Source organism: Candidatus Uabimicrobium helgolandensis, from assembly GCF_041508025.1.
Lineage (GTDB): Bacteria > Planctomycetota > Uabimicrobiia > Uabimicrobiales > Uabimicrobiaceae > Uabimicrobium > Uabimicrobium helgolandensis.
The window spans coordinates 4,666,217-4,781,559 of the sequence record NZ_CP165719.1; the positions used below are offsets into that span (position 1 = coordinate 4,666,217).

General features: G+C 34.9%; 83 protein-coding genes and 1 tRNA gene (1 of these 84 cut by a window edge). 54 read left to right on the plus strand and 30 right to left on the minus strand.

Translation table 11 applies throughout. The annotated features are described in order from the left end of the window. Both UABHE_RS17030 and UABHE_RS17035 read left to right on the plus strand, forming a co-directional pair. Positions 1–40, plus strand: partial view of a TetR/AcrR family transcriptional regulator gene (locus UABHE_RS17030; RefSeq protein WP_372364430.1) — the final stretch only. It extends 518 nt beyond the left edge of the window; only the last 40 of its 558 coding nucleotides appear in the window; its start codon lies off the left edge, out of view; the stop codon is at positions 38–40. Positions 41–83: 43 nt separating this feature from the next. Then, complete coding sequence (locus UABHE_RS17035; RefSeq protein WP_372364432.1) at positions 84–926, plus strand: fatty acid desaturase; 843 nt, start codon at positions 84–86, stop codon at positions 924–926. 208 nt (positions 927–1,134) lie between these two features. Here the strand turns inward: UABHE_RS17035 and UABHE_RS17040 are convergent, their stop codons facing one another. Together UABHE_RS17040 and UABHE_RS17045 are read right to left on the minus strand one after the other, a co-directional pair. Continuing rightward, entirely contained in the window at positions 1,135–2,697 is a 1,563-nt protein-coding gene (locus UABHE_RS17040) for a phytoene desaturase family protein (RefSeq protein WP_372364433.1), read from the minus strand. Then, positions 2,694–8,930, minus strand: coding sequence for an SDR family NAD(P)-dependent oxidoreductase (locus tag UABHE_RS17045; RefSeq protein ID WP_372364434.1), 6,237 nt, complete (start codon positions 8,928–8,930; stop codon positions 2,694–2,696). Before UABHE_RS17045 ends, UABHE_RS17040 begins: the two co-directional genes overlap by 4 nt. A gap of 134 nt (positions 8,931–9,064) precedes the next feature. On the opposite strand from UABHE_RS17045, the gene UABHE_RS17050 reads away from it, so the two are divergent. Both UABHE_RS17050 and UABHE_RS17055 read left to right on the plus strand, forming a co-directional pair. Next, on the plus strand, positions 9,065–9,778 hold the full coding sequence (locus UABHE_RS17050) for a TetR/AcrR family transcriptional regulator (RefSeq protein WP_372364435.1): 714 nt from the start codon (positions 9,065–9,067) through the stop codon (positions 9,776–9,778). A 148-nt stretch (positions 9,779–9,926) separates the two neighbouring features. Next, positions 9,927–11,078: a hypothetical protein gene (locus UABHE_RS17055; RefSeq protein ID WP_372364436.1), complete on the plus strand. Its 1,152-nt coding sequence runs from the start codon at positions 9,927–9,929 to the stop codon at positions 11,076–11,078. Between the two features lie 277 nt (positions 11,079–11,355). On the opposite strand, the gene UABHE_RS17060 is transcribed toward UABHE_RS17055, so the two are convergent. Together UABHE_RS17060 and UABHE_RS17065 are read right to left on the minus strand one after the other, a co-directional pair. Continuing rightward, positions 11,356–11,967 carry a hypothetical protein gene (locus tag UABHE_RS17060; RefSeq protein ID WP_372364437.1) on the minus strand — a complete coding sequence of 204 codons (612 nt, stop codon included), beginning with the start codon at positions 11,965–11,967 and terminating at the stop codon, positions 11,356–11,358. Positions 11,968–12,012: 45 nt separating this feature from the next. Next, a complete protein-coding gene (locus UABHE_RS17065) occupies positions 12,013–13,416 on the minus strand; it encodes a sigma 54-interacting transcriptional regulator (protein WP_372364438.1) in 1,404 nt (467 codons plus the stop codon). A 58-nt stretch (positions 13,417–13,474) separates the two neighbouring features. On the opposite strand from UABHE_RS17065, the gene UABHE_RS17070 reads away from it, so the two are divergent. The 14 genes from UABHE_RS17070 (at position 13,475) to UABHE_RS17135 (ending at position 37,653) form a co-directional block, all read left to right on the plus strand. After that, positions 13,475–16,777: a WD40 repeat domain-containing serine/threonine-protein kinase gene (locus UABHE_RS17070; RefSeq protein ID WP_372364439.1), complete on the plus strand. Its 3,303-nt coding sequence runs from the start codon at positions 13,475–13,477 to the stop codon at positions 16,775–16,777. A 10-nt stretch (positions 16,778–16,787) separates the two neighbouring features. Beyond that, complete coding sequence (locus UABHE_RS17075) at positions 16,788–20,093, plus strand: serine/threonine-protein kinase (RefSeq protein WP_372364440.1); 3,306 nt, start codon at positions 16,788–16,790, stop codon at positions 20,091–20,093. Between the two features lie 1,016 nt (positions 20,094–21,109). Beyond that, the gene (locus tag UABHE_RS17080) at positions 21,110–21,892 is read left to right on the plus strand and encodes a TauD/TfdA dioxygenase family protein (RefSeq protein WP_372364441.1); all 783 of its coding nucleotides are present in this window, start codon (positions 21,110–21,112) and stop codon (positions 21,890–21,892) included. A gap of 10 nt (positions 21,893–21,902) precedes the next feature. After that, positions 21,903–23,153 carry a cytochrome P450 gene (locus tag UABHE_RS17085; protein ID WP_372364442.1) on the plus strand — a complete coding sequence of 417 codons (1,251 nt, stop codon included), beginning with the start codon at positions 21,903–21,905 and terminating at the stop codon, positions 23,151–23,153. 106 nt (positions 23,154–23,259) lie between these two features. After that, positions 23,260–24,246 carry an L-tyrosine/L-tryptophan isonitrile synthase family protein gene (locus tag UABHE_RS17090; RefSeq protein WP_372364443.1) on the plus strand — a complete coding sequence of 329 codons (987 nt, stop codon included), beginning with the start codon at positions 23,260–23,262 and terminating at the stop codon, positions 24,244–24,246. Between the two features lie 43 nt (positions 24,247–24,289). Then, positions 24,290–25,024: an alpha/beta hydrolase gene (locus UABHE_RS17095; RefSeq protein WP_372364444.1), complete on the plus strand. Its 735-nt coding sequence runs from the start codon at positions 24,290–24,292 to the stop codon at positions 25,022–25,024. Positions 25,025–25,058: 34 nt separating this feature from the next. After that, positions 25,059–26,228 carry a nucleotide disphospho-sugar-binding domain-containing protein gene (locus UABHE_RS17100; protein ID WP_372364445.1) on the plus strand — a complete coding sequence of 390 codons (1,170 nt, stop codon included), beginning with the start codon at positions 25,059–25,061 and terminating at the stop codon, positions 26,226–26,228. Between the two features lie 22 nt (positions 26,229–26,250). Next, positions 26,251–26,850 carry a DUF924 family protein gene (locus UABHE_RS17105; protein WP_372364446.1) on the plus strand — a complete coding sequence of 200 codons (600 nt, stop codon included), beginning with the start codon at positions 26,251–26,253 and terminating at the stop codon, positions 26,848–26,850. Between the two features lie 132 nt (positions 26,851–26,982). Then, positions 26,983–29,406, plus strand: a complete 2,424-nt coding sequence (locus tag UABHE_RS17110; protein ID WP_372364447.1) for an aminotransferase class I/II-fold pyridoxal phosphate-dependent enzyme — start codon at positions 26,983–26,985, stop codon at positions 29,404–29,406. 1 nt (position 29,407) lies between these two features. Continuing rightward, a complete protein-coding gene (locus UABHE_RS17115) occupies positions 29,408–31,459 on the plus strand; it encodes an AMP-binding protein (RefSeq protein ID WP_372364448.1) in 2,052 nt (683 codons plus the stop codon). Beyond that, positions 31,456–32,730 (plus strand): efflux RND transporter periplasmic adaptor subunit, encoded by a 1,275-nt coding sequence (locus UABHE_RS17120; RefSeq protein WP_372364449.1) that lies wholly within the window; start codon positions 31,456–31,458, stop codon positions 32,728–32,730. The genes UABHE_RS17115 and UABHE_RS17120 overlap by 4 nt, the downstream gene beginning before the upstream one ends. A 9-nt stretch (positions 32,731–32,739) precedes the next feature. Next, on the plus strand, positions 32,740–35,784 hold the full coding sequence (locus UABHE_RS17125; RefSeq protein ID WP_372364450.1) for an efflux RND transporter permease subunit: 3,045 nt from the start codon (positions 32,740–32,742) through the stop codon (positions 35,782–35,784). A gap of 36 nt (positions 35,785–35,820) precedes the next feature. Then, positions 35,821–36,717, plus strand: coding sequence for a sterol desaturase family protein (locus UABHE_RS17130; protein ID WP_372364452.1), 897 nt, complete (start codon positions 35,821–35,823; stop codon positions 36,715–36,717). Between the two features lie 252 nt (positions 36,718–36,969). Then, complete coding sequence (locus UABHE_RS17135) at positions 36,970–37,653, plus strand: hypothetical protein (protein WP_372364453.1); 684 nt, start codon at positions 36,970–36,972, stop codon at positions 37,651–37,653. 479 nt (positions 37,654–38,132) lie between these two features. Here UABHE_RS17135 and UABHE_RS17140 read toward each other — a convergent pair whose 3' ends face one another. Further along, positions 38,133–39,110: a tetratricopeptide repeat protein gene (locus UABHE_RS17140; protein WP_372364454.1), complete on the minus strand. Its 978-nt coding sequence runs from the start codon at positions 39,108–39,110 to the stop codon at positions 38,133–38,135. A 213-nt stretch (positions 39,111–39,323) separates the two neighbouring features. Between UABHE_RS17140 and UABHE_RS17145 the strand changes: the two genes are divergently transcribed. The 8 genes from UABHE_RS17145 (at position 39,324) to UABHE_RS17180 (ending at position 46,828) form a co-directional block, all read left to right on the plus strand. After that, positions 39,324–39,923 carry a hypothetical protein gene (locus UABHE_RS17145; RefSeq protein ID WP_372364455.1) on the plus strand — a complete coding sequence of 200 codons (600 nt, stop codon included), beginning with the start codon at positions 39,324–39,326 and terminating at the stop codon, positions 39,921–39,923. A gap of 312 nt (positions 39,924–40,235) precedes the next feature. Beyond that, a complete protein-coding gene (locus tag UABHE_RS17150) occupies positions 40,236–40,532 on the plus strand; it encodes a four helix bundle protein (protein WP_372364456.1) in 297 nt (98 codons plus the stop codon). 694 nt (positions 40,533–41,226) lie between these two features. Continuing rightward, positions 41,227–43,494 (plus strand): serine/threonine protein kinase, encoded by a 2,268-nt coding sequence (locus tag UABHE_RS17155; protein ID WP_372364458.1) that lies wholly within the window; start codon positions 41,227–41,229, stop codon positions 43,492–43,494. Between the two features lie 232 nt (positions 43,495–43,726). Beyond that, entirely contained in the window at positions 43,727–43,861 is a 135-nt protein-coding gene (locus tag UABHE_RS17160) for a hypothetical protein (RefSeq protein ID WP_372364459.1), read from the plus strand. Positions 43,862–43,873: 12 nt separating this feature from the next. Continuing rightward, complete coding sequence (locus tag UABHE_RS17165) at positions 43,874–44,068, plus strand: four helix bundle protein (protein ID WP_372371630.1); 195 nt, start codon at positions 43,874–43,876, stop codon at positions 44,066–44,068. Between the two features lie 207 nt (positions 44,069–44,275). Beyond that, on the plus strand, positions 44,276–44,755 hold the full coding sequence (locus tag UABHE_RS17170; RefSeq protein ID WP_372371631.1) for a transposase: 480 nt from the start codon (positions 44,276–44,278) through the stop codon (positions 44,753–44,755). A 40-nt stretch (positions 44,756–44,795) separates the two neighbouring features. Further along, the gene (locus UABHE_RS17175) at positions 44,796–45,491 is read left to right on the plus strand and encodes an FkbM family methyltransferase (protein WP_372364460.1); all 696 of its coding nucleotides are present in this window, start codon (positions 44,796–44,798) and stop codon (positions 45,489–45,491) included. Positions 45,492–45,706: 215 nt separating this feature from the next. Then, entirely contained in the window at positions 45,707–46,828 is a 1,122-nt protein-coding gene (locus tag UABHE_RS17180) for an HD domain-containing protein (protein ID WP_372364461.1), read from the plus strand. A gap of 87 nt (positions 46,829–46,915) precedes the next feature. Here the strand turns inward: UABHE_RS17180 and UABHE_RS17185 are convergent, their stop codons facing one another. Beyond that, entirely contained in the window at positions 46,916–47,854 is a 939-nt protein-coding gene (locus tag UABHE_RS17185; protein ID WP_372364462.1) for a hypothetical protein, read from the minus strand. Positions 47,855–48,164: 310 nt separating this feature from the next. On the opposite strand from UABHE_RS17185, the gene UABHE_RS17190 reads away from it, so the two are divergent. From UABHE_RS17190 to UABHE_RS17215, 6 genes are all read left to right on the plus strand, one after another. Beyond that, entirely contained in the window at positions 48,165–49,079 is a 915-nt protein-coding gene (locus tag UABHE_RS17190; RefSeq protein ID WP_372364463.1) for a class I SAM-dependent methyltransferase, read from the plus strand. Beyond that, entirely contained in the window at positions 49,076–49,585 is a 510-nt protein-coding gene (locus UABHE_RS17195) for a hypothetical protein (protein WP_372364464.1), read from the plus strand. The genes UABHE_RS17190 and UABHE_RS17195 overlap by 4 nt, the downstream gene beginning before the upstream one ends. Before the next feature lie 12 nt (positions 49,586–49,597). Next, positions 49,598–50,569, plus strand: a complete 972-nt coding sequence (locus UABHE_RS17200; RefSeq protein WP_372364465.1) for an oxidoreductase family protein — start codon at positions 49,598–49,600, stop codon at positions 50,567–50,569. Then, positions 50,566–51,321 carry a 3'(2'),5'-bisphosphate nucleotidase CysQ gene (locus UABHE_RS17205; RefSeq protein ID WP_372364466.1) on the plus strand — a complete coding sequence of 252 codons (756 nt, stop codon included), beginning with the start codon at positions 50,566–50,568 and terminating at the stop codon, positions 51,319–51,321. The genes UABHE_RS17200 and UABHE_RS17205 overlap by 4 nt, the downstream gene beginning before the upstream one ends. 15 nt (positions 51,322–51,336) lie before the next feature. Further along, a complete protein-coding gene (locus tag UABHE_RS17210; RefSeq protein WP_372364467.1) occupies positions 51,337–52,305 on the plus strand; it encodes a hypothetical protein in 969 nt (322 codons plus the stop codon). 323 nt (positions 52,306–52,628) lie between these two features. After that, entirely contained in the window at positions 52,629–52,820 is a 192-nt protein-coding gene (locus UABHE_RS17215; protein ID WP_372364468.1) for a hypothetical protein, read from the plus strand. A gap of 208 nt (positions 52,821–53,028) precedes the next feature. Here the strand turns inward: UABHE_RS17215 and UABHE_RS17220 are convergent, their stop codons facing one another. Beyond that, positions 53,029–57,657: a protein kinase gene (locus tag UABHE_RS17220; RefSeq protein ID WP_372364469.1), complete on the minus strand. Its 4,629-nt coding sequence runs from the start codon at positions 57,655–57,657 to the stop codon at positions 53,029–53,031. A gap of 8 nt (positions 57,658–57,665) precedes the next feature. Beyond that, entirely contained in the window at positions 57,666–58,352 is a 687-nt protein-coding gene (locus tag UABHE_RS17225) for an SOS response-associated peptidase (RefSeq protein ID WP_372364470.1), read from the minus strand. Positions 58,353–58,585: 233 nt separating this feature from the next. Here UABHE_RS17225 and UABHE_RS17230 point away from each other — a divergent pair, with 233 nt between their 5' ends. Continuing rightward, positions 58,586–59,050: a YHS domain-containing (seleno)protein gene (locus tag UABHE_RS17230; RefSeq protein WP_372364471.1), complete on the plus strand. Its 465-nt coding sequence runs from the start codon at positions 58,586–58,588 to the stop codon at positions 59,048–59,050. A 103-nt stretch (positions 59,051–59,153) separates the two neighbouring features. Here UABHE_RS17230 and UABHE_RS17235 read toward each other — a convergent pair whose 3' ends face one another. The 5 genes from UABHE_RS17235 to UABHE_RS17255 all read right to left on the minus strand — a co-directional run bounded on the left by UABHE_RS17235 (position 59,154) and on the right by UABHE_RS17255 (position 65,471). Next, positions 59,154–59,642, minus strand: a complete 489-nt coding sequence (locus tag UABHE_RS17235) for a hypothetical protein (RefSeq protein ID WP_372364472.1) — start codon at positions 59,640–59,642, stop codon at positions 59,154–59,156. A gap of 126 nt (positions 59,643–59,768) precedes the next feature. After that, positions 59,769–60,980, minus strand: a complete 1,212-nt coding sequence (locus UABHE_RS17240; RefSeq protein ID WP_372364473.1) for a leucine-rich repeat domain-containing protein — start codon at positions 60,978–60,980, stop codon at positions 59,769–59,771. A 291-nt stretch (positions 60,981–61,271) separates the two neighbouring features. Continuing rightward, the gene (locus tag UABHE_RS17245; protein WP_372364474.1) at positions 61,272–61,925 is read right to left on the minus strand and encodes a hypothetical protein; all 654 of its coding nucleotides are present in this window, start codon (positions 61,923–61,925) and stop codon (positions 61,272–61,274) included. A gap of 71 nt (positions 61,926–61,996) precedes the next feature. Continuing rightward, positions 61,997–63,730, minus strand: coding sequence for an ABC transporter ATP-binding protein (locus tag UABHE_RS17250; RefSeq protein ID WP_372364475.1), 1,734 nt, complete (start codon positions 63,728–63,730; stop codon positions 61,997–61,999). Continuing rightward, a complete protein-coding gene (locus tag UABHE_RS17255; protein ID WP_372364476.1) occupies positions 63,711–65,471 on the minus strand; it encodes an ABC transporter ATP-binding protein in 1,761 nt (586 codons plus the stop codon). The genes UABHE_RS17250 and UABHE_RS17255 overlap by 20 nt, the downstream gene beginning before the upstream one ends. 336 nt (positions 65,472–65,807) lie before the next feature. Between UABHE_RS17255 and UABHE_RS17260 the strand changes: the two genes are divergently transcribed. Both UABHE_RS17260 and UABHE_RS17265 read left to right on the plus strand, forming a co-directional pair. Further along, complete coding sequence (locus UABHE_RS17260; RefSeq protein WP_372364477.1) at positions 65,808–68,396, plus strand: protein kinase; 2,589 nt, start codon at positions 65,808–65,810, stop codon at positions 68,394–68,396. A 2-nt stretch (positions 68,397–68,398) separates the two neighbouring features. Next, positions 68,399–69,904, plus strand: a complete 1,506-nt coding sequence (locus UABHE_RS17265) for a hypothetical protein (RefSeq protein ID WP_372364478.1) — start codon at positions 68,399–68,401, stop codon at positions 69,902–69,904. Between the two features lie 614 nt (positions 69,905–70,518). On the opposite strand, the gene UABHE_RS17270 is transcribed toward UABHE_RS17265, so the two are convergent. Together UABHE_RS17270 and UABHE_RS17275 are read right to left on the minus strand one after the other, a co-directional pair. Further along, a complete protein-coding gene (locus UABHE_RS17270) occupies positions 70,519–70,785 on the minus strand; it encodes a zf-HC2 domain-containing protein (protein WP_372364480.1) in 267 nt (88 codons plus the stop codon). 3 nt (positions 70,786–70,788) lie between these two features. Continuing rightward, positions 70,789–71,355 carry a sigma-70 family RNA polymerase sigma factor gene (locus UABHE_RS17275; RefSeq protein ID WP_372364481.1) on the minus strand — a complete coding sequence of 189 codons (567 nt, stop codon included), beginning with the start codon at positions 71,353–71,355 and terminating at the stop codon, positions 70,789–70,791. A gap of 283 nt (positions 71,356–71,638) precedes the next feature. Here UABHE_RS17275 and UABHE_RS17280 point away from each other — a divergent pair, with 283 nt between their 5' ends. The 5 genes from UABHE_RS17280 (at position 71,639) to UABHE_RS17300 (ending at position 77,983) form a co-directional block, all read left to right on the plus strand. Further along, positions 71,639–73,078 carry a DNA recombination protein RmuC gene (locus UABHE_RS17280; protein WP_372364482.1) on the plus strand — a complete coding sequence of 480 codons (1,440 nt, stop codon included), beginning with the start codon at positions 71,639–71,641 and terminating at the stop codon, positions 73,076–73,078. Between the two features lie 69 nt (positions 73,079–73,147). After that, positions 73,148–74,563, plus strand: a complete 1,416-nt coding sequence (locus UABHE_RS17285; RefSeq protein WP_372364483.1) for a hypothetical protein — start codon at positions 73,148–73,150, stop codon at positions 74,561–74,563. Between the two features lie 2 nt (positions 74,564–74,565). Then, positions 74,566–74,889 carry a hypothetical protein gene (locus UABHE_RS17290; RefSeq protein WP_372364484.1) on the plus strand — a complete coding sequence of 108 codons (324 nt, stop codon included), beginning with the start codon at positions 74,566–74,568 and terminating at the stop codon, positions 74,887–74,889. A 331-nt stretch (positions 74,890–75,220) separates the two neighbouring features. After that, entirely contained in the window at positions 75,221–76,540 is a 1,320-nt protein-coding gene (locus UABHE_RS17295) for a hypothetical protein (protein ID WP_372364485.1), read from the plus strand. 60 nt (positions 76,541–76,600) lie between these two features. Then, positions 76,601–77,983 (plus strand): BRCT domain-containing protein, encoded by a 1,383-nt coding sequence (locus UABHE_RS17300; RefSeq protein WP_372364486.1) that lies wholly within the window; start codon positions 76,601–76,603, stop codon positions 77,981–77,983. Positions 77,984–78,257: 274 nt separating this feature from the next. On the opposite strand, the gene UABHE_RS17305 is transcribed toward UABHE_RS17300, so the two are convergent. Both UABHE_RS17305 and UABHE_RS17310 read right to left on the minus strand, forming a co-directional pair. Further along, complete coding sequence (locus UABHE_RS17305) at positions 78,258–78,635, minus strand: MazG nucleotide pyrophosphohydrolase domain-containing protein (RefSeq protein WP_372364487.1); 378 nt, start codon at positions 78,633–78,635, stop codon at positions 78,258–78,260. Positions 78,636–78,661: 26 nt separating this feature from the next. Continuing rightward, positions 78,662–78,735: transfer RNA gene (locus UABHE_RS17310), tRNA-Arg, on the minus strand. 755 nt (positions 78,736–79,490) lie between these two features. On the opposite strand from UABHE_RS17310, the gene UABHE_RS17315 reads away from it, so the two are divergent. Genes UABHE_RS17315 through UABHE_RS17325 form a run of 3 tightly spaced genes read left to right on the plus strand, consistent with a single transcriptional unit; the run spans position 79,491 to position 81,902 of the window. Next, entirely contained in the window at positions 79,491–80,744 is a 1,254-nt protein-coding gene (locus tag UABHE_RS17315) for a hypothetical protein (protein WP_372364488.1), read from the plus strand. Beyond that, positions 80,744–81,490 (plus strand): RNA methyltransferase, encoded by a 747-nt coding sequence (locus tag UABHE_RS17320; RefSeq protein WP_372364489.1) that lies wholly within the window; start codon positions 80,744–80,746, stop codon positions 81,488–81,490. The genes UABHE_RS17315 and UABHE_RS17320 overlap by 1 nt, the downstream gene beginning before the upstream one ends. Next, positions 81,480–81,902: a YkgJ family cysteine cluster protein gene (locus UABHE_RS17325; RefSeq protein ID WP_372364490.1), complete on the plus strand. Its 423-nt coding sequence runs from the start codon at positions 81,480–81,482 to the stop codon at positions 81,900–81,902. Before UABHE_RS17320 ends, UABHE_RS17325 begins: the two co-directional genes overlap by 11 nt. Before the next feature lie 41 nt (positions 81,903–81,943). Here the strand turns inward: UABHE_RS17325 and UABHE_RS17330 are convergent, their stop codons facing one another. The 7 genes from UABHE_RS17330 to UABHE_RS17360 all read right to left on the minus strand — a co-directional run bounded on the left by UABHE_RS17330 (position 81,944) and on the right by UABHE_RS17360 (position 90,982). Beyond that, positions 81,944–82,720 (minus strand): inositol monophosphatase family protein, encoded by a 777-nt coding sequence (locus UABHE_RS17330; RefSeq protein WP_372364491.1) that lies wholly within the window; start codon positions 82,718–82,720, stop codon positions 81,944–81,946. A gap of 54 nt (positions 82,721–82,774) precedes the next feature. Next, complete coding sequence (locus UABHE_RS17335; RefSeq protein WP_372364492.1) at positions 82,775–85,858, minus strand: S41 family peptidase; 3,084 nt, start codon at positions 85,856–85,858, stop codon at positions 82,775–82,777. An 84-nt stretch (positions 85,859–85,942) separates the two neighbouring features. After that, positions 85,943–86,818: a hypothetical protein gene (locus tag UABHE_RS17340; protein ID WP_372364493.1), complete on the minus strand. Its 876-nt coding sequence runs from the start codon at positions 86,816–86,818 to the stop codon at positions 85,943–85,945. A 15-nt stretch (positions 86,819–86,833) separates the two neighbouring features. Next, a complete protein-coding gene (locus UABHE_RS17345; RefSeq protein WP_372364494.1) occupies positions 86,834–87,517 on the minus strand; it encodes a hypothetical protein in 684 nt (227 codons plus the stop codon). A gap of 80 nt (positions 87,518–87,597) precedes the next feature. Then, positions 87,598–89,376 (minus strand): protein kinase, encoded by a 1,779-nt coding sequence (locus tag UABHE_RS17350; protein ID WP_372364495.1) that lies wholly within the window; start codon positions 89,374–89,376, stop codon positions 87,598–87,600. A 109-nt stretch (positions 89,377–89,485) separates the two neighbouring features. Further along, the gene (locus tag UABHE_RS17355; RefSeq protein ID WP_372364496.1) at positions 89,486–90,232 is read right to left on the minus strand and encodes a ParB/RepB/Spo0J family partition protein; all 747 of its coding nucleotides are present in this window, start codon (positions 90,230–90,232) and stop codon (positions 89,486–89,488) included. Continuing rightward, the gene (locus tag UABHE_RS17360) at positions 90,233–90,982 is read right to left on the minus strand and encodes a ParA family protein (RefSeq protein ID WP_372364497.1); all 750 of its coding nucleotides are present in this window, start codon (positions 90,980–90,982) and stop codon (positions 90,233–90,235) included. Between the two features lie 441 nt (positions 90,983–91,423). Between UABHE_RS17360 and UABHE_RS17365 the strand changes: the two genes are divergently transcribed. From UABHE_RS17365 to UABHE_RS17380, 4 genes are read left to right on the plus strand one after another with little or no spacing between them, the layout of a single operon-like run. Next, the gene (locus UABHE_RS17365) at positions 91,424–92,503 is read left to right on the plus strand and encodes a hypothetical protein (RefSeq protein ID WP_372364498.1); all 1,080 of its coding nucleotides are present in this window, start codon (positions 91,424–91,426) and stop codon (positions 92,501–92,503) included. Positions 92,504–92,507: 4 nt separating this feature from the next. Then, positions 92,508–97,508, plus strand: a complete 5,001-nt coding sequence (locus UABHE_RS17370; protein ID WP_372364499.1) for a KGGVGR-motif variant AAA ATPase — start codon at positions 92,508–92,510, stop codon at positions 97,506–97,508. Between the two features lie 60 nt (positions 97,509–97,568). Continuing rightward, positions 97,569–98,771, plus strand: coding sequence for a serine protease (locus UABHE_RS17375; RefSeq protein WP_372364500.1), 1,203 nt, complete (start codon positions 97,569–97,571; stop codon positions 98,769–98,771). A gap of 38 nt (positions 98,772–98,809) precedes the next feature. Then, a complete protein-coding gene (locus UABHE_RS17380; protein ID WP_372364501.1) occupies positions 98,810–100,168 on the plus strand; it encodes a serine protease in 1,359 nt (452 codons plus the stop codon). 172 nt (positions 100,169–100,340) lie between these two features. Here UABHE_RS17380 and UABHE_RS17385 read toward each other — a convergent pair whose 3' ends face one another. Further along, positions 100,341–101,111: a hypothetical protein gene (locus UABHE_RS17385; RefSeq protein ID WP_372364502.1), complete on the minus strand. Its 771-nt coding sequence runs from the start codon at positions 101,109–101,111 to the stop codon at positions 100,341–100,343. Between the two features lie 126 nt (positions 101,112–101,237). Next, positions 101,238–101,879, minus strand: a complete 642-nt coding sequence (locus tag UABHE_RS17390) for a hypothetical protein (RefSeq protein ID WP_372364503.1) — start codon at positions 101,877–101,879, stop codon at positions 101,238–101,240. A 294-nt stretch (positions 101,880–102,173) separates the two neighbouring features. On the opposite strand from UABHE_RS17390, the gene UABHE_RS17395 reads away from it, so the two are divergent. Both UABHE_RS17395 and UABHE_RS17400 read left to right on the plus strand, forming a co-directional pair. Continuing rightward, entirely contained in the window at positions 102,174–102,749 is a 576-nt protein-coding gene (locus UABHE_RS17395) for a hypothetical protein (protein ID WP_372364504.1), read from the plus strand. A gap of 10 nt (positions 102,750–102,759) precedes the next feature. Next, positions 102,760–104,370: a phospholipase D-like domain-containing protein gene (locus UABHE_RS17400; RefSeq protein WP_372364505.1), complete on the plus strand. Its 1,611-nt coding sequence runs from the start codon at positions 102,760–102,762 to the stop codon at positions 104,368–104,370. 13 nt (positions 104,371–104,383) lie between these two features. Here the strand turns inward: UABHE_RS17400 and UABHE_RS17405 are convergent, their stop codons facing one another. From UABHE_RS17405 to UABHE_RS17415, 3 genes are read right to left on the minus strand one after another with little or no spacing between them, the layout of a single operon-like run. After that, positions 104,384–105,496: an effector-associated domain EAD1-containing protein gene (locus UABHE_RS17405; RefSeq protein WP_372364506.1), complete on the minus strand. Its 1,113-nt coding sequence runs from the start codon at positions 105,494–105,496 to the stop codon at positions 104,384–104,386. A 57-nt stretch (positions 105,497–105,553) separates the two neighbouring features. Continuing rightward, the gene (locus tag UABHE_RS17410; RefSeq protein WP_372364507.1) at positions 105,554–106,945 is read right to left on the minus strand and encodes a serine protease; all 1,392 of its coding nucleotides are present in this window, start codon (positions 106,943–106,945) and stop codon (positions 105,554–105,556) included. Positions 106,946–106,954: 9 nt separating this feature from the next. Further along, entirely contained in the window at positions 106,955–107,554 is a 600-nt protein-coding gene (locus tag UABHE_RS17415) for a hypothetical protein (protein ID WP_372364509.1), read from the minus strand. A 149-nt stretch (positions 107,555–107,703) separates the two neighbouring features. Between UABHE_RS17415 and UABHE_RS17420 the strand changes: the two genes are divergently transcribed. Next, positions 107,704–109,353, plus strand: a complete 1,650-nt coding sequence (locus UABHE_RS17420; protein ID WP_372364511.1) for an amidohydrolase family protein — start codon at positions 107,704–107,706, stop codon at positions 109,351–109,353. 62 nt (positions 109,354–109,415) lie between these two features. On the opposite strand, the gene UABHE_RS17425 is transcribed toward UABHE_RS17420, so the two are convergent. Next, the gene (locus UABHE_RS17425; protein ID WP_372364512.1) at positions 109,416–111,056 is read right to left on the minus strand and encodes an FHA domain-containing protein; all 1,641 of its coding nucleotides are present in this window, start codon (positions 111,054–111,056) and stop codon (positions 109,416–109,418) included. A 232-nt stretch (positions 111,057–111,288) separates the two neighbouring features. Here UABHE_RS17425 and rfbC point away from each other — a divergent pair, with 232 nt between their 5' ends. The 4 genes from rfbC to UABHE_RS17445 all read left to right on the plus strand — a co-directional run bounded on the left by rfbC (position 111,289) and on the right by UABHE_RS17445 (position 114,996). Further along, positions 111,289–111,822 (plus strand): dTDP-4-dehydrorhamnose 3,5-epimerase, encoded by a 534-nt coding sequence (rfbC, locus tag UABHE_RS17430; RefSeq protein ID WP_372364513.1) that lies wholly within the window; start codon positions 111,289–111,291, stop codon positions 111,820–111,822. 29 nt (positions 111,823–111,851) lie between these two features. Continuing rightward, entirely contained in the window at positions 111,852–113,234 is a 1,383-nt protein-coding gene (locus UABHE_RS17435) for an RtcB family protein (protein WP_372364514.1), read from the plus strand. A 112-nt stretch (positions 113,235–113,346) separates the two neighbouring features. Further along, complete coding sequence (locus UABHE_RS17440; RefSeq protein WP_372364515.1) at positions 113,347–113,931, plus strand: pyridoxamine 5'-phosphate oxidase family protein; 585 nt, start codon at positions 113,347–113,349, stop codon at positions 113,929–113,931. Between the two features lie 207 nt (positions 113,932–114,138). Continuing rightward, complete coding sequence (locus UABHE_RS17445; RefSeq protein WP_372364516.1) at positions 114,139–114,996, plus strand: endonuclease/exonuclease/phosphatase family protein; 858 nt, start codon at positions 114,139–114,141, stop codon at positions 114,994–114,996. Positions 114,997–115,343 lie beyond the last annotated feature (347 nt).

A 115,343-nucleotide genomic window follows, 5' to 3' on the forward strand; every position in this document is an offset into this window, starting at 1 on the left:
CGTAGGGCTACCACCTTATTTTCACAATGTTGATAAGTGATCTACCCAAAACCATTTACCAATCTCTAATAAAGGAGATTCAAATGCCTAAAAACAATATAGTACAGTGGCGAAAATATACAAATCGTTTTGCTTGGCCGACCGTATGTTTGGCGATTTTCATATTTTGTGGTTTTTGTCTATCATTTTTCTTGGTTGTTAAATATCCATATTTAGAGATATGGTTGGGAATATGGAATGTGATTTTCTTTTATCTAGCTTTCTCCGTAGCTCACGAGGCCGCTCACGGTAACATACATGGGGGAAATAAAAAATGGAAATGGGTAAATACGTTTTTAGGGTGGGGATTTACGGCACTATTTTTTGTTCCATTTTCAGTATTTCGTCGTGTTCATTTACGTCACCATGGAGTAACAAACGATCCTCATAGAGATCCTGATTATTGGGTTGCTGGAGACAAATGGTGGAAAGTGTTATTTCGCTGTTCTACAATATTTTTCCACTATTTAAGCAATCTTGGCGGAGCTATTTTACGTGAGCCTCCAAAAGCTGTTTGTTCTTTTTCTGCAAATATTATTGCGGTATTCCTTCTTGGAATTATTATTACAATTCCTTATATTTTAGGATTTGGCGATATTTTTGTTACACTGTGGTTATTTCCTGTTGTTTGCGCAACTGCACTACTAGCCTTTGTTTTCGATTGGCTTCCTCATCATCCCCACCAAGTGCAACAACGTTTTATGGACACAAGAATTATATTGTTTCCGGGCCTTAATTTAGTTCTACTTGGACAAAATTATCACCTTATTCACCATCTATATCCAAAAATACCGTTTTATAACTATAAAACTTGTTTCGATGAGATAGAGGAAGGTCTACGAGAAAAAGGTGCTCCTATTTCTAAAATTATTGCGGTGCCCAATTAAAGTGACCTAGTAGTAACTAGGCGTGTTATCATTTAGAACAACAGATATTAAAATATCATTGTTTTATATTATGATACTGCGAATAGTATCGGGCTCGGAAGCGGGCTCGAAAAACATTTTGAATAATTATAGGGCCTAGTAATAATCAAAGTGTCACTTCAATTGAAGAACGCAAGAATAATTTGTTTGTGTTTGATAACTACTCTGTTTAACGGAACATATGTTTTAACAGAAACATCGTACCAGAAACGGGACAACAAGCCACACCACTGAGAACTCCGCCCATCATTGCTCCGATGACTCCAGGAGAAGCCATGTCGCTACCACTGAGAAACAGTCCATTAATAGGTGTACGCGGACGTACCCATTTTGAATGATAGCGTTCAGGAGTGGGGGCAAGACCGTAAATACTACCATGAGATGTTCCCATAAAGTGATTTGTCGTTAGAGGTGTGGAAAGTTCACTGTAACTGATCGACGTTTTAAGGTTTGGAAAAACTGTGAAAAATTGTTGAAGAATTTGTTCAGTGAGTTTGCTTTTGAAAAGCTCATACTCCTCGCCACGCTTTTTCCACTTAGTATTTTGCCATTTATCAAATAGGTCCCATGGGGCAAAAGTGATGATTTCTGCGGTGTGTTTACTTGTATGCTTGTCTTTTAGAGAAGGAAAAGAACAGTATAAAATACCAGGCGTTTGGTTTTTCGTTATATCCCAGATAGCGTGTTTGGCACCGTAATCGCTTAAAATCCATGCATTTGCAGCGGTTGCTCCTGCGTTGCGAATATCACTGTTAAATCCCAAGTGCAGACACAAGTGGGCTGGAGTGCTTGGTAATTGCTGCAATTCTTGTAACCACGGTTGTGACGGTTGTGGTAAAATTTTTTCAAGGCAATGAACTGGGATTGCAGAGACAACGCGCGGTGCATTAATTTTTTCTCCATTGTTTAAGGTAACTCCTGTTACACGATTCTTGTGGGTATTTATTTGGGTGACCTCAGCGTTAATACGTGTCCAGCCTTCTTGCTCGTATATTTTTTTTAAAAACGCATTCACAAATTGTTTTCCTCCACCACAAGGATAATAACCACCTTGATGAAAATGTCGATCGACTATGGCCTGCACACCAAAAGAGGAAGTTGATGGAGGAGCTCCATAGTACACCCAGCGTGTGGTTAAAATATCGTATAGTTGTTTATTTTTAAACATCGGTTTCATCACCATTTCAGTGGTTTTACCAAACCATTTCCAAACGTTTCTACCAACAATGCGATCAAGAAAACTTAGTTGATGAGGAAATAAACAACGCGAAGTATAATAAAACTCTAAACGGCGCAGAGCTTTCTCTACAGTTTTGAAGTATTGTTTGATTGCTTTTTCGTCTTCTGGAAACAATGTTGTGAGTGTTTCCATTTGAGCCTGTACACTGTCTTTGATTTCAACTGTTTTGTCGGGATAATAGTAAATCTCGCAAACATTTCCCATTGATTTCCATTGAAGATTATCACCGCAAAGTGTTTGCAAAATGCGCCCTTCAAGATGATTAAGCGTTACTTGCCCCATTGTATGTACGCCGACATCCCAAGTATAACCTTTACGTGAAAATGTATGAGTAAATCCTCCTGGTTGATAATGGCGTTCCAAGATAAGAACCTTTTTACCAAAACTTCCCAAAAGCGAAGCTGTTGCCATTCCTCCAATGCCTGAACCAATAACAATGTAATCCCAAGATTTGTTATCAGAGCTTTTTTTTCCCCAGTAAGTTTTTTTCATGTGAGTTTCTCTATGATAGTTTGTGGTAAATGTGTGCGTTGCCAATTATCGTTGTTTTTGGAAAACCAGTAAGCTGTGTGTGATGCTGTAGCTAATTTTTGCTCTTCGTCAGCTGTTATCTTGTAAAAATTAAATTGTAAATCTATAGAGTTTTGCTTGCAGTTTTGCAAATGCATTCTCACCAAAATAGTATCTCCAGGCATTGCTTCTCGCAAATGTTGAGTGTGTGTGGCAGTACAGCGTAACTCTCCTTCTCCGTAGGGCACGATATCTTGTAGCCACAAATCACGAACTTCTCCCATCCAATCTGCGTAGTTACTCCAGTAGATGTTTCCTACAAAATTAGCATGACGTGGAGTAGTACGGTAAGTATTTTCCGAAAGAATAGGACCTAGTTGTGGACCCTGTGCAGTAATACAAATATCAGGTCCTTGTGCCCAATCAACTTTCCAACTCAAATTTTTGCGCTGTTCGTTGCGTGGTAGAGTACTTTGAATCCATTTTAACATATCTTTGGGATACGCAGTTGGTTTAACAATTCCGTGAGAAATTACTTGCGCCCAAGTTGTGGTTTGCGCAATTTCTGCTAGTGGGTAACGGAAATCATCGCGGCAAGCGTAAAAACGATACATCATCTCTAAGCTAGCATTTTCTGTTCCATATAAACGTTCGTTCCAACATTCTACTTCAATAAAATCATCGCGTAGTGGACTATCGATTATGTTGATGTTGGTTTCTTTTGTGATCCATGCATAGTTGTTATCGCTAATGTATCGCGTGGCTTTTTCGTAAATACTTCCCTTGCGAATTCCTACCTCTCTTGTTTCTCCTATCCAGTGAGCGTAAGTTGCGAAATGAACGCTACCACTAGGATTGCCTAGTGCAGCAAAACGCATTGGAAAGCGATATAAAAAATTGACTTCACCACGCGTTCCTCGTTCGTGGTCTTCTACTGTAAATATCTTGCCATGTGCTTTTGCTACTGGCTTTTTATTGTTGGTAGTACCTTGTAGATAAGTAATTAAGTTTTCTGGACAAGGTAGAGAAGTATTTTCACGGAGAACGCGAATTCTGTATCCTTGTAGAGTTTCGATAATATTTCCGTTTATGTCGGTGACCACAACATTGCCTTCAACATCTTTATCTTTTTCGTCACACAAAATGGTTTGCGCATAGATATTTTCGATACAGTTTTGTATTTTTATATTAATGGAATCAATCGCAATAGGTAAACCTACACGCGGTGAAATCATTAGTTGTCCCATCTGTAAAAGTGCATCTCGTTGATAGGGATCTCCAAGTACAAAAGAATTGCGTTTATGGTACCACTCTTCTTTTTGGGAAACTCCTGGGCTAATTTTGGCATCGCAATGTTGTCGAGAAAGTGCATTTACTTGGGCAATACGTTGAAAAAGTGGTCCTTGAAATAAAAGTGTTTCATAAAGTTTTTGTGTTTCTTTAATGTGTGTTTTTGTATTTACTTTAGCCGTGGCTATTTTTATTGTTTCTGTGATGGTAACAGTTGCTGAAAAATGTATTAGCTCGTAATTAGTATCAGCAGAGTGTAGGGAACATTCAAAGTTATTTTCGCTTATGCGTTGTACTTGAATACGCATATTTAAACTAGTATTAACAACAATGGGGTAAGTGAGTTTTATATCGTTGAAACATATATTTTCGATGCGACTTTCATATAAAAATTGTACGCCTTGTGCCATGGCCTCTAACCCAAACACTGTAGGGAATAACATTTTACCGTCAAAAACATGGTCATTTAGATATGGATCTTGTTTTGGACTAAGAGCACACTCTGTGACTAGCTTTATTTGTGGTTCAAATTCGATAATGTTGTCTATAAAGCGACCGTGAAATATTGGTTCCTTGGAGAAGTGTCGTTGCTGTGAAAAATGTTTTCCCATGGAACTACAAATTACTACTTCTTCAGGTTTATCTGCGGCTAAACTCCAGTCAATGAATTGCTGAACACCTTTAGTAACGGGAATGGCTTTAATTCCTTGTTGTTCTAAATAAGAAATGCTGCCTAGCTTTGCCCCCATGCCAATTTCATCCCAAATGGAGAAAGCTAGACAACAGGTTTTGCACTGTCTATTATTTTGTCGCCATATTGCTAAAGTGCGGCGTGCAGATTCGTTGGCGAATGCATACCAAGCATTTCCCGCCATTCCTGTTACACCTATGACAGAGGTAAGTACGATTACTTGTGAAAGATCACTACTGTTTTTTAGAAGATTTTGTAATCCATAGAGTTTAGGAGCTATCTCTGCTTGCGCATCTTTAATAGAAACGGAAGCTGCACGTCTAGGAATATTAATACCTGCGCCATGGATAATCCAGTCGATTTTACCAATAGTACGGTTGACCTCTGACATCATTTTTTTTACATCATTTTCGTTACAAATATCGCATTGTAAGTAGTGGAAATCAATGTCTTGTTCTGCAAAAGATTTTAACTCTGAAGTTATGTTTTCTATAGGAGAACGTCCTAGGAGGACTAATTTAGCACTACATTTTTGCGTGAGGACGCGAACACATTCTGCGGTAATTCCTTTTGCGCCTCCGCTAACAAGTACTACATTTTTTGGTAAAGATATTTGCTCGTTTTTATCGGGAAATGTAAGTTCAAAAAAAGATTCATGACGTTGTTGTTCATCGTTATAATAGAGGTTGCAAAATGAATACTTATTTTCGTTGTTGTATTCTTTGGCAATAATTGTTGCGATATTTTTTGGCGAAATGTTAGGAGAAACGTTAATAAAATTTACATGTAGGGAAGTATTCTCCTGTTGTAAACTTGCGACAAAAGATTGAATACCTGTGCTACGTTCTATATCTTGTGTTGTGTAATCTATTACAGTTAAGTGTTGTAGTTGTTTGCTTGCTAGTGTTTTTAGCCAGTCCATAACACAAGAGTCTTCGTCTATTGGTAATATTAGAATGACATTTGTAGAGTCGCTAGCTATTTTGAAAGAGCTTTTTAAGGTAGAGGCCAAAGAACTACTAAGGTGCCCCATAATTGAGAAACTAGTTTGCAGGGTCGTGTTTTCGTTTAGAATAGTGCTTTTTTTCCACTTGTTTACAAAAGAATGAACCCAATTATTTTCTCTATCAATATTTATTGTAGTATCTGCAGATGCTTGTTGAGCTAAGGTTTCGAGAGTAGCATTAGTGAAAGCTGTGGGTTCAAAGTCATTTTGTAATTTGTGTTGGCGGCTGAAAACCGAGATAATTTCAGCTGCTTTTATCGAGTCTAAGTTAAGATCGTCTAGTAAACGGTGTTGTGGTTTGATAGTTTCAAATGGAAATCCTGTTACTGATGCGATATGTTGACGTAAATCTAGTAAAGGGTCGTGTGCTAGAGTTTGATCTATCTTTTTTTTCTGCTTGTGTTTAGAAGGAATTGGCTTGTAAAGACTATTCGCATCTTGTTCGCATGGATTGATCAAAAAATTACGACTTTGTGGTTTAATATAAGGATGAATTATTCTGTCTTTAAACAAAGGTGAACTATTTATAACGACTCCACGTGAAAATAGCACTGCAATAATCTTGCATAAGTCGCTGTTAGTACCTGAGGTACTTTCAACTGGTAAATATAGTTTTGATTGGTCGACATGATGTGCAATATTGCTTAAAACGCGTCCGCCACCAACCTCAATTACTATATCACAACTTGATGCCATTTTTTGTAGTGTATTTACAAAGTCAACACTTGAAGTTATTTGCTGTTGCAAATACTCTCTAATATTAATACTTCGGTATTGTTTGCCGTCAATTCCGCTTATAAAATCTATATTAAGTGGGCTGGTTTGCGAAGGAAGTGAACACATATCACTAAAAAGAGCAACGCTTGGTAACATTAACTTACTGTGAAAAGCGCGCGATACAGGAAGCATCATACTGCTTACTGTGGATGTGTTACTAATGTCAGATAACGCTTGTTTATTACCAGCAACAATGGTTTGTTGGTGGTGGTTTTTGTTAGCAATTACAGCATAATTTGTTTGCCGTGGATCGTGGGATTGACAACCAGCTTTTAGAATTAATTCAGCGGCATGCTCGCTATTTGTTCTAAGGCTTAGCATTCCATCATTGCTAGAACTTAAATTCATTGCAATTCCGCGCTGTGTTGCAAGTTCTAATAAATGTGACTCGCTAAAAGCGCCTGCAACTTGCAAAGCAGTCAGTTCGCCTAAACTATGCCCACAAACAACTTGCGGAGTAATTCCCAAATTTTTAAGTACTTGTAAATGAAGTAAAGAACTTAAACAAATCGCTGGTTGCGCAAACTTTGTTTGTTTAAGTATAGAACTAAGGCTATCGCGGTGGTCGAGAGTAGCAATTTCATTAGGATAAAGTACTTTAGTAAATGTTTGGAATTCTTTTTCTCCCAAAGCGTTTTTTACACTATTCAAAATGTGGTCATAGTTTGAGGTTCGCATCAAAAACTTTCGAGCCATACCGATATTTTGACTTCCTTGTCCGGCAAACATAAATCCGATACGCGTTTCTGCGTTGTTAGAACCAATAAAAACATCTTGTGGTAAATCACCTTTGTTATCCAAAAATAGCATTGTGTTATGCAAATTTTCAGTTAAATCTTTGGGATTTTTAGCAACAATAGCTAGTCGTTCCTTGCCTTTTTTCATATTTTCAAATAGATGGCAAGACAAGTCGGCTAACTCGCAATCGGCAATTTGTTGTGCTTCCTTGTGTAAATCTTGGCACTGTGTATATAAACTTTTTAGAGAAGCTCCTTGAAGAACTATCACTTCCGCATCTTGCGCATGGGCGTTATACGAAGATAATGGTTTCGATGTTTGAAACTCACTGGAAACATTTTGCGGTGATTCGATGGCAACATGTGCGTTGATACCACCAAAACCCATAGCTGAAACTCCTGCTTTGATTTTGGAATCAATAGGTTGAGCATTTTCGATAGGATAAAGATTTTTAGCATACTCGTGAAAGATCGAGTGAGGATTATGGCAGCCTGCTGTCGGAGGCAAAATTCTTTGGTTAACAGCAATAGTCGCTTTAATAAATGCGCCTATTCCTGCAGCAGCTTTGGTATGTCCTATGATCGACTTTAACGATGTGACACCACAGTTTCTTTGATCGAGATCGCTTATATTGCCAAGAGCTTTGTTCATACTGCTGAGTTCTATACGATCTCCGAGAGTTGTGCCAGTACCATGTCCTTCGATAAAATCTACTTTTTCATAATGCGCGCGTTTCCAGGCTGTAGTTAAAGCGCGCGTTTGGCCATTTACTTTCGGAGCGGTAATAGCTCCTTCACCGTCAGAAGAAACTCCCCAACCTTTTACCAACGCATAAATATGATCGTTGTCGCGAACGGCATCATCCAAACGTTTAAGTACAACGATTCCTGCTCCTTCTCCAGGCATCATTCCTGAAGCGTTTTGATCATAAATAGATAAGGGGCCTTTGGCGAGAGCACCTGCTTTAGAAAAGCCGACCATTTCAAAAGGGTCAAGACTAATATCTACTCCGCCAGCTATTGCCATATCCACTTCGCCGCAAGTGAGTTTTTCGATAGCAGTAATCACTGCAAGTAGTGACGAAGCACAAGCACCATCAACGGTATAACCACCGCCACCAAATCCAAAAGAATTACAAATGCGCCCTGCGATAGTGTTGGATAAACTTCCGGCAAGTGTATCTTCACTTGTTAGAGGAAAAAAACTTTTGTATTTGTGTTGAATGTTTTCAAGGAGTTCTGTTACTTGCTCTTTGTCGATATTTTGTTTATCGAGCTCCTCAAAGATAACACGTTCAACAAATGGCCAACGCAAACGCAAAGATCGTGCTCTAGTAAATTCACCTGTGAGTGTATTACCGATATACACGGCCGTTTTTTCACACAATTGTTTACTTAGAGAAATATTTTGCAGTGCTTGTGCAGATAGATCTAAAGCGAGCCAATGGGTTGGGTCTGTGCTTTCATACGTTTGTTGAGGTATACGCCATTTGACTAAATCAAAATTCCAGTTGTCAATAAATGCAGCTTTGTCCAAAGAGGTACAATCATCTACCTGAGGATTTTCGTCGTAGTAAGAAGCAAGTGGCATTCTTTTTTCGGGGAATCTGCGAAAATGTTGGCGTTTAGATAAAATGTTTTCCCAAAGTTGTTGAAGGTTAGCAGCGCCAGGATAACGGCAACTCAAGCCTACTACTGCAATAGATGTTTGCATAAAAAACCTTTCGTGGTCACAAGACCACTTGTGTAAATGGATGTGGTATAAAATAATATAAATTGTTTTAGCCGCTTCCCTAAGTAGAAAAAACAAGTATAATAATCTTTTTGGGTAACTCAGGTGAGCTTCATATGGAAAATAGGACGAAGATGAAAAGAAGATATTCCAAACAACAACGACGAACAATGATCTTAGAAGCGGCACTAATTTGCTTTGCTCAAAAAGGTTACAATGGCGCAACAACCAAAGATATTGCCGCACAAGCCAATGTTTCCGAAGCGCTATTATATAAACATTTTTCTAATAAAATGGCAATATACAAAGCCCTCAACGATTTTTGTACAGAAGAAGGTGGTGTTGTTGGAAGCATAATAATCAACCAAGAGAATTCAATTTTTGCTTTTATATCTTCGGTTTATTTTTTGATGTATGTTGTTGTTTTTGCTACTCCACCAAAACGTAAATATAAAAATTTTTCCCACCGACTATTCGCATACAGTATATTAGAAGATGGCCAGTTAATAGAGCGTTTCCATGAAACAAGTATACTGCCTTGCATTGCTGCTATTAATCAATATTACAATTACTTAAAGTCGCAGGACAACATTGTTGTGACTTGCGCTTCGACACAAAATCTTATTTGGTGCGTTTACTCTGTTGCAGCAATGATGACTATCTTTGATTTATCAGATAAACATTTGGCATACGAGGGAAATTTAAAAGAAGCTTTTCACGATGCTGTGATTTTCTCTTTGCGCGGTTTAGGACTTAAAGAAAAAATTATAAATGAGCACTATCAATCTCAAAAATTAGAACAATATATTGAGCAGCTTTTCGAAAACTAAGTAAGTGAATACTTACTTACTTGAAATTTTAACAATTTTAATGTGTAATGTCAATAGATAAAGACGCTAAAATTATCTGAATTGACAACTTGATTGATATTTTAATGAGTAAAACTTATTTAACGTACTTATCTAAAGGAGGTCAGGGATGCGTTTCTTTTTATTACTTCTTATAGCATTATCTTTTGTCCACGCGCAGCACCGTGTATATTTGCGCCAATCAAACACTATTCCTCTTTATTCACAACAAACAGACTATTGGTGTGGAGCTGCAACAACACAAATGTTACTACGCGGCTACCCAAATGGCAAAGAGCATGCATTTGACCAAACTCATGTTTGGGACACTATTCAAAAATATAAAGTAGAGACAGGTTGGGCGTCTGATCCTGAAGGAATGAAAGGAGCTCTGAATAATTTAGCCGATTCTCATGTTGGAGGTTTTTGGCAAATCTTTTGGTGGAAAAAAGGTTATAATCCTGGACCTAATTTGATGTACTGGATTGCGCGTGGCATGACAGAATTAAAATTTCCAGCGCATGCGACTGTTTATGGGCATGGTCATGCCTTAGTTGTTACAGGATTAACAACAAGCAAGAATCCTGTTAATGTTCCCTCTGGTCCAATAAATTTAATCAATATTGAAGTACACAACCCGTGGCCACCAAATAAAGGTGAAAAAGTTTACATGACCGGTTCACATTGGTACAGTCGCTACTTTTATCCACCAAATAGCCCATCTAATAGCAAATGGTCAGAGTGTATGCTTGCCACAGTTCACATTGCGAAAAACTCTAATGCTTTCAAAGAAGAACTTCCAATAACACAAGGACCAGTATTAGTTGCTCCTAAATTGCAAAAACAAGGAGAAGTTATATCCACGGCAGTTGCTAAGTTAAAGATGCACGAGGTACTAAAAGGAAAAATACGAGAGAGTGACCAACAAATATTGGGTGGCTTGACTATGTTGCAGCCTATACTTGTAAACAAGAACCATCAAGGTTACTACTTGATTCCTTTTGGTAATGTACGGACAAACGAAAGTTCAGCGGCAATTATTTTGAACGCATACACTGGTGATTTTGAAGCAATGAGTGTTTTTGGAAAGCCTTTTTTTTATCTTAACGAGAGAGAATATCGCGTTAAAAACATAAATATAGAGGCGGTGTTTTCTCCATCAAAGGAGTGCCGAAGTCCATTTACTCCTCTGTGGAAAAGCGTTTCTTCATTTGACGAAGCTGTATACTATGATTACGAAGGAAATATTGTTACTTTGGAAAAACTTACGCGTGAAAATTAATAATTAGGGCGTGTGATCATTCAAAATATTGTGTGTTTTTTCGAGCCCGAGCCCGTTTCCGAAACTTTCACTAACAATTTATCAAAGAAGCAAAGTTTCTTTTTCCATCGCAAAAAACTAGTATTGAACCAATAAATCACTTTCTGTCGCTCTCAAAAAATTTTCGGGCGCGGGCTCGCAAACGGGCTCGGGCTCAATACTACTGGCGTATCATTAAATGAATCCGTTATATTTTTATCTGTATTGAATGATGACACGCCCTAGACCACGCGCGGATTTAAACAATCCGTACAAAATCACTGTCGCGGTAATCAGGGAATAATTTAGGCATAGTATCGCGAAACTCCTGTTCTTCGCGACCACCTCCAACAATGGAGGTTTGCCAATACCAAAAACCGCGCGATTTTAGTAGTAATTCTAAGTAGCCACTTATGTCAATACCCATGCTTCCTCCCCCATGACCAAGACGATGGAAATGAAGCATTGGGTTTTCATCACCGTTTAGATTTAGAGCTACACAAGCTTCTTCAATAAAAAAATCAAATGGATGAAGAGCTTTAAATTCGTTTGGCATACAGTTACGCCATGAATCAAAGACGCGATTAATTGGTTCGATATCAATATTACCGTGATTATTTCTATTTGGTGGAGCACTTTTTAATCGCCATTCTAATCGTATTCTACTACATTCGGAATAAAACGCGACTAAATCTTTGGTTAATGGAGGAAGTAGAAGCTTTTGTAGATACTCGTTGGCAAATTTGATTCGATATGGTGCTGCTTTTGATGCTTTATCAATTTTATAACGAATCACTTCTATTTGAGGATGTTCGATAAGTTCGTCAACCATAGATTGAAAGCGTTCTCGATAATTAATAAGACTAGACATGTACTCGCTTTCTTGAAATTGTTTTTGTCAGGTAATAAACGGGGGTTACTGGTATTCTCGTTTTAGATCGCGCCATTCTTTTCCCTGCGATTTCAATTCTCGACGTAGCGCAAAACGACTAATTCCTATAGCTTGAGCAACTTCTTTCATCGACAATTTGTTGTTTTCATGCAATAAGTCTTTTACTTTTTTTTCGGTGGATTTTGTTTGTTTGTTGATAGTGATCGATTTTAGGTAGTCAGGTACAAATCCTAATGAACATTGGCGTATACAATTTTGCAGTTGGCGAATGTTTCCTGGCCAATTATAATCAAGCAGCAGTGTTTTTAGGTCGTTGTCTATGTTAGATTGCCTCTCTGGGGAAAGTTCATTGAAGAAATGATCAAACAAGTGAATAATATCTTCTCTACGATCTCTTAGGGATGGTACATTAAGGCGGATTCCATCGAGGCGTTCAGCTAGTTCAGGCATAAATATTTCTTTGCTGAGTAATTTTATATCCCTAGTGCTCGCAGCAATAATACGAATATTTACAGATATATCTTCTAAACCACAAACGCGACGAAAAGGGCAGCCTTCTATAACAAGAAGTAAAGCTGCTTGCATTTGTCGCGACAATTCCGAAATTTCGTCAAGAAAAATAATGCCGTTATTGGCTAATTCAAACAAGCCAGGACGACCTTTGGGAGGAGCTCCTGAAATCCCAGAGTTTGCTGCTACGCCAAAAAACTCCATTTCACAAATGCTTTCTACTAATGATCCGCAATTGACATGCACGAAAGGTTGCTTGTGACGTTTGCTATATTTGTGAATGGATTTGGCAACTAGTGATTTTCCGGTTCCTGTTTCTCCTTGAATATAAATATTATCGTTGCTGTCGCTGTACTCAATAATTTTATCGAGGTATTTTAAAATTTTTAAAATAGAATCACTGTCACCAACAATATCTGAATAAGAGTGTAAAAGGTTTGAGCGCGAGGAAATAACTTCTTCAGCAAAATTATTACTTTGCTGTAATTTGCCAAGTTGCGACCATAGAGGAACGGTTGTTGCAATTGTTTGGCAAAGTAATTGCAATAGCTTTTTTTGAGTATCACAGAGATCCATTTCAAAAGCGAAAAAGAAAATATTGCAGTGGTATCCATAAATTTTTTGTTGTGGTAAGGAAACGAAACTATCTTTGCTAAAGTCAATTTTTTCTTTTAGATTAGTAAATATTCCTAGATCGGCTTGTTCCCATAAAGTGTTTGAAACATAGTTTGTCTTATCTTGTATATGCCAGGTGGCACCGTGTTTTAAATGTTTTCCTTGGGGGCGATGACGAATGACAAAGATGCCAGCTTGTCGTGCAGTTAATTCTTCGCCTAAAAAGTTTGCCAAATCTTGGTAAAGTTCGGCCTCGGTTTGTGCAGATTTTAAAAGCGAAGAAACGGTTTTTGGAGTAATCATAGTTTATTCCCTCAGGATAGCTAAATGTCTTGTGTCAATTTATAACAGGGGAACGCAAATGTCAAAAATAAAACTTTTTCTCTCTCTTCTTTATGAGAATAATGCAATAACAAAGAGTACTCTTTTAAAATTTAGTGACTCTAAAAAAGAATACCAAAATGTTGAAGTACTGGCGGATGAACTACTTGATTTGGGAAAAGTGGCCGAAGATGATCTTGATTTAGCTTTAAGAGAGTTTTATAACAATCAAAAAGATATAAAACTGCAAGAACAATCGCATACGAAAAAACAACACCGATTTTATCGTTATTTGTTGTTAGAAGAACTAGGTAGCGGTGGTATGGCAAAAGTGTATAAAGCTGTAGATGAACACTTAGATCGTAAAATAGCACTAAAAATTACAAAACTCACCAATGAACGCAAGCGCTTCCTAACAGAAGTAAATACCATTGCCAAGTTACAACACCCTAATATCATTACTATTTATGATGTCGGAGAATACCAGGGGTTTTGCTATTATACAATGAAATATATTAACGGCAAGACTCTGACCCAAATTTTACGAGAAGGAATAGATTTTGATAGTGGACTAGAAATTTTTTATAAGGTTGTGTGTGCATTAGATTATATACATGAGAAAGGTATTGTACATCGCGATTTGAAGCCGGATAATATCCTTATTGATAAGGATAATGCACCGATTATTATCGACTTTGGATTGGTAAAAAATATTGATGATACGCAAAAAAAAACAAGTATAGGGATCGTAGTGGGCACACCTTGCTATATGTCTCCTGAACAAGTTCTAAATACAAAAATTGATGCTAGAAGTGATATTTTTTCTCTTGGGGTAATCTTGTATGAAATGCTTACTGGGGTTAGCCCATTTTTTAGCGAAAACATTCCGCAAACATTGTTTAAGCTGTCTTTTTATGATCCACCGCAGCCAAGAACGATATATCCACATATTGCCGTAGATCTAGAAACTATTTGCATGAAATGTCTTGAAAAACGTAGCAATTATCGCTATGCGGGGGCTAGTATGCTAGCAGAGGATATACGTAAATTTCAAAATAACGAAGTAATCGATGCCAAACCAGCAAATGCTTTACGCCGATTGTACAAATTTCTACGGAATAACAAATTTCTAGCGACGCTTATTGCCATATTCACTGTTGCAGTTGCAGTTTATGTTTTTTTGAGTCAGCATTTCTCACAGCAACAGAAACAACAAATTCGCAAGGTGAATATTAAATTTGCACTGATGGCAAAGCATAAAGCAGACCAAGCGTATTCTAAAAAACTATGGCGCGATGCTGCCGTTTATAGCGGTATTTCATTGAGGTATGTTAAGGACTATCAAGGTAAAAATGTCGATTCTCTTCGAGATTATAATGAAAATGTTGTGCGTTTGTGTTTACAACGAGATTCCTTACTGTGGAAAAAACAATTTGCTCAACCAGTGCTTCTTTCTCGTAGTGGTCGTGTTGCTTATGTGAAGGATGGTATCCGCCTTGATGATCTTACTCAAAACAAAGAGGTTACTCACTTTCAAGAAGTGAACTCCGAGCGTATTGTTACAGTTAATGATAGATCATTAGTAAGCTATAATTCATCAGGTAAAGTTAATATATGGGATGTAAATAAACCGCTAACTGTACCAAAAACAATCCCATTTAAAAGATTTGGTTCAATAAGTGGCGATGGACGTTTTGCTTTTGTTGTTAGTGAAAAATTTCAATATTTTATTTACGATCTCCACGAAAAAAAAATACATTTCGATTTGAGTAAACTAACTCCAAGAGCACATTTTTCAGGAGAAGGAGTGTTTTTTAGTCCAGACAACAAACTATTTGTTTATTGTGCAGGAGAAGGGCATGATATTGTTGTACGAAATTTACAAACAACAGAGCAGTTATATATTCTACAGGAACATAGTAATGTGGTAACGAGTTTTGTGTTTACCAGTGATAGCAAGACTCTTATATCTAGTTCTTTTGATGGTTCTTTGTGCTTTTGGGATTTAGAATTAGGTAAGCGAATTTCGCAAATCAGTAGCGAGTTTGGCCAAATACAATCAATAGCATTGTCGCATAACGAACAAGTTTTAGCCATATGGTACACTAATGGTTATATATTTTTGCGAGACCTAAATGTTTCTTATAGACCGTTTAATATTATCCATGTGCGGGACAATAGTGATTATGCTAGGATGGGGTTTTCGCGAGATGATGCTTTTCTATATACACAGTCCAATTTAAACTCTGTTTTTTGTTGGCGAGTGTTTTACAAGGAACAGTTGTTTAAATTTCCTGCACATAGATCTCACCACCGTACAAGACTAGTGATTAATCATGATGAAAAAATTCTTGCAACAGTTATCTTCCAGGTAGAAAAAGTTGTGAAAGTGTGGGATCTATCACAGCAGAAATTACTTACAGAACTTTCTCATCCACAGCCGATAATACAATTTGATTTTCATCCAAGGAACAATACTCTGTTATGTGCCACAGAAAAAAAAATTTATATCTGGAATATTTCTTCGCAAAAATTACTGCAAACGTTAGATTATCACACGTATAGTATCACTCATGCAAAGTTTTCTCCCACAAGAAATGGCCTTTTAGTTTCAGGAGATTCACAAGGAAATATAATTTTTTACGACTTGATAAAGCAGAAAATATACAAGACCTTTGCTGGTAGTGGTGAAAAAATATTGCGCCTGTTTTTCTTTGATGGAGGAAAAAAATTAGCTGTTGCAAGAAATAGTCTATTACTGTGGGATCTAAGCACCGATCGATTTATAGAGGAAGCTCCCAAAGAACAATTCCCTAAGAATATGGTACGGTTGCAATTAATGGATGACAAGCATTTTGTTGTACATGCTACAAAAAAAATGTCTTATATTTGGGATATTAATACCGAAAAAATACAACGAATTTTGCCCGTTTACTATTACTTGAACTACGAATATTTTATAAAAGAGTTGGATGGTATTCTTGCTGGTAATTACCTTTTCGATTTTAGATCGGGGAAAGTTTCACAGCCAATGACGACGGCTTGGACTACTGTCCAAGATTGTCTACTTCTATCTGACAGAAAAGTTATTGTTTCAACTGGTAGAGGAAAAATATGTGGCTATCAATTACCAGCTAATTTTCGTTATCGTGCAGTAGAGTTACCTTCTTGGGCAAAACAATTTCCCAAAGCAAAACAAGGCACTCCGCATCCTTCGTCTTTTGATTTTCGTCGAGATGTACCTGGTTGGTTTATTGAAAAAGCACTCAAAGAATCTCCGCAAAGAATCACTGAAATTTTATTTGAGATGAAAGTAACCGATAATTTACAAATAGAAAAATAGGGGAACGCAAATGTCAAAAATAAAACTTTTTCTCTCTTTTCTCTATGAAAATAATGCAATAACAAAGAGTACTCTTGTAAACTTTAGCGGTTCTGAAAAACAATATCGTAATATCGAAGCATTGGCGGAGGAGTTACTTGATTTAGGAAAAGTGGCCGAAGATGATCTTGATTTAGCTTTAAAAGAATTCTATGGAAAAAAAGATATAAAATTACCAAAACAACTATACAGAAAAAAACAACAGCGATTTTATCGTTATTTGTTGTTGGAAGAACTAGGTTGTAGTGGTATGGCAAAGGTTTATAAAGCTGTAGACGAGCGCTTGGATCGTAAAATAGCACTGAAAATCACAAAATTGACTAATGATCGTAAGCGTTTTCTAACAGAAGTAAATACAATTGCCAAGTTACAGCACCCCAACATCATAACTATTTACGATGTCGGAGAATACCAAGGATTTTGTTACTATACAATGAAATACATCAGCGGTAAGACTCTGACCCAAGTTTTACGAGAAGGAATAGATTTTGATAGTGGACTTGAAATCTTTTATAAGGTTGTGTGTGCATTAGATTACATACATAATAAAGGCGTTATCCATCGCGACTTAAAACCGGATAATATAATTATTGATAAAGATGGTACACCGATAATTATTGATTTTGGATTAGTGAAAAATATTGATGATACGCAAAAAAAAACAAGTATAGGTATTGTAGTGGGTACACCTTGTTATATGTCTCCTGAACAGGTTTTGAATATAAAAATAGATGCTAGGAGTGATATTTTTTCTCTAGGAGTAATATTGTATGAAATGCTTACTGGAGTTAGTCCATTTTTTAGTGAAAATATTCCACAAACGTTATTTAAGTTATCTTTTTATGACCCACCGCAGCCAAGAACAATATACCCGCACATCGCCATTGATTTAGAAACCATTTGCATGAAATGTCTCGAGAAGCATAGTCATTACCGTTATGCGAAGGCTAGTATGTTAGCAGAAGATATACGTAAGTTTCAAAATAGCGAGGTAATCGAAGCGAAACCAGTAAATGCTTTGCGCCGCTTATACAAGTTTGCGTGTAATAACAAGTCTATGACAGCGTTTACCGTAATATTAACGATTGTAGTTGCATTCTATGTTTATTTGAACCAGCATTTTTTACAACAACAGAAACAGCAAATTCGCAAGGTGAATATTAAATTTGCACAGATGGCAAAATATAAGGCAGATCTGGCTTATTCTGGACAACTATGGCGTGAGGCAGCTGCTTATAGTGGTATTTCGTTGCAGCTTATTAAAAATTATCAAGGCCAAGATGTCAATTTTCTTCGAAATTATAATAAAGACACAGTACGCTTATGTCTACAACGAGACTCCTTGTTGTGGCAAAAGCAATTTTCTCAACCAATACATCTTTCTGGTGGTCATGTTACTTATTTGAAAGATGGTATCCACATTCATGATCTTTCTCAAGACAAGGTTATAGCCCACTTGCAAGAAACAGACCTTAAGTCTTCAAGAGCTATTCTCATGAATAATGGCAAATCACTAATTACCTATAACTCACCAGATAAGCGAAAAATATGGAATGTAAATAAATTATCAGACACACCAAAAACAATTCCATTTAAAAGAGGCGGGCGAGTGAGTTATAATGAACGTTTTGCCTATGTTGTTGATAAAGGTAGATATTTTATTTACGATCTTCTCGAAAACAGAATACATTTCGATCTTAGTCAATCAGATTCAAAAGTACACTTTTCAGAAAACGGGGTATTTTTTAGTCCAGATAACAAACTATTTATTTATTTTGTAAAAGAAGGACATGGTATTGTTGTACGAGATTTACAAACAACAAAACATCTATATACTTTGGAAGACCATGACAATATAGTGACTGACATTTTGTTCACTGATGACAATAACACTCTTATCTCTAGCTCTTTTGATGGTCGTTTATGCTTTTGGGACTTAAGCTCAGGCAAGAGAACTATACAAATTAGTAGTGACATAGGCCAAATAAAAAAAATAGCATTGTCGCATAATGAACAGGTTTTGGCTGTATGGTATACAAATGGTTATATACTTTTACGAGATGTAAACTATTATTATCGTCCATTTAATACTATCCATGTACGAGAAAATACCAATTTCGCTGGAATGGGATTTTCAGAGGACGATACTTTTCTATACACGCAGTCGAGTGCAGATACAATTGTTTGCTGGCGCGTATTTTATAAAAAACAATTATTTAAATTTTCTGCGTATGAATCCCACCGCTTTGTGCGATTAACTATTAATTATAATGAGCAAGTTCTTGCAACCACTATTTTGGGACAGGAAAATGTTGTAAAGTTGTGGCGTTTGTCGGAACAGAAATTACTTACAGAGTTGTCTCACCCACAACCGGTAATACAATTTGACTTTCACCCTGAAAAAAATATTCTTTTGTGTGCTACGTCAAAAAATATTTACATATGGGATGTTTCTTCGCAAAAGCTACGCAAAAAATTATCGTATCATACTGGAAATGTTACTCATGCGCAGTTTGCTCTAACGAGAAATTCTTTGTTGGCATCAGGGGATTCTCAAGGAAATGTAATTTTTTATAACCTTGTAACGCAAAAAATACATAAAAAATTTCCTAGTGATGGCGGAAAAATATCATGTTTACATTTTTCTCTCGATGGAGAAAAAATTGCTATTGTAGGAAAAGATATACGATTGTGGGATTTAAAATCGGATCAACTTATTCAGCAAATTTCGGGAAAGGAATTTCCTCACGACATAACAAGTTTACAATTTATAGATAATAAGCGTTTGATTGTATATACAATCAAAGGAATGGTTTGCGTTTGGAGTATTAAGAATAAAAAAGTACAACAAGTTTTTCCAGCATACCATAATTTCTTGTATTACAAACATTTTATTAAAGAGTATGATGGTATTCTTGGTGGCCATGATTTGATAGATTTTGCATCAGGAAGACCTTCACAACTTTTCATGACAGCTTGGACGACAGTCCACTCTTCTATATTGTTATCTGACAGAAAAGTGATTATTTCAAGTAACAGAGGTAATATATGTGGATACCAATTGCCAGTTAATTTTCGCTACCACGCAACAAAACTTCCGAAGTGGGTAGAACAATTCTCCAAAGCAAAACAAGGTACTCCTCATTCTTCACCTTTTGACTTTCGACAAGAAGTGCCCGGCTGGTTTATTGAGAAAGCGTTAGAAGAATATCCGCAAAAAATCACTGAGGTTTTATTTGATATGAAAATCACCGATGATTTACAAATAAAAAAATAGGACGTTTTACCTAGAGTACTGAATAGTTTTATTTAAGTTTCAGAAGAAAAGGGCATGTCATCATTCAGCATGAAATGCCTTGAGCTCGTTTACGAGCCCGTTTTCTAAAAGAGATAAGTTAAATATTTATTCGTTTCATCAAAGCTCAAGTAAAAAATGGGGAATCAGGCTCCAAAATATACAATATTTTGAATGATGGCACAACATAAATGCCAAGTTGTAAGCCCCATTATTCAACACTTATATCTAAAATCTATATCCATGCGTTTAGTTATATCAAGCATCGTAAACGACAATGCCGGAGCACATTTTTTCTTACCATTGTTGTTTTTATCGCGGTACTTTTTAGATTAGACGATCTAGATAAACTGATTTAGCAATCAACTTTCCATCTTGTTTACTTACCGATACTTTATTTTACCGCTACACTGCGCTGTAAATCCGTTTGCAATCCTTTAAAAACAATTCCCCCTGGACTATCTCTTCGATAAGAGCTTATAGCTGTTAAAAGAAATATGAATATTTTGATTAATCGTAGTGTTGTCACTAACTGCTTTCATCAAGGTATTACTTCATTCAGAATAATCATCTGTTGCCTGTTCTTAGCCAAAAAAACTTTTAACACAGTGCGCACATGTGCGCGCATGTGCGCACTGTGTTAAAAGTTTTTTTGTCGCCTGAGATATGAAATTTTTATTTGTAGTAATTTAACACGAAGTAAAAAACACGCTTGATTTTCCTGAACAAGATCAGGAACGACTTTACTATTTCATGTTAAATGTCGTTACGCTCTAGTGAATAAAACCTAAACGGGTATAAATTTTGCTTTCTATTGTTTGTTCACTTAATTAGCAATGTTAAGTTTAAGTACTCTGCAAATACTGATAGAAAACTATTGTAATCTAAATCATCAAGAATAATGACGTGAGACAAAAAAGTTCAAAAATTATATTTCTCTTTTCTTTGCCGGAAATACTAAAGCAAGAAAATACTTATAAAGCAGTGAGACAATGATTATGCAAAATATACAGCTAGAAACAATAAAACCTTTTGGTATTTATATTCATAACCAAGGTTCGCAATCCATTACCGATTTAAATCGCAATGAAATTCTCGATTTAGTGAGAGAACATAAAATTGTTTTGTTTAAGGGATTTCCGAGCATTAATAAAGAATCTTTAATCAGTTTTTGTGTAGATGATCCTGACAAAGAGTTATTGCATTGGGATTTTGGGCCTGTTATGGAAATGCAAGTGAAAAATGATCCTCAAAACTATTTGTTTTCCCGTGAAAAAGTCCCATTTCATTGGGACGGAGCCTTTCATACTGTTCCTAGTTTTCTAGTATTTCATTGTATTGAAGCGCCCTCACGAGATAGCGGAGGTGAAACTATTTTTACCAATACGGCAAAAATTTGGGCGGATGCAAATAAAGAAACGCAAGAGAAATGGCAAAAGATAAGCCTAGCATACGAAACAAAGAAAGTCGCACATTATGGTGGCCGTATTGAAAACAAAATGGTCCAGCCACATCCCGCCAATTCCAATCAAAATATATTGCGTTATGCAGAGGAAGTTGAAACGGAATTGAATCCAGTTTCTCTTGAAGTGGTAGGAGCTTGCGATAAAAAAGAGTTTCTTCGCAACATGACAGAACTGGTATACAACTCAGATTTTTGCTACCAACATGTATGGGAAAATAATGATTATCTAATAGTTGATAATCATGCAGTTATTCATGGACGTAACGCTTTTACTCAAAGTAGCCCTCGTCATCTACGACGAATTCAAATTTTATAGGAAAAAACAAATGGACCAACAAACTGCATCAGAGTGGGACAACGATCAGCAATTTAATGAACCTACAATTATGCGAAAAAAGCATAGTTGTACACCTAATGAGCTCGCTGATTTTTTAAAAGAACGTGGGGATGTTTATTGGTGGCCAGCTGGTGGTTTTTTTGTGGTAACGGATTTCCAACTAGCCAAAGAAGTAATGACGAGTAAACAATATTCTGCTGATCGCAGCTCTTTTTTTATTTCGCGGATGCCAAACCTTGATCTTGCTCTTATTAAAGATTTTTTCTCCGTAGTTCAAAAAATGATGGTAATGAGTGATGACGATGAACACAAAAATAGACGTCGTATGGCAGCGCTTGGAATTAACGATGGATTAGTTGATCGTTATACTCCGATTATAGAGAAAACCGTGGATAAATTGATTAATAAGGCAAAACAAAAGGGGTATATCGAGTTTGTTGATGATATTGCTGAGCCACTGCCATCTACCGTACTTGCTGATATTTTTTGCATCGATGAAAAACATCGTAAAGACTTTTACAAATGGTCAAAGAATATGACTCAGTTTTTCGGTGGTGCTTCAAAATATCGAAACGAAGACGGTATTGAAGTAAATGAAAGCGCTACACAAATGCGAAATTATTTTGCTAATTTGATCGATAACAGAACAAGAGAACCTCAAGATGATTTTATCAGTGCGATTATCGAACACAAAGAAGAGTTTAAGCTAGACATTTCGGAAGTTATTTCGCAAGCAGTAATGATGCTCGTTGCTGGTCAAGTAACTACAACCGATCAACTTTGCAATAATATGTATACGATGATGAGCACTCCTAATATTTTTGAGCAATTGCGCGAAAATATTGATTTGTTACCAACGGCACTGGAAGAATTTAACCGACTTGATCCAGGGGTTACTTTCTTGTTTCGCGTGGTAAGAGAAGAAACATTTCTTGGCAAACAAAAAGTAAAACCCGGGGATGTTATTTTTGTTGCTAGCCATGTAATTAACCGTGACCCAAAGATTTACGAACGTCCTTATGAGTGTATTCTTGATCGCAGCAAAAACGTTCACTTTGCTTATGGGTACGGTTCTCATTTCTGTATTGGTGCTCGCCTTGCAAAAATTCAAATGTCTTTTTGTTTTCATAAACTTATTACCCAGTATCCAAATTTAAGACTAGATCCTAATAGACTAAGTAAGAGAAAGCATTATAGTCTGGCGTTTTCAGGTTTTGACTCAATGCACTTACTGTTTTAAATGATGTTTGTTCTGAATGCTTAAATTTTTTACTGAAAGTTTTTGCGACTTGCTTAAGAACTAAATTTGTGATTTTTGTATCGAAACGTAATGAGGAGTAAACCTAATGAACAAAAACAGCACTGTAGTTAATACTAAAAGTCAAGCAAATCAAATTTTAAATTTGTTATTAAAATATACAAATACGGTTGAAAAAAATTGTTTGCATCTATTTTCTTCCGTACAAGCAGTTCACGGTGAGAAATTAGACAATTACATAGATAAAAATTGTAAAATTCAAATGGTTTTGCCAGCTTTTCCTGCCAAATCTCCTAACAATGAAAAAATATCAGGTAAATTACCCGATATGGCAGAAGTGTTAGCATTAAAGAGCCTGAACAATCTTTGCAATGAAATCGCTCATATTTATGACCCTGGTGCAGAAATTATTATCTGTTCGGATGGTCATATTTTTAGTGACTTGGTTGCTGTAGATGATGCTGATGTTGATATTTACTATCAAAAACTTATCAATATTATTGATAAGTTTCAATTACAAAACCTTCGTACTTTTTGTTTGAACGATGTTTTTTCTGGAAAGACACTTGATGAAATGAGAATCATTGTTACAGAAAAATATGGAGCGCCTATCGAAGAGATAAAAAATAGTGTAAAAATCGACTCTTCACAAACGTTTTTGTTTAATGGGATTCATCGTTTTATATTTGAAGATCGTTTAGTTTTAGACGAAGAGAATAGCCGAAATTACATTAGAAATTACTCGAAACAACTAACATACAAAATTATTCAAAGAAGTAATGCCTGGAGTGCTTTGGTAGAAGACTTTTTTTCTGAAGCCGTGCGTCTTTCTATTCATCCGCATGGAATAAGATCAGGTAAATTAGGGATTCAAATGGTTGCTTGTCGCGATCGCTGGGGAACTCCTTGGCATAATATTTTGTTGTTTGATGGAGAAAAATTCATACTAACGCACAAGAAATCACTGAAAGGCCAAGAAATAGAAGAATACTGTTTTGCAGAACATTATAAATTTTTCTCGGTAAGTCGACATGTAGACAAGGCGTATACGTTACTAAAACATATTGTTGGATAAAAGCGTTATTACCATGTGTAGAAAATCAAATTAAGGAATTAGTATGCATGTACAAAAAACATCTCTAGAGCTTCCAGGTGAGCGAGCAGCTTTTCTTCTTCTTCATGGTTTCACAGGTCTTCCTGATGAGATGTGCGGGTTAGCCAAATTCTTGAATGAAAAAGGGTTTCACGTTAGTGTTCCTCTTTTAGCTGGACATGGAACTACTCCTGAAGACCTCGCGACAACAACTTGGAAAGATTGGGAAAATAGCGCCAATGAAGCATTAATAGAGTTAGAAAAACTCAACATTCCCATCTTTATTATTGGTGTATGTGCAGGTGGCCTTTTGGCATATACACTTGCAAGTAAGAAACAAAAAATTGCCGGATTAGTTAGTATGGCAGCGTTTTATGAATTGCCTGGTTATTTCAAGTATATTGCCCCGTTTTTTAGAGTGTTGAACTGGCACAAATTTAAGCCAACTTTTGATAAAAGAATGAAACCAGAAAGTCTTCCTTTTGCTTACCCTGTATGGCCAACTCCTTGCATAACATCAGCACGCGATTTAGTTTTTGCGACTAAAAAAATTCTACCGACAATCAAGCAGCCGACATTGTTAGTTTATTCGGAAAGAGACCGTGTTGCAGGATTAAAACACTTTAAGTATGTGAAAAAACATCTTCGTAATTCGCCTACGTGCCTTTTACTGCAAAGCGCAGGTCATATGGTTATAAAAGGCTCACAGAAAGAGAAAATTTTTAACGAGATTCTGTCATTTGTCGATGACAAAATCTAGAGGCAATTTAGTTTTTCAGTTAGGAAAAGTATCAATGAAAGTCGTTTATTATAATATTTTTGGTATGGGACATATTAATCCGACCTTACCCATAGTTAAAAAGCTCAAAGAAAATGGAGCAGAAATTCTTTATTATACTTCTCCTATCCGCAAAAAAAACGTTGAATCTGCGGGAGCATTTTTTCGCAATTATGGTTCTGATGATTACAAGGCAGAAAACTATAATCCAGGTAAGAATTTTATTTTGCAATTATTACCTGCTACCGTAGGAATATTGCCATATCTTTGTCAAGAACTAGAAAAATTTCAACCTGATCTTATCCTTTACGACTCTATGGCTCCGTGGGGCTATTGTTTATCTCAAATTTACCAAATCCCTTCGGTATGCACTGTAACAACCTTTGCTTTTAGTCCTCAGAAAAGACAACAGATGTATGATTTCTATAAAATTGAAATAGATGACGTTTCTAAAAATGCTATAGAATTTTTGGAAACGGAACACAATATTTCTTTAGAACTTATTCATGCTCTTGGTAGCTATAATCGTTGTAATTTAGTTTTTACTTCTAAGAAATTTAATCCTTCTCTTGGGATGATGAAAGAAGATCATTTTCATTTTGTAGGTCCAATGATGGAGGAACGCGCAAAAGTTGATTTTCCTTTGGAAAAAATCCAAAATAGCGGCAAAAAAATAATTTATATGAGTTTGGGTACAGTGGTTGTTAATGAAGATCCAACGCTCATAGAGGTTTTCAAAACTGCAATAGAGGCAATTCGCCAAGATGAAAGATTTTTACTTGTAATGTCTATTAGTCGTGGTTTGAAAATCGAAGATTTCGACAATATTCCACAGAACGTCTTAATTTACAATTTTGTTCCTCAGTTAGAAATTCTAAAAATTGCTGAAATATTCATCCACCATTCTGGTATGAATAGCATTAATGAAGGGCTGTTTTTCGGCAAACCTAGTATTACAATTCCAATTGCCCATGAGCAATTTGCAAACGCGGCACGTATATCAGAACTGAAATTGGGTATTGAGTTAAGTAGAAAAAATCTCACCTCTAGTATGATACATGAAGCAATAACAAGTGTCTTAGAAAATCCTCTATACCGGCAAAATTGTTCCGAAATTAGCAAAGATTTTAAAAATTGTCTTGGTCATAATGAAGCTATGAAAATAATTTTAGATGCTATGAGTTAATACAAACGAAGAAAGGAAATCGATGAATTATCAAACTGTTTTAGATTACTGGTTTGGTGAATTACCAGATAAAACTTATTTTCCGCAAGAAAAGTTTAAAGTTTGGTTTGGTGACTCAGTGGAAATTGATAATGAAATTCGCGAAAAGTTCGAAGATATTTTACATATTGCCAAAGAGGGTAAATTAGATCATTGGAAAGAAACTGCGAGAGGGTGGTTGGCTCTGCTGATTGTTTTAGATCAATTCCCTCGTAATATATATCGTCGCCGTCCAGAAATGTTCGCTTTTGATCATATAAATCTCAAACTATGCTTGGAAGGGCTTGACAAAAAAATCGATGAACAGCTTTTTCCTGTAGAACGAGTGTTTTTTTACTTGCCACTAGAGCATGATGAAAATTTAGAAATACAAAAGAAATCAATGCACTACTTCAAAAAACTGTGGGATCAAGCGCCGCAAGAACTGAGCAAGAACATGGAAATGTGTTACGACTATGCGCTAAAACACTACAAAATGATAGAGCGCTTTGGTCGCTATCCATATAGAAATAAACTGCTTGGCCGTACATCTACATCAGAAGAAATTGAATACTTGAAAGAACCTGGTTCTTCTTTTATTTAAGGGCGTTTTGGTTTGTCTTCCGTGTAATTTTGGAGATCATTTTTTAATTACCGTGTAAATAGCTTGTATTTTATGTATGTAAAAAGCGCTATAAGTACTATTATTTCTTAACTTTAAACGAAAGCAATTTAAATGCAGCAATATCTTTCTACTCTTCAACAAGTGGTGCAGGATGGATTAGACAAGAATTTGATTCACTACTCAACTCAGAGTGAGATTCTTGATGGACGGGTCATGTCCATAAATAGCAAAGAGCTTATTAATTTTGGATCTTGTAGTTATTTAGGTATAGAGCAACATTTATCCCTGAAAGAAGCTTGTTCACAAGCAGCGAATAAGTACGGAACTCAATTTTCCAGCTCGCGTACTTATGTTTCGTTGGGCTTGTACGAAGAGCTTGAAAATTTATTATACCAAATTTTTGAAAAGCCTACTGTGGTAACAGCAAGTACAACACTTGGGCACTTATCGGTATTGCCAGTGATTATAGAAGATAACGATGCTGTTATTCTTGATTTTCAAGTTCATTCAAGTGTACAAATGGCAGCTCAACTTTTAAAAGCACGTAACATTCCTATTCATATTATACCACACAACGATATAAATAGGTTGGAAAGTAAGATTGAGAAATTAAAAGCGCGTCACAATAAAATTTGGTATTTAACAGATGGCGTTTTTTCAATGTACGGTGACTTTGCTCCTATGGAAAAACTAGAAGAGTTACTTAACAGGCATAAACAATTCCATCTTTACATTGATGATGCTCATGGTATGAGTTGGGTAGGAAAAAATGGTTGCGGTTATGTTCGCAGTTGTGTCGAGCACCATCCCAAAATGATTATTGCTATTTCATTAAATAAAGCTTTCGCAAGTGCTGGTGGAGCAGTGGTTTTTCCAGACGCAGAAATGGCAAGTAAAGTGAGAAACTGTGGGGGAACTTTGATTTTTTCTGGACCTATTCAACCACCAATGTTAGGAGTTGCGTGCGCCTCTGCAAAGCTTCATTTATCGGAAGAAATTTATCAATATCAGCGACATCTTGCAGATTTAATTAACCACACAAATCAACTTTTAAATGATTACGGGCTACCTCAATTTAGAGAAACATCAGGACCGTTGTTTTTTATCCCGGTAGGTTTACCTCGTATAATATACAATATTATTAAACGACTATTAGGTGATGGGTTTTATACAAATGCTGCTTCTTTTCCTGCAACGCCAATGCGTAAAGGAGGGTTGCGTTTTCTGATAAATGGTAACATAAAAAGAGATGACATTTCGCAAATGGTAGAATGCTTGGCAAAACACTACCCTGAAGCTCTCGCGGAGGAAAAAAGTAGTTGCGAAGAAGTCGCACAAATATTTGGCCTTAGCGATTTTTCTTCTAAACTTTCAATTCCTAAATCGCCACATTCAAGTACTTTCAATATCGAATTCAAAACTTCACTAGAAGATATAAATGCTGATGAATGGGATAATCTTTTTGCGGCAAGAGGAAATCTCAGTTATGAATCTTTGGCCATTCTTGAAAAGAATTTTAATTGTGAACAACGTGACTTGGAAAATCAGTGGCGCTTTTTTTACTTTATTGTGCGCGAAAATAGTCGAATCGTTTTAGCAACTTTTTTCACTTGTGCGTATATGAAAGAAGATATGTTTGCTTCGAAAGAAGTTTCAAAAGAAATTGAAAAAAGCAGACACAATGATCCTTATTTCTTAACAGCAAAATATATTATGCTTGGTACCCCTATTACAAAGGGCAACCACCTTTATCTAGATTATGATTCTTCATCTTGGGATCAAGCTCTCGAAGAACTTATATCTAAAATGCGTGAAATTGCACACAGCGAAAACGCCTCGCAAATTTTATTGAGAGATTTTCCGCGCAAGAATTCTCATAACTTCAAACAAAAGATGTTAGACTTAGGATTTATAGAATATCACCTCCCAAATCTTTGCACAATAGACGATTTGTCTTGGAAATCTAATGATGAATATCTCTCGAGATTAGGCCAAAAATTTCGCTATAACGTACGTAGAGAAATACTCGCTTACCAAGAAAATTTCAAATGCTATGTGGCAAAAAACATGTCACAGCAAGAAATTGAGAATTGTTATCAACTATACAGTCAGGTATATGAAAAAGCATATGAACTGAATGTTTTTAAACTTCCTCTAAGTTTTTTCCAAGATATCTGTCAACACCCCGATTACGACATAATCAGAATGTATTTACAACCAAGTAACACTTCTATAAAAGAGGAGAAACTCGTTGCTGTTATGTATAGTTTTGTTAAATCGAATGTTTACTCGGCTTTAATCGTTGGTTTAGATTATCAATATCTATACTCACATAAAATATACAAACAAATACTTTATCAAACGGTACAACGTGCATCGGAACTAGGTTGCACGAGTTTGGATTTAGCATATACAGCTGAGTTAGAGAAAAAAAAAGTGGGCGCAAAAACGAAGCCGATGTGTGCGTATGTTGAAATTTTTGACCACTATAATCAAACGTTAATACAATCTATGACAGCAAAAGTAGGAGAATAAAATGAGCTTTTCTCAAGAATCAGATTCCTTTGAATCAATCGTTGATATATTACAAAATCATGCAAACTCGCGCTCAGAAAAATCAGCTGTGACTTTTTTGAAAGATACAGAAATACACGAATCTTTAACTTACAAGCAGCTGGATTCAAAAATTAAGGCGTTTGCTGCACTAATGCAAAAACGCGGACTAGAAAATCAAAGAGCACTGCTGCTTCTACCCCCAGGGATGGATTTTGTTATTTCGTTTTTTAGTTGTTTATACTCTAAAGTTATTGCTGTACCTGCATACCCTCCTGATACAAACCGCCTTGAACATACACTTGAGCGCTTACAGTCGATTATTTCTAGTGCGCAAATCTCTGTTGTGATTACCACAAAGGAAGTTCTTTCAATTACAGAAAAAATGATGTCTAAGTTTGCAATAGATAAGTGGAAAGATTTACAGTGGTTGACACCCGACGATGCACAAAGTGGCGCAGAAGCACGTTGGGTTAGCCCAGACCTTAATCAAGATGATTTAGCTTTTTTACAATATACTTCTGGCTCTACTGGTAAGCCTAAAGGAGTTATGGTAAGCCATGGTAATCTTATTGCTAATCAACATATGATCCAAGAAGCTTCTAATTGTAATGAGGACTCTATTGTTGCTTGCTGGTTACCACTCTACCACGATATGGGTCTTATTGGTGGAATGGTACAGCCTTTATATTGCGGAGCTTCTTATTATTTCATGTCTCCGCTAGATTTTTTAAGAAAACCAGTTCGGTGGCTAAAAGTTATTTCGAAATATAAGGCAACAATTAGTGGGGCTCCCAATTTTGCTTATGATATTTGTACTCACAAAATCTCAAATGATGTTCTTCAAGGTTTAGATTTGAGTAATTGGAAAACAGCATTTTCTAGTTCTGAAACAGTGCGTTATAGTACAATGAAAAACTTTGTTAAAAGATTTTGCGAGTATGGTTTTCAAATGCGAAATTTTCGTCCTTGTTATGGTCTAGCAGATGCAACATTAGCTGTTAGTTGGGCTGTTAATAAAGAAGTATTGACGTGTAGCGTGAGCAAAGAACAACTGGAAGCAGGAAGTGTCACTATTTGTGAAGACAAGAATGACAGTATTGTTTTAGTTGGTTTAGGTAAACCATGTTTAGATACTATCGTTAGGGTTGTTGACGAAAAAACGCTTCAACCAATTGCTGATGGCAAAATAGGAGAGATTTGGGTCTGTGGACCGCAAGTCGCACAAGGATACTGGAATCAAAAACAGAAAACAGACGAAACATTTAATAATTTTATTGGAGACACAGGAGAAGGACCGTTTTTAAGAACGGGAGACCTAGGTTTTTTATATAAAGGCGAAGTGTTTATTACCGGGCGCACCAAGGATGTTATGATTATTCGTGGACGTAATATTTACTCTCACGATATAGAATATCAAATTTCTCTCACACAAGAATTTTGTCCTGAAATTCGCCCTGGTTGTTCAGCAGCTTTTAGTATAGAAAAACAAAACGAGGAAACTCTCGTTATCTTACAAGAAATCAATCCTGAGAAAAACCCTACATTTGATATCAAAAAAACAGCAACAACTATTCGCAGTGCAATACTAAAGAATTTTGGTATACGCGCTTACGCCGTTATTTTCTTAAAACCAGGTCAGCTTCCTAAAACTTCAAGTGGCAAACTAATGAGATTTGCTTGTAAGAAAGCTTTTTTGTCTGATTTCAAAGAGATTATTCTTTCTGTAATTGCAAAAGATATTATTGATGACAATTACGACTCTTCTAATGCTCAAGTAAAGTCATCTAAAGAGATAAGCGATAAAGAAGATATTGTCCTAGATTGGCTTCAACAGAGACTGTCCGTAGAAAAAAATCAAATAGATATATACCAAAATTTTGCTTCATATGGACTTGAATCGGTGGATATAGTGGAATTTGGTGCTTATCTTGAAGAAAAATCAAACGTTCTTATACCAGAAACTATGTTTTTTGACTTTCAAAATATTAATGAACTTTGCAAGTATGTAAATGAAGCAGTTTGTTCCCAATGAAATACCTAAGTTTTTTTTGTTACGCTGTCGTATTTTTCACGGTTTTTTGGGGTATACAAAAGCACTTACAAACGGATGTTAAGATAAAAAATATTTCTCCTACAATTTTACCAGTGAGTGTCATTAAATGCGTGGTAAAAAATCAGTACCAAACGGAACATGTATATAGCGGTTACATTGAGCCGTACCTAGTAAGTGAACTAAGTTTTGAAAGAGAAGGTAAGATTAAAGAAGTGTACGCCAATGAAGGTGCGTATGTGAGTAAAGGAAGTCCTTTAGCAAAACTGTCAACAGTATTGCTTGAAATGAGCAAACAACAAATTTCTGCTGAAAAAAATGCTGCTGAAGCGAAACTAAAGGAAATGTTGAATGGAGAACGAAAGGAAAGTATTGACGTTGCTAAGGCTGTTTATTCAGGGTTAGTGGAGCAAGTATCTTTTGCGAATAAAAAATTGGATCGTTTCCAACATTTGTATAGCAAAGGAACTATTGCTATAGAGGAATATGAAACGACACAGTCAAATCTCAAGGTTTTGAAAACAGCACAAAAAGCTGCCCATAAACAATTGCAAAAGTTACTTGCTGGTACTCGCGAAGAAACAATTGCTCAACAGAATGCTTTAATAAAAAGCTTTCAAATACAATTACGTAAAATAAATGTCCATATAAAGAATAGCTTATTAACTTCTCCTCATAGTGGAATAGTTTCTTTCAAGAAGGCTACGCCAGGGAAATTTGTACAACCAAATCAAACAAATTTCCGCATCATAGAGGTGCATAAATTGAAGGCCAAAATTGGATTAACAATTTCAATGGCAAAACAAATAAAACTAGGAAGGCTTTACGATGTAGAAATTGCAAATAGCAAATATAAAATGATGGCCTTAACCAAGCTTCCTGAAGTAGATAAGTATACCAATACCATTATATTTATCTTTACTCTTACGCAAAAGAAAATGAATATTTATCCTGGAGAATTGGCAAGAATAAAATTACTTCAAACGTATAAAAAAAGAGGTATATGGCTACCAATCACTTCCTTACTCAAAGGCAACAGAGGACTATGGTCCTGTTTTACTTTGAAGAAAAATAGCAAAGTCGCAAATATCTATACTGTGGTAAAAAAGGACGTAGAAATTATTCATGTTAAGGATAACGAAGTTTTCGTTCGTGGAGATTTTTTAAAGACTACAATCGTAATAAAAAATGGTGTTCATAGAGTTACTCCACTACAACAAGTAAATATTGCCAACGAACCTTACTTTCATTAGAAGATTTTTATGGATACTCTATTTTTTCGCTACCCACGCCTTCTTATTCTTACTTTGCTTTTTATTGTGCTAAGCGGAATATCATCGTTCTACGTTTTACCTCGTATAGAAGATCCAGAACTGCCGTTACTACACGCATCTGTCAAAATAAAATTGCCTGGCGTTTCTCCTGAAAGGATTGAATCTCTAGTTACCGAAAAAATAGAAAGTGAATTGGCAGAGTTTGATGAGATTAAAACCGTAATATCAACAACAACTCAGGGAATATCGGATATACAAATTATCCTAAAAGATCATATTTATAATGTAGAGCAAGTATGGCCTAAAATTAGAGACAAAATCAATGTTTCGATGTCAAATTTGCCCGCAGAGGCAAGCAAGCCAAAATTTAAACTTATAGCAGCCAAAGCAGATGCACTTATTATTGCTCTTATATCAAAGAGTAATGAAGTTAATTATTCCATTTTGAAACGGAGAGCAAAAGAATTAAAGAATCAGTTTGATGCTATATTTGGTACGGAAAAAGTTGAAATTTACGGTGAGCCGCAAGAAGAAATCAAAGTAGAAGTTGATATTAAAACTGTAGAGTCCGGTTTATCAATTAATAATATTGCTGAGCAAATTAGAAATAGCGATTTAAAAAAGCCTGTTGGAAGGATGCAAACGCAACAAAATGAAATGTTAATAGAGGTAAAAGGTAGTTTAAGTTCTCTATCAAGTCTTCATCATGTGCCAGTTGTAACTGGAAAATCAGGTAATACTCTTCATTTGAACGATATAGCGAAAATAGAAAAGACAATTCGCCGACCTTTATCAAGTTTTGCTTACATAAAGGGAAAGCCGGCTATTGTTCTAGGATTGAAGACCATAAGCTCTCAAAGAATAGATTTGTGGTTAAGTGAAGTTGATAATGTTGTGAACAGTTACCGCAAACAATTGCCTGATGATTTAGAGTTACAAGTGATTTTTCGTCAAAATAACTACACAGAACTAAGGCTTCAGAAACTTTTTGATAACTTACTGAAAGGCCTACTATTAGTTATGTGTATTATCTTTTTTATAATGGGATGGAAATCTGCACTAACGGTGTGCTTGGCATTACCTTTGTCTTGTTTGATGATCATTAGTGGAATGAAGCTTCTAAGTATTCCGATTCATCAAGTCTCTGTTACTGGAATTATTATATCTCTGGGTCTCTTAGTTGACAATGCAATTGTTGTGATTGATGAACTTGAATATCAACTTATAAAAAAAGAAGGATTAGCAGCACTTAAAACAACTGTACAGCATTTGGTCACACCGCTAACAAGTTCTACCTTAACAACAATTTTTGCATTTATGCCGATGGTGATTATGCCTGGTCCTATTGGAGCATTTGTTGGACCAATTGGTGTAAATGTAATGCTAGCTCTGTGTAGTTCACTATTTCTTTCTTTGACAATTATTCCTAGTTTACATGTTTTCTTTTATAAACTGTTAGGAAAAAAACATTCTACGAAAATTCGTTTTAAGTATATAAGTAGTCTATATTATCACATACTTAAGTTCTTTCTAAAGCAGCCTATTCTCTGTATTGTCGTTTGTTTACTTCTTCCTGTGTGGGGTTTTTTAAAAGCCGTAGAATTGCCAGAACAATTCTTTCCTCCATCTGATCGCGATCAAATCCAGATAGAATTTGAGTTTCCAGCGATAATGTCTATTAAACAAACGCAAAAATTTGTTCGACAAGCACATAGCTTACTTCTTGAATCTTCTGACATTATTAATTCATATTGGTTTATTGGGGAAAGTGCCCCGGTCTTTTATTACAACCTGCCACGAGGACGCGAAGGTGTACCGTTTTATGCCCAATCTTTAGTTCAATTACGGTCTTGGCAAAACAGTGCTCAGGTTGTTCAAAAGTTGCAAATACTCTTAAATGACCGATTCCCCTCGGCGCGCGTTATTGTCAGACTATTGGAGCAAGGACCTCTTATTGAATCTCCTATAGAACTAAGAATTTACGGATCTGACATTGAAATTTTAAGGGCGTGGGGAGATAAAGCTCGAAAATTGTTGTTCGAAATACCAGATGTTATTCACACAAGAGCTAGTTTTAGCGAGGTTTCTCCGCGATTACAATTTCATCTTGATGAAGATAAAGTGAAGCTTACAGGCTTAAATTATCGTCAAATTTTGCAACAGTTGAATTCTCTTATCGAAGGAAAAGTTGTAGGTTCAATAGTTGAGATGTCCGAAGAGTTACCTGTTCGTGTTGTCTTAAAAGGTATTCATCAAAATACGCCTGATAGAATAAATTCATTGTACCTGTTTGTAAATGATGAAGATAAACATCGAGTACCGCTTTCTTCTTTAGGAGGAATGAAGCTCATTCCTAACTTATCATCTATCTATCGACGTAATCGTCAACGTTACAACATCGTACAAGCGTTTTTAACTGCAGAAACTCTTCCGACGATAGTACTCGAAAAATTTAAAGAAGTTTGGGAAGAGAAAGCGAAAAATCTACCGCCAGGATACTACTATGAATTTGGTGGAGAAAATGAAGAGAAAGGAGAGGCTGTAGGGCATTTAGTTTCGACGACTGGTGTACTTTTTTTTCTAATATTTGCAACACTAGTGTTATCTTTGCAGTCCTTTTTTATGGCGATAGTAATTTGCTTTATCGCTTTGTTGTCCATTGGTTTAGGGCTCGGAGGATTATGGTTTTTTAGCCACCCTTTTGGATTCATGGCAATACTTGGTTCTTTAGGATTAATAGGAATTGCTGTAAACGATTCCTTGGTTGTCATATGTGGTATTAAGAGAGATGTTCTAAATTCCAACGATGTGCTTGAGTCAGTTTGTCAATCTGTAATGAAATCAACAAGGCATGTTATTGCAACATCAATTACTACCATAATAGGTTTTGCTCCTATTATTATGAGTCAGTCTAAATTTTGGCCGCCAATGGTGATTCCTATTTCGGGAGGTATCATTGGGGCAACAATGCTAGCGCTATATTTTTTGCCAAGTATTTACTTATTAAGATTTTACTCTACCAACAAAATATAACAAAGTACTACGAATATTAACGAGGAAGGGAAATTGATGTTACAGTATTATTCAGAAATGGTTCCGGCTGCAATGACAATCGTTGCTATTGTGATTGTTATACTAGAATGGATTGCTCTAACGATTACAGAACGAATTGAAAGTCATAAAGAAGGAATAGTCAATATTCTTAGTGCAGCATTAACTTACTTACCTATATTTACAGTCAACACTTTTCTCACTGTATTTCTAATGTTCATTGTCTATGAATATAGAATATTCAATTTAGGGTTCGAGTGGTATGTTTGGGTAATGGCCTATATAGGTTACGATTTTATGTCCTATATTCTTCATTTATTATCACATAAAGTTCGGTTTTTTTGGTGTATTCACAGCGTTCATCATTCTCCTAAAGAAATGAAAGCTTCGGTGTCTTTCAGAGGTTCTTTTGCTGAATTTATACTTGCTCCCCATTTAATTTTGTGGTTGCCACTTCTGGGTTTTCATCCACTGCTTATTATCATTGTCGAAGGTGTTGGCCAGTTGTACGGAGTTCCACTTCATGTAAGTGAAAAGTTTTTTAAAAAAGGGAAAAAATCATGGATTCACTACATATTAATTACACCCTCTATCCATAGAATCCATCACGCAAAAAACGATATATATCTCGACACAAATTATGGGCTAACTTTTGCGCTTTGGGATTATTTGTTCAGAACATTTCAACATGAAAGAAAAGAAGACAATCCTGTTTATGGATTAACAAATGATGTCGATAGTGAAAATCTACTTGTTTCGCAAACGGATGAATTTGTTGAGCTTTGGAAAGATATAAAAAGCACAAATAATATTGTTCATAAGTTAAAATACTTACTAATGCCCCCTGGCTGGAACCACATAGATGGAGGGATTACAGCTAAAGACATCCGCGAAAAAATTCTAGCTCATAATTAGAGAAAATTGATGACTTCGTGTGCTCATCTTCTTGCTCCGAAAATCTAAAAAGGATATCATAAATTTGGAGAGCATTCAAAATTTGCGACAGAACCGCCTGTATGGTAAAATTACTTAAATATAACGTTCGTCACAAACAATAGTAGGCCGTTGATCGTATTAATACTTGTAACGAAGCATAAGCTTTAGAAACGATAAAAAACTTCTTACGTAATCTACAATGACAATTTCAACTTCCACAAAAGGAAAATCATGGATATTTCATATTTAGAAAACCCTTATGAGGAAATTATTGGGCGCCATTGTTTAAATTGCAATGCCCGTTTAAAAGAACCAAAATGTTGTGAGTGTCACTACGTTTGCGAGTTTATGTATGAAACTCAATTCATATTTGCTGGCAGGAGGTTTTCACAAATACTATCAATTTCTTACATAGCTTTCTTTTGTAGTCTTTACTTTTTCCCTGATGGAGACCCAATGAACTTCACAGCCTTCGCTCTAGTATTACTCTTTTTTACCGGGCCATTTATGTTCTTACTTCGCAGGAAACTTTTGTGGGATGCTGGACTCATTATGCTCGATAAAGATTCATATTCTTTAGGTGATGAAGTAAAAGTACTATGGAAATTTGAAGATAAAAAGCGCCTCATAAAAAATATGCAAATTTCTATCTTTGCAGAAGAACGCTACCCTAATAAATCAGAATTAGACCCCCACGAAGACTATATGGATGATTGTTTTCCTTTTTTTAACACCACCCTAAAAGGAAAAGTAAATCCTCCTATATTCTCGGGAGAAGACTCTTTTCTCCTACCTGAGTCTCTAAATCCACCTCGTAGAGAAAATAGAAGTTGCAGGTGGTCGGTACAAATAGATTATAAGATTTTATGGTTTCCAAACAGATATCATTTTTACTTTGGAGTAAAAACAGAATAAAATCATCGTACATCATATGTATTTCGATGCTTCAGAAAACAGAGCGATGCCCTTTACAGTGTTATTTATCCCTTTGGGAATCATACTTTCTTAGCGTAATTTCGCAAACTTTCGATAATCGTTTTTGCAAATAGAGCAGCAGAAAGAGGATCTCTAGCAGTAATTATGGCTGTTGCAAAAAATAGATGCTCATTTATTTGGGTTTTCCGTATAATAAAAAGCTAGACAAAAACCTCGCTAAATTCCGGCCCATATTTTCTATTCTTTAGTTCCATAATTTTCAAATTAGAAAGGCAACTCTTTCTTTATCTAAAGTTTGCGACAGAGCCTGTAGATATTTAAAAGGTGTCTAAAACTAAATATGAAATTACTTCTTCGGTATCGTGGTTAATTTGCGTAGGTTCATAACCAAGCTAAGGTACAAAAAATAAAAGGCATTAGTGTTCTCCTGCAAAGTTATGAATATATCACAAATATAGCTATTTGTTAATGGTATTGCGCAGTTGTTGTATCTTCTGCTTGATACTTTTCGCCTTTGCTCCTAAAATTACCGCTTTTTCAAAATCTGCAAGAGCGTTTTCTAATCTCTGCATGTAGGAGTAAACAAATCCACGACTGATGTAACTTTTGGCTAAGTTGGGTTGTAGGGAAATAGCTTTGTTACAGTCTCTGAGAGCTTGTTGTTGCTGTCCCATGTGTGCAAAAGTTCGTGCTCTGATGTTGTATATCTCGACATGTATTGAGTCCATTTGTAGACCTTTGTTGCATACTTGTAGAGCTTTTTGGTATTCGCGAGTAAAGAAGTAACTCAGAGAAAGTTGTTTGCATAGTTCTGCGCTAATAAAACCTAATTGGATGGCATGGTTTAGGTCTTTTATGGCTTTTGTGTATTGTTTTTGTTCTGTAAGAGCACTACCGCGTATGAAGTAGGCCTTGCCATTTTGTGGTTGTGCTTTTATAACATAAGAGGCATCGCGAACTGCTTGTACGTAATTTTTGAGTTGATGAAAAGCAATTGCTCTATTGTAATAGGCATTTACGTATTTCGCATTGTATTGTAGGGCTATGTTACAATTTTTTAGTGCGGCAACGTGTTGTTTCTGTACAATGTTGATAACGGCTATTTCGTTGTAGGCAATGTATGCTTTGGGATTTATGGCAAGAGCTTTTTCATAGTCGGCAATAGCGCTTTTGTATTTTCTCAGGTTACCATAAGTTGCTCCACGTTGGATGTGAGCTTCAAACAGTTTTTGTTTAGAATCGACAACTTTGGTAAAAAGCTCTAAAGCTTTCTGGAATCTTTTGTTGACAAAGTGTACCTTCGCTTGCTTGAGCCAAATATCTACTTGTTGTTCCGTCGGATGTTGTCGTTTTGTCAGTTGTTTTTGCGGTTGTTTTGTAGGGAGTTGCTTTACCTGCTTCTTCGTAGATTGCTTTTGCTTTGTCTGTTGTTGCAATGACCTTTTCTGTGTTAATTTTTCGTGAATTTTGTTACAAGAACCTATCTGTAATAGAGGTGGAATGGCATTAATTCAATGCCAGAGTTGGCACCGATATTAAGTTCCAAAATTATGATATAATGATTGCGAGTCAAAGTATAGTCAATATACATTGTAGTTTTACCTTCTCGATGAAACTTACAAATATAAAATCAATAGAAAGAAAGAAATATGAAAAGTGACTTTGAAGAAAGACTTATTGCAATGCTTGCTGTTGAACATGGTCTAATGTCAGAAAAAAACTACACAAAATGTTTAAACATCAGAGATTTTTTTCGACAAAATAATTCACTACTAGACATTCTTATCGAAGAAGAAATATTGACGCCGAACCAAATTAAAAATATACGAAGTAAAATCGATAAAAACTATAACTTTCCGCCACCTTCAAGTATCAATACAATTAAATTTGGCGAAATCGCTCAAGAAATGGGAATGATTTCACAAAAATCTTTAGAAGAGGCTCTAATCAGTCAACAAGAGTTTCTTACACGTGGTATACAAGTACCTATTGGCCAGATACTCTATTCAAAAGGCCTGATTACATTCGTACAAATTTATCAAATAATATCCAAGCAAAACATAACTACTTTTTATTGCAGAAAATGTGATACAACACTCACTACTAGTGAAAAATATACAAATATTCCCAGTTGCCAAAAATGTGGTGGAGACTTAGAGAAGTGCCACCAAAACAAAAAAGTAGAGAAAGCTCTAGCCACAGGACGTGATGACTCAGAGCCAGGACTAGGTAATCTTATACCAAGCTAAAGTTTAAGATGTACTAGTTCGAATTTCCTCTGACAACTTTTGTATAACGAAATAAAACTTAGTTGAAATATGTGATCTATCATAAACTAAATTTTCCCTCCCTATACAGTCTTGCTTTTTACCGTTCTTGATCGAGAGGAAGGCATGATTAAAACCAAACAATCTCCTTTTTAAGAGATTATATCCATAGCAATACTTTTTTCAATTGATCTTGGCTAAAGATGTCGTTGCCTCGTGTTATTATACGACCGAACGTTTTGAGCCCGTTTCCGAGCCCTAGCCCGCTTCCGAAATCTTATAAATGAGGTTATAATGAATCGTTTCGATCATGAACGTCTTGATGTTTACCAAGTAGCTCTCCAATTTGTTATCCTTGCGCATAAAATTGTAGAGTATTTACCAAAAGGCCACTCTCACCTTTCTAATCAACTCCAGCGTGCTACTTTGTCGATTTCTTTAAATATAGCAGAAGGCGCTGGTGAATTTAGTTCTGCCGAGAAAGCTCGTTTTTATAGAATTGCTCGCCGATCTGCTACTGAATGTGCTTCTATTATTGATATCTGTCGATGTTTAAAACTAAGTGACTTGACAAAAGTAGTTACCCGTTGAATGCAGGGCTTTATTTTTATAGCGCGGCGCGACGAAGGCGCGCAGCCGTAGCTGCGTAACAGAGGAGCAACAAAGCTAGAAAATTAAAGAACAAAATGCCAATGGGTAAATACTTTTGGCAGGTCACTTAGTAAAACAAAATCTTCTGGCCAACGGACGAGAACTTCTTTTGCGAGTTGTAGCAATGCTTACTCGTTTGGTCAAAGTTCAAGTAAAAACGTAAGACTTAAATTGCTAGACGAGATCGGGCTCGCAAGCGGGCTCGGGCTCGAAAAAATAGACAATACTTTGAATGATGACAGGCCCTAATTGTTCAATAAAACAAGAAAGAACTCTTATTTTGTTATTTTAAGGTTTCAACAAGTTTGCGACTTTTTTTGAGCAAAGTATTGATAGAAGACTCGCGAACAGATTTATCATATTGTCTTTGGATAGAGAGAAGTTTAACGCCAAAGAGAAGTTCGATTTTTTTATGAAATTCTTTGCCGACATAACCTTTATCGGCAACATAGAGAGTCTTAGATTTAATAGCAATTCTTACTCTGCTGCAAATTTTTTTTTCTATTTTTTCAAAACCTATTGTTCTGTATAATTTTATCCATTTCTTCCTTTCTCCCTGTTTTAATCTTAAGAGGTATTCATTTAGCGAAAGGCCTAATGAATAAAGTAAAAAATAATACAAGTAGAGGAACATATGGACATCAGAAAAAAGTGGGAAGCTCTAAGTGAATTCAATGAAAATGCGACTGTGACTTTCAAAGGAAGTAATCGTTTACCTAATGAGACAATAAATACTTTGATGAAAACAGTTGGTGACAATAGTACTATTAGTCAAAATATTAATATTGCTTCTAGTAACTACGAACTATTGTCGAAAATAGCGCAAGGAGGAATGGGAATTGTTTTCAAAGGGCTACAAACGAATTTACAACGTAGTGTAGCGGTAAAACAGAGCATCAGCAAGGATAAAAATCTTGAGGGGAAATTTGTTGCTGAGTCGGTTATGACAGCTTACCTAGATCATCCGAATATAGTTCCTGTACATGACTTAGGACGTAATAAAGATGGTCATGTGTTTATGGCTATGAAGCTTGTTGGTGGGGTTGAGTGGAAAGATATTATTCATGCTAACGACGATAAAGTGTATAGCTTAGAAAAAAATTTACGTACTTTGTTGAATGTGTGTAACGCTGTTGCTTTTGCTCATAGCAAGGGAATTGTTCATAATGATTTAAAGCCATCAAATGTTATGATTGGCCAATTCGGAGAAGTTCTTGTTATGGATTGGGGAATTGCGGTGGATATTGAGCCTACGCCGCGGGCAAATATGTTGCATAAGTTGTGTGTAGATGATCCTATGGGAACACCAGCGTATATGCCTTATGAATTGGCCAATGGGCAAGGAGCAGACATTGGACCGTGGACTGATACTTACTTGTTGGGTGGTATCCTTTACGAAATTTTGATGAAACAACCACCGCATAGTGGAACGCCTTTAGAAGCGATTATGTCTTGCAGTTTAGGAAAAACACCTCATTATGATGAGAATATACCGCGCGAATTACGCAATATTTGTTCCAAGGCCTTACGTAAAAATATCGACGAGCGTTATGCCAACGTTGCTGAGTTTATAGAAGACGTCGAAGTATTCTTGCAGCACCGCGAGAGTTTGGTTTTAACGAAAAAAGCGGATGATTTACATGAAGAGATCGATGAGTATTTACAACAACAAAAACAGAACCGCTTATTTTTTGGTAAGTTTAAATATATTTTCTTTGATGTACCAGGAAAAATGTTATTTCCGTACTGTTGGTACTATAGTGGTGTGTGGGGCAAGTTAATTTTTCTTGTTTATATGTTAATTGGTGCAATATCTTCTTATTATGCATTTGATCGCGATATCTTTAGTGTTATTTTCGGTGGTATTCCATTTTGGTTTATTATATCTAATATATTGTTTGTAACATGGCAAGTTGTTCGCGCTTTGTGTTTTCGTAAAGAAATTGGTGTACAACGCACTCGGTTAACGGCCACTAATCGTGATTATTTATATTTTAATTTGATAAAAATCATAACCCTCTACGAAAGAAGTATAGAGATTTGGGAAGACAACCAAAACGCAAAAGAAAAAAAACAATATATGCACGCAAAGTTTGCCGATATAGCTTTAAATTTTAAAGATTCGGGTTTAGCAGAAACGCATTTGCAAGTGTTGAAAGATTTAAAAACCCCCTACATAAATGAAATTAGGGATCGTTTAATTCGCACTAAAATAGAACAAAAAAGCGACCGTTTGGCCTTAACAATAAGTAAATTTTTTATGGCTGGACTTGTATATATTTCCATTGGAACTATCATTATAGTATTAATAAATAAAGATTTTTTCGCTACTGCGTTTATGACACAAGATGAAGAGACAGCAGTTTCTTTATTAAGTTCTTATTATGAAAAACAAAGGCAATTTCGCTCTGAAAAACACTGCGATCAAAATAAAAATGGTGTAGGAGAATACGGCTTTCTGCAAGAGTTAGCAGGGATAATTAATATACGTGGAAAACAAGAATCTTTAAATCCACCATTAATTAATGAAAAGTTTAAAAATAAGGTACTTATTTACCAAGGATATTGCTTTTATTGTTATTTGCCAGGAGCTAATAATGCTATGTCAGAAAGTAATATAAAGGTTTTAGAAGAAACTAAGAGTGCTGTATCACTTCAAGAAAAGTATTTTGTTATTTATGCTTGGCCTCAAAAAAATAAACAAACCAGTAATCGCATATTTGCCATTAATGAGAGTGGTATGATCTTAGGTGCTTATAGTCACTATTATAGCGAGAAAAATATACCAGAAGCAAATGCCGCATATAGTAAAGATTCTGAAAGAATGGATTTATTAGGTACATGGGAAGTAGGTACAGGTTTAGATGACAATGAGTGGAGTAAAATTCCTACGATAAAATAGACTTTGTTTTCTAAAGCGATTTGATTTATGGGAAAATTCGCTTGTATAGCCATACTGGTTCTAATTTGAGTAATTTTTTTTGGTATACTTTGGTGTCCTGCTATTTAACCCAAGTTGCGACCTATAAAAGTTGTCGTATAGTCTGGTATAATTACTCTTACAAATTCGATGTGCGCGGTTCGAATCTCGTGAGACGCAATCGTGGCACATGGCACGAAGTAAGGGTAATGCAATGAATTTTAATCATGAAAAATTAGATGTATATCAAGTATCACTAGAATATACAAAAGAAACATTTAATGTGATGGAGAAAATGCCATCAGGTTACAGCTATTTAAAGGATCAGCTAAAAAGAGCATCGCCTTGAGTCCCTCTTAATATAGCAGAAGGTAATGCCAAATTTAGCAAAAAAGAGAAAGCAAGGTTTTTCTCTATAGCAAGAGCATCAGCAAATGAATGTAGTGCAGTATTCGATGTTGCTAAGATAGCCGAAATAATAGACTCAAAAGAAAAAGAGAAAATCAAAAAACTACTCTATAGAATAATTTGTATGCTTTCAAAGTTAATAGTCTAATTTTCGCACATGGAATATCGATCCACGACCACGAACCTCAAAAATCGAATTGCACACATCGTTTTTTTATACTGTTATAACGACTCTTCTCTTAAAGTAGGAAAAACAAGAAGGAGAAAGTCATGGAAAAAGAAATTATAATTGTTTTCTGTATATGTGATGAGATAACACAAGCACTCAAGATTGTAGAAGATCCTCTGTGACAATATTCGCATTAGTCGTTGCAAAATATACAATACACAAGATCATCGGAGTTGTGTTGCAAGCAAACGTCGTTATTTTTTCGGTTTACGGGTTCATATGCTCGTCACCAAAACTGGTTTACCAGTTGAGTTTTTGCTTGCTCCTGGCGGCTGCAATGATTGTCGTGTTCTCAAACAATTTCAATTAGATATCCCTGAAAACTCTTTTGTTTTTGCTGATAAATCTTACAATGATTACTCTTTCGAAGATATTGTTTCCGAAGCTCTTAATGTCTCTATCTTACCTCAGAGAAAGAAAAATTCTAAAAGAGCTTTTTCCGGAGCTACTGAGTTTATTCAAAAGGTTACCCGTAAAAGGATTGAAACTACTTTTAGTCAGATCACTTCTTTTTTTCCAAAGAAAATTCATGCTGTTACCTCTTATGGATTTGAGTTAAAAGTTGTCCTTTTTGTTCTCGCTTTCACTTTTTCTTGTTATTTTTAGGTCGCAACTTAAGTTATTTAATACTTGTTTAGGAAAAAATATGAGGGTCTTTGTTTTTAAACTAATCGTGAACAAAGTTTTGCCGTTTGTTCCTTTGTTTTGCCGGTTGAAGCTGCATTATCTGGCAACAAAAATAAGAAATGATGAGCCAGAACTCATATTTTTAGACAGAATTATAAAATCGCGTTTGGATAAGAATGCTGTGGACATTGGTGCTCACAAAGGTTTGTTCTCGTATAAAATGTCTAAAATGTTTAAAAAAGTGTATGCCTTTGAGGCGCAAAAATACTTGTCAGCGAACTTGAGTAATTCAAAAATGAAAAATGTCGAAGTGCTCAACATTGGTTTGTCGTCGAAAGAGCAACAGATGAAATTGTATACACCTGTTGTTGGCAATATTGTATATGGAAATTTTTCTAGCTTTACTAATTATTTTGAATTTAAATGTGAGATTAAAGAGGAAGTTGTTTTTGTAAAGCCGCTAGACGATTTAAAGTTAGAAAATATTGGTTTTATCAAGATAGACGTTGAAGGTCATGAGTGGGAAGTTTTGCAAGGAGCGTCTAAAACAATAACAAAAAATCGCCCTGAATTATTAATTGAAATACGTGACGAGAATTATGAAAAGATCTTGGATTTTCTATCGAAGCTAGAATATGAACGTTTCCACACCGATATGCTCGACGATAAAATGAACTATATATTTAAACCAAAGAAAAACCAGGATCCTAGATAGAGCTGTGGTAAGATTTGTAGTAATTTGGGAGAAAAAAATGTAGTTTGTGACTAGTCTTTTTTAAAAAGATTGGTGCTATAAGTACTTTTAATGTTATCATTTAGATAATCCGACCTTTTCGGAATTTTGAAAAATATCAAATAACAATAACAACAAGGAAAGCTACACTTCGTTGATTCACAAAGTGGAGCGTTGTGTGGCAAATACATTGAGTAATGAAAAGGAAAAACCAAAGAAGAAATAAAGTTCGTCGGGCAATTACCTTACAAGCAGCAAAAATGATGTACACCGAAGGAGAAGCCCAATATTTTACCGCAAAAATGAAAGCAGCTCGTCAAGTAAATGCTGATGAGCGTCAATCCCAACTCCCTTCTAATAAAGAAATTCGTCATGAAATTTTGCGCCAAGCTGATTTTCATGAAGGAGAAAAACGTATCGAAAATTTACAAGCGATGCGTCTATATGCTTTAACATTGATGAAGCAATTACACTCTTTTACTCCCAAACTTATCGGCAGCACTCTCACCGGACACATTCGTAAAAACTCGGATATTGATATCCATCTTTTTGCGCGAAATATTTCATGTGTTACGCAAATCCTGGACCAAGAGAATTTAACATATGAAGTGGAAAGAAAACGCGTTGTAAAATACAATGTTGAACGAATATTTACCCATGTTCATTTGCACGGAGTTTTTGAGGTAGAGCTGACAATTTATAGTATGGATTACTTGAAATATCGATTCAAATGTTCTATTTCTGGTGGTTTTATGCAGACAGCGACTATAGACCAGCTAGTGCAACTTATTAATGAAGAATATCCTCTTGTTGACATTGATAGCGAATGCGAGAAGTATTGTAGCGAAGTGAGTGATTACGAGATGTTTAAATCACTTTTGCTTCCTTTGGAATTAGTTAAAGGTGGAAGACACCATCCCGAGGGTGATACTCTTTACCATAGCCTACAAGTTTTTGAGCTGGCTCGCCGCGAAGGATATGGATATGATCTAGAATTTTTACAAGCGGCTTTACTCCATGATGTGGGAAAAGCTGTAGATAAAAAGCACCATGCCGAAATAGCTGCGCAGATTTTGGAGCCTTATGTTGCGCCTCGGACTCTATTTTTAATCCGCCACCACATGGACGCTCTTAAGATTCAAAAAGGATCGTTAGGGCATCGCCATCGACAACGATTAAATCGCAGTGAATATTTTGATGACTTAATGGCGCTGCGCCATTTTGATAATCGTGGGCGAGAAAAAGGAATGATTGTTGATGATGTTCGCGATGTTATTCGTTATATGCAAGAATTGGAAATATCTTTGAACAACATGTAATGTTATTTAGAGATAATTGAATTTTTTGATGATGAATCGATAGGTTAGTCCTAGAGTGTCAGACTTGCAGTCTGACACTTTTAGAAATTATTCCCACAGTTTATCTACTTCCTTCCACACTAGACTTGCAAATCCACCGTGTAAGCGCGAAGATCGAAAATCTCCAGCAAACCCAGATGGAGTTGTTATTTTTATAAACCCTAGAATGTGTTGAAGTTCTATTGCCTCGGTTAGAATTTGGCAATTATTTGTTTCTTTTGTTAATCGCCGACTATCTAGCCAATTAGGAGAGAACCAATCTTTAAAATATTCGTGGCGTAAATCATCAATTTGTAGAGGAAACGAAGTATAAAAACTACGCCAAAATTGATCGAGTTTATTAGGCGCATCTTTACAAAAATTTTGGTATTTTTGTGCGTCAATATTTGCAAAGTGTATATGTAAAAATTGATATAATGTTTCCCATTTTCCTAGAACTTCTATAAAATTCCAAAATTCGTCGGTGATTTCAATGCCTAAAATTTGATATATATAGCGCTCATTCTCTTTTAAGTGTTTATTGTAAAGTCTTTGATCGCTCGGCGATACAATGAGGCGATCTTGCTCATTTCCTTGACGCTTTGTTATCTCGTCTAGCTTTGTAAAATCTTTGTGTTGTTCTCGGTGAGTGCGTAATTTAGAAAATAGCTCGTATCCTATATTGCGAAACTCTTCTCTTATAAAAAAATGAAATTTTACATAATCGTCTAGAATTTTATTATCAAAAATAGCAATGATTTTATTTCGGTATATCTCTTCTGGAATTTCGATCACCACTAAATAGCCATTTTGATTCTTAATCTTGGGATTGCGATAAGCAAAATAAGCAGCATTTCCTCCCTCTCCAGAAGAAGGCTGGTTGCTAACGCAGCAAACATTTCTTTGTGTAACTTCTAATATCCACTGATCTGTTGTGTTATCGAGAAGCCCTTCTTTTTTTATTTTTTTGACGTTTTCTTCTATTGTGCCATGGAAAAGTATTATCATTATATGCTCATTTCTAAATAAAGTAAGTGACCCGCCAAAAGTATTTACCTATTGACATTTTGTTCTTTTAATTTCTAGCTTTGTTGCTCCTTAGTTACGCAGCTACAGTTGCGCGCCTTCGTCGCGCCTCGCTAGAAAATAAAAGCCCTGCACTCAACGGGTAACTACTTTTGTCAGTTCACTTAGGCAATTTCTACTTAATTATACCTATAAAACAACAACCTGGACTTTTCTTTTTTATTTTATTTTGATATTCTGTTGTTGATAGCTTTTTCCTCTTAGCCTGAAAATTTAAAACAAAGAGATATGTATGGACTCGAATAAATTACTCGAAATTTCAGATGAAATCATTGCATTTGACCCTAAATCATTGAATAGAATACCTGTGCGTAAGAAAAATGTGATAAGCAAATTTTTAGATTGCGGTAATAAGCAAGCTGTGAAAATAGTTTCTGCTATGCCAGAAAAAAAAGGCTTTTTAGATGAAGACTATGTTAATCAGTTGTTTCTTGTTATTCATTGTGAACTGCAGTATATTTCTGAAGAGTTTCAACATGGACAGCGTGTTGCCGAGTTATTGCAACCGCTTATACAGGTGCTTATAAACAGTGGCACAAGTTCTCCTTTGCGGATTGTCGATATTGGTTGCGGAACTGGTTATGTGTTACGGTGGCTTGCAGCTCATATGGATTTGACTAACGTTGAATTGGTAGGAGCTGATTATAACTCTGTGTTAATTGAAGAAGCGCGCCGATTGGCACAGATAGAAAACTTAAATGTGCGTTTTTCTGTCGCTAATGCTTTTGAAATGGATGAGGTGGCGACAATTTATATATCGACAGGAGTTATTCATCATTTTCGTGGTGACCATCTAAAGTTGTTTTTTCAAAGCCACAATAAAGAACAAACCCAAGCGTTTTGCCATTTTGATTTTCAACCGTCAATTTTTTCTATTCCAGGTGCGTGGGTAATTCATCTGGCGAGAATGAAAGAAGCCGTTTGTTTTCACGATGGCATTGTTTCTGCTAAACGAGCTTATGATGGACAAACACTACATGCAGCAGCAAAAGATATTTCTTTCTCCACGGCGATTTACAGTTCTAAACTATGGTTTTTACCTATTCCGCGAGCAATGCACACTTTTTTAGGATTACGCCCACATCTACGCGCGGATCTGAAGAAGCAACTTGGTAGACGTAGCAATCGCTTAGGAGAATGGAAATGATTGTTCTTGGCTTGTTATACGTTTTGGCGGTGCTAGATTGTGCATTTAGTGGCTATCGCAGTGCTGCGGGCAAAAATGCACTTATTTATAAAGGTAAATATTTTTTACAGAGAATGGCATGTGGTGTTTTGATCGGACATATTCCCATTTTAATTGCAGGCAGTTTAATATTTTTAGGATGGCTAGTTACTGCAAATGCGCAATTATTTTTACAAAATGTGAATCGCGCTGGTTACTTGATGCTGGTTATATATGTTCCGTATACGATTATTGTCATGGCAGCGTTCATCGTGCGCGCTATTCCTTCTGTCGATTTGCGTAGCATAACAAGTGTTGTTATATTTGGTCCTTTTACCATTTTGCGCATACCCACTGCTATTGTTGGAGTGGGACTTGCTATATACCACACTAAAGACTTAGTTGTTGCTGTGATTACTTTTCTTGTTCTTATTATGATGTTGTCGTTTGAAAAGTTTTTGCGGTGGTTCTTTTCACCAAAATTTTGAATTAGGTATATAATGAATAGTCGTTTTAAAAAAATTGTGCTTGATGCTACAAAGGCTAAAGAGCTGGTTGAAACCGAGAAGATTCAAGATTTGTGGAGTGGATACGGGGTTATTATGCGTTATGCTCTTATCGGATCAAACTTAGAGTCTGTTGTTGTTAAACACATACGTTTACCTCAAAAAAGTACACATCCACGCGGTTGGAATACTGATATTTCCCATCAAAGAAAAGTAAAATCTTACGAAGTAGAGATGGCTTGGTACCGAAATTGGAGTCGCTTTTGCGATGAGAATTGTTATGTACCACAGTGTTTTGCTATGGATTTCTACGATAATGAAACATTGATTGTACTCGAAGATCTTGCTTATGTAGGGTTTGGAGAGCTAAAAAGAACAGTAACTTTTAGCGAAATAAAAGTATGTGTAAAATGGCTCGCCAATTTTCACGCTACATATATGAATAAATCCCCTGATGAACTTTGGGAAAATGGAACTTACTGGCACTTAGAGACGCGTCCCGATGAACTAAAGGCATTAGATGACCTACCACTAAAAAAAGCGGCAAAAAAAATTGATCAAAAATTGCGCGATAGTTCTTTTCAGACATTTGTTCATGGTGACGCAAAACTAGCTAATTTTTGTTTTGGTAAAAGCGGGAAAAGAGTTGCTGCTGTAGATTTTCAATATGTCGGCGCAGGTTGTGGAATGAAAGACCTCGCTTATTTTATTGGTAGTTGTTTGCGCGAAGATGAATGTGAAAAATTAGAAAGTGAACTGCTCGATTACTATTTTGATGTTCTTAAATATGCATTAAAAGAGAAAAACAAAGTTATTGATTTTTGTGCGTTAGAAAAAGACTGGCGTTCTCTATTCCCTGTCGCGTGGACAGATTTTCATCGCTTTCTCAAGGGGTGGAGCCCAGGGCATTGGAAGATTAATAGTTATAGCGAAAGACTTGCGCGTCAAGTAGTGGAATCGTTATGAATGAGCAGCGTTTGGAAGTTTTATGTGAGATAGCAATTGAAGCAGCTATACAAGCAGGGGATATGATCGAAGAATATTCTGAACGTGATATTGCTGTCAAGAATAAAGATTGTGGGTCTAGCAGGGCTTCTCAAATAGTCACAGAAGTAGATTTAATGAGCCAAGAAATAATACTAAAATTGATTCATCCCACATGCGAAAAATACGATTTGGGATTATTAACAGAAGAAAGTGACGATGATTTGAGTCGCTTTCAAAAAGACTATTTCTGGTGTATTGATCCCTTGGATGGAACATTGCCTTTTGCTGAGAAACGTCCAGGTTACGCTGTTTCGATTGCTTTAGTTTCTCGCGAAGGGCGTGCTTGCTTAGGAGTAGTTTACGATCCGCGAACAAAAACCTTATATCACGCTATCAAGAATCTCGGAGCTTTTCGCAATAAAAAGATTTGGGATTGGAAGCCAATTTTTGACGGATCGTATGAATTGATAGACCGCGGAGGGGCGGTGATGAATGCTTGCTGGGTATTAGAAGAGGCACCTGCTTGTTTTGTTAAGAGACCAAAAATCACAGAAGGAGGTGGCTGTTTATGGGACTATGCCGCGACATCTTGTTTATTTGAAGAGATAGGCGCAGTAGTTAGTGATAGCCATGGCAATACTTTGAATCTAAATAATAAAGAGACTGTATTTATGAATCGCGTAGGGGTTTTGTATGCAAGTCATAGAGAGATTTTAGGGATAGTAAGCTAATTTTAGGAGCTGATCGTGTTTAATCATGTTATCGTTGGAGATTGGACAGAACTTTCTCATTCTTGTGGATCAGCTTTTGATATTCCATATCAACTACAATCCCTTGCCAGTGATAATTCTAAAGAACGAGAGAAAGCAATTTCTGATTTACGTGATAATATATTTTGTGATGGAATGTACTATGAGGTAAGTCCTTATGTAATTCCTGAACTATACAAATTACTAGCAGATAAAGGCGTCATGGACAAACATGAGATTGTCACTCTTTTAACAGCTCTTGTTTTAGATTTTTGGCAGCATCACAATTTGGCTACAGGTATTAATTTTGAAAAAAACGATACAATTCAACATTCGAATATAAATAATTGCCAGATATACTTAAAGAAGAGATGTTACGAAGCTGTAGAGAAAGAAATACCAAAGTTAATATCATTAATTAGCATAGATAATGCCAGACTAAATAGTTCTATTTTTTATGCTTTGTCATGGTTTCCGAAGAATAAAGAGCAATCACTTCAAGTGATAAAAAAATTTTTCAATGATATGTCAGATCTTGATACTATAATCAATGCCATTTTCGCAATTGGTATGTTGTCTAAGTCCTCTAAAGATCTACAAAGTTTTAAATTAGAACCTTTATTATCTGATTCTAATAGAGCTATCAGAGTCGCCACAGCAATGACTTTTGCTCGCCATTCACTAAATCATACAATAATTGACATTTTGTCAGAAGCCGTTGATTTTCTTGGTGATATCAACAGAGGATATAGCTATTTGTTGTGGTTTTGGGATGAAGAAGTCTATATCAATTTTCTATTTGAGTTGCTAAAAGTAAATCAAGATAAAGAAGTTATTCATTTGTGGTATGAAAACTTACGCCTTAATGATGTCTTTGAGTATCGCAACCTACCTAATTTTGTAAAAAAACAAATTTATAGAGTGTGTAAAAGCCTAAATCCTGATCAACTGTATTTTTCATTTTGATCTGTTTTTTGTTTATGATACTACTTTTACTTTTAGTAGTTTACTAATCGCTAAATTTTACAGTGGTGTTTAAGTTATGTCAAAACTTGTAAAGCTCCAACTTGTGGGTTGGATATTATTCATTATCTCTGCTTTATTTTTTATTGTCTCTAGCATTCGATCTGGAGATCAGATGAGTCTTCTTGGAGGCATTTTTTTTCTAGTGTCGTGTTTTTTGTTTGTATTTGTGTTGCTTCAAAATGAAGATGAATAAACGCGACTATTTGAGTACAAGTTTTGTTAATTGAGGAAGGCTCTTCTATAAAGTACAAAAGAAATATGCAATGGCCGAAAGAGATTATAACGTTGCGATTCGAATAGATCCTCTATATATAAAAGCTTACATAAGTAGAGGAATATTTTATTATGAACAAAAAAAATACAATTTGGCTATTCGCGACTGGAAAAAAGCTACTTCCCTAGGATCAAAAGAGAATTTGCAGCCTTGGATACAAAAAGCGTTGCGGGAAAAATAAATACAGTCCTAGACTAGGACGTGTCGATATTTAAGCAAGTCACAAGAAGTTTTTAAAAGCGCGCAGCTTGCCTTTGAGTATCATAGCGGCGTCGAGTCTTCGAACCTTCGGTTACATAGCTATAACTATGTGCCTCTCAAACTGTCCTTCTTTGACACTCAGATTCTACGCTGACTTGAAACGTGCTCAAAAACTTTTTGCGAATCACTTAAAATAACTGCCAGCGTTTATGAGCGGCTTTTTCTTTTTCGTTTTCACCAAGTGCACGTAGAATACGAATTTTAAGACCTAAAGCATTTTTGTCCCATGGATCTTGGTATAATATTTTTTCTACTGTTTGCAGTGCTTTCTTATACTCATCTGAGCGATACTGAGCTTTTGCTAGCCATAACTGGTATACGGTATTATTGTTTTTTTGGTCGAGAGCTTTTTGTATAAATGTTTTACATTTCTCAAATTTTTTATTTACGAAGTAAAAAAGTCCTATCCTAAAAAGATATTCTGAGTCTTGAGGAGTTAAGTCTAAAGATAGTTTAAGAATGCGTAGGCTACGTTTTTTTTCGTGCTCATTTCGTTCTGAAAATTTTTCAATTATACGTTCAATATATTTTTGGTACACTTGTTTTTCGTTCCATACTCCTGTTTTTAAAGTATGCTTATGGCGTTCATTATTTTTTACGACTAGGTCGGAGTAAGCTAAGGCTGCTGCTTCACGTACGTTATATGATTTTTTCTTGATTATCGTGTGATATTTTTTTAGTTCTTGCCAACGATTGTTTGCTCCCAAACCTAACACAATTGCAAGTGATGCAGCGCTACGTACAGTTAAATTCGGATCATTTTCCAAAAGTGGATAGGCTAGTTTAGAGTAGTCTCTTTTGCTGTTTGCCAAACCAAGTAAAGCTCCTACGCGATTATAACTATTACTATGATTTAGATTTTTCAAAAGAAAGCTATTTCCTAGTCCACGTAGCGCTCCCCCTAATTCTCGCATAAGTAGTACGCGTATATCTGAGTTTTCTTCTGCAAAAATATGGTTAATAAATTTCATAAAATTTAATAAATTTTTTTTCTTATTTTTTTTGTTCATTCTGACAGCTAGTAGGGCAGGTAGTTTGATTAGAAAATGCTCGTTTGGCTTGGTTCCAAAAGCGGCACATGTCTCAACATCTCCTTTTATGCCAATAGTTGTCAAGGCTTGAAATCTGACAAATAGACTTTTGTCATGAGTAAGTTGATAGGCTTTCTTTAAACATATTGTCGAATCAATATATGCTGTTTTCATTAAACAAATTCTTTTTACATTTTCATCCTTATCGTTTAAGCCATCAAGGAGATGCGTTTGATATTGCTGAGTAATACGTTCTTTGTGTTTTTGGAGTGACTGTGCTTCTAAGGTCCAAAAGTGAAAGTAACAATAGCGGCGGATAAAAACATTAGGGTTACGAAAGTGTTTTACGAGTAATGTCTCTCCGGCATTATTCCCTTGTTCCCATAGTCGCTTTGCTGCAGCCAGTCTAACAAGTAAGTTTTTATCTTGTAGTAGAAAAATAAGTAGTTGTGGGTTGATACTATGCTTAGCAATGATGGTTTTTATAAGAGAATTGTTTGGAGTTTTTTGTAGATGTTGAATTTGAGCATCATTTTTACCCAAGGCTAAAGATGATAATAGGAAAGCACATGTGTTATTTCCGCGTCTTAATTCTTGTAGCAGTTCATATGTCGGAACTGTTTTTAAGTCTTTTAAAGCCCGTGCTGAAAAGTAACGCACAATGTCATTTTCTTCTTCGTCTAACAGTATATTGTATAAAATGTTCGCGTTATCGTTAAATCGATACAAAAAAAGCAGTGCTTCGTTATCGCGTGCAACATAGTAGCGTACTAGTAATGCTTTTACACGTGTACTTTGGATTTGTATATAGCGACGTTTTACTGATTTGTATGCTTTTTTCAAAAGAAAATTTCTAGGATTGGTATTTATTTTATTTTGTATCTTTTCAAGTACTTTTGGCGAATGGGCCATCGATATTAAAGCGGTGATTGCTGTTGTGGCAACTTCTTTATTGTTCATAGAGCACAACGTGTCTATAAACTGTTTTATATGTTTTTCATTTGTATTACCTAGCTTGAGTAAATTATTTTGCTCAAGATAGAGAGATGTTAAATTTTGTTTTTCCTCGCCTAGTAAGTCAATCTTTATTCTACGATATAAGTGGTCGCCTACTCCAACTAACGATCTAAGATAACTATCCTGTTGGCGAATACTTGGGTTTTCGAATGCTTGTTTAAACAAATGACCAAGTGGATCGTAATTTTGCGGATTTAAACTCATGACTTTGAGCAAGTCCTTTTGGCTCGCCGCGTAATTTTTTTGCTTACCATATACCACTCCGCGTTTTTGATAAAATGCATCGTTCCACGGTTGCAATTCAATACATTTTGAAAAAGAAGTTACTGCTTTTTCGTAGTTTTTTTGATGCTGATAAATTTCTCCTAGAACATTGTATAGTTGCACATCTTTAGATAGGTTTGTTTGCGCTTCCTTGATAGCAGTAAGACTAAGAGAGAACTTTTGCATCTTATGATAGCATTTTCCTTGGAGCAGTTTTAACTTGGCGCGAGGTATTTTTTTGTTGTACTCAAGAGCCTTTGTTATGTACTTTTCTGCTTGTTGGTATTGATATTCTTCATATAAACAATAAGCATAGTAGTAGAGAACTTCATCATCTTTGTCGTACTCTGTGATTAAACTCTCGAGATGCTTTTTGGCAGCATTGTAGTTTCTTAATTCAATAGATATTTTTGCTAAAAAAACATGGTCTTGTTTCGTGTACTCTTCTGCGGTAATAACTTGATATGCCTCTTTTGCAAGGCGCATTTTTTTTAACTTAAATAGAGTTTTGGCGTATTCTCGGTAAAATAATGGTTTTTGCTGCGATGATATTTTTTCGAGTAAAAGCAAAGCGCGACGAAAGTAACCAGCGCGTCTTAGGTATTTACTTTTAAGTAATCGGTATTCATCTGTGGTATGTAATTTAATTGCTTCGTTTATGGCAGATATTGCCTCTTCATATTGCTGTTCTGCAAAGTAAATGTGGCTTTTTTGAACATAAATATATTCGCAGCTAGGATAATTACGTTCTGCTGTTTTTAACCTTGATAGAGCTTTTCCCCATTGCTTATCGCTTAATGGTTGTTCGATACTTTTTTGTAAATTTTGAATCATTTGCTGTTCTAATTTTTGCGCTTGTGTGGTATCTTGCTTGGCTAATTTGGGTTGTGTTTTTTTGCATATAAGAGAACGTAAACGATAGAGTTCAGAATATTTGTGGGAAGAAATGGATTTGTTTAAATAATTCAAAGCTTTTGAACTCTGGTTTTCGCGATAATACAATAATGCCTTTAAATAACGCACTTGAGGAGTATCGGCGATTCGGAACGATTGGTCGATGTGTTTTAAAGCTAAAGAACGATTATTTTTTTTTAAATAGACTTTTCCTAAAAGCGCGTGAGTTTCCCACAAAGAATTATCATTTGCAATTCTCAGAAGTAACTTAAGCGATTCATTAATCTTACCTTCGTAAAAATATTGTTCGGCTTTTTGATAAATCGTTGATATTTCTACACTGTGATTTTGTTGACGAGCAACAAATGTGTGTATAGAAAAAGCTATTGTAGCTGTACAAATTATAGCAAGTATTACGCGAGCGTATTTGTGGGATAATAATTGTAATAAACGGATGCGTATACTACTTTCACGTAGAACAACATCTTTGTTTTCTAGATAACTTTGTAAATCGTCAGCTATGAGTCCTGGCTTTTGATAGCGAAATGTGGGATTTTTCTGCAAACACTTTAAGCAAATGTGTTGCAAGTTTTGTGGAATTTTACTATCAATTTTTCGAGGAAGAGTCGGTTGCTCAGTAAGGATTTTTCTGTATAGTGCAGCAGGAGTATCGGCAAGAAAAGGTAGCTCTTTGGTGAGAATTAGGTATAACATAACACCAATAGCATAAATGTCAATAAGTGGAGTAACGTTTTTTGATTCAATTTGCTCTGGAGCCATGTAATACGCTGTTCCTATAGTTGCTCCTGTTTGAGTCAACATTGATTTACTGTCTAGAGTTTTTGCAAGCCCAAAATCGGCAAGGTAGGGTTCGTGGCTTTCGTCTAAGAGTATGTTTGATGGTTTTATATCGCGGTGAAGAACATTATGACTGTGTGTGTGATCTAGAGCACGACAAACTTTAATTAGAATTTCTATTAATTTATTTAAACTATGATCTTGTTTAATAAAATCTTCAAAATCTCCACCATTAACATGTTTCATGACAAAATAATTTTGCCCTTCGATATTACTCATTTCGTATATCGGTATAATATTTGGATGTTTTAGTGCAGCAGTTACTTTGGCTTCTCGAAAAAAACGACGAATAAGGCGCATATCTGTTTGGCTGGCATTGTTTAGTACTTTTAATGCCGCATAACGCCGCATTTCAGGTTGATAAACTTTATAAACAACCCCCATTCCTCCGCGGGCAATTTCCTCTATTATCTCGTAATTGCCAAACTTGCGTTTAGGGTTATCGTTATTGGCACTCGGTTGGGCTCCGGTTGTTGTGTGAGGATTAAACTTTGTTTGATTTGAAAAAATTTGCTGACTGAAACCTTGAGATGCTAGAAATTTTTTAGGGCAAAGAGGACTTAGACTCGTCATTTTTAGCCATTTTTGCCATAACTCAAATGCATTTTGTTTGCTACATACACCTTGGTGAATCATTTTCTGCAACAACAATTGCATTTCTTGGTTTTTACTTTGAGAGTTAGAGCTTGTCATTTTTTTTCCTAGAAAAATTCACTTTGCTCAGGGTAAGTTACTGGCTTTATAAGTTCAGGAGCGTCGTTATAAGTTGCATTTACTTTACGCGATACGTAGTGGTGTGTTATGTACGCATCATCGCAGGGCCGTAGTAATTTTAAACATTCTTGCGCAGGAGAGTCTTCATTTAGCCATATATTTTGATTTTGTTTGGTTGTTAGTATCACTGGCATGCGATTGTGAATCTCTTTTAGAGTATTATTTGGTTCTGTAGTTGCAACAGTAAATGAGAAAATTGTTTTCTCATTTATTTGGCACGTTTCCCACAAACCAGCAAAAGCAAAAATTGCAGCGTTTTTTGGAGTAATATAAACAGGGCGTTTGCCGCTACTTGTTTTTTTCCATTCATAAAAGCCATTGACTGGTACTAAGCAGCGACTTCGACTAAAGGCTTTGCGAAAACTAGGTTTTTCAGCAATAGTTTCGCTGCGAGCGTTGATCATTTTACTACCAATTGATGGGTCTTTTGCCCAAGAAGGAACAAGACCCCAAGAAAACAATTTTATATAGTTTTGTTGTTGGCGAATAATGACAGGTAATTTTTGCGCTGGAGCTGCGTTGTATCTTTTTTCTATTTTTTGTTGCGGTATTTTTGCTGAAAATTCTTCCGCGATTTCCTCTAAAGAGGAATGTAATGCATATCGTCCACACATAAGTATCTCTTTTAAAGAACATAAATTTAAAAAGTAATAGATATTTGTTAGGGAGTGTTAACATTTATTATACAAGTAATTGTAGTCTAGTTCTAAATATTTTTGTCAAGGTTTGTAATGAAAATACCAAAACGTCGACTAACATTGTATATTGTTTTGACTAAACGTTTAGGATTTGTTTAACAACATCCTAAACGAATTTTTATCAAATTGTTACTTTTGAGGAGAAATGGATGAGATATTTATTAATTGTTTCGATAATGCTAATGGGCTTATCAGCGGGAGAGAAGAAAGATTTTGTTCGCGTAGACAACAAAAAAATTGCTGTTGACGGTTATGATGTTGTTGCATACTTTGTGCAAAAAAAACCTGCAAAGGGACAAAAGAAATTTTTAGTAGAGTGGAATGGAGCGAAATGGTTATTTAAAACCAAAGAAAATTTGCAGCTCTTCAAAAAAACTCCACAAAAATATGCTCCGCAGTTTGGTGGATTTTGTGCTTGGGCTGTAGGGAATGGTTATACCGCGAAAATTGATCCTTTAGCTTGGAAAGTAGTAGATAAAAAATTATATCTAAATTACAATAAAGATATTCAAAAAAAATGGCAAAAGGATATGAGAAATTTAATTAAAAAAGGGCATGAAAATTGGCCTACTCTTGCAAAAAAACACCATGAAGAAAAAAGCCACAAAAAATAAAATAACTTTTGTTAGGCCAATAAAAAATAGAGGCTCCATCAGAAAGAAAGAGCCTCTTGTTTGTAAACCAAATAAGGATGATGTTGGGTAAGTCTATTTCAATTTATTTTCCGTCTTCTTTAACTTCTTCTTTGTCGTCGCCTTCTTTAGCTTCTTCTTTGTCGTCGCCTTCTTTAGCTTCTTCTTTATCGTCGCCTTCTTTAGCTTCTTCTTTGCTGTCGTCTTCTTTAACTTCTTCTTTGTCGTCGCCTTCTTTAGCTTCTTCTTTGCTGTCGTCTTCTTTAACTTCTTCTTTGTCGTCGCCTTCTTTAGCTTCTTCTTTGCTGTCGTCTTCTTTAGCTTCTTCTTTGTCGTCGCCTTCTTTAGCTTCTTCTTTGTCGTCGCCTTCTTTAGCTTTTTCTTTGTCGTCGCCTTCTTTAGCTTTTTCTTTGTCGTCGCCTTCTTTAGCTTTTTCTTTGTCGTCGCCTTTTTTAGCTTCTTCTTTGTCGTCGTCATCAATATCAAAAGCTACTTGCTCTACAAAAAATTGCTCTGCGAATACTGGTGCGCAAAAAGTAATGGCCAGTAATAAAATAATTAAACGAGTTATCATATGAATCTCCTTTGATAGGGTGCTTTTGCACCGCCTTAAAATTATATGTTATTCAATCCTAGTTTAATTATTGGCAACGATTTCGAGATAAGCAAATTTTTTTCTAAATTAATTTTGAGGTCTAAATTAAAAGTCAATAGTACAATTCGTTGGAATCCAACTTTTAATTGTTCTCTTTTGGTTGCTTTCTAAATCGTTTCCGACTAAGCAAAGTTCACAAAGATTTTCAAGTTGGCTAATTTCTGATGGCAGTTCGGTTAGTTTGTTGTTGCTTAAGTTTAATACAGAAAGATTTTGCAATTGCCCGAAACTTGCAGGAAGTTCTTTTATGTTGTTATTTGATAAGTCTAATACCGATAAATTCTCTAGTTTTTCCCAGTTACTAGGTAAATCACCGATCTCGTTATTTGAAAGACACAGAGAACATAATCTTTTTAATTCGAGTAATTCAGGAGGAAAGTGACTGATGCTGTTTTCGTTTAAATGTAGTTCGACAAGCTTTTGTAAATTTTTAATGTGCGAAGGAATTGTTGTTAGTTGGTTTTCCGAACAATCTAATTCTGAAAGTTCTTTTAAATTGAAAAGCTCTAAAGGAAACTCTGTGATACCGTTACCTGGTAAATCTAATTCTTCTAGCTTCTGCAATTCACCAATTTGCGCAGGAATACTTGCTATGAGATTTCTCGATAAATCTAGCTTCCATAATTCTGTTAATTGAGAAATTTTCTTTGGTAAATTGTTGATTCGATTATCGCTAAGATCTAACTTTCCGAGGTTTTTTAGTTTAAATATTTCTAGCGGAATATGATCTAGTTTATTTTGTGAAGCGCAAAAGGTAACCAATGTTTGTAATTTGTTGATTTGAGATTGGAATTCGCTAATATTGTTTTGCGATACGTTTAAAAGTTTTAAATTTTCTAGATCGTAAACTTCTACTGGCAAACTAGTTATTTTATTTTCGCGTAAATCTAATTCAGATAGATTTTGTAGTAATTCAATCTCGGTAGGTACTGTTTTTATTTTGTTGTCACCCAAATTTAATACGGTAGGATATATTAACGAAAAAATGGATGGAGGAATAGTGTATAGCTTTTTATCGTGCATATCTATAATAAAATCTGCACTAAATCCACAATTTTCGAAAACACAATTTTTCACAAGGTCAAAAGTAATATCATTTCTAAAACTACAATTGTCAAAGACAGAGTCTGTTATACAATAATGTTTTCCTTCTTGTGGATCGAAAGTACAAGCATAGTACTCTGTATCGCTTTTAATTTGTGTAAGCGTTCTACCTTTGATTTTTTTTCTGCCAAATATTTTTGATAAAAGAGTCATTTTTTTCTCCAAGTTGTATAAGCTCTAATCAAAATTATAAAGTAACCGCTTTTATGGCAAGCCAATTACAAATTGTACATTTCTTCATAGCTTACTTGTCTTCAGCTAATTTTGTAACAGGTTTTAAGTATATTATATTAATAATGGAAAAAAGGAAAAAAATATTTCAATCCTCCAACGGATCTAATGCAAAATGAAAAGTCGTTGAGGTGGAATTTCTTTTATTTGAAGCTACGTCGATGTTTACAGTTTTCATAAAATTTAAATGTCGACGCCTAATATATTGTTTTTTCAGTTTTCTTGGATAAAATGTCCACTTTTTACTGCAAGCCAATTACAAATATTGATTTTGCTGTCACTGCAAGCTTCTTCATAGCTTATCGCTTGCAATCTATCAATGTAGATTAAGGTTTCGTCTGTTTCGTAATCTATAACTTTCTCTAGAGGAATCCACTGAGCAATAGCTTCGCAAAATCTTTGTTTCCTTAGACTTTCTAAATCTTCGTGATTTAAGTACCCTGTAGAACTCCATTTTCCAAATATACGACCGTTTGTAAAAAAAACTGGAGGAGTTATTTTCTCTCTATTTTCTTTGGATGTATCTAAAATGTAAGATTCTATTTTTTTCCATATTCGAAAAGCTTTTTCTAGGGCCTTGTAAGCGTCATTAAAGTTCTCAGCTATCTGCCAATCAATATAAATATTGTTTATTGGACGAAGAAGTTTATCTAGTGATTTTATTTTGGCTTGGTATGCCACAGTATTATCGCGAAAATGCTCTATGTGAATCTGCACTTGTGATTGGTTGGATATTACGCGTCCAAAGTAACGGTCACAGGCATAAAAAATCCATTCACCTATTTGAAGTTCGTTAATATTATGTATGTACTGCCAAGTTTCAATTACATCCCCAGCATTGTTTTTTTTATAGAAATAGTTGTTCATTTTTTATCTTTAATAATTTTGAAATTAAAAGGAAAGAGGAGTTTTATCCTCTTTCCTTTTAAGGGATACTCCTAAGCGCTTTCTTCTTGAGAAGAAGAAACTAAATCGTGGTAATAGCCATTTTTTTGCATTAATTGCTCGTGTTTACCACGTTCTACGATATTACCATTTTTCATAACGATAATAAGGTCGGCCTTTGCTATTGTTGACAAGCGGTGTGCGACAACAACAACTGTTTTCAATTTAAAAATTTCTTCTAGGGCTTCTTGAATCCATTTTTCAGTAAGAGAATCGATGTTTGCTGTAGCTTCGTCCATTAGAATAATCGGAGTATTGTGAGCCATCGCTCTTGCAAATACAATTAATTGCCCTTGACCAGAAGATAGATTGCTGCCGTTTTCTTTAACCAGAAAATCTAAACCACCGTCGAGATCGTGTACCCATTTGTCTACACGAGTAATGGCAATTGCATTTAGTATATCTTCTTCACTAATGTTTGGATTTCCTAAGGTGATGTTTTCACGTATTGTTGTTGGAAATAATACTACGTCTTGGTGAATAATAGCCATTTTTTCGCGAAGATCTTGCGCATCGCTTATTTCTGTTTCGCCAATATAAATATGACCTTTGTAACCATCATATGTTCTTGTAAATAGCCTACCAATTGTGGATTTACCACTACCAGTTGCCCCAACTAAAGCAACTACTTCACCTGGCATTACTTTAAAGTTTATGTCTTCAAGAACTTGTGGACCTTCTTCTTTGTAAGCAAATGACACATGTTGAAATTCGATAGAGAGGTCTTTTTCTGCAAGTTTTTTTGTGCCTTTGCTAATTAGATCGGGTACATGTAATAAAGAAAAAACGCGTTGCAAGGCAGCGAATGCTTGCTGAATCGTGGCGAATTTACCGCTTAAGTCGCGCACTGGCACAAAAATTCTTTCAACCAAATCAACATAAACAATAATCACACTAATCTCAACAATACCGAAATTGAATCCCATTGCCCAGTACAATAAAGCAGCTACCGTAATAGAAGCAACGCTGTCTACTATAGCATAAAGAGATGCATCATATATATTTGTAAAGATAGTCGCGCGCCTATACTCGCGGTTTACATTTTCGAATTCTTTATTGCTATTATCATAATGATTGAATAATTGAATGATTTCAACACCTGATATTCCTTCGGCCATGTATGCGTTTGATTTTGCAAGTTTTTTTCGAACAATTAAATACCAATTTCGCAGTTTTTTACCAAACCAGCGTACAGTGATCATGACAATTGGAACTGCAATGATGATAATTAGGGATAATTGCAAATTGATTGTCATCATAACAATGACAATACCAAAAATGGTAAGTACATCGACAAAGACTGTTGCGATTCCTGAACGCAAAGAGTTGCCTAAAGATTCGGCATCGTTTATTGTTCGCGTGAGTAGAGCCCCTACTGGATGCTTGTCAAAATACGCCATTTTAAGTTGAATAACGTGATTAAATATTGTCTCGCGAATACGAGAAATCGTACGCAGAAAAGCTAAATTGACGAGATAATTAAATATACTGCGCGATATATATTCAAAAACAACAAATCCTAAAAATACCAGCCCTACAAAATGTAGTCCTGCTAGATCACTTTGGGTTATTTTATCGAGACCTGTTTTCAGAATAAATGGACGTGCTAGATCAAAAAAAAGTGTCGCAAACATTAGCAAAAAAGAGGCATAGTAGGACTTACGATAGGGGTAAGCGTGCGACCAAAATTCTCGTATTAATTTTTTATTACTCAGTTGTTCCATCATCGTGTCCTTGTGCTTGATATTGGTATATTTCTTGGTAAAAACCTGGTTTGGCAATAAGTTCGTTATGGGTGCCTCTGTCTACAATTCCTCCATCTTGCATAACGAGTATTTCATCTGCCCACTGTATCGCAGATATACGATGAGAAATAATGATAAACGATTTTTCCGTAGCAAAGTTACGCAAGTTTTCAATAATAGTGCTCTCTGTTTCGTGATCTACGGCAGAAAGCACATCGTCTAAAACGTAAATATCTGCATCTTTTAGTAGTGCGCGCGCTAGTGCCACTCTCTGACGTTGTCCCCCTGAAAGCATAATACCTCTCTCCCCTACTAGAGTGTCTAATCCTTCTGGTAGTTGCTGAAGATCAAGAATAAAACCTGCAATTTCTAAATAGGATAGTAGCTCCTTGTCAGTTCTTTTACCAGCTAGATTTAAATTGTCACGCAAAGAGGTCGAAAATAAAAATGGTCGTTGTGGTACAGAAGAAAAATATTGCCTGTATACTTGTATGTCGCAGTGGGCTGCATCAAAGTCATCAAGATATATTTGTTTACTTGAAATATTGTTTAAGCGTTGTATACAATCGATTAGAGTCGTTTTTCCCGATCCCGTTTCGCCAACTATTCCCAAAACTTTTCCTGGTGGTAGTTGCAAGTGAATATTCTTCAATGAGAACTTTTGGCCATCCCCTTCTGGTGAATGAGTGTAATTGCAATTTACAAGTTTTAAGTTGCAACCCTTTTTTTGCCATGGGGAGAGTTGTTCTGTTACTTCAAGTAGTTGTGGTTTAGCTAAAAGAATTTCATCTAAACGATGCATGGCAGGTAAAGCTCTATTAATAGAATTTAGCATCCATCCTAGAGACATAAGAGGTGGTAAAACCATAGAAACATATCCAATAAAAGCTGTTAATTCTCCAAGAGAGAGTTTGCCGCTTATGACCTTGGTACCTACGATCCATAAAATTGTAAAAACAGATACACTACCGACAAAACGAATAAGAGGTAATGAAAAACAACGAATTTTTGCGAGTTTAATGTTTATGTCTAAAAACTGTTGATTGGTAGAAGCAAAGCGCTCGCTAAATCTATCTTCACTACTATAACCTTGAATAACAGAAACACCCTTGTAGGAAGATAAACAAAAAGAAGATAATTCGCCGATTTTTTTATCTGATTCTTTCCAGTAGCGAAACATCAAAAGAATACTTGTTTGAACAATAAGATAAGATACGACCATTGGTATTAGTAAATAAAGCGTTGTTGTTGTATCCATACGCATCATTGCTGTAAATCCAAAAATAAAAGCGAATGACACATTGAATACTTGCATAACGGAGAATCCAAACACTGAACGCACAAACATAATATCGTGGGCACAACGATTTACTAAGTCACCCGTTTCGTGCTCAGTAAAAAAATTTCTTTGCAACAGAAGCAGTTGACGAAAGTAATCATTTCGTATATTGTACTCTATCATTCGGCCAGGAGTAAAAAACATATGCCGCGACAAAGTTCTCACAACAAAAAGTATTGCTGCGCATACAATGATGTAGTATACAAAAGGGACAACAGTCTGCGCTGTTGCTTGGGATGTTTGTACAGCGTCAATAGCTCCTTTTATTGACTCTATTATCATAACTGCCAGTACTTTGGTACCCGCTACAAAAAACATTCCTAGTACAAACCACCATATATAGGTGAGAGCATAACGTTTACAATAACTTAAAAATATCTTCACTTGTTTTCCTACTTATTATTTTGCATATGTAATAGTGAATAACAAACAAATAAAGTGGCTGACATAATAATTTGATTTTTATTTTGATTTTTGATTGTTTGTTGTTAGATTAGGGCGTGTCCTCTGAACTATTTTTAAAATGAAATATGCATGTTGAACGTAAGTTATTTTTATTGAATAATCATACGAACAAGCTGTATATTTTCGTTTGTAGAAAAAATGTAGTTTTACTTGAATAAAAAATTGTAATTGACTACAGGTCCTCACAGGAATACGATCCTTATATCATATTTTATAAGTATTGCAACAAAAATCGCATTGCGTAGGAGGCTGTTTATGGAATTTGAAAGATGGTTGCTCAACAAAGGACTTAGCGGAGATTTAACTTCTGAAGCCTTTCAAAAAGCAAAACAGGTTTATCAGCAACAACAAAAACAAGGAAATAAAATAAGTGTTGTTGAAGTCCTTATTCAGTTGGGTTATGTGGACAACGAACGTCTAAACCAACTAAAGCAACAATATATTAAGGAACAGAATAAACAGCACGATTCTTTAGAGGATACAATGATACAAAGACACAAGTTGACTCTTTTCGAAGAACTACTTAAAAAAGATAAGTCAGAGAAAGTTTCTGGAGATGCGATTTATCCTACGCAAATTATTGAAGAAAAAAGTAATTTAAAACCAGACCTTAATCCTGTATCTTTCGATGATACCGTGTTACGGCAAGAAAATTTATCAGCACCTCTTGTTGCTAATGATTCTCCCCCAGCCTCAAAAAAACAGATAAAAACGATTGGTCGCTATAGAGTACAAAGAAAACTTGGTGAAGGAAATATGGGAGAAGTTTTTTTAGTACACGATGACAATTTGCAACGCGATATCGCATTAAAGCTTATTTCTAGCAATGTTAAGAATAGTAAAAATATTGAACGTTTTCGCCGAGAAGCGCGCGCTGTTGCACAGTTAAACCATCCAAATATTGTCGGTATTCTCGAACAAGGAGAAGTTGACGATAATATTTATTTTACAATGCAGTATGTAGAAGGACAGTCTTTAGAAGAATATTTAGAAAAAAACAAACGAATGTCTTTGCGTAAATCAATAGAGATTATTGTGAAAGTCTCGAAAGCACTGCATTCTGCCCATCAAAAAAAGATTATTCATCGCGACATAAAACCTGGCAATATCATGCTAGACAAAAAAGGTGAACCTTTTATTATGGATTTTGGTTTAGCGCGAGACATAGATGATGAAAATAAAGTTACCAAAACACAGTCGTTTGCAGGGACACCTTCTTATATGTCTCCAGAGCAAGCGCGAAATCGTCACAGTGAAATAGATGCGCAAAGCGATATTTATTCTCTAGGAGTAACCTTTTATGAGCTTCTTACTGGTCGATTACCATTTGAAGCACGTGAGCTAGTTACCCTACTTACACAAATAGCAAAATCACCACCGCCACCACTCACATTTTACATAAAAGAAATTCCAAGTACAATTGAAAATATCTGCTTAAAAGCTATGGCAAAAAGTAAGAATAAACGTTATTATCGAGCCATTGATATAGCAAAAGATCTTGAAGAGTATACAAAAAAGAAACGAATAAATAAAACCCATCACGTTGCATTTGAAAAAGAAAATTTACATTGGAAATCCAAAAAAGGTATCACTGCAATTGCAACATCTTTTTTGCTAGGGTTGATTGTAATGTTTGTTTTTACTCCTTCTTCTAATAAGGAGGAAGTACAAGCATTAACAGAAGAAAATTCTAATCTTAAAAAGCGAATAGATATTTACAAAAGTATAAAATCAGTAGAAGATCTTGATCTCAAAATAAAAGGTAAATTAGGTGACACAGCTAGCAAAGAATTTATTTTTATAGGTAAACAAAGAGGATTATTTAAAACGCCACTGGTGTATCGAAGTTTTCTATACACATCACTGGCGAAAAAAAAAGGTTCAAGAAGTAACCGCCAAAAAACCTTATACGCTGTAAGATTAATAAATAATACTTCTAATAACGCTGGTATCTTTGATGAGTCGAAAAACCAAGGTCATATTTACAAAAAAGACCTTGGTTTTACAAAGGTTGCTGATTGCCGCTTGTGGAAAGGTCGAGTCTTTTTTATTACTGGTCAAGGAATATACGCTTTTCGTGGAAATAGCTGGGAACACATATACAGAAAGGGTGTTTTTGGCGAGACTTCGTCACCTGTATTTTATAAAAACACCATGTTTTTTATTAGTTATAGTAAACGCTGTGTTGTAAGTTTGAATATAAAAACAGAAGAGTTAGATGAATGGACTTTAAAACTGAAATATAATAAAAAACAAAAATCTAGTTTTTTAGGAATAAATAAAGGAATTTTGGCTGTTACAGATGAAGATAAAGTGCGTGTTTTTGATCTAGAAAAAGGAGCGAAACAAATTGCTGAATATACGACGAAATCTTCTGTCGATTGTGCTCCGGTTATAAGGGATGGTAAGATATACACATCTTCTGGAAAATTTTTCGAATCTTTTAATTTCTCGAAAGGGGAATTCTCTGCTGTGTACGATGGTTTAAAAGTGGATAAGCATTCGGGAAGTAAAAAGCCGGTACAATTTGGTAAATATTTGTATGTAGTTTCAAAAGGCAATTTGGTTGCTTTAGAGGAAATTGAATCGCAATTTTTTAAAAGTAGCAATATTATCAATGATGTTATAACAACTCCTATAGTTTTTGGTTCGAGAATGATCTATTTTGCTAGCAAGCGTTCTATATTTTTGTACATATATGGAGTAGAAATTATGAAATATGATTTTCAAAATAGTGAAATGTATGTAGATTGGTTTGCCTCTAACAAAAATATTTACTACACCGTAACGCAAAACAAAAATAAGTCAGACGAAACTTCTTATATTTACAAATTTGCGAAATAATTATGATAAAAATACGACGGAACAAGAAATTTAAAGTAGCTGTAACAACACAAGGTTGGATAAATAAAATTTCTTCTATGGCACAAGAGAAAGATTATTCTAGGGTGAAGTTTGTTCTCGAAAAAAATGTGATCAAGGAAAAAGATGCTATTGACGCTATTTGCTCTCAAATTTTAGAGAACAACGATAAAACTCTAATTCGTATACTATTTGAACGTCGTATTCTTTACAAACGTAGGTATAAATTTCTTTTAAAATTACCGTTGAAAAAATTTGCTAATAGAAAAAATAAAGATATTTCGCGCAAAAATTTTTACATTGGCAATGTACTTGTTGAATATGATGTTGTTTCTAGAGAACAAGTAGGGAAGTATTTACAAATTCTGCATAAAATGGAACAAATTGGCCTCGATGGATCGTGGAATATTTTTGCTGCAAAAACTAAATTGATTTCAGAAGATGTTCTTTTGGCAATCTTGGATCGTATACAAGAAAAAGTAGCTACTTTTGAAATCAAACAAAATTCTATTGGCAATATTCTTCGCTCGCAGAAAATTACATTTTCATTGACGGCAAAACTATTTTTAGTTTCTATTACGTTTGCTTTATTGTTTTTTCCTTTGCTCCTTATTTCTATTGCTTCTTATGAGACGATTATAGGTGAGGCGGAGGCCCCTCCTCTTGACCTAACTCCTAAAATTTATTCGCAAGTAACTATTTCAAAAAAAGTTGAGATTAAGAACAATAAGTTGGATAAAGAAAAATATTTTGCTGTACGAGAAAATCGTCTATGGGGAAATGAATTTATTACGGCATCACAGTGGGAAGAACTAGCAAAGAAATTTCCACCAAATCAATTTCCAAATACTATTCCTGAATTAGCGATTATTGATGTTAAATATAGTAAAAATATGGTGATTATCTCAGGTAAATTAGACGCGCCTTTTATGCCTGTCGATTTGAGACTAAAGCCGTTCGTGGTTTTAAGAAAATGGCAAAGTGAAGAGTTTATAGCTAAAGAAATTTCTCTTGATAAAGAAAATCAATTCAAAATAACAATAGAACAAACTTTGGCTACTGGCCACTATGAATTACTTTTACAGTTGAAAAAAATAGATCAACCATCGTTTACTAAGAAATTTATAAATAGTTCTAACCAGACCTGGATGGTTTTGATGCAAATTGGAAGCGATAGTTTGATTATTCAAAAGCAACAACAAGAAAAACAAAAACTTATGGAGTACATTTCTCTGCTAAAGAAACAATCACAAAATCAAGAAGATATTACGCAAATCGCAAAAACTGTATCTTTACAAAAATTTATATTTATTAATGACAGTAAACCGTTTGCTATGTTGATTAGTATATTGAATAAGCAAAAAGATAATAAAAACATAAATGATCGAAAGTTTCTTGTTAACTTATGTAGAGTTGAAATTGAAATTTTGAAGTACAAGTATCAAGTGCAAAAAAAACACTATTTCAAAGTCTTTTTTTTACAGAATTAAGACGAAGAGTACTAGGACGAAGTGGTGTTGGATTTTTCGAGTAAGGAATATTAGGGCGTGCCATCAATTAGATATTAGTAACCATCGTAGCCGTAGTCGTGATCCTGGCCGAATATTTTAAGTATTTATTGAAAAAAAAATCGTAGTTGTTCGATTATGAGTACGGCTACGATCACGCTCACAATTACGAATTTTTCAGCGTAGTATTTTAAATTAATGACAGTCCTAATACCCATCACAAAACCATACTTGTAGATTGTCAGTAAAATGATGATTTGTAAATTATCTTCAACTACGCCCAGTTATAAACTAGTTAGGTGTTTGTAAAAATTTTCGTAAAAACAAATATTTATTTAGGGTATTCCCATTCAGAAATTTAGTGGCAAAATGCGAATCTGTGAAAAACAAGGAAACAAATCAGACACTGTACATTATGAGACAATAAGAAACCTGAGAATATGATGAGTACTTATACAAATCCCGGTATCCTATTGAAAATTTTTTCAAAAATTAAAACAATACCGAATTATTGTTATTCGTTACTATAAAACGGCTCGTAACTTGATTGAATATTTGGTCAATTCTATTATTTTAATTATTATAAGAAATAAAGCCTAAATGTCAACATTTCCTTGTTTTTTGGTTTCTTCGCGAATAGCAGAGCTCATTTTTTCTTTTACCTCTTTGGTGAGAAACACATCGCAATGTTTTTTTTCATAGTAGTAAGTTACATAACTATTAAGAAATCGCAATTGTTTTGAGTAGCGGCGGCAAACATAACATATTAATAAATGTAGCCGTATTTCAATTCTTGTTGCCCATGGTAACTTTCTTTCTAAAGAGTCGGAAAGAAGTTTGGCAATATCTTGGCATCTTAGCATATTTTAACCTGTTTTTGTAAACCAACATTTTTCTAGACATTGACGCATTTTGAAGCGTGCTCGATGTAATCTTACCCACAAATTTGCGGATGTGATTTGTAATTCAGTACAAATATCTTCAGAATTCATTTTTTCTAACATTTTTAACTGAAATACTTGCTCCATTTCTAAGGGCAAATGCGCAATACATTTTTCAAATACTTCCCAAAACTCTTTTTTCTCAAGTACTTTTTGTGGATTTCCGGGCCACCTCTTCGGACTTTTTTTCCAGTGACCACGTTTATCAAAATACTCATTTTCAGTATCGTCAATACTAATTGGTTGTTGTTTTTCCATTTTCCGGTAGTGGTCTATGATTTTATGTTTTAATATACCAAACAACCACGTCTTCTCTGAAGAACGTCCCGAAAAATTTTTGCGCGCTTTTAGGGCTGCGAGAAATGTTTCCTGTACTACTTCTTCTGCTGATTCGCGTTTGCAGATACGAGCTAATGTAAATCGAAGTAACTGATCACCATATAATTCAACCCAATTATTGGGATCTGATAGTGAATTTTGATTATTTTTCATAACTAAGTTTTGTTTAGAACTTGCACAAAATTTAATTTTATAACAGGCTCTTAGTCGTAACCTTAAAAAAAACTATACAAAAATTTTATATTTTTTATACAATAAAAATTCAGAAAGCCTCTTGTTTTGACATTTGCAAGGTCGTGAGTCATCTAACATATATTTCGAAAAGGTTTATATAATCAACTACAAAGAAATTATCTACATCATATATACATCACCTTTATCTATAGCACTTATATTCTTTGCTTTAGGTGTTATATTTTCAAGTATTATATATAAAATGTATTTAAAAAATATACAAAAAAAATATAGTAGTGCAACCCACCGAGAAAAAATAGCTTTTTTAGAAGAAAATAGGTATCAAAAACAGCAAGTATTATCACTTAAAAACGATAATGAGAAGCTCGTTATCGATTTGCTTAAACTGCGAAATCATTTACAAGAAGAGAAACGTGAAAATCAGAAATTGCAAGGTTATGAAAAGCAAGTCCAAACTTTGGATAAACAGGTAAATGAAAAATCGCTGGATATTTTTCGTTTACAGGAATCAAACATTACTTTGCAAACACAGTGCTCTATGTTACGTATAAAGATGGAGCAAATTCAAAAGAATAGTGAAGAAAAATTAAATTGGGTTCAAGGGATGCAGCAGCAGCTAGGGCATACATTTAAATCTTTGGCTGCAGAGTCTTTACAAAACAATAATAAAAGTTTTATGCATCTTGCACAAACTATTATGGAAAAATTTCACGGACAAGCACAAATGGATTTAGACGGCAGACAACAAGCAATTGATCACTTAATAAATCCTATTTATAACTCTCTAAAAAAAGTAGACGAACGTATACGAGAAATGGACATAGAACGCAGCAATGTTTATGTTAGTTTGACGGAGCAAATCAAAAACCTAGCACTAACACATAACCAACTTCATGATGAAACCTCTAATTTAATTCGCGCCTTACGTACACCTACAGTAAGAGGCCGCTGGGGGGAAATACAACTTAAACGTGTAGTTGAAATTGCTGGAATGGTGGAACATTGCGATTTTGTGCAGCAGCAATCTGTGATGTTTGGAGATGGAAGTTTACGCCCTGATATGATTATTCGCTTGCCCAATGAAAAAAATGTAATCGTTGATTCTAAAGCACCGCTACTTGCGTATTTGGAAGCAATAGAAATGCCTGACAATGAAAAAAGAATTGAAAAGTTGAAACTTCACGCAAAGCACGTACGCAATCATATTTCTCAACTAAGTAGTAAGGCGTACTGGGAACAGTTCCGTCACACACCGGAGTTCGTGGTCTTGTTTATTCCTGGAGAGAATTTTTTCAGTGCAGCTCTTGAACAGGATCGGCAATTAATTGAATATGCCGCGCAGCAGAATGTAGTTCTTGCAACTCCAACATCATTAATCACATTGTTGCGGACTATCTCTTACGGATGGAAGCAAGAAAAAATCACTCAACACACGCAACAAATTAGTGATTTGGGAAAAACTCTCTACGAACGATTACAAATTTTTGTTGCTCACTTACACGAAATGCGAAAGGGTTTAGAGCGTTCTATCGATTCCTACAATAAAGCTGTTGGTTCTTTTGAGAATCGTGTTTTAGTAAGTGCTCGAAAATTTAAGGATCTTGGAACCAATGACCAAGATATTGAAGTGTTGACAACTATTGATAAATACCCTCGTAAACCTGGTGATAATGATGACTAGGTCTTGTAATGCTTGTATTAAGACAAACGACTTGTAGTTAAAATTTCAAAACAAGAGTAAGGAAAATAGATGGATGACTTAAAAATACTCGATTTTGCGGTTATTTTTCGCAATATAATTGATGTGGGAAAACCTACTTGGGAAAATCGCAAAAGAATACTTGAAGAAATAGAGCCTGTTACTGTTAAAGAGGATGAGCTATTTACTTCAATGAATAGGGTATCAGAGACAGTTTGTTCTTTGTCAAAAAAACAAATGCTACGCTTTGAATTACCGGAAATAGAGGTTTTAGATCTACCAAAACTTTATTATCTTTCAGATAGACTAATTATCGAAAAATTTGAAAAAAATAATAGGCACACCATACAGGTTTATCCTTCGTTACATAGATCGGGAACTTTAACTTGTAATTTTCATTTTCGCGTAGAAGAAAATTGCTCAGTGGAAGAAACTATCCATTTGATTCGCATTAATTTACGCACCTTGATTATAAAAATACCTAGTGAATTTATACCATATGTCGATACTTTTGAGTGTAAAGATGAAAAAACACGTCTTGTTAAAAGTGACAACGGTGAAGTCTATCTACTAACAACTCTCAAAAATTATACGTCAAATGTTATTCGCCCATTATTGAGACATTTGTGGTGTAAAACAATTCAAACCGAGATTAGTTTATTTCGTTGTGTATCTTCCACTCTGGTACAGCTTTATAAAACAAGCCCTGAATATTCTTCTGTAGATGAACTGGTTTCAAATTACGCAAATGAGTTACTTGCTATAGGCACTATGCATAAAACCTATCAAAAAAGTGCTACTGCAAGTGAACATTTTACTAACGATTTGTCTAGTGATGAAGAGTTAGGGGTTTTTACTTTTGGTCTTTCTGACCTACTTATTTTTGATAATACTTATGAAGATGTTACGAAAGCAATACAAGAGCGAAAAAAATTGAAAGACTTTTACAGCGCTGTTATGTACAATACTATGCATTATGGGATTTTATTTGAATGGTTATACCTAGAAAAATTTATTATTGATCGCTATAATCGTTTACTTTCGAGGGCAATTGCCGGAGAAAACACTTCTCCATCACAAATGCTTTTGTTGCAAAAACAGTCGATGCAAGACCTAATCATGTATACAGCAGGAATCACTCCTTACCCATCGCGCGAAGAATTTTTAGAAAAAGCACGTTTGGCACACCGTGTGCCAGAACTCCAGGAGAAATTAGAAAAAAAACGAGATTTAGCAACAGATTATGTGATCCAAGAATATACTCTTCGTACCAATAAAGCGATTCAGTTAGTGAACATTTTTGTATCAGCAACAGCAGCATTTGGGCTTATGGAAGTTATTTTAAGTATATCTCAACAGCCAACAAGTAAAATGTTTTGGGGAGGTATAACTTTTGCTCTGTTCATTGGAGTACTATTGTTTTTATCTGTTAGCTCAAAAATTATCTTATCTAAAAACAGGAGATAACTATGTACAAACTTTCAATAGAGGCGGATAGTTTAAAAGAAATGCTTCAAGAATTTTCTGATACATTTGAAGAAATGGGATGCGTTGTTTTAAAAATAAATGAAGAAATACCAGAAGAATTGGATAAAATGTTAAAACTTCATGATGTTTTGCTGGTACGCAAAGGAGAAGGATTGTCTGAAGAGGTTGTTAAAGAGCTTCTTGAAGAAGATTCTGAAGAAATATGCTCTACAGTAGTCGAAAATGAAGATTGCTGTGACAGAATTATTCAGCTACTTGAAACCAAGGGTTACAACATCAGTAAAGAAAATGAAGAACAGGATTAGAAGCCGTTTGTTTATGGGGTGTTGTTAGAGATATCTTTTAATAAAGAAATGTGAGTTCTATTGAAAGTCTATATTTCATAAAGAATACAAACGTAAAATTATTTTTTATTAATTGACGGCACCCCAAACAAAAATTTGAATCGAGGCACTATCTACTAAATTTATCATAGGAAAATAGAAAATTTACTTGTCAAAACAGGCCATTTTGCATAAAATTTTCTTTATCGATAACATTTTATCCCTCTAACACACTACTCCTGAAAATATTAAAAAATTTCTTGGCATAGCAAAAAAATATACGCAAACCATCTATCTTAAAAGGAAAGCTGGAATGAGAAGATATAAGTCATATCAGACTGGAAGTGTTGTATTTCCAACAATATTATTTACATCATTGTGGATTATCACGATGACTATTTTCCTGCTTTATTACACGCATTGGCAGTCGACCAAGCAAGATATTGCAGCTTATAAAAGTCTAAACGATGAGTTGAGAACAAATTTACGCAGAAATCTCGATGAGCAGTTGCGTGGTGTAGAGAATTTAACTGGTTTCTACGGTGAAGATGATGCTCGTACTTCTTTAGATAAGATTATTAGTAATCTAAATACCATTATTAAAAATAAGAGTTCTGAAAAAGGAACAAAACAATATTACGGCATTTATGGTCTGGCTTCACCTGAGATATACAGAGAAAAGCTCACAGCAACAACATACCCTATCAACATCGAAACAGTACTAAACGCTTTTGAAGCAAGAATTATTGAATTGCAAGACCAAGAAGGAACACTCAAAGAATCTTTCAATGAAATTCAAAAAGATATTGCAGCAAAAACACAAGAATATGTGGTGATAAAAGATCACCATAACGAAAGAATTGAACAGCTTAAAAGAGAAAAAGAAAACTTAGATCAAAAATACAAAAATTTTATTTCTAAAGTAGTTGATCAAAAAAACTTAGCTGTTAAAAACAAAGAAGACGCGGAAGCAAAACGTCGTGAAAAAGAAAATACTCTTAAGAAAAAAACACTGGAGTACGAAAACGTTATTTTGAAAAAAATGAGCGATATTCGACTCCTTCAAGCAGAAAAATATGGTGGAAAAGAAAAACAACTTAGCCAACCAAAATTATTTGATGCTTCTGAAGAAACTATCGATGGACAAGTGGTCTTTAGTAATCCTTTAAGTAATGCTATTTATATTGATTTAGGACGTAAAAATAAAATCTTCAGAGGCTTAAAATTTGATGTATTTCGTTTAGCAGAGCGCGGCGAGAAGGAATTCAAAGGCCGTATTGAAGTAAAACGCGTTATGGATAAAATCAGTGAAGCCGTTGTTGTTAGTCAAATAGATGAGATGGACCCTTTAGTGAACGGCGATGTTATTGTAAATCCTATATTCAATCAAAATAAGCCGATGTATTTATCTTTTACAGACAACCGTTTAGAAAAACCACGTCTTGCTCAATTGGTTAAAGACGTACAAGAAGTTGATGGCATTGTAGAGAAAAAAGTAACTTCAAAAACAAACTTTGTTGTTATTGATAATGATAAAAAAGGCCAAGAGCACGAAAATTATACTTCTGCTGTCAAATTTAAAATACCATTAATGGACGAAAGAACTTTACTCAAATATGTTGGCGATCAATAGGGAGACATTCTGTCTCATTGCAAGTCTTAACACGTAGGAGTTTTACAAAGGAAATTTACAATGAAGTCTGATGGAGCCTCTCGAATATTTTTAGGTATCTTTTTTGTTTTATGGCTTACTTTTTCAGGTTTAGTATATTATGTGCATACAAATTATGAAGATACTAAAACAAAATTACGGGAACACAAAAATACATTAACAAAAACAACAAAAAACATCATTCTCATAAAGAAAAAGAGATTATTAGAGTTATCTAATCTTGTGGGTTACCATGAGGCTTATGAGGATAATTCTTTACAAGATGTGTATTCATATATCGAATTAAAACAAGATGACTCTTTATGGAATAATACACGAACTAGTCTTGATGCTATTGTTACTAAAATAGAAGCAATTACTTCAAACAGTGCATCTGTTCGTAATAAAGAAGCACTAGGTATTACAGTTCCCGAAGTAAAAATTGATAAAAAAGATTTAATACAGGTTGAAGGTTATAGTAGCAAAATCGTAACGCTTGAAAAACTGTGGAATGAATATACTAGTCGTATTGAAAAGCTTCAATCGTCTATAAAAGTCGTTGAAGATGACATTAATAAAAACAAAAAAGAATACGATGATCTTATCGTTGCAGAGAGAAAAACAATTGTCTCTCTAGAGACAGAGATTGAAGAAAAAAAACAAGCTATAGAAGATTTACGAACTGAAAAAGAAGAATTATTAAAAGAAGAAGAAGATAAAAGGAAGAAAGCGCAACTTGAAAATTCTGAAGAACGCGATCGTCTTGCTGAACTAAATGAGCAAAAGCGCATAGAAGAACAGAAATATAAAGAAGAGATTTCTGATCTCGACCAAAGAATATCAGAACTTAAAGATGAAGCTGCAGGTCAAACCGGTATCGATAGATGGTTCCAAAATCAAAAACGCCAGGCAAAGCAACAAGAAATGCCAGATGGTGAGATTATATATGTAAACCAAAAACTAAAAATAGCTTATATCAATATTGGACGCTCTCAAGGTGTACTTCCTGGCCTTAAATTTGATGTATTTCGTTATGGAAAAGGCGGTCAAAAGATCGCGAAGGGTAAAATAGAAGTTAAAAAAGTGCGCGACAAAATGAGTATGGTTGGTATTTTAAGTACTACCGATGATTTGTCACCAATCACAAATAGCGATAAAATTATCAACGCTGTTTATGACAAAAATAAAGTCAAGTATTTTGTGATTGCCGGAAATTTAGTTCAAAAGTATTCAAGAACCCAAGTAAAAAGAATGGTTGCTAAAATAGGTGGGACTGTAGAAGATGAAATTACAGCAAAAACAGATTTCATTATACTAGGCAAAAATTTTGCTGACGATGCTATTTACAAGCGAGCAGCACAACTTGGAATAGAAACAATGCTTGAGTCTGAGTTTATCCAACATTTAGATAATTGGGAAAACTAAATTTCAAAATAAAACACGCTGGCATGCCGAAATGCCAGCGTTTTTTTATTTGTAGTAGTTTGATGAAAGTGGTCATTTAAAGATATAAATGAGAGTAGTGGTATTTGTTCCAAAAATTTTAGCGTAAATAGAACGTATTAACATTTGGACTTTATTATAGTGAGAGTTGTTTTGGGAGAGTTGAGGCACTCTGAAACGCACAGAGCTCTATTATTTGATCAAATGTATAAATTATCAGGAAGATAAATGTTGATGCGCGTTAACTTACATTAAGTTACTTAGTGTCTTTATTTTTCTGCTTTTTCTTTGCTTCATAAAAAAAACGCGCTGCTTCTTCAGGAGTAGATGCTTTTTCTTCACCAAAAACGTGAGGATGTCTTTCTACCATTTTAGTATGAACTTCCGACACAACATCATCCATAAAAAACAATTGTTTTTCTTCGGCTAAGTTGATTATGAAAATTAAATTGAATAAAGCGTCACCAAGCTCTTCTTTGAGATTTTCGTAGTTTTCGTTTTCAATAGCTTGAATAACTTCATTGATTTCTTCGACAAGGCAGTTTTTAAATGTTGCAAATGTTTGCTTTTGATCCCAAGGGCATCCTAATTTAGGATCTCGAAGAGTTTTGGCTAGTTTTAATAGTTTATGCATGATTTTTTTGCAGAAAAAAGGGGTAACGCACTTGGCAGGGCTCGAACCTGCAACCGCTGGTTTCGTAGACCAGTACTCTATCCAGTTGAGCTACAAGTGCTGTTGTCGTAGACATTCTACGATGTAAAATTTAAAAAGCAAGAGAATTTTTAAAAAAAAATCAAATGTAGTTAATGAAAATTTTCTATACACTTGTAGCCCTTGTAATTACGTATTTTAAATTGATTATAAATAATGTGCTTTAGTTGTAAATTTGGTATCCCATAAACAGCGATCTAAGAACCTGTTACAAAATTAGTTGGTGAAAAATTCGAGTATTTTAGCTTCAGAACTTTTTGCGCGTTGCAACAATTCTTTGTTGATTAAAAGCTTTGAAATTGGACTAGGATTCGATAGACCCTAATTTTCTCCGACTTTATATGAAGTTGTTCACGTGCGTGATGTAAATGATGTTCAAAATTTACAATATAACTTACCTGTTTAGGGCTACCTGGGATCTCATCTCCAAGTTGTGACAAATCCATTATAATCTGAAAAAATATATTGAAAACATTGTATATATTAGTAATATACTAGGAGCCCAAAAGCATCTGTAAATTTTCGCTTCAACACAATTTTGTAATAGACTCTAAATAGCAATGTTTATAATGCAAGAGTTAGGGCATGTCGACACGCCCTAATGTTATTTTACTCTCAAGAAGGGAGCATGAGGATTAAAAAAGGTTTCATACCCAGGTGGGTTATAATTCCTGCCTTTTTTTCAAAAAAAGGTTTCCTCGCCATAGCATGATGAAAAAATGTCGTAAATGTTCAAATAAATTAATCTCACAAGTAACTATTTGTGAGAAATGTGCAATGCCTGTTTTATTTGAACCTGAAAATAACCATTTTCCTCGTCCGTCACATTTCTTAAAGCAATTGAAGCAGGCAAAGATAGACGCAATAAAAGATACAAAGCCAATACCTCTTTTTGATGATGAAGATGATAATGCCTTAAAATCGTTGAGTTCAACAGAGCTTTATATTGAAAGTGGTCTGGATATTATTGAAGATTCTCAACCTCCAGAAACTACGGCTGAAGCATCAGTGAAAAAAAATAAAAAAACCGCTTATAAAACCATTAGTATCCCTTTGTTTGATGATCGAAAATCGTCAGGAAGACTTTCAAAAATAGACGAGTTAGAGGATGATGAGTCAGAAGAGTTAATTATTTCTGATTTAGAAGAGGATGACGAGATAGAGGATTTGGGATATGAACCTGAAATCGTAGGTGTTGCAGGAATAGATATAGAAGAACCTGCGTCTGAAGTGGACATCGATATTGACATGGAATACATGCCTCTACCAGGAGAGCAGCAAGAAAGTAAAGAAGAATTAAACGAGCAAGAGAAAGAGCAGCCTGAAGAAAAAAGAACAATCACTAGTGAAAATAAACAAACGCAAAAAATATCTCGTGTAGCACAACAATCAAACTTGAAAGTTGAGTACATTGATGGATATCCAGATACATGGGAGTGGGTACTCTTTGAAAATGACACTGAAAATCGTTTTGGTTACCAAATTTCTGGGCGAGAAAAAGAAAGAGGGCATTTCGATTTTTTAGTTTTTCCTGATGAGAGCATTTCTTCTGATAGCGTTATATCTAAAATCAGTGAGCAGCAAAAAACCGAAATCACATCTTTAGTACGCGAAGGTAAAACGATGGAGTCGGTACGACAATTACGCAAAAATTTTAAAGCGCTTTCTATTCGCCAAGCGCAAAAAATCATCAAAAAATTTGCGCGCCAAGAAAAATTTAAAGTGCAAAGTTTTGACATGATAATAGATACTTTGCCAACGAAAAATAAAAAAGTTATCTTGCGAATTTTAAAGCAAGGTAAAACATTGGAAGCTATATACCTATTCCGCTCAATGACAAAAATGGGCCTCAAGGAAAGTCGTGAGCAAATTGAGTATCTGTGCGAAAAAGAAAGTTTAAACTACAATCCAATGCAAATTACTACTGAACACTTAATGATCAAAAAAGGTTCGACAGATGGTCTCGTTATTGTTATTCGTTTAGTACTTCTAGCTATTATTTCTTTCATTGTGTGGACGATTATTTCCTAATGACAACACTTAATCTTGATAATATTGCGATTGTTTTAGTTGAAACAATAACGCCTGGCAATATCGGGGCTGTAGCAAGAGCAATGAAAAATATGGGTATTAGTGATTTGCGTTTAGTGAACCCGAAGCGAGATCATTTATCTGAAGATGCTCGCAAGTTGGCTCATGGAGCAATTGATATGCTAGAATCAAGTACGGTTTTCTCTTGCATTGATGATGCTGTAAGCGATTGTTCAACGGTGTTAGCAACCTCACATGACACTGTACGCTATAAAATAGAGGGTTATAGTGTTCGCGAGATCGGCAAGGTGTTGATTCCATACTGTGCAACAAACAAAGTTGCTATCTTATTTGGGCGCGAAGACATAGGTTTACACAATGAAGAGATAAAAAAATGTTCGTTTCTCATTAACATTCCGACCTTTCGCGATTATCCAGCTATTAATTTATCGAAAGCGGTTATGCTTGTTTGCTATGAGTTTTTTATGACCACTAAAATCAAATACGAGAGTACAAATCACCCTGAGCTCATTGACAATGAAAAAATGGAAAATTTTTATTCTGTTGTACTGCGTATGATTGATTCAGCAGGCTTTCGTCACAAAAACAATGACTCTTCTATTTTCATGGGATCACTGCGCCGAATTTTTGGACGTACAGGTTTAGAAGAACACGAAATGGCAGTACTTATAAAATTATTTAGCCAATTTACATATGCAGAAAAAAGACACAACAATGGAAAGTAAGTGGTACGAAGAAGGCTTAAAGTTTTCATGCAAACAGTGTGGTAACTGTTGCAGTGGACAACCTGGTTACGTATGGGTTTCTCCTCAAGAAATTGAGTCTATCGAGAATCATTTACAAGACAATGATATTCCTCACTATAGCCGCTATTTACGGCGAATAGGTCAACGTTTTTCTTTAGTAGAGCGAGATAATGGCGATTGTATTTTTTTAAGACGCGGTGAAGATGGTTTAGCGCTTTGTGCCATCAACAAAGTGAAGCCACAGCAGTGCAAAGCGTGGCCTTTTTGGAATGATCTTCTTGAGAATAAAAAGTCTTGGGACGAAGAAGCAAGTAAATGTCCAGGAATGAATAGCGGTAGACTATATTCCTTTACTGAAATAGAAGATTTTCGAAAGCAAGATCAAGACTGAATATACCTCTACAACTTGTTCTGCTTAACAAAATTTAAGCATTAACAAACATTATTTTTTAATTGCTCATAAATATGTTTATTTGTCGCTAGTATATTACCGGAAAACAAATAGTCTTTTCCTCCATTAAAATCACTAACAAGTCCCCCTGCTTCCTCGATAATAACAGTTCCAGCAGCAACATCATGTGGTTGTAGCCATAACTCCCAAAAACCATCGTAGCGACCACAAGCAACATAACACATATCTATGGCTGCTGCTCCGCATCTACGAATCCCACGAACTTGTGGTAAAATTTTATTAAAATTACTGAGATTATTGCGCTCTATTTCCGCTTTTTTGTATGGAAACCCTGTAGCAAGTAGACTATTTTCAATTATTTTTGTTGTAGAACAACTTATAGGCTGATTGTTTAAATAGGCTCCTTGCCCTACGGAAGCGCTAAACATCTCTTTGAGGATAGGAACATACACTACACCACTAACGAGCTGCTCACCGCGCTTTAAACCCATTGAAATTGCAAAAAATGGATGGCCGTGAACAAAATTGGTGGTACCATCTAGAGGATCAATAAACCAAGTGTATTCACTTTGAGCTTGCTTTGATGTAAACTCTTCGCCGTGAATACCATGCAAGGGAAAACGTTGTTCTATTCGTTGCACGATTAACTTTTCAGAAGATTTGTCGGCATCGGTAACAAAGTCGTGCTTATTTTTTTTAGTGATATTGTCTTCGCTTAGTTGCCCATAGAATTTTAGAAGAATTTTACTTGCTTCTAGGCATACTTCTTGGGCAAAAATAGTATACTCATTTCGCAAAATATATTTCCTTTAAAGTTGTTTTTTCTCTACTTTTCAATATGTGTTTTGTAGCTATTTCGCTTCAAGTTGCTTTGCCAAAGTTTCAATTGCACAGTCGAGTTGCAAATCTTTTTCTTCGGAGTATGATTGTGGTGTGTTCTCAATATAGATATCTGGTTCGACGCCAATGCCTTCGATTTCACTACCATCATTGAAATAAAAAGCGAACTCTGGTTGGGTGACAATTCCTTTGTCAATTAGCTCCTTGTCATTTATTATGCCAATGACTCCGCCCCATGTACGGGTACCTATTAGTGTACCAATCTTGAGGCTTTTAAATACTTGGCAAAAAATGTCGCCATCTGAACCTGTATATTCATTACATAAAACGACAACCGGACCTTGTAATGTTTCGCGCGGGTAGAAAATCTTTTTACCACGTCGTGGTTTCAAATGAGCAATTACTTTTCTTTGGAGCTTTTCTATAAGAAGGGGAGATACATTACCACCACCATTAAAACGAACATCTACAATAAGAGCGCTTAATGTGTATTGCCATAGAAAATCACGATGAAAAGAAATGAGGCCTTCGGTTGACATGTCGGGAACATGTAGATAACCAACTTTGCCATTTGTTTGCTCTGTTACATAGTTACGATTTTGATTTACCCAGTCTTTGTAGCGCAAGGAAACATCTGAAATAAGAGCCTTGACTGTTATGTTTTTCTGCTGTTTTTCTTTGTTTGTAATTGTTAATTCGACTTCTTCTTTTGCCAGATTAATTAGAGATTTTTGTAGGTGATTTTCTTTGTTAATTTTTTGACCATTGACAGCTAGTATAATATCGCCTTCTTTGACATTCATTCCTGGTTCTAAAAGAGGACACCCCTTACCTTGATGAGCTAAATCACCGCGATAAAAATCTTTGATAACAAATTGATCATTTACAAGTTCAGTGCGCACACCTAACATACCTATTCTTTGGTATACTAAAGGCGGCTGGTCTCCAAGGAATGTATATGCGTGAGATGTTTCTAAATCACCATGCATTTCGCTAATTACATCTGTTAATTCGCTGCGCGTTCGCACGTGCGACACTAGAGGTAAGTATTTTTTTTGTACGTTTTCCCAGTTGTCGAGTTCTTTCCAAAAGAAATCACGCTGTAGTCGCCAAGAATGCAAGAAGATTTGATGCCATTCACTATGTGGAGTAATGGAAATTTTAATTCTTTTTAAGTCGATCCATCCGCTTTTTTCACTTGGTTTTTCGTACATTTTTTTGTATGAGCTACCAGCATTTACAACACATAGTGATTTCCCCACGCGTAGTACCATTTTTTTATTGGAGTAAGAATGAGAATAAGCTGTTATTTTTTCGACAACAGTTTCTTCGTTTTTATTTGCTAGGTCGTACATAACTAGTTTGCGAACTGGTTTATCTCTGTCCTGCCAAAATTTAGGAGCGCCAAGACGGCCTTCGAGAGGTTTTTTAAGTAAAAAAACCTTATTTTCGTGTGATGTTAATTGTAAATATAAACCTTCCTTTACAGGAATTTCAACAATGCGGTCTCCAATACCTTCTAAATCAATGTGAGTAGTAACTTCGCCTTCTTCTGTTTTTTCGTCTTCAAACATCGATGAGAATGGAGAAAAACTATTACTATTTAGTATTACCATATATGGTTTTGCTGATTCAGGAAAACTATATTCAAATTGCATACTATCAGCATAAGGATTTAATACTCTCTTTGAAAGAAAATATAAGTATTTACCATGAGAAGAGAAGCGAGGGCAATAATCATTTGCATCAGGAGTTGTGACTCTGGTAACAGATTCATTGTCAAGAGAGTATAAAAAGATAGAAGCATATATTTCTTCTTCATATTTTGAATATGTTAACCAGGTAGCATCAGGGGACCAGGAGAAATCTCTAAAATAACGCGCTTGGCCTTTGTCGACTAACGTTGTTTTTTCCGTTAGTAAGTCGATAACATATAGCTCTGATTGTATAGCAACAGCAATATTGTCCCCTTTGGGAGCAAGTAGTATTCTCTCAATAAATCCTCCGCGGCCGATATTTGCGATGCGTTTGATTTCTTTATAATCTTTATCGTAAACTATAATTTCTTCTTCACCGGAAGAGTCAACCGCCGCCACAATACGTTCACCATCATGACTCCAATGAGCAAAACGATGGTTTATCGATTTTTCGCCTATTCTTATTGCAGCTCCTTGCCAATTTTTCATACAAAACAGCTGTCCGCGTGTCGTTAGTAAGGTTTTATTACCACAAGGTGAAAGATCGTAACCGGAAAGATATTTGCTTGGGGAAACAAATTTCTCGCGCAAAGAACTTCCGCAGCTTTGAATTTCAATTTCGATTTTTTTAGTTTGATTGTCGGACAAATTTAGAACATGGATTTCGCCACCAAGTTGGTAAGCAATATTATTACCAAATCGATTTGGGCGACGAACATAAAAATTTTCATGAAAAGTGTGTTGGGTGAGATTATTCCCAGAGAAATCGCAAGAAAAAATATTTCCTTGTTTTTTCGTGTCGCATAAAAAGTAAACGCGTTTTTTATGAATCATTGGTACAGAATGATGTTGTTGGTCTTTGGTAAGTTGTTTAAATGGTTGTTCTGATGTTTTTAACCATATTTTCCCTGTGCGTCCTCCGCCATATGATTTCCATGTTGCAGGATCACTATAACCTCTTTGTATTGCTACTGTTTTGCCATTTTCGGCGGTAGTTATCCTGTTACCTAGTCCAAATGGAAGTTTTTGCCAGTGGCCACCATCTTTTGAAATACGGTAAATAGCTGTGTCCTTGGAATGAGAGCCTTCTATATTACTGGCAAATAGTACATCGTTGCCATCCCAACCAACTACAGTACAAAGAGAAGGATGAAAAGTTAAGCGTTTAGCAGTTCCGCCGTCAACGGAAATGCAATATACCTCTGCACTTCCGTAGTCTCCGGCAGAATACGCTAGCCATTTACCATCATGAGATACAGCCATATCATAGGTAATACCTGGTGTTTTGGTGAAACGATTGGCAACTCCCCCCTTTAAAGGGGCTTTCCAAATATCATCTTCGCAAACAAAAAATACACTATTTTCGGTTAAAGTTGGGAAACGATAATAACCTTTCAAAATATACTCCATTTCTTAGGGTGTGCGACGTTTATCTTCCCCATAGACTTACTAAAGTTAAGTTAGGAGGTAATAAAGTCATTTCTAAGCATCGATAAAGTTACGCAATATTTGTGATAATTGCTGTTCTATGCTTTTAAATATAATCTGTGCTTGCGGATTTACAATTCGTATTTTTTGGATTTGCGATTCATCATCTATAATAATAATGTTCGCCATTTCGACATTAATGCGCCCAGGGTAATGGTACATAAAATTATCCTGCTTAGAAACAATACAAATGTAAAGGTCTGGTTTTACAAGAGGAAAGTCATTTCCTGGAGGAGTAACAAGTATAATATCGCCTTGTTTTTCACCTTCTCGAATAACAGCTTCAAAATTGTTTCCAACTAAAACATTGTGTTTCAGTTTATAGAATAAAGACTGTATTCTCTGTAATATGGGAGGAAAAAATGAATTAGGGCGGTTAATAGATATGTGATTTGTATAAAAACTAGAATAGCAATAAGGCAAAAAAATCCAAGACAGTTTTTTTTTCTGTTCGTAAATAGTTTTTGCGATAAGGGAAATATGATATTCGTTTTTCGTTTGTGGTATTGCATTACAAATAGCAATGGTTTTCTTGTTAGAATCTAACATTATTCTCTTTATAGGAGAATATCGCAATTCAATACCACAACGAAAAAATTTTTTACCTAAGAGGCTAAGATATTCAAAAGTGACATTACTACCAGCAAAAACAGCGTCGGTAATGTTATGTTTTTTAATATGTAATTCTAGTGTATCTAGAGGTAAAATTGGAATTCCCTCTGGATATAGTCTCCCAGCTAGCGGATATAGACAATGATTTGTTGCGTGTTGTGATGCAAAAAAAGCAACATTTTTATTTTTACGGTAATAAAGATTATAGAGATGAAACTCTTTACCATTGTTTCCGATGATACATATATTTTTTTTCATACAAGAAATAACTTCTTATTCTTTTCCTAATATTTGGAAACATCTTTCTAAAGCTTCGTGGAACTGAGCTCCACCGCTGAGCTGTACACTTTTTTCGGCAATCATTCTTTTCATACGAGTAATAACGTCCATTGCCATTCCGAAGTTGTTTTGTTGGTAATAACCTTCTGCTAGACCTAGAAGAGTTTTAAGAGCGGCTTCTGTGTTTTCGGTCTTTTCGTAAATTTCCCCTAATTCTTGTCTAGCAGCATGGTAATCGGGAAAAAGTTCTAATAATTTTTCTAGCTCGCCTATTTTTTCCTCAACAGACATAAGTGTTTTTTTGTGTTTATAACTTTGTAAGTCAACTAAAACTTGGACGCGTATTTTAAAATCTTCGATGTCTAAAGGAAAAAAGATATAATCATCTACTGGAATATAAAGAACTTCAAGCAGAGAAGTTACTGCATTTTTGGGAGCAATGAATATAAGTGGTATTCTTTGCGTGCCTGGATATTTTTTTAGAGTTTCGCAAATTTCAACGCTTTGTTCCCCTAATGCTTCGTGATCCACAATAATTAAATTGGGAATAGCTTCGCGTATTATATCTAGACATCCTCGCAGATCATTTGCGATTTTGTATTTATAATTTGCATTACTTATTGCATCTTGGAGAGTTTGACTGTGGTCTTCGCCAACAATTAATATGTCTTTTTCCATTGCTTTGATAACAACTAAACGTTGTTTCTCCTAAAACTAAATAACTAGCCAAAATAGTGGCACTACTTTTGCCGGTCTACTTACGAATTCTGAATTTCCAAGAAAGATTCTAACTCTTCAACTATATCGATAGGAGCAGGTCTCCGTGCTGGTTTATAATCCATCATTTTTTCTATTAAGTTGCATAAAACTTTACTAACATTAGGATTTTCTTTTTTTACACGTGGTGATGTTTTTGTGAGTCTTTTTGCGATCACTTCTACTTGATTCTCTCCTTGAAATGGAACCTTGCCAGTAACAAGTTGATAAAAAGTTATTCCTAGACTATAAACATCACTTTTTATGTCTATGTAATTGTCTGTTACTTGTTCGGGAGACAAATAGTAAGGGGTTCCCATAATAATTCCAGATGTTGTTAGTGTGCATTTGCCATGAATAGACTTAAAAATACCAAAGTCCATCAATTTTGCTACTTGATTTTCATCGATTATTATATTTGCTGGTTTTACATCGCGATGAACAATTCCCAAAGTACTTAAGTAATTGAGTGCTCTTGCTACTTGTAGTACGATATCTGCGGCTTTTTTTTCTTCCACTTGCTGTTCACCAATGACATCTTCGAGAGAATCTCCTTTTATATACTCCATTACCAAAAAGACTTTATCAGGCGTTTGATAAAAATCTAGCCCTTTAACTAGGTTAGGATGTTGAAAATACAACATCATCCTTGCTTCTTGAACAAAGCGCAAAATTCTCTTATTTTCATCCCCTTCATCCGAAAATTGAAGAGTTTTTATCGCAACGATTTCTTCATCTACATGTCGTTTTGCTAAATAGAGATCTCCCATACCCCCGCGTTTATACTTTTGAACAATAGTATAGATACCTCTACTACCAGATATGATTTCGTCTACAACAAATTTTCCAGTTATTGTTTTGCGGTAAACTTCAACTTGATCTTGTAGATGTTCATTTTGGGTTACTAAACGCTCTACCTCTTGTTGTGCTTTTTGTAGTTTTTCAGCTATTTCGTTTTGTGAAGCAAAAGATTCTTCATAAAGATTTAGTTGCTTTGTTAAAGCATCAAAATTTTGCTGTAGAAGTTGTCTATCTTCCATTAACAAAACTTTTTCTTTGTGTAAATTTTCTGACTTTTGCAACAATTCGTCGCGCTCCTGGCAAACTTCGACAAGTTTCTCCAAACCTTCGCGATTTTCTTTAGCGTTTTCACCTAGGATGGAGTGTAAAGATTGGCGTCTTTTCTTTTCTATTTGTAGTTCTTGCGCGATTTGTAGATTACTGCCTTTTTCTTCTCTGTACTGCGACTGCTTTAGTAGGAGTTTGGATTTGTAGTTATTTATGACCATCTGGGTGTGTTGATTGAGTATCTGTAACTGAGATTCCAGAGCAACAATATTATCTTTAAATTTGTGGTTTTCTTTTTGCAGAGATTCTTTTTCTAAACTCCACTGTTGTTTTTTCTTTTCTAATTTTTTTTCTAAAGCTTTGTTGTTCTTACGTTCTTTACCAAGTATTTCTTGTAAGCTTTTTTTGTGTGCTCTTTGCTTAGTAATTACTTTTTGCATCTCTATCAGAGATTCATTGTCCTGCTTTTCATTTTCTGGTGCAGCAATTTCTAAGCGGTATTCGATAGTATCAGACTTGTCTTTATCCGCTTGTTTTTGAACAATTAAAAGAATTTTATCGCGAGCCTTGAGCTTCTGCCTTTTTTTGAAATCATCACTCAAGTTAGGCTTATAGTCACGTGCTCTTCCCTGCCAAGGCGCTAAAGGCTCTGCGACGCGTATAATCTCTAATTCATGTTTTTTCTTATTGGGTTTTTGTTTCTTATTAGACATTAAAATCTAAACTTACTTGTATTTATAGAAAATGGTTTGCCAAATACTAAGAATTGTAAAATATACAAAATTATTTTTTTACATTCCCTAACATGTAAAATACTAATGCCTATCCAATACTTTGAACAAAAATTTCAGCTTCTTTAGCAGTATTCACTTTCCCTGTTGCAATTGCTTGAAACAATTTTCTACCGTGTCCACCTGAAGTGTTATAAGTTTTGATTAAAACCATCAGAATTCCCCATGTGTAGAGATCTGGTTCTGCCATAACTTCTTCTTGAACACTTTCTGGTAAACTTAATAAACTAATTGCTTCTTGAATATATCCAGAGGTTTTCCCTATATTGCGACATAATTCGTCGGTAACTTTGTCACCCAATCCTTGGTATGCAAGTGCTTCTTCGATAGGATTTAAAGCCAATCGCGCAAAATTTTCTACCATAGATAACGACAGTAAACGATTTTCAATAGTTACGAGTTCAACAATACACGGAACACTATCATGACCAGCTTTTTTAGCAGCTTCTAAACGGCGTAAACCATATACCAACTGATACTTATTTGTACCTCTAAGTTTAATAACTTTTAGCGGTTGTTGTATGCCGTAAATTTTAATGCTGGAAACTAAAGGGGAAAGGTCTCCGACTGATTTTCGCATGTAGTTCTTTGGAATTTCAATGTCTATGGTATTAATACCAATGACTTCTAAAGTCACTTCTGGCTCAGCAGACGATGCAAGAGGGCCTTCACCTTTTAGCTTAGCTACTCGCGTAGCAAATCGGCCTAAAGAGTCTGAATCTTTTACTCGAGTATTGTCCTCTGAGCGCTTTTTTACAACCATGCGTAAAAGATCCACTTATGTAACCCTCCTCATAATTTCCGCTGCAACGTTTTTATAATCTAGCGCTCCATAACTATCAGGAGCATAATCAAAAATTGGTTCCCCCAATCCTAGTGATTCTGCTAGCTTAATATTTTGGCGGATTTTTGTTTCGAATAGTAAGTTAGGATATTCATCTTCTAACCAAGACAATACCTCTGAACAAATTCTAGTGTTATTTACCATACACGCTAAAACTCCCAAAACAGACAATTTGCTGTTTACTGCTTCTACAGTTGTCTTTATTGTACGAAGTTGACTAAGTAGAGCAACTATACATACAGAAGAAGAAGCATTTACAGGAATAAGTACGGAGTCAGAAAGACACAAAGAGGTCATTGTAAAGTTTCCTAGAGTAGGAGGTAGATCTATAAAAATAAAATCGAAAATATTACTCATAGGACTTAAAAGATTGTCTAGTTCTGTAGTAAATTCATTAGAACCATAAATAGCCAGCTCGTGGTTAGCAGGCATTATACATAGGTCGGAATCGTTATACGAGTATACCGCGTCCTGAGGATCAACTCTTCCAGACAATACATCATAAATAGTATTTGTGTCTGTAGATAGAGGTGAAATACCAAATCCAAGAGAAGCAGTACCTTGAGGGTCTAAATCAACAACTAAAACTTTTAATTTATGAAAGCGAACTAATGCACAAGATAAATTCACAGCTGTTTGACTTTTCCCCGTCCCTCCCTTTTCAATTGCTACACTAATAATCAAGAAAATCTCCTTTCACTTCTTTTAAAGAGAATGAGCATGTAAACAGTGCAAAACGAGAAACTGTTTTATTCTACTTTTAACACTTATCGTAGACAAATAAAACTATAATATATTCATAATGAACTATAAAATATAGTAAAATTTTATATGCTACAGACTTAAATAACACTGCATAGTTACAAATTATACCAAAACTAAAAAGGAAAACAAGAAGCTACCTGAAAATAAGTGACTTTTGGGAATTCGACGTATAAGAGAGAGGTAGATGAAAACGGTAATCAGAGACAGGAATAGTTGAAAATTTCTAGCAAGTTATGCGTTGCGGTATGATATCAATGTTCATTGGAAAAATCTTCGAATAAACAAAGTTTTGGTTTATAATATTAATGGGTTTAGAGCTAGGTAGATTTTAGCGATATGCGTTATCAGTAAGGAATAGCAATGGAGAGTATAAATTATTCTGCTCGGTTTTTATTCGACGTGGCAGGGTTGTTAGCCAAAGAAATTCATGAAGAAGAACATATTCGCGTAGTGGCTGGTATGACGTGCATTGATCTAGGAAGTATAGCACTTGCGAAGGATGCTAAAAGTTGTTGGAATTCAGTACTTCTTTATGCAAATACTCGAACAATAAACAAAGTAAAAGACATAGTAAACAATGCCTGTATATATAGTCCTAACAGTAAATATCTTGAAGAAGCAAAAATAAAAATTGATGTCTACGCTAAAAAAGAAAAAGACAGATGCACATCTGTAACTGTTATTTATGTTGTAATTACAAATAAAGAGCAAAGTAGGTTAAGACAATGTTTACCTCAAAATATTTCTTTTGAGGAGTGTTCTTTCAATGACGATCTTAACTGCTATGATCTTAGGCGTCGCAATTGGAAGGCTTTTAATCCTCCGCATGCAGAAACAATTGGAACAGAAGTTGGTTCCATTATGAAACAAAAAAATTCATACATTTCAGAAACACATAACTTCAATTTTCAAAAAGAAACACCGCAAGACTTTATAGAAATATTGGAAGACTGCAAAGAAAAAAAAGACTTAGTGATTGTTATCGTTGATAACTGGAGTTTATTTTTGGATGAGTATGCTACAACAATGAAAGATTATTCTAAAAAGAATTTTTACCATTGTGGGACGCTTATTGTACGTAATGTGGAAAATGATCTTGTCAATAAAAATGAAGATTGTTTGCAAGATTTGGTAGATGATATATTCTACAATGAAAATGGTAAAAAACACCATCATAATACAAATATTGTTGAAGATATAAAAAATTTAGAACCACGCTTATTTCATGTATTTAATTCAGTAGTTCTCTCAATGAATAGTAATCTTCCAATGATGCGCCGCGTAAAAAAACCGGCTAAAAAAATTCCGAATACTAATTTAGGTAAACAGAAGCCAGCCGAAACAGAAAGGAATGAAGCCTTAACCAGTGGAAAGGTAAAAAGTAAAATTTCAAAGAATAGAGAATACACACCTCCACTTCCAAAACTAGGTTTCGAATAAAAAGATGTTAGGAAAATTTATCACTTTTTACTCCTACAAAGGGGGGACTGGACGTTCTATGGCCTTGGCAAATACCGCATGGGCTTTAGCCAGTTCTGGTTATAATGTTCTTGCTATAGATTGGGATTTAGAAGCTCCTGGTCTTCACCGTTACTTTGATCCTTTTTTACTAGACCCTGACCTAGAAAATACCAAAGGGATTATTGAATTAGTTTCAGAATATGCCTTTGCAACATTAGAAGAATCAGAGTCTGAAAATTGGTATGACGAGTATACCGAACGCTTTTTTAGTGGTGATTATAAACAAAGTATTGACTGGGATTTCAAAAATGATGGTTGTCTTGATTTTATTGGGGCTGGTTGTCAAAACTCTGCTTATCCATCAACTGTTACTTCTTTTGATTGGGCTAATTTTCACGAACGCCTTCAAGGAGGATATTTTTTAGAAGAAGTAAAAGAATTACTACGCCAAAATTATGACTACATTCTTATTGATAGCCGTACAGGAGTAAGTGATACTTCGGGAATTTGTACTATTCAAATGCCAGATATTGTGGTGTTACTTTTTACATTAAATAATCAGAGTATCCAAGGCGCGGCAAAAATAGCAAATGCTATTTGTAACTCTTGGAAAAGAAACGAGATCAAAGAAAGAATAATTTATCCTCTTCTTTCCCGTGTCGACTCTGCAGAATCTGACCGCTTGAACTCTACCTACAATTATGCTATTAATAAATTTTCGAAAATAATAGAAGATTTTTCTATTGAGAGAAAGAACTATTGGAGTGAGATGCAAATACCTTACGTTCCTTTTTACAATTACGAAGAAATTTTGGTATTTTTCCAAGAGAGCATGGCTCTTCCAGGCCTATTACTAAAAGCGATGTTGCTTATTGCAAAGCGTTTGTCGAAAAAGGATCTCGATATACAAGAGATTCTTCAACATGAACGTAGTAATATCATTCGGTTGTATATGCGACAAAATATGCGTGAAAGAATACAGTTTCGGTATAACTTATGGATAAAACAAGATAAAGCTGTGGATTTGTTACTTTGCGATGAAAATTTAGAAATGGCAAAAAAGTTTTGGCCTGAACGAGATAAATTGCGCTTGAGAGAAGAGCTTGAATTTGTTGATATATCGATAAATAATTTAGACTTAAGTAACCAAAAGCTAAGAATTCTTAACTCCAACAGTCTAAATGATCATTCAGGTTGTAAGGTTTTAAATTTGCATAAAAATTTTCTAGGTAATGTTACAGGTAGTATTAGTAAACTAAAAAAACTAATTTATCTTGATATTTCTGAAAATATTTTGCAATCTCTACCCGGAGAAATCGGTGAACTCTCAGAACTCAATACTCTGGTTTTGCATAACAATAAATTAAGAGAATTGCCACCAGAGATCGTTTCGCTCTCAAATCTGAAAAGATTAGATTTGAGCGTTAATAAGCTAAATAAATTACCAAAAGAAATGGAAAAGCTTTACCATCTTTCTGTTCTTGATTTAAGAAGCAATCGCTTGGAAGAGCTTCCTGGAATAAGCCAACTTAAAAAACTTACCAAACTAGATATTAGTAAAAATGAACTGTCAATTTTGCCGTCTCTTTCTCAACTAAAAAACCTACGTATTCTAGATTTGCGAAATAATAGGTTAACAACCTTACCGAAAGAAATAGATAAATGTACAAAGCTCAATGAACTGTACCTTGACAACAACTTTTTTATCGAATTATCCGCAGAAATTACACAATTAAACGAACTGAGAAAATTGTACGTAGGAGAAAATAAGTTAACCCAGCTGCCAAAAGGAATAGGGCAACTAAACAAATTAGAAGAATTGTTTTGTGATAATAATCAAATAAAAGAGTTATCGCAGGAAATAGGAAACCTTATTAATTTGAAAAAGTTGTATTTTGGAAATAACAAATTGATAGCATTACCTATAAATATTGGGAAACTTAAAAGTCTTAGAACTCTATATCTTGGTGAGAATTCCTTGAAAGAGTTACCGTACAACATTATGCAGTTTTCGCAATTGAATGAGCTATTTTGCGATCACAATCAATTGGCTAGTTTGCCTAAAGAAATAGGTTATCTTAAAAATCTCACAACTTTATACCTTAGTGGAAATAAAATAAAAACTTTGCCAAAAGAGATTGGTCAACTTCACAATCTTACCATGCTCGACTTGAGTGACAACGAATTAACAGAATTACCAGAAGAAATAGGAAATCTTGAAAGTCTTACCGTTCTCAATTTAAGTGGTAATCGTTTGAAAACTTTGCCAAAAGAAATAGCAAAACTAACTAATCTTACAATACTATTTCTTGACAGAAATGAATTGCTATTATTACCACAAGAAATGAAAGAACTTTCTTGTTTGAAAGTTCTAAATCTACAGGGGAATGACTTTGAACTTCCCTCTAAAATATACGAATTTTTGCCTGTTGAACAAATTAAGTATCTTTTACATCTTCAAAAGCAAAACAAAGAAACAAAATTACTGGAAATAAAAATGGTTATCTTTGGGGAACAAAAAAAAGAAAAGCAGTTTTTGGAAAAGCTCAGTGAAAAATCAAATAGTGTGCTAAAAAATATAACAGAATTGATAAACACAACAACTTGGCAATTACAACTGCGCTCAAATCAAAAAATTAAACTTAATATATTAGATTTAGGACCGGAGATTCGAAATAAGATTCATTGGTTGTTTATTACGAAACGCAGTTTGTATGTTTTTTTGTGGGATATAAATCGAGAAGATAAGTATGAACATCTAGATTACTGGTTGAGCACTATTGCTGATCTTGCGGGTAGTGTACCTGTTTTGATTGTCGTGAATAAAGCTGCCGACGAGGACGATTCGCTTATTGACCGCATAGCTTTAAAAAATAAATATCCGACAATTAAAGATTTTATTGGGTTGTTTCCAGAAACAGAAGAGGGTTTTCGTCGACTAAGAGAGGCGGTAAAAGAAACAGTTAGTCAATTAGAGTATGTGCGCACATCTTGGGTATTAAGTTGGTTTGAAGTAAAAAAGCAATTAGAAGAACTCTCTGATAATTTTGTTACTTATTCACACTATCAAAAACTATGTTCTAGTCAGCAGATAACTAAAGAGCACGGAGAAATTTTATTACAATTCTTACATGATTTAGGTATAGTTCTATATTTTCGAGATAACAGTGATTTAGCGGAAATAATTGTCGTGAAACCGGCTTGGCTAGTAACAATGATTGACTCTGTACTAAACGAAGATTCGCTAGAAGGTATGTTAACAAAAAGCGACGTAGAGAAACTACTACAGAGTAATGCGCAAAACAGCGCTTATACAATAGCAGTTATGAAAAAATTTAAGATGTGTTTTGATCTTAAAGATAATAAATTACTCATCCCACAACAATTTGCATTTGAAAAACCACAGTTATATTGGCCTAACACGGGTATTATTTTTGAATACGAGTATGAAATTCTATCTCCAGTTATTATAGCTCACTTTATTGCCAAAACTCAAAAATGGTACCAAATTTGTTGGCGAGAAGGTGTTTATATACAAGATGGTATGAGTATGGCACTAATAGATGTTGATCAGATAAAAGATAAAATTTGTATTCGTATTAGTGGAGCAAAAAAGAGAAATTTTTTAGAACATATACTAGAGCATTTTGAGCGCATTCATTGTGCACACTTAAATACCAAGGTACAACAAAAGATAAAAGTACCAAATCACGATGTTTATTTAGATTACAAACACTTAATCGTATATGAAGAAATGAAAAGAATCGCTATCTTTGTTCCTGAAATGAGAAAAGAATTGTCTGTTGAAATGCTATTAAACGGTGTAGATGATGTACAAATAGAAGAAGTTATCTTAGAACAAAAGCCCCTAAAAGATATTGCTAGTGTTTGTAAGAAAAGAGGAGAGTTTGGTTTAGCCATTCGGTATTATAGTAAAATTTTAGAACAAGAAAGAGAAAAAGATGATACCATACATTTTTGTGATATGATAGCTAATACACTGTATGATAAAGGCGAGTTAGATTTAGCTCTTGAATATTACGATAAATCGCTTAAATTAAAAGAAAAAGCGGGAGACTTTAATGGGACAGTCGTTATACTACATAATATAGCCATTACATATCATTGTATGGGAGAACTCGATTTAGCTCTCAAGTATTACAGTGAATCACTTTTGGAAAATGCAAATGCTATTAGCTTGATGAACGTTGGTAGGTTATATTGCGATCAAGGAAAGTTAGATCTAGCTCTCAACTGCTACAATAAAGCATTTGAGTTGGTAAAGAAAACCAATAATTCTATTGAAATAGCTTTAATTTTGGGTCGTATAGGCGGTGTATGTTTTGACAAAGGAGAGGTAGATTTAGCTCTTAAGTATTATAATGAATCACTTGAATTGACAAAAAAAAGAAATAGGCCTTTACCAATAGCTCGCAGTTTATGCAATGTAGGTAATGTGTACTTTGACAAAGGAGAGCTAAATCTAGCTCTTGAGTACTATGATGAATCACTTGGTTTAAGAAAGAAAATCGGCGATTTTTCTATAATAGGAGATGTTTTATACCGTATTAGTCGTGTATATAAGGCTCAAAATCAAATGGCAAGATCGCTAATATATAAACAACAAGCGTTAAGTTTGACGCAAGATAAGAGACTTGTAGTCGTTATCCTCAGTAGTATTGCTGTACTCTATCAAAAGCAAAATAATATGAAAGAAGTAAATAAAACAATTGCTAGAATAAACAAAGGGTATGCAGGTAGTACTGCATATTACAATTTAGCTCGCGTATATTCTTTACAAGAAGAAAAACATCAAGCACTCGAGCAGCTAAATCTCGCCTTTGATAAAGGCTTTGTCAATTTGTATCGCCTAAACAAAGAACGAGATTTTGACTTTATACGCAGTACATCAGAATATAATGAATTAATACAAAAAATACGTGCAAAATCTCAAGAGTTGGATAAGATACAAATAGATGTGTAATATTATATCAATGACATCATCTTTTAAAAAATCGCAGTGTGACTTTAAACAGGAAAATCAATGAATACAATAATTAAAGACTTCGATAATAAAGAGGGTAAAGATCTGGTTATTGCTGATTTAGAACAGGAAGTGAAGTCTCGACAAACACTCATAGAAAGAGTTACTTCCGAATTAGAACATTTACAAAAGGATTTTTCTTCTTATGGCACTGAACAAAATAATGATAACGCTTTTGAGCAACGCCAACAAATTCAATATCTTATCACGCAAAGAGAAACGTCTTGGCGACAGTTATTACAAATGCAAAAAGTGCTAGACCAGCTATATAACGAAGTAAATGTTAGTGTAAAAGAAAGTTTTGGGCGCTATCGCGATGGTTGGGAAGCGATTATTTGTGCAAAATATCGTCCAGCTCTAGCTGTGAGGGAGGAATACAGTAAGTATACTTTGCGAGAAGATGATCTTGAGCGTTTGGGGGTTGTGAGAGGAAATGATCAGAATTGGCGCGAGATTATTACTGGGGAAAAACAGCAAGCAATGCTTAGTAATGCCCACAAAGTAGGGCGTATTGGGTTGTTTAATTCTAATTACTGGCAGGGAACAGGTGCACTTTTATTTAGAGAAAATCTTGTTGTTACTAACCGTCACGTGTTAACTAACAATGGTTTTTACGAGTTAAATTTTCAGGATTACAACGGACGTTTTTTTACCGGTAAATTTAATTTGGTAAAAATGGGATCGACTCCAGCGATTGACTTTAATGCTGTTTACAATGCTAAGGAGAAAAAACAACAGCGCCTTTCACTTGGATCTCCTTTTGTTTCTAGTCATTTGGACTACGGCTTGCTAACTTTGAAAAAATCCCACGGTTATTTAGAAGTAGACACAAATAAGTACTCCGATGATGACCTAAAAGATCGTAAAGTTTATGTGCTTGGGCATCCAGCAATTGACGAGAGAGCTTATGTTTCCGATTTACGCATTTTTGAGCACTACGATTACAAACATATTATGCCAGGAACAATACGTTCAGTAGAGCAAGTAGCAGTGAACAAAAATATTGAACCACGTATATATCACGATTGTTCGACTCTTGGCGGATGCAGTGGTGCTCCATTAATTGATATCGAATCAGGCAAAGTAATCGCGATTCATTGGGGTGGTGTTCATCGCGAGCAAAACTATGCGCTTCCTATATGGACTCTCATAGAAGATTTGAATGAAAAAGGCAAAAAAGATCTTTATAATGCTTTGTTATAATAACAGAGAATATTTTTTTAGAATAAAAGAGGATAGTAATGGATGTTAACTCTGCGACTTTGTTAGAAATAGCAAACTTGCTAGCTCGCGCATGTAGTATAGATGATATGGAATTAGCGGTGCAGCTCACTCGAGACATTGAATTACATAATTTAGCGCTTAGAGGGAGCTTGCGAAATCAGTGGTTCAAGCTACTTCAATATGCGAATAATCGCCAAACAAATAGAGTGTATGAGCTTGTCGAAAATATTCTGAAGCAAGACCCAACACATAAGGATTTAATTGCATCGATGAATAAAGTAACTGAAATTTTCGATGGCACACAGCAACACAGTCACAAAAATGCAAATTCTAAAAAGGAAAAATCAGTACTCAAAGTACAATCGATGGAAGGTTGGCGTCGCTTGACATTGCCAGAGATTGGCGATCTAAGTCGCGATTTGGTCAAGAATTACGTTTCTCTTGATCGCGCCAAACAAGCTCTTGAAGATATTGGTGTTTTTCCAGCTACAATACCAAATGCAGGCACTTTACAATATTACTATGTGAATATAATAAAACATCTAGAACCAAAACGTATGTTAGTGCAGTGGTTACAGAAATTAGCTATAGATCTGCTTGATCCAGAAGACTATGGTTATGTATTTGTCCGCGAATGGTTGAATTTGTTAGTAAAAGTTGACGATATAGACAAAAATAAGAAAGACAAAGCAAATTACATTCGCGAAAAAATTTGGCGCCCAGGCAAAGATTTATTAAAACCCGTTAATTGGTTATACAAAGGCTATAAAAGTATAGAATGTGTAGCAAATTTACTGGTCGGGGATGGAGGGGGAACAGGTTTTTTAATTGCCAAAGACTTACTGGTAACTAACTGGCACGTAATCTCGGATGAAAATGTAGCAAATGGTGCTATTGTTGAGTTTGATTACTTTAGAAATGAAGAGAATACAATTGCTCCACAAGCAAAAACTCTAGATCCTGAGAATGTATTCTTCTCTCTTTTAGATGAAGAAAGAGAAGTTGATATTGCAATTATTTCGCTAAGTGAGCCACAAGAAGACCGTTATATACCAAAAATACGCGAAAACATAGGTAGCAAAGAATCCGTTTACATTTTGCAACATCCAGATTCAAATGACATGAAAATAGGTCTAAATAACAATGAAATTAAAGAAATCAATGAAACTTCTTTACGTTATATGTCGCCTACCGCCAAAGGTTCATCTGGATCGCCGATTTTTGACCATGATTGGAACATCATTGGTGTTCATTGGGGCAAAGATGAAAAACGAAACATTGGTACGCGTATTAGTAAAGTTATGTCTATTTTAAAGAATCATAACAATGAAAATGCGCAAAAAATCTATCAGAAAATTTTAGATCATCAAAGATAGATATGCGTAGAAAATTAAATTAAACTTTTTATTAAGAAAATAGTTGGTTTGTGTCAAAAAGAATTATTCAATCGACCTTAAAAAAATAGATAGTTGCTATTAAGTCGTTTTTCAGAGTCTAAAATGTAAAGAAGCTTTATATAATACTGAAAACAAGGCTCTTGTTTGTCAATTATGGTACAGAGTGAAACGCTCTGGCTGCACGTAGACAGTCTATTTCTCTAACTCTAAAAAAATCTAGTTCTGTATGTGAACGAGCACTGGTATATGAAGCATCAACAACACGAACTAATTGAGAGATTTTGTTGTTGCGAAGTTCGGGTTTTACAGCTTTTATACCTCGTTCTAACGCCTCCCTACTGTTATTACTACTACTTAATATCTCGTAACTTTTTTCAATAGGAAGATTAAAATAATGAGCCAAAATATTCTCTACTCCGCCAATGGCTCCGCCGTTGCTATATTGAGATAAAACAATAATAGCTTGTTTGATAGAATTTGGAAGTTTTGCTCTTTGTTGTTGTATAGTTTCTTTGCTAATATTTGAGTACGCAAGTTTAGTGTTAGAAGGAATTGGAATACTCAAGTATTCTTTTAAATATAAGTTTTCGGTTATCGCATTTTGGTAGTTTTGTGCTAAACTTTTAGAAAGTATTGCTAGCAAATACTTTCCAGAACCGTGATTAGTTATTTCTGCTGATATATATGCGGCTTCAATTTTACGCAAGATCGGAAAGTCATCCCAAATTTTTCTATTGAGGGGTGTATAGCCTGTCTTCTCTAAAGAGTTTTCGATAGCAAAAGATTTATCAAGATAATGCTCTGAAATTGTGAATAGAGCTTTTTGATGTCTTTCTTCTATAGAATTATTTAGTTGTGCTATTGTTAGAATTGGAATTAAAATAGACAAAAGAACTAACAACAAATATTTCATCTTATTCATGATCACTTTCCTACCTTAAGTTAAAATCACATAAAATAATTAATAGCTAATTTAATTATGTAGTTGAAAAACAAAAAAACAAATTAAAAAATGCGAATAAGAAAAAATTTGTTTATTGTCAAAGAATTATTTGTGAGATACTTCAAGATAATTAACTAAATAGTCTATGTTGTTTTTGACATTTTGAGGCAGGAGTGTCTTATTTACGACTAGTAGCAAAGATGTGAGCATTTTTGGGCCATGAAGTCGCGCTTCATTAAAAACAGCATGCCAATATCTGTTGGGGGCAACATCGAGTGAAGGTAAAGATGATTGTTTAATTGTGGTTTGCGCATCAGAATTAGCTTGTTGGCACAAGCGGTTTGCATTAATGACTATTTCTCGAGCGCGAATTCCGCTATACAATTCTGCATATGCGTTAATAATACTGTTATCAACTTGATCACTTGGTACTATAGGACCAGAAGGCATAGTTTGGATAATTGTTACTGGATCTCGTAAGCTTTTTACTTTCTGTAAAGCAAGATTGAGATGCTTTTGAGTTTTATCGATAGAAAACGCATTATTGACTAATTCAAAAACTCGATTGTTTACACGATTATTTGCAGCAATTAAAAACTCAAACCAGTCATTATGTGCATTATTAGAAAATGTTAATTGATTTAACTCTAAGTCTGTTGTTAGTTGAATAACTATTTTTATTTTTTCTGCGTCTGTTATTCCTTTGGCTAATAAATCTGCTATTTCTTTCAAATCTCGAACATCCATATGATTCCTCTATGAAAAAATTTAAAATATTATGCTTGAGTATGAACATATACTTATACTAGGTAAGTTTTTTTTTGAAAAGGGTAATTTAAAATTAGAGCTAACATCTAGCGGTGTTTTTAATTTAGTTGAAAAATTGATTAAAGACAAATCTGCCTCTATAAAAATTATATATATAGGTTATAATAACTATGAAACAAAGCGAATAACTGTGAATTAGATTTTGCTTTGCTAATAAAATTTTGCAACAAATTAATTGTAAATTTTTGAATATATTTAAAAGAAAGGCGTAGAATGACCCCTGAAGAAATTGCAAATCTGGCAGAAAAATGTATCGATAATTACCTAACTAAAAATGACGTGGACTTTGCGCTGATGAAAATAAATATAAATCCTCAAAAAATAGACAGTGCAAATAATGGACTTGTTTATTATCAAAATGTAATCAAATATTTGCACAAAGAGAATAAACTACACTTGTGGTTACAAAGTCTTGCGAATAGTGAAATTGCGTTTGTTCGAGATTATCTTAAGTCGGAGAATCTGCCTGAAGAAACTATACAATCAAAAAGTGATTTTTCTTATACATTCACCGCACAGGAGTTATTTGATATTGCAGAGTTATTGGCAAAAGCTATATACGATAGAGATACTATTGAAATAGTAATCTCACTTACCAATGATATAAAAATAGAAGATTTCAAATATATTGGAGTTCCCAAAAAAGATTGGCTTTATTTGTTGGAAAGAGCTAATACCAGAGTTACAAATCGTGTTGCAGAGCTCGTCTCAAATGCGCTAAAACAAGATTCTGGTCACGTTAATTTAGTCGCCGCAAATAAGAAAGTTAAAGCAATTTTAAATAGATAGGGGTAATGAAATGAGTGGTCATGATTTGAAATTTGCGAATACAAAAACTAATAAAGTTGCGTTTTTTTCTGACGCCAAAGAAATGATGTCTAAACTTCGGGATGATATTTTAGCGGCAAAAGAGTCGGTTTATATTGCTGGCTGGAGGCTAGATCCTTTTATTCATTTAACACCTGATCAGGAAGATAACAAAGATGAAACGTTGTTTGATGTTTTGCAAGAAATTCCGAATGTAAAAGTTAAGATTTTGCTGTGGGATCGTCCAACGAATGAAAATGAAAGAGTTCAGGATATTTTTTCTGATTTAAAACACGTGGAAATTGTTTCTGATGAAGTAGGACGCAATCCAAAAACTGTTCTTCTGTCTCATCACCAAAAGTTTACGGTTATCGATTTAAAAATGGCTTATATTGGTGGAATAGACCTTGCTGGAGGGCGTTGGGATAATTGCGAGCATCTATCGTTTGCTTCTGTCAATCATCCAACTCTTTACAGTTACTTATCACCTTTTGTAGAAAAATACGATTACGAAGATGAGTACAATCCCTATACTCGCATAGGAGTTTATGATTTTCATAACGAACAAGATTTGCCAAAAGAAGCACGCGTAGGTTGGCATGATATCCATGCGAAAGTTGAAGGTCCTGCAGTAGGTGATATTGCAGAGGTATTTTGCGGAAGATGGAATAAACTTTACAACTCTTCTAAATTTGTGCAAAAAATGATGGGTAGAACAAACGAAAAACTATCAAATTGGAAACGAGAAAGTTACGAAAAAACAAAGGAGCATACTTCTTCGGTGAGAGTTGTGTGTTCTATTGATAACAAATGTATTGAGTTGCAAGATGACACAGTGGTTACTACATATCGAGATGCCTATATCGACTATATTGCAAAAGCACAACGTTCTATTTACATCGAAAATCAGTATTTTATTAAATCGGAATCTGAGCCACACGGGGTTGTTGTTGCTGTTGTCGAGCGCATCAAAAAAGCAATGCAACAAAACCAAAAATTTGAGGTAATTATTTTGCTCCCTGCAATCCCGGGTTTTCATCCAGAAGAAATGATAGCGCGCGGAATTTATGACTTGCAGTTAAAAGTGCGCGCCTTTGTTTATAAAGAATTAGAGGAAGTAGCACAACAATATGGAAAAGATGTTCACGATTACGTCGGTTTTTTTACTCTTGCTAACAAAGAACAAGGCACAAATAAACTTGCGCAAATATACGTACATTCTAAGTTAATGATCGTTGATGAACAAATTGCGATACTTGGTTCTGCAAATATTAACAAAAGAAGTTTTACCGGAACTTGGGACACCGAGATTGGAATAGTTGTTGAAGACCAAATCGCTGTTTCTAATTTTCGACGTCGTCTTGCACAAGAGCATTTCCAACTTTCTGATATTAGTGAAACTTTACTGAATCAGTTTACAAAAGTCGCGCAGTCAGAAGAAACGCGACTGTGGTTATACCCTTTGGAAGATAAGAGAGTTTATGGTTTTAATGGAGAAGCTCCTATCGCAAAACACTATAAATATATACCGAAGTCCGTTTTTGACAATCGCCAGCCAGAGGCTACTCTTGATTTAGAAATGCTTTTTGAATATCGAGACTAAGGCGTATCGACATTTATTTTTGGGAAGAAATTTCGTTTAACCATTTTTGTACGAATGTATATTCTTCTTCCTTGAGATGCTCTAACCATTTTTTAAGCAAATCTTTAGCTTGTAGATCCTTAACTACAATAATACAGTATTCTTCAAAGTTGTTAGACTCGTCAATTTGGTGAATACTGGCGCGTATCTTTTTCAAGGATATACGTAGTGCACTTCTCTCCATGTTTTCAGCTGTATCTTTTGCAAGCGGAATAATGACATATAGTTCAATATATTGTTTTTTGGCAAATGTATATTTTTGGTTTTTGAGATGTTGTAGCCACTGCTTTAATTTTTGTTCCTTGTGTAATTCGCGAATAGCGAAGGTGCAAAATTCGTTGAAATTTTTGGAATCTTTTACCTGTTTTAAAATGCTTACACTTTGCAATGAAACACGTAATTGGCTCTCTGTCATATTTCTGGCAGTATCTAGAGCTAAAATATCGAAAACACCACTTTTTATATTTTCGTCGGGCCAAAATTGATAAATTGCACTGAGAGATACATCTACCAAAACAAAACCCAAACAAGCAATAGCAGTTATTTTTAGTATTAATTTCTTATTAGAGTTTTTTTCTTTTACGCCATAAGCATCGTCGTAGAGCTCAAAATCGACTGAATCAGGCCCTCGCGAATTCTCTTTTTTGCTAGTGGTTGGAAGAGACTTTTCTAAGTGTTTTTTATTGTTGTTGGCGGTAGATTCTTTGACGTTGTTGACTTGCGGTGTCTCTTTTTTCTCTTGGCCATCAGCGGTAGTGGTTCTTCTTGCGTCTTCTCTTGGGCTATCCATCTCAAAAATACGCCGCATTTGTTGTAAAGCATCTGCCGTGTAGCGGTTTGTCTTGTCTATTTGATGAGCGGCTTCTACTAGAGAAGGAACTTGGTTTTTTGTTCTAGTATTTGCCCAAGATAACAATTTCATCCAAATGTTTTTTGCAGGACCTGTTAAAGAAAAATTAACATCGGCGGGATGAATATTTGCTAGTTGCATAACCATCGTTATATCGTCTTCAGAATGGTAACGTTTACAAAGTAGCTGTGCTAATTCCAGTAGTTGTTGTGTTTGTACTGTTTTTTCGGTAGCCATATTTTTTCCATTAGTTTAAAGAATTGATAATGAACTCTGTTTCTTATATTGGGAATATTACTTGTAGAGTTTGTCGTACCACTCTTTTGCAAACTCATTTTCATCTTTAATTAGATACTTTAACCACTTTTCTAATTTTCCTTTTGTATGTAGATAATCAACAACATTCATACAATACTCTAAGAAATTTTTTGATTTTGTTATTTTGTATTTTTTAATTTTGGTGGCTTTTAAAGATGTTGTTAATGACTCCTCGTCGATTTGTTGAGCAACAATTTCGGCAAATTCAGGAAGTAAATCTTTGATGTTTCTTCTCTTTTTTATTGGAATAATATTCTTGTTGTCTGTTTTGTCGAAATCTCTTTTGATAGTTTCAGGAACAATCTTAACAATCTTTGATTGGTGATATTTTATTATTTTATGATAAATTCTTTTGGCATTTGGATCAGAGTTTTTTTTAAGAATATGTAATATTTTACTTATACGTGTACCAGCATTGCGGCCTTTTTGTGAACCCCAGTGCACAGCTATGACATTCCAATTATGGTCAAATACTGGTGACCCGGAAGATCCCTGCTTTGTTGGAGTAGTATACTTTACAGAATTTTTTGTTATATTTCTTATTTGATTGTTATTAATTGATATTTGTAAGTCGTTTCCTTGCGCATGCTGCATTACATATATCGGAGTTTGTTTGTCTATTTTTTCTTTTATTTTTGGAACATATCGCGACTGTTTATTTTGAAGAGCAACAATTGAAAAATCAATGTCTCCATTTCTTGCTACAAAAAAAGCTTTGTCAGGGTTTAAATTTATTGGTGGCGCTTCTTGTATACTGCCATCTATATTTTGATAGTAGTCGAAAACTATTTGGCTCTTCTTGGCTATGTTGGTACTTGAAATTACATGATGATTCGTTACTATTAAATCATCTGTTATCAAGAAGCCTGTTCCTTCTTGTGAGGGAGTTCTCACTTGACCAATGCTCTGAACACATTGATATCCCTGTTGTAACCATTTTACCGATTTTAAAATGTCGTATTTGGGTCGTAAAAATTTTTCTCGTATGTAATTTGCTTCATTTTTTTGTGTATTATTTTCTGCATTTGCTAAGTAACTAATCCATTTTTTAGCAAATACATATCCGTATTTTTCTTCTTTATAAAATGGATCTTGTGCTAAGAAAAATAACCATTTTACTAAGAGATCTTTTGACACCAGATGTTTAATTACATTGTAGTAATAGTCATAATTCGATTCTCTATCGGAGCCTATTCTACCATCAGGAATATCTAATCGCCGTAATGCAGTATTTACATCATTTCTCTGGACATAGTTGTGTAGCATACTGTCACGTAACTCTATCATTTTACTTGGCTTTAACTTAATCCACTCATCACTGTAGATAATGGTAATACAAAAGGATAATGCAATTAATATTTTTCTCATTGTTACCTCTTATTTTGGAGGAAAAATAGCGTATCTCAAAATTTCATACTTGCCATTGTTTTTTTGGCGCCTACATTTTTCGTATGTTGTTATGTGATTACATCCGTCAAGATGATATATACTTAAAGTGTTAGGCAGATTTCTATCTGGCAATTTAGTGTCTGACTCATATACAAACCACATTACAAGAGTTTTGTCCTCTAAATCACTAGAAGGCATTATTTTAATTCTATTTCGATTTGTGAAGTTTTCGCAATCTGTTTCTTCATCTTCGTATTCTTCTTTTTCTCCTGCTTTTCTTAATTCCCAACTCCAATGAGGTCGAATTTTAGAAAATAGGTCATCATTATTATTATCGAGTAATAACTCTGGATTGAAAGATTTTTGTAAAAAGGCTTTTCTCACTACTTTTGAATGTTGCAAATCAGAAACTCTATCAAAATATTCTACATCAGAAACATCCCACTCTACATATTGAACTCTAGTTATTTGCGAAAAATCTGCTATTTCTTCTGTTTGTTTCGCGTTTGGTTCAGGTGGCTTATTGATTATTTGATTTTGAGTGCATGAACATACCAGTATAAAAATTATAATATAAATAAACTTCATGAAAATTTTTATCTCCATATAAACATTTGTATTTATATAATTATATTTTGTATTATATATTGTATCAAAATAATTTTTTTAATAAATTTTAGTTTAATGTTCTTCTCTTTTCACAAATATGTTCTAGATATGTTATTAATGGAGAAACAATGGAAAATTATTCAAGACGTTCTTTTTTAAAATATTTACTTGGAACTATTTTAGTAAACGGTTGTTGCTCAACAAATTCTCTTTGTAGTTTAGAAAAGTCTACTTCAAATTCAAAAAAATTACCGATTATTATTGATACCCACGCGCACGTTTTCAATGCTAATGATCTACCAATATACGGATTTATAAAAAAAGTAGGCCTAGGATTATATAATCATCAAAATACTGGTTTAACAGATGAAATGAAAGATGGTTTGGCGTATATGCTTACTGAAATCGCTCATGGCATAGGATATTCAGCAACGGAAGAGTATGAATACTTGAGTAATCCAAACCGAGAAAGTGTGAGTTTTAACAAAACGGATTTTGATAAAAAATTGCAAGAAAAACTTTTACAGTATAAAGTTTCAAACGACAAAAAAGAAAAGCAAATTTTTAAAATTTTAGCAACGGAATTAAAAGAAATTCAAAGCAAAAAGTTAGGTACCGAACTCGATATTAATATTGATCAGATACTCAAATCGTCCGACTCCGATAGAGAGTTTGTAGAAACTTTGGAAGTAATGTTTGACTTACCTTTTTTTATTATACGCCATATTGAATGGGTAAGCCTTCTTACTCAACCTAGATATAAAATTACGGAACAACTAATCAGTGATTTTGATAATAAAATAGATTTATTTTTAGGGGCAATGGTTGATCTTGATCATTGGGTTGAAGAACCTAGTCAAGTAAGGCCGACTTCTTATATAGAAGAGCAAATAGCGGTTATGAGCATAATTGCAAAAGAACAACAAGGTAGAATCCATTTATTTGCTCCTTTTGATCCATGGAGATTAGTTGAACGTAGAGAAATGGAAAAACAATCAGGTGAAAAAAATGCTCTTGAGGTAGTGCAGGATGCTGTTTTAAACCATGGATTTATGGGCGTTAAATTATACCCTCCGATGGGATTTAGTGCCACAGATAATATTAATCACAAAGATTTTCCTAATACAAGTACACCAGAAGAAGCTCGAGCATTTGGTAAAAAACTAGATGAAGTTCTTGAGGAATTGTTTGTATGGTGCGCGAAACACAATGTTCCGATTATGGCTCACTGTAACAATAGTAATGGTGCAGGAAAAGGTTACGCAGAGCGCGCGGCTCCTAGCTATTGGGAATCTCTTATAAAAAAACCACAATTTGCAAAACTTCGCATTAATTTAGCTCATTTTGGAGGAGCGGAGTCTCTTGTTAGTAACTATAACAAAGGTTGGGCGCTGCAGGTAGGACGGTTGATGCAAGAGTATCCGAATATTTACGCAGATGTCGGATATCACGAAGGTGTTGTACACGGTATTGGTAAAGAGGAATCTTATGTTGAAAAATATTTTTCCAATCTTCACAAAATGACGCGCGAATTTCCTCTTGTAAAGAAAAGATTAATGTATGGTAGCGATTGGTCAATGATTGCGAAGGAAAAAAATTATCAAAACTATTTGAAAGACTATTATGAACAGTACTGTGACAAGTTTGATGCGAATGAAATTGCAGATATGTTTGGTTTAAATGCTGTAAACTATTTAGGATTACCAAATGAAGATGTGAAAGCTAGAATTAGGAACTTTCATGGAGGTGATGGACCTGGGTGGTTAAAGTGTATTTGAGGCAAAAAGATACAGGAATTCCTGTATCTTTTTAGCGACAATATTTCCAAGTTAGAGAGTTATTATCCCAAAGGTTCACGAGAAATTAAAGTGAGTAAGATTTCTTGATGTGTTTCTATCTTACCTAATAGGTCTTCTGTTAATTTGCCTAAAGAAAATCCTTCTTGTGAGATTTTACTGCCTAGTAAAAGTTTTAAACTTTCTAAGGTCACTAACAGACTTTGTGACTTCAAATTACAACCAAGAAGGCCAGAGGTGAAAAACAGAATTTTGTCATTTTCTTTCCAAGTGAGCCTTTGCTCATAACCTAGAAAATTTTTATAGCAGCCAATTGGCATTCCCTTAGAAGATTGGATGATACTTTTTCCCTCTAAGTAAGCTATCGGTGAACATACACCATCTCCTACCCAAATAATATTATCACGGTGTAGCATGATAAGAGTTCCATTAATACTAAGGCCTTTGTATTTTGAGTAGATGATTCGATTAAAGTCTTTCATTATTTGCAGTGGAATAGTTTCGTATTCTAGTATTGTTTCAAAAATTCCTTGTATTTTAACTAGGTAGGGATCAATTGTCGAGGAGGGTAGGTCGTCTTTGTTTCCTATAATTTCCCCTAGGAACATGTATTTACTACTGTCGACATCTTTTGTGAAAAATACATTTTTCAAAAAAGGACTTGGCGCCCCCATAAATTGATACTCGCCTTTTAACTGCAAAGCAGAAGAGTCCAGTATCACAGTTTCACCGGGAAGTTCTGGGAAGAATCGCATTGGAAAAGCATTGTTTTGAATTTCTTCTAGCATAATTTTTTGTAAATCTGCGACTTCTTGAAATCCAGAGAAAAAGTGAAATTTATATTTTCCTGTGCTAATAATAGAATAGTGGTCTAATTCTTCCATATTTTCAATAGGTGTACCATTACAACGAACCTCTTTATCTCCCATATTTTTTAAATAATATTTATTTGATTTTTTATTGAATAGAAGCGCAAAATGTACTTTAGAAAAATATGGATCTGCTATTTGAATTTCATTAATAGAATCAAAACCGATATAAATAGCTTCTTTTGTTATGGGCATGCATTGTCGTGTATTTTCACATAAAATGTGCGCATCAAGGACTCTACTCACAACATTGACTACTGGAGGCGCTTCTTCAGTAAATGTTACAGGATTAGCAAAAGGTATTTCACTTAGTGGCATATCTAACGATTCACCTGTTGATAGAGGTGCCTCTTCTATTTCGACTTGCTCTTTATCATCAAGAACATCTTCTACGCTGGCAAAAATATCGCTTACTTCTGCTTGTATTGGCGCATGAATATCGTCCTCTTCTCCCTTTTGGTAATCTCCCTTAAAAGTATACTGAACTTCTTCGAGAACGTGCTGTTCTTCGGGTTTTAACTTTTCTAGTAGAAACAAACTTTTTACATTACCAAGTTGTATGATGTCTTTGTGTTTTAGATTTTTAGGGATTTGAATAGTACCTTTGTTTAAATATGTTTTTTGAAAAGTACTGAGGTCTTCTAAAAAATAACTACCATCTCTGATAAAAATTTTTGCATGTAATCGCGAAATAGTGGGTTCGTTAATCACAATACTTTGATTAACACCACGCCCGATAGTCATATTCTCTTTGTTGAGAATAAACTCTAATTTTTGATCTCGCAAGAATACAATCAATTTAGCGCAAGGTTCCATAAGAAACTAGCCAAGATTACTATACTTGACTTCCTTTCTGGTTCTGACATGAAATATAGTTTTGAATGTTTATAAACCCATGGAATTAAATTAATAGTTAGGTTATAATTAAGTGATGGGTCAGGTCACTTACAATGTATTTTGTACAGCCATTATCTAAATTGTACTAGATAAAATATAAATAGTAAAAGAATTTTGACTAGATGCCGCTTAAAAAATTTGGGAAAAAGTGATGAACTTTACGATAGAAGAGTTGCAATTGTCAGGTGTTTTGCTAATAAAGAGTAAAGCGTTTCACGATAAAAGAGGTTATTTTCAGGAAATTTTTAAAGATAGTGTAATGGAGAAAATAGGGTTAAAATTTGTTCAGTGTAACTATTCTTTTTCCCCGAAAAATGTTATACGTGGTTTACATTATCAGCAACAACCTTTTTCTCAAGGAAAAATGTTGATACCTCTTCAAGGACATATTCAAGATGTTGTTGTTGATTTGCGTACAAAGTCTCCGACTTTTGGACAGCATCTTTGTGTAGAACTACAAGACTTATCTGCAATGCTATTTATTCCTGAAGGTTTTGCTCACGGTTTTGCCGTAGTTTCAGAGCATGCTGCTGTTATGTATATGTGCACAAAAGAATACCAACCTAGCGCTGAATGTGGAATCAAGTTTGATGATCCGGATCTCAATATTCCCTGGAAACCACAAACTCCTATTGTCTCATCAAAAGACAATTCTCTACCGTCTTGGAGAGAACTGAATTTCTAGAGTTTTCATTTAAAAAGGACCACAATAACATGAAACAAAAGCAACTGCTAGATATAGGTGTAGATCCCGATGATATTGATTTTGCGCTTGAACTTGTTCAGAAAGCGCGAGAAAAAGGTCTTAACAAGAAAAAAATCCACCGACAATTACAACTAGCAATAAGTAAACCAGATGCGAATTTTACCAATCCTTATTTTGGTGTTCTTGCCAAAAAAGTTTTTAAAGACCGTGCTTTCAAAGAACGTAAACAACCAGCACCATGGGAAATTTGGGGAGAAGATCTTCCTGAAGGAGCTGTTAAACAAATGGAGAATGCTTGTCGTTTGCCAATATCATGGCGCGGAGCACTTATGGCAGATGCCCATCAGGGTTATGGCCTTCCAATTGGCGGAGTTTTAGCAACAGAAGGAGCTGTAATTCCTTATGCTGTAGGAGTTGATATTGCTTGTCGCGTGAAAATGACAGTTTTTGATTCACCAGCGCAGGACGTGGACGATAATAAAGACTTTTTAATTAAAACGCTTGAAAAAGATACACTGTTTGGTATTGGCAAAGCCTTTGATAGATCTCACGATCATCCTGTTTTGCAAGAAGATTGGTCTTTTTCCAAGGTGACAAAACATGTAAAACCTCGTGCAATTAGGCAATTAGGTTCTAGCGGTTCAGGGAATCACTTTGTTGAGTTTGGTGAACTTACTTTAACGCACGGTGCTCTTGGTTTAGAGTCTGGATCTTATTTAGCTGTTCTGTCACATAGTGGCAGTCGCGGCGCTGGTAGTGCGGTAGCAAATCACTATTCAAAACTCGCAATGAAATTGCGCCCGAATTTACCAAAAGAATTGCAGCATCTTGCTTGGTTATCTTTAGATAGTGAGGAAGGTCAAGAGTATTGGCAAGCAATGGAGCTTATGGGAAAATATGCTGCAGCTAACCATCACATTATTCATAAAAAAATCTGTAAATCTCTAGGAGCCAAACCGCTCTTGCAAATAGAGAACCATCATAACTTTGCGTGGAAAGAAATGCACGATGGCAAAGAAGTTATTGTCCACCGTAAAGGAGCAACTCCAGCAGGAGAAGGAGACATTGGCATTATACCAGGTTCAATGGTAAATTCATGTTATGTCGTTCGTGGTAAGGGAAATGAAAGCTCTCTGTTAAGTGCGCCTCATGGAGCAGGAAGAGTAATGTCGCGTCGTCAAGCAAAAAGAAGTTTTAATTGGACAGATGTTAATCAAGTAATTAAGAGCAAAAATGTGACGTTGTTAAGCGCTGGTCTCGATGAAGCACCAAGTGTTTATAAAGATATCGACATGGTCATGCGTCACTCCGAAAACTTGGTAGAAATCCTTGCTTGTTTTCAACCGCGAATTGTCAAAATGGCGAAGGACGGTGAGCGTCCAGAGGATTAGAACTAGCTAATGGCACTCTTTAAAAATCAAAAATGGCTCTTTTTTAAAGTCCAATTTTGGCTTATGCTGATCAAATGAAATATTTGTTTTATTTTCTTAGATAGGATTAGCCATGCAAAAAACACAGCGTACTACAATTAAACGCGTTCCACAGAGAGCAAATTACGATTTACCAACAATACATAAAATTATTGATGAAGCTTATGTGTGTTCACTGGGTTTCCAGAACGAAGATAGTGTTCATGTGATTCCAACAGTTCATTGGCGTATAGGCAATACTTTGTATATACATGGTGCAACAAAAAGCCGATTGATTCACTGTGCGATTTCGCAATCAGTGTGTATTAACATTACTCTTCTTGATGGCCTTGTTTTGGCGCGTTCCGCTTTTCATCACTCAATGAACTATCGGTCGCTCAATATATACGGACGAGGTTTTCAGGTTGTTGATGCGGAAAAAGAAGATGTGCTTACTACTTTTGTTGAAAAGATTACGCCGGAGCGCATTGGCGAAATACGTATGATGAACAAGCAAGAACTTAAAGCAACTACTGTTGTAGGCTTTAACATTGAAGAAGCAGTTGCCAAGATTCGCACTGGTCCACCAGTCGACGATAAAGAAGACTATGCTTTGCCTGTTTGGGCAGGAGTAATTCCTTTACGTTTACAACAAGGTGAACCTGTGGAAGACAAATAAGTTCTATTAGCTTTTTGTTAGCTCTTTGTTACACCTTAATAGAATGTTCATAAGGTTATATAGAGAAGGGTGTTAGTGGTTAATATATCTATTGTTGATAAATAATAAAAAATACTTGCCAAGTATGAAACAAGTTGTTATCTTATTAAGGCAAGTAATCTAACTAAATCGCACTCTTACTTATATTTATAAAAAAGAGCTAACAAAATGAAACTCATTAGTTTTTTGTTTGTATTAGTTATTTCTTTTTCCTATTCAGAAGAGCTCTGTATTATTTCGTGGAATGTGGAATCTACAGGGGCGGATGCGCATGTTGTTGCAAAGCGTATTGCCGATTTCCAGGGATATGATATTTGGGGATTATCGGAAGTAGAAGGAAAAAGTGCCGCGCAGTTATTTGAAAAAGCAGCAGGAAAAGGTGAAGAGCATAAATTTGACTCTATACTTGGCTCTACAGGTAGAGACCAAAGACTACTTATTGTTTACAACAAAAGTCGCCTGAAGATGCTGGAGTCGTTCGAGCTTCATGAAGTAAATATAAACGGTCGAGTACGTTCACCGCTAGTTGCAAAATTTTATGACCGCGAAACAGAAGAAACTTTTTTGTTTATGGTTAATCACTTATATCGTAGTAGATGGTATTATCGTCATAAACAGGCTAAACTTCTCAATAATTGGGCTAGCCGACAGAAAATACCAGTGATTGCCGTTGGAGATTATAATTTTGATTGGGATATTTCTCGTGGTGAAAAAAAACATGATCGTGGTTTTGATTATTTGACTAAAGATGGTGTTTTTAACTGGGTGCGTCCAGATGAATTAGTAAAAACCCAGTCACATCGATTTTTTAATTCTGTTCTTGACTTTATATTCACAACAATAAAATCAGAGAATTATGAATGTGAAATCATCGTTGAGTCCGGAGACTTTCCTGATGATCATTTAACTAGCGACCACCGACCTATCTCTGCAAAAATTACCATAAGCAATGAATTTCTCAAAGCAAGTAGTTCAAGCTTAAAACAAGTCAAAAAACACAACAAGCTAAATCTAATTGAACAGTAATATTTGTGGTTCTTTGCTTATGTAAAGAACCATCCGCTTCTCAAAAAATATCCATTCCCTAAACCAACCTTTCTTTCCTACATTAATTGTTCTAAAACTAGGACATGTTATTGATTAGTTATTAGCAACTATTGTAATTGTAGTCGCGACGCTAACTATAACTAATACCTATCTAAGTTAAACTTACCAAAAGCCATTTTTGGCATTATAAGTTTTGTGTGAGAACAAAATTTTCGTCCGAATATAAGTTAATCCGCCTTTGCTTTTACAAGTACTTTGAATAAAAGCTCCTAACGAAAAATCCAAACAGAAGTTATTTTTGAAATAAAATGCTTGTAAAACAGAAA

What these genes read in the sequence shown, in the direction of transcription:
- UABHE_RS17445 (WP_372364516.1), top strand. Translation starts at nt 114,139, where the DNA reads ATGAAACTCATTAGTTTTTTGTTTGTATTAGTTATTTCTTTTTCCTAT.
- UABHE_RS17080 (WP_372364441.1), top strand. Translation starts at nt 21,110, where the DNA reads ATGCAAAATATACAGCTAGAAACAATAAAACCTTTTGGTATTTATATT.
- UABHE_RS17240 (WP_372364473.1), bottom strand. Translation starts at nt 60,980, where the DNA reads ATGACTCTTTTATCAAAAATATTTGGCAGAAAAAAAATCAAAGGTAGA.
- UABHE_RS17420 (WP_372364511.1), top strand. Translation starts at nt 107,704, where the DNA reads ATGGAAAATTATTCAAGACGTTCTTTTTTAAAATATTTACTTGGAACT.
- UABHE_RS17075 (WP_372364440.1), top strand. Translation starts at nt 16,788, where the DNA reads ATGTCAAAAATAAAACTTTTTCTCTCTTTTCTCTATGAAAATAATGCA.
- UABHE_RS17135 (WP_372364453.1), top strand. Translation starts at nt 36,970, where the DNA reads ATGGATATTTCATATTTAGAAAACCCTTATGAGGAAATTATTGGGCGC.
- UABHE_RS17100 (WP_372364445.1), top strand. Translation starts at nt 25,059, where the DNA reads ATGAAAGTCGTTTATTATAATATTTTTGGTATGGGACATATTAATCCG.
- UABHE_RS17090 (WP_372364443.1), top strand. Translation starts at nt 23,260, where the DNA reads ATGAACAAAAACAGCACTGTAGTTAATACTAAAAGTCAAGCAAATCAA.
- UABHE_RS17265 (WP_372364478.1), top strand. Translation starts at nt 68,399, where the DNA reads ATGATAAAAATACGACGGAACAAGAAATTTAAAGTAGCTGTAACAACA.
- UABHE_RS17190 (WP_372364463.1), top strand. Translation starts at nt 48,165, where the DNA reads ATGGACTCGAATAAATTACTCGAAATTTCAGATGAAATCATTGCATTT.
- UABHE_RS17060 (WP_372364437.1), bottom strand. Translation starts at nt 11,967, where the DNA reads ATGTCTAGTCTTATTAATTATCGAGAACGCTTTCAATCTATGGTTGAC.
- UABHE_RS17225 (WP_372364470.1), bottom strand. Translation starts at nt 58,352, where the DNA reads ATGTGTGGACGATATGCATTACATTCCTCTTTAGAGGAAATCGCGGAA.
- UABHE_RS17105 (WP_372364446.1), top strand. Translation starts at nt 26,251, where the DNA reads ATGAATTATCAAACTGTTTTAGATTACTGGTTTGGTGAATTACCAGAT.
- UABHE_RS17215 (WP_372364468.1), top strand. Translation starts at nt 52,629, where the DNA reads ATGGCCGAAAGAGATTATAACGTTGCGATTCGAATAGATCCTCTATAT.
- UABHE_RS17295 (WP_372364485.1), top strand. Translation starts at nt 75,221, where the DNA reads ATGAGAAGATATAAGTCATATCAGACTGGAAGTGTTGTATTTCCAACA.
- UABHE_RS17235 (WP_372364472.1), bottom strand. Translation starts at nt 59,642, where the DNA reads ATGATAACTCGTTTAATTATTTTATTACTGGCCATTACTTTTTGCGCA.
- UABHE_RS17380 (WP_372364501.1), top strand. Translation starts at nt 98,810, where the DNA reads ATGGATGTTAACTCTGCGACTTTGTTAGAAATAGCAAACTTGCTAGCT.
- UABHE_RS17325 (WP_372364490.1), top strand. Translation starts at nt 81,480, where the DNA reads ATGGAAAGTAAGTGGTACGAAGAAGGCTTAAAGTTTTCATGCAAACAG.
- UABHE_RS17270 (WP_372364480.1), bottom strand. Translation starts at nt 70,785, where the DNA reads ATGCTAAGATGCCAAGATATTGCCAAACTTCTTTCCGACTCTTTAGAA.
- UABHE_RS17175 (WP_372364460.1), top strand. Translation starts at nt 44,796, where the DNA reads ATGAGGGTCTTTGTTTTTAAACTAATCGTGAACAAAGTTTTGCCGTTT.
- UABHE_RS17345 (WP_372364494.1), bottom strand. Translation starts at nt 87,517, where the DNA reads ATGGAAAAAGACATATTAATTGTTGGCGAAGACCACAGTCAAACTCTC.
- UABHE_RS17400 (WP_372364505.1), top strand. Translation starts at nt 102,760, where the DNA reads ATGAGTGGTCATGATTTGAAATTTGCGAATACAAAAACTAATAAAGTT.
- UABHE_RS17370 (WP_372364499.1), top strand. Translation starts at nt 92,508, where the DNA reads ATGTTAGGAAAATTTATCACTTTTTACTCCTACAAAGGGGGGACTGGA.
- UABHE_RS17150 (WP_372364456.1), top strand. Translation starts at nt 40,236, where the DNA reads ATGAATCGTTTCGATCATGAACGTCTTGATGTTTACCAAGTAGCTCTC.
- UABHE_RS17145 (WP_372364455.1), top strand. Translation starts at nt 39,324, where the DNA reads ATGAAAAGTGACTTTGAAGAAAGACTTATTGCAATGCTTGCTGTTGAA.
- UABHE_RS17120 (WP_372364449.1), top strand. Translation starts at nt 31,456, where the DNA reads ATGAAATACCTAAGTTTTTTTTGTTACGCTGTCGTATTTTTCACGGTT.
- UABHE_RS17375 (WP_372364500.1), top strand. Translation starts at nt 97,569, where the DNA reads ATGAATACAATAATTAAAGACTTCGATAATAAAGAGGGTAAAGATCTG.
- UABHE_RS17250 (WP_372364475.1), bottom strand. Translation starts at nt 63,730, where the DNA reads ATGATGGAACAACTGAGTAATAAAAAATTAATACGAGAATTTTGGTCG.
- UABHE_RS17425 (WP_372364512.1), bottom strand. Translation starts at nt 111,056, where the DNA reads ATGGAACCTTGCGCTAAATTGATTGTATTCTTGCGAGATCAAAAATTA.
- UABHE_RS17130 (WP_372364452.1), top strand. Translation starts at nt 35,821, where the DNA reads ATGTTACAGTATTATTCAGAAATGGTTCCGGCTGCAATGACAATCGTT.
- UABHE_RS17070 (WP_372364439.1), top strand. Translation starts at nt 13,475, where the DNA reads ATGTCAAAAATAAAACTTTTTCTCTCTCTTCTTTATGAGAATAATGCA.
- UABHE_RS17195 (WP_372364464.1), top strand. Translation starts at nt 49,076, where the DNA reads ATGATTGTTCTTGGCTTGTTATACGTTTTGGCGGTGCTAGATTGTGCA.
- UABHE_RS17410 (WP_372364507.1), bottom strand. Translation starts at nt 106,945, where the DNA reads ATGAGAAAAATATTAATTGCATTATCCTTTTGTATTACCATTATCTAC.
- UABHE_RS17350 (WP_372364495.1), bottom strand. Translation starts at nt 89,376, where the DNA reads ATGTCTAATAAGAAACAAAAACCCAATAAGAAAAAACATGAATTAGAG.
- UABHE_RS17285 (WP_372364483.1), top strand. Translation starts at nt 73,148, where the DNA reads ATGGATGACTTAAAAATACTCGATTTTGCGGTTATTTTTCGCAATATA.
- UABHE_RS17395 (WP_372364504.1), top strand. Translation starts at nt 102,174, where the DNA reads ATGACCCCTGAAGAAATTGCAAATCTGGCAGAAAAATGTATCGATAAT.
- UABHE_RS17320 (WP_372364489.1), top strand. Translation starts at nt 80,744, where the DNA reads ATGACAACACTTAATCTTGATAATATTGCGATTGTTTTAGTTGAAACA.
- UABHE_RS17245 (WP_372364474.1), bottom strand. Translation starts at nt 61,925, where the DNA reads ATGAACAACTATTTCTATAAAAAAAACAATGCTGGGGATGTAATTGAA.
- UABHE_RS17095 (WP_372364444.1), top strand. Translation starts at nt 24,290, where the DNA reads ATGCATGTACAAAAAACATCTCTAGAGCTTCCAGGTGAGCGAGCAGCT.
- UABHE_RS17200 (WP_372364465.1), top strand. Translation starts at nt 49,598, where the DNA reads ATGAATAGTCGTTTTAAAAAAATTGTGCTTGATGCTACAAAGGCTAAA.
- UABHE_RS17220 (WP_372364469.1), bottom strand. Translation starts at nt 57,657, where the DNA reads ATGACAAGCTCTAACTCTCAAAGTAAAAACCAAGAAATGCAATTGTTG.
- UABHE_RS17050 (WP_372364435.1), top strand. Translation starts at nt 9,065, where the DNA reads ATGGAAAATAGGACGAAGATGAAAAGAAGATATTCCAAACAACAACGA.
- UABHE_RS17440 (WP_372364515.1), top strand. Translation starts at nt 113,347, where the DNA reads ATGCAAAAAACACAGCGTACTACAATTAAACGCGTTCCACAGAGAGCA.
- UABHE_RS17315 (WP_372364488.1), top strand. Translation starts at nt 79,491, where the DNA reads ATGCCTGTTTTATTTGAACCTGAAAATAACCATTTTCCTCGTCCGTCA.
- UABHE_RS17205 (WP_372364466.1), top strand. Translation starts at nt 50,566, where the DNA reads ATGAATGAGCAGCGTTTGGAAGTTTTATGTGAGATAGCAATTGAAGCA.
- rfbC (WP_372364513.1), top strand. Translation starts at nt 111,289, where the DNA reads ATGAACTTTACGATAGAAGAGTTGCAATTGTCAGGTGTTTTGCTAATA.
- UABHE_RS17185 (WP_372364462.1), bottom strand. Translation starts at nt 47,854, where the DNA reads ATGATAATACTTTTCCATGGCACAATAGAAGAAAACGTCAAAAAAATA.
- UABHE_RS17305 (WP_372364487.1), bottom strand. Translation starts at nt 78,635, where the DNA reads ATGCATAAACTATTAAAACTAGCCAAAACTCTTCGAGATCCTAAATTA.
- UABHE_RS17405 (WP_372364506.1), bottom strand. Translation starts at nt 105,496, where the DNA reads ATGGCTACCGAAAAAACAGTACAAACACAACAACTACTGGAATTAGCA.
- UABHE_RS17115 (WP_372364448.1), top strand. Translation starts at nt 29,408, where the DNA reads ATGAGCTTTTCTCAAGAATCAGATTCCTTTGAATCAATCGTTGATATA.
- UABHE_RS17435 (WP_372364514.1), top strand. Translation starts at nt 111,852, where the DNA reads ATGAAACAAAAGCAACTGCTAGATATAGGTGTAGATCCCGATGATATT.
- UABHE_RS17290 (WP_372364484.1), top strand. Translation starts at nt 74,566, where the DNA reads ATGTACAAACTTTCAATAGAGGCGGATAGTTTAAAAGAAATGCTTCAA.
- UABHE_RS17340 (WP_372364493.1), bottom strand. Translation starts at nt 86,818, where the DNA reads ATGAAAAAAAATATATGTATCATCGGAAACAATGGTAAAGAGTTTCAT.
- UABHE_RS17390 (WP_372364503.1), bottom strand. Translation starts at nt 101,879, where the DNA reads ATGGATGTTCGAGATTTGAAAGAAATAGCAGATTTATTAGCCAAAGGA.
- UABHE_RS17280 (WP_372364482.1), top strand. Translation starts at nt 71,639, where the DNA reads ATGTATTTAAAAAATATACAAAAAAAATATAGTAGTGCAACCCACCGA.
- UABHE_RS17160 (WP_372364459.1), top strand. Translation starts at nt 43,727, where the DNA reads ATGAATTTTAATCATGAAAAATTAGATGTATATCAAGTATCACTAGAA.
- UABHE_RS17230 (WP_372364471.1), top strand. Translation starts at nt 58,586, where the DNA reads ATGAGATATTTATTAATTGTTTCGATAATGCTAATGGGCTTATCAGCG.
- UABHE_RS17085 (WP_372364442.1), top strand. Translation starts at nt 21,903, where the DNA reads ATGGACCAACAAACTGCATCAGAGTGGGACAACGATCAGCAATTTAAT.
- UABHE_RS17385 (WP_372364502.1), bottom strand. Translation starts at nt 101,111, where the DNA reads ATGAATAAGATGAAATATTTGTTGTTAGTTCTTTTGTCTATTTTAATT.
- UABHE_RS17045 (WP_372364434.1), bottom strand. Translation starts at nt 8,930, where the DNA reads ATGCAAACATCTATTGCAGTAGTAGGCTTGAGTTGCCGTTATCCTGGC.
- UABHE_RS17055 (WP_372364436.1), top strand. Translation starts at nt 9,927, where the DNA reads ATGCGTTTCTTTTTATTACTTCTTATAGCATTATCTTTTGTCCACGCG.
- UABHE_RS17415 (WP_372364509.1), bottom strand. Translation starts at nt 107,554, where the DNA reads ATGAAGTTTATTTATATTATAATTTTTATACTGGTATGTTCATGCACT.
- UABHE_RS17275 (WP_372364481.1), bottom strand. Translation starts at nt 71,355, where the DNA reads ATGAAAAATAATCAAAATTCACTATCAGATCCCAATAATTGGGTTGAA.
- UABHE_RS17300 (WP_372364486.1), top strand. Translation starts at nt 76,601, where the DNA reads ATGAAGTCTGATGGAGCCTCTCGAATATTTTTAGGTATCTTTTTTGTT.
- UABHE_RS17110 (WP_372364447.1), top strand. Translation starts at nt 26,983, where the DNA reads ATGCAGCAATATCTTTCTACTCTTCAACAAGTGGTGCAGGATGGATTA.
- UABHE_RS17125 (WP_372364450.1), top strand. Translation starts at nt 32,740, where the DNA reads ATGGATACTCTATTTTTTCGCTACCCACGCCTTCTTATTCTTACTTTG.
- UABHE_RS17260 (WP_372364477.1), top strand. Translation starts at nt 65,808, where the DNA reads ATGGAATTTGAAAGATGGTTGCTCAACAAAGGACTTAGCGGAGATTTA.
- UABHE_RS17040 (WP_372364433.1), bottom strand. Translation starts at nt 2,697, where the DNA reads ATGAAAAAAACTTACTGGGGAAAAAAAAGCTCTGATAACAAATCTTGG.
- UABHE_RS17065 (WP_372364438.1), bottom strand. Translation starts at nt 13,416, where the DNA reads ATGATTACTCCAAAAACCGTTTCTTCGCTTTTAAAATCTGCACAAACC.
- UABHE_RS17365 (WP_372364498.1), top strand. Translation starts at nt 91,424, where the DNA reads ATGGAGAGTATAAATTATTCTGCTCGGTTTTTATTCGACGTGGCAGGG.
- UABHE_RS17155 (WP_372364458.1), top strand. Translation starts at nt 41,227, where the DNA reads ATGGACATCAGAAAAAAGTGGGAAGCTCTAAGTGAATTCAATGAAAAT.
- UABHE_RS17180 (WP_372364461.1), top strand. Translation starts at nt 45,707, where the DNA reads ATGAAAAGGAAAAACCAAAGAAGAAATAAAGTTCGTCGGGCAATTACC.
- UABHE_RS17035 (WP_372364432.1), top strand. Translation starts at nt 84, where the DNA reads ATGCCTAAAAACAATATAGTACAGTGGCGAAAATATACAAATCGTTTT.